General features: G+C 72.2%; 57 protein-coding genes and 4 pseudogenes (1 of these 61 cut by a window edge). 29 read left to right on the top strand and 32 right to left on the bottom strand.

What is annotated here, in order from left to right; genetic code table 11:
• Both CG740_RS06240 and CG740_RS06235 read left to right on the top strand, forming a co-directional pair.
• On the top strand, nucleotides 1-517 hold the 3' portion of the coding sequence (locus CG740_RS06240; protein WP_100573931.1) for a lipopolysaccharide biosynthesis protein. Its footprint begins 164 nt before the window's first position; the window shows 517 of its 681 coding nt (coding positions 165-681); its start codon lies beyond the left edge, outside the window; the stop codon is at nucleotides 515-517.
• A complete protein-coding gene (locus CG740_RS06235) occupies nucleotides 517-1,656 on the top strand; it encodes a GNAT family N-acetyltransferase (protein WP_100573930.1) in 1,140 nt (379 codons plus the stop codon). Before CG740_RS06240 ends, CG740_RS06235 begins: the two co-directional genes overlap by 1 nt.
• Here the strand turns inward: CG740_RS06235 and CG740_RS06230 are convergent.
• From CG740_RS06230 to CG740_RS06215, 5 genes and pseudogenes are all read right to left on the bottom strand, one after another.
• Nucleotides 1,642-2,760, bottom strand: coding sequence for a glycoside hydrolase family 26 protein (locus CG740_RS06230; RefSeq protein WP_442802807.1), 1,119 nt, complete (start codon nucleotides 2,758-2,760; stop codon nucleotides 1,642-1,644). The two genes, CG740_RS06235 and CG740_RS06230, sit on opposite strands and share 15 nt — an antisense overlap.
• 677 nt (nucleotides 2,761-3,437) lie before the next feature.
• Nucleotides 3,438-3,830 (bottom strand): hypothetical protein, encoded by a 393-nt coding sequence (locus tag CG740_RS40785; RefSeq protein ID WP_234376146.1) that lies wholly within the window; start codon nucleotides 3,828-3,830, stop codon nucleotides 3,438-3,440.
• A 711-nt stretch (nucleotides 3,831-4,541) separates the two neighbouring features.
• Nucleotides 4,542-5,066: pseudogene (locus tag CG740_RS41840) on the bottom strand (chaplin); the annotation flags it as partial.
• 170 nt (nucleotides 5,067-5,236) lie between these two features.
• Entirely contained in the window at nucleotides 5,237-5,464 is a 228-nt protein-coding gene (locus CG740_RS06220) for a chaplin (RefSeq protein WP_100574269.1), read from the bottom strand.
• Between the two features lie 321 nt (nucleotides 5,465-5,785).
• Entirely contained in the window at nucleotides 5,786-6,199 is a 414-nt protein-coding gene (locus tag CG740_RS06215; protein WP_100573928.1) for a rodlin, read from the bottom strand.
• A gap of 344 nt (nucleotides 6,200-6,543) precedes the next feature.
• Between CG740_RS06215 and CG740_RS06210 the strand changes: the two genes are divergently transcribed.
• On the top strand, nucleotides 6,544-6,957 hold the full coding sequence (locus tag CG740_RS06210; protein WP_100573927.1) for a rodlin: 414 nt from the start codon (nucleotides 6,544-6,546) through the stop codon (nucleotides 6,955-6,957).
• 172 nt (nucleotides 6,958-7,129) lie between these two features.
• Here CG740_RS06210 and CG740_RS06205 read toward each other — a convergent pair whose 3' ends face one another.
• Complete coding sequence (locus CG740_RS06205; protein ID WP_100573926.1) at nucleotides 7,130-7,324, bottom strand: hypothetical protein; 195 nt, start codon at nucleotides 7,322-7,324, stop codon at nucleotides 7,130-7,132.
• A 158-nt stretch (nucleotides 7,325-7,482) separates the two neighbouring features.
• Between CG740_RS06205 and CG740_RS06200 the strand changes: the two genes are divergently transcribed.
• Complete coding sequence (locus CG740_RS06200) at nucleotides 7,483-7,893, top strand: rodlin (RefSeq protein WP_100573925.1); 411 nt, start codon at nucleotides 7,483-7,485, stop codon at nucleotides 7,891-7,893.
• A gap of 93 nt (nucleotides 7,894-7,986) precedes the next feature.
• Here the strand turns inward: CG740_RS06200 and CG740_RS06195 are convergent, their stop codons facing one another.
• From CG740_RS06195 to CG740_RS06160, 8 genes are all read right to left on the bottom strand, one after another.
• Nucleotides 7,987-8,574 (bottom strand): TetR/AcrR family transcriptional regulator, encoded by a 588-nt coding sequence (locus tag CG740_RS06195; protein WP_100573924.1) that lies wholly within the window; start codon nucleotides 8,572-8,574, stop codon nucleotides 7,987-7,989.
• Nucleotides 8,562-9,305, bottom strand: coding sequence for an enoyl-CoA hydratase family protein (locus CG740_RS06190; RefSeq protein ID WP_100573923.1), 744 nt, complete (start codon nucleotides 9,303-9,305; stop codon nucleotides 8,562-8,564). The genes CG740_RS06195 and CG740_RS06190 overlap by 13 nt, the downstream gene beginning before the upstream one ends.
• The gene (locus CG740_RS06185) at nucleotides 9,302-11,017 is read right to left on the bottom strand and encodes a 4-coumarate--CoA ligase family protein (RefSeq protein WP_100573922.1); all 1,716 of its coding nucleotides are present in this window, start codon (nucleotides 11,015-11,017) and stop codon (nucleotides 9,302-9,304) included. Before CG740_RS06185 ends, CG740_RS06190 begins: the two co-directional genes overlap by 4 nt.
• 68 nt (nucleotides 11,018-11,085) lie before the next feature.
• Nucleotides 11,086-12,219 (bottom strand): acyl-CoA dehydrogenase family protein, encoded by a 1,134-nt coding sequence (locus CG740_RS06180; RefSeq protein WP_100573921.1) that lies wholly within the window; start codon nucleotides 12,217-12,219, stop codon nucleotides 11,086-11,088.
• Nucleotides 12,216-14,153 carry an acetyl/propionyl/methylcrotonyl-CoA carboxylase subunit alpha gene (locus CG740_RS06175; protein ID WP_100574268.1) on the bottom strand — a complete coding sequence of 646 codons (1,938 nt, stop codon included), beginning with the start codon at nucleotides 14,151-14,153 and terminating at the stop codon, nucleotides 12,216-12,218. The genes CG740_RS06180 and CG740_RS06175 overlap by 4 nt, the downstream gene beginning before the upstream one ends.
• A 47-nt stretch (nucleotides 14,154-14,200) precedes the next feature.
• A complete protein-coding gene (locus CG740_RS06170; protein WP_100573920.1) occupies nucleotides 14,201-15,802 on the bottom strand; it encodes an acyl-CoA carboxylase subunit beta in 1,602 nt (533 codons plus the stop codon).
• A gap of 320 nt (nucleotides 15,803-16,122) precedes the next feature.
• Complete coding sequence (locus CG740_RS06165) at nucleotides 16,123-17,835, bottom strand: acyclic terpene utilization AtuA family protein (RefSeq protein ID WP_100573919.1); 1,713 nt, start codon at nucleotides 17,833-17,835, stop codon at nucleotides 16,123-16,125.
• Nucleotides 17,832-18,656, bottom strand: a complete 825-nt coding sequence (locus CG740_RS06160) for a TIGR03084 family metal-binding protein (RefSeq protein WP_442802806.1) — start codon at nucleotides 18,654-18,656, stop codon at nucleotides 17,832-17,834. Before CG740_RS06160 ends, CG740_RS06165 begins: the two co-directional genes overlap by 4 nt.
• A gap of 420 nt (nucleotides 18,657-19,076) precedes the next feature.
• On the opposite strand from CG740_RS06160, the gene CG740_RS06155 reads away from it, so the two are divergent.
• On the top strand, nucleotides 19,077-19,778 hold the full coding sequence (locus CG740_RS06155) for a DUF4232 domain-containing protein (protein WP_100573917.1): 702 nt from the start codon (nucleotides 19,077-19,079) through the stop codon (nucleotides 19,776-19,778).
• Between the two features lie 523 nt (nucleotides 19,779-20,301).
• On the opposite strand, the gene CG740_RS06150 is transcribed toward CG740_RS06155, so the two are convergent.
• The gene (locus CG740_RS06150) at nucleotides 20,302-21,252 is read right to left on the bottom strand and encodes an EamA family transporter (protein ID WP_100573916.1); all 951 of its coding nucleotides are present in this window, start codon (nucleotides 21,250-21,252) and stop codon (nucleotides 20,302-20,304) included.
• A 171-nt stretch (nucleotides 21,253-21,423) separates the two neighbouring features.
• A complete protein-coding gene (locus tag CG740_RS06145) occupies nucleotides 21,424-24,300 on the bottom strand; it encodes an FAD-binding and (Fe-S)-binding domain-containing protein (protein ID WP_442802805.1) in 2,877 nt (958 codons plus the stop codon).
• 389 nt (nucleotides 24,301-24,689) lie between these two features.
• Here CG740_RS06145 and CG740_RS06140 point away from each other — a divergent pair, with 389 nt between their 5' ends.
• The 10 genes from CG740_RS06140 (at nucleotide 24,690) to CG740_RS06095 (ending at nucleotide 34,800) form a co-directional block, all read left to right on the top strand.
• Nucleotides 24,690-26,204 carry an ATP-binding protein gene (locus CG740_RS06140; protein ID WP_100573914.1) on the top strand — a complete coding sequence of 505 codons (1,515 nt, stop codon included), beginning with the start codon at nucleotides 24,690-24,692 and terminating at the stop codon, nucleotides 26,202-26,204.
• Complete coding sequence (locus CG740_RS06135) at nucleotides 26,201-26,602, top strand: roadblock/LC7 domain-containing protein (protein WP_100573913.1); 402 nt, start codon at nucleotides 26,201-26,203, stop codon at nucleotides 26,600-26,602. The genes CG740_RS06140 and CG740_RS06135 overlap by 4 nt, the downstream gene beginning before the upstream one ends.
• Entirely contained in the window at nucleotides 26,599-26,946 is a 348-nt protein-coding gene (locus CG740_RS06130) for a DUF742 domain-containing protein (protein WP_100573912.1), read from the top strand. The genes CG740_RS06135 and CG740_RS06130 overlap by 4 nt, the downstream gene beginning before the upstream one ends.
• Nucleotides 26,927-27,526 (top strand): GTP-binding protein, encoded by a 600-nt coding sequence (locus CG740_RS06125; RefSeq protein ID WP_100573911.1) that lies wholly within the window; start codon nucleotides 26,927-26,929, stop codon nucleotides 27,524-27,526. Before CG740_RS06130 ends, CG740_RS06125 begins: the two co-directional genes overlap by 20 nt.
• Complete coding sequence (locus CG740_RS06120; RefSeq protein WP_100573910.1) at nucleotides 27,523-28,752, top strand: cytochrome P450; 1,230 nt, start codon at nucleotides 27,523-27,525, stop codon at nucleotides 28,750-28,752. The genes CG740_RS06125 and CG740_RS06120 overlap by 4 nt, the downstream gene beginning before the upstream one ends.
• Nucleotides 28,749-30,026, top strand: a complete 1,278-nt coding sequence (locus CG740_RS06115; RefSeq protein WP_100573909.1) for a cytochrome P450 family protein — start codon at nucleotides 28,749-28,751, stop codon at nucleotides 30,024-30,026. The genes CG740_RS06120 and CG740_RS06115 overlap by 4 nt, the downstream gene beginning before the upstream one ends.
• Nucleotides 30,027-30,788: 762 nt before the next feature.
• Nucleotides 30,789-31,907, top strand: coding sequence for a phosphoserine transaminase (serC, locus tag CG740_RS06110; RefSeq protein ID WP_100573908.1), 1,119 nt, complete (start codon nucleotides 30,789-30,791; stop codon nucleotides 31,905-31,907).
• Between the two features lie 368 nt (nucleotides 31,908-32,275).
• Nucleotides 32,276-33,034, top strand: a complete 759-nt coding sequence (locus CG740_RS06105; RefSeq protein WP_100573907.1) for a hypothetical protein — start codon at nucleotides 32,276-32,278, stop codon at nucleotides 33,032-33,034.
• Nucleotides 33,035-33,038: 4 nt separating this feature from the next.
• A complete protein-coding gene (locus CG740_RS06100; protein WP_100573906.1) occupies nucleotides 33,039-33,704 on the top strand; it encodes a class F sortase in 666 nt (221 codons plus the stop codon).
• Between the two features lie 436 nt (nucleotides 33,705-34,140).
• Nucleotides 34,141-34,800, top strand: a complete 660-nt coding sequence (locus CG740_RS06095; RefSeq protein WP_100573905.1) for a DUF4360 domain-containing protein — start codon at nucleotides 34,141-34,143, stop codon at nucleotides 34,798-34,800.
• A 112-nt stretch (nucleotides 34,801-34,912) separates the two neighbouring features.
• Here the strand turns inward: CG740_RS06095 and CG740_RS06090 are convergent, their stop codons facing one another.
• The gene (locus CG740_RS06090; RefSeq protein WP_100573904.1) at nucleotides 34,913-35,887 is read right to left on the bottom strand and encodes a hypothetical protein; all 975 of its coding nucleotides are present in this window, start codon (nucleotides 35,885-35,887) and stop codon (nucleotides 34,913-34,915) included.
• Between the two features lie 90 nt (nucleotides 35,888-35,977).
• Here CG740_RS06090 and CG740_RS06085 point away from each other — a divergent pair, with 90 nt between their 5' ends.
• Nucleotides 35,978-36,658, top strand: coding sequence for a GDSL-type esterase/lipase family protein (locus CG740_RS06085; protein ID WP_100573903.1), 681 nt, complete (start codon nucleotides 35,978-35,980; stop codon nucleotides 36,656-36,658).
• On the opposite strand, the gene CG740_RS06080 is transcribed toward CG740_RS06085, so the two are convergent.
• Entirely contained in the window at nucleotides 36,646-37,722 is a 1,077-nt protein-coding gene (locus tag CG740_RS06080; RefSeq protein WP_234376094.1) for an MBL fold metallo-hydrolase, read from the bottom strand. The genes CG740_RS06085 and CG740_RS06080 overlap by 13 nt on opposite strands.
• Before the next feature lie 139 nt (nucleotides 37,723-37,861).
• On the opposite strand from CG740_RS06080, the gene CG740_RS06075 reads away from it, so the two are divergent.
• Nucleotides 37,862-38,776, top strand: a complete 915-nt coding sequence (locus tag CG740_RS06075) for an AraC family transcriptional regulator (protein WP_100573902.1) — start codon at nucleotides 37,862-37,864, stop codon at nucleotides 38,774-38,776.
• Here CG740_RS06075 and CG740_RS06070 read toward each other — a convergent pair.
• Entirely contained in the window at nucleotides 38,766-39,674 is a 909-nt protein-coding gene (locus tag CG740_RS06070; RefSeq protein WP_100573901.1) for an NADP-dependent oxidoreductase, read from the bottom strand. The two genes, CG740_RS06075 and CG740_RS06070, sit on opposite strands and share 11 nt — an antisense overlap.
• Before the next feature lie 151 nt (nucleotides 39,675-39,825).
• On the opposite strand from CG740_RS06070, the gene CG740_RS06065 reads away from it, so the two are divergent.
• Nucleotides 39,826-41,436, top strand: a complete 1,611-nt coding sequence (locus CG740_RS06065) for a LuxR C-terminal-related transcriptional regulator (RefSeq protein WP_234376093.1) — start codon at nucleotides 39,826-39,828, stop codon at nucleotides 41,434-41,436.
• 278 nt (nucleotides 41,437-41,714) lie between these two features.
• Entirely contained in the window at nucleotides 41,715-43,433 is a 1,719-nt protein-coding gene (locus CG740_RS06060) for a bifunctional 3'-5' exonuclease/DNA polymerase (RefSeq protein ID WP_100573900.1), read from the top strand.
• A 29-nt stretch (nucleotides 43,434-43,462) separates the two neighbouring features.
• Here the strand turns inward: CG740_RS06060 and CG740_RS06055 are convergent, their stop codons facing one another.
• Nucleotides 43,463-44,149 (bottom strand): histidine phosphatase family protein, encoded by a 687-nt coding sequence (locus CG740_RS06055; protein WP_234376092.1) that lies wholly within the window; start codon nucleotides 44,147-44,149, stop codon nucleotides 43,463-43,465.
• Between the two features lie 216 nt (nucleotides 44,150-44,365).
• Between CG740_RS06055 and CG740_RS06050 the strand changes: the two genes are divergently transcribed.
• Together CG740_RS06050 and CG740_RS06045 are read left to right on the top strand one after the other, a co-directional pair.
• Nucleotides 44,366-45,796 (top strand): GH1 family beta-glucosidase, encoded by a 1,431-nt coding sequence (locus CG740_RS06050; protein ID WP_100573899.1) that lies wholly within the window; start codon nucleotides 44,366-44,368, stop codon nucleotides 45,794-45,796.
• Nucleotides 45,793-47,067 (top strand): MFS transporter, encoded by a 1,275-nt coding sequence (locus CG740_RS06045; RefSeq protein ID WP_442802804.1) that lies wholly within the window; start codon nucleotides 45,793-45,795, stop codon nucleotides 47,065-47,067. The genes CG740_RS06050 and CG740_RS06045 overlap by 4 nt, the downstream gene beginning before the upstream one ends.
• Before the next feature lie 83 nt (nucleotides 47,068-47,150).
• On the opposite strand, the gene CG740_RS06040 is transcribed toward CG740_RS06045, so the two are convergent.
• Nucleotides 47,151-47,693 (bottom strand): DUF1707 SHOCT-like domain-containing protein, encoded by a 543-nt coding sequence (locus CG740_RS06040; protein WP_100573898.1) that lies wholly within the window; start codon nucleotides 47,691-47,693, stop codon nucleotides 47,151-47,153.
• A gap of 356 nt (nucleotides 47,694-48,049) precedes the next feature.
• Here CG740_RS06040 and CG740_RS06035 point away from each other — a divergent pair, with 356 nt between their 5' ends.
• Nucleotides 48,050-48,448 (top strand): GerW family sporulation protein, encoded by a 399-nt coding sequence (locus CG740_RS06035; protein WP_100573897.1) that lies wholly within the window; start codon nucleotides 48,050-48,052, stop codon nucleotides 48,446-48,448.
• Between the two features lie 8 nt (nucleotides 48,449-48,456).
• Here CG740_RS06035 and CG740_RS06030 read toward each other — a convergent pair whose 3' ends face one another.
• From CG740_RS06030 to CG740_RS06020, 3 genes are all read right to left on the bottom strand, one after another.
• Nucleotides 48,457-49,074, bottom strand: coding sequence for a dTDP-4-dehydrorhamnose 3,5-epimerase family protein (locus CG740_RS06030; protein WP_100573896.1), 618 nt, complete (start codon nucleotides 49,072-49,074; stop codon nucleotides 48,457-48,459).
• A gap of 213 nt (nucleotides 49,075-49,287) precedes the next feature.
• Nucleotides 49,288-57,564 (bottom strand): non-ribosomal peptide synthetase, encoded by an 8,277-nt coding sequence (locus tag CG740_RS06025; protein ID WP_159030240.1) that lies wholly within the window; start codon nucleotides 57,562-57,564, stop codon nucleotides 49,288-49,290.
• Nucleotides 57,565-57,656: 92 nt separating this feature from the next.
• Nucleotides 57,657-58,883, bottom strand: coding sequence for a cytochrome P450 (locus CG740_RS06020; RefSeq protein ID WP_100573894.1), 1,227 nt, complete (start codon nucleotides 58,881-58,883; stop codon nucleotides 57,657-57,659).
• 731 nt (nucleotides 58,884-59,614) lie between these two features.
• Between CG740_RS06020 and CG740_RS06015 the strand changes: the two genes are divergently transcribed.
• From CG740_RS06015 to CG740_RS05995, 6 genes and pseudogenes are all read left to right on the top strand, one after another.
• A complete protein-coding gene (locus tag CG740_RS06015; RefSeq protein ID WP_100573893.1) occupies nucleotides 59,615-60,793 on the top strand; it encodes a pyridoxal phosphate-dependent aminotransferase in 1,179 nt (392 codons plus the stop codon).
• 13 nt (nucleotides 60,794-60,806) lie between these two features.
• Entirely contained in the window at nucleotides 60,807-61,973 is a 1,167-nt protein-coding gene (locus tag CG740_RS06010; RefSeq protein WP_100573892.1) for a cytochrome P450, read from the top strand.
• 106 nt (nucleotides 61,974-62,079) lie between these two features.
• Complete coding sequence (locus CG740_RS40775) at nucleotides 62,080-75,186, top strand: type I polyketide synthase (RefSeq protein ID WP_100573891.1); 13,107 nt, start codon at nucleotides 62,080-62,082, stop codon at nucleotides 75,184-75,186.
• Nucleotides 75,183-75,227 (top strand): annotated as a pseudogene (locus CG740_RS41835) (hypothetical protein); the annotation flags it as partial. The gene CG740_RS40775 and the pseudogene CG740_RS41835, both read left to right, overlap by 4 nt.
• Nucleotides 75,219-80,699 (top strand): annotated as a pseudogene (locus CG740_RS06000) (type I polyketide synthase); the annotation flags it as partial. The pseudogenes CG740_RS41835 and CG740_RS06000, both read left to right, overlap by 9 nt.
• Nucleotides 80,696-82,693, top strand: coding sequence for an alpha/beta fold hydrolase (locus tag CG740_RS05995; protein WP_100573889.1), 1,998 nt, complete (start codon nucleotides 80,696-80,698; stop codon nucleotides 82,691-82,693). The pseudogene CG740_RS06000 and the gene CG740_RS05995, both read left to right, overlap by 4 nt.
• Nucleotides 82,694-82,793: 100 nt before the next feature.
• Here CG740_RS05995 and CG740_RS05990 read toward each other — a convergent pair whose 3' ends face one another.
• From CG740_RS05990 to CG740_RS05960, 7 genes and pseudogenes are all read right to left on the bottom strand, one after another.
• Complete coding sequence (locus tag CG740_RS05990) at nucleotides 82,794-84,098, bottom strand: activator-dependent family glycosyltransferase (protein ID WP_159030239.1); 1,305 nt, start codon at nucleotides 84,096-84,098, stop codon at nucleotides 82,794-82,796.
• Nucleotides 84,099-84,204: 106 nt separating this feature from the next.
• A complete protein-coding gene (locus tag CG740_RS05985; protein ID WP_100573887.1) occupies nucleotides 84,205-85,350 on the bottom strand; it encodes an acyl-CoA dehydrogenase family protein in 1,146 nt (381 codons plus the stop codon).
• The gene (locus CG740_RS05980) at nucleotides 85,350-93,716 is read right to left on the bottom strand and encodes a non-ribosomal peptide synthetase (RefSeq protein WP_159030238.1); all 8,367 of its coding nucleotides are present in this window, start codon (nucleotides 93,714-93,716) and stop codon (nucleotides 85,350-85,352) included. The genes CG740_RS05985 and CG740_RS05980 overlap by 1 nt, the downstream gene beginning before the upstream one ends.
• A gap of 219 nt (nucleotides 93,717-93,935) precedes the next feature.
• Nucleotides 93,936-95,525, bottom strand: a complete 1,590-nt coding sequence (locus CG740_RS05975; RefSeq protein ID WP_100573885.1) for an FAD-binding oxidoreductase — start codon at nucleotides 95,523-95,525, stop codon at nucleotides 93,936-93,938.
• 273 nt (nucleotides 95,526-95,798) lie between these two features.
• Nucleotides 95,799-96,998 carry a cytochrome P450 gene (locus CG740_RS05970; protein ID WP_199846357.1) on the bottom strand — a complete coding sequence of 400 codons (1,200 nt, stop codon included), beginning with the start codon at nucleotides 96,996-96,998 and terminating at the stop codon, nucleotides 95,799-95,801.
• Nucleotides 96,999-97,062: 64 nt separating this feature from the next.
• On the bottom strand, nucleotides 97,063-97,275 hold the full coding sequence (locus tag CG740_RS05965; protein ID WP_100573884.1) for an MbtH family protein: 213 nt from the start codon (nucleotides 97,273-97,275) through the stop codon (nucleotides 97,063-97,065).
• A 10-nt stretch (nucleotides 97,276-97,285) separates the two neighbouring features.
• Nucleotides 97,286-113,638, bottom strand: a pseudogene (locus CG740_RS05960) (non-ribosomal peptide synthetase); the annotation flags it as partial.
• 785 nt (nucleotides 113,639-114,423) lie between these two features.
• Between CG740_RS05960 and CG740_RS05955 the strand changes: the two are divergent.
• Entirely contained in the window at nucleotides 114,424-115,176 is a 753-nt protein-coding gene (locus CG740_RS05955; RefSeq protein WP_100574262.1) for an AfsR/SARP family transcriptional regulator, read from the top strand.
• Here the strand turns inward: CG740_RS05955 and CG740_RS41830 are convergent.
• Nucleotides 115,173-115,334, bottom strand: a complete 162-nt coding sequence (locus CG740_RS41830) for a nucleotide disphospho-sugar-binding domain-containing protein (RefSeq protein WP_442802813.1) — start codon at nucleotides 115,332-115,334, stop codon at nucleotides 115,173-115,175. The genes CG740_RS05955 and CG740_RS41830 overlap by 4 nt on opposite strands.
• Nucleotides 115,335-115,343: the final 9 nt, after the last annotated feature.

Here is a 115,343-nt window from a genome sequence, read left to right as displayed (position 1 = left end):
GGTGGTCACCCCCGGCGAGAAGTCGGACCCGTCGGTCGCCCTCGGCTTCGCCCAGGCCTACGGCCGGGTCGCGACCGAGGTCGCCGTCATCGGGGACGCGCAGATCTGGGCGGGGGTGAGCGCGACCACGCTCCGCAGCAGTGTGCAGACGGCGACCTCGCCGGACGCCCCGATGATCGCCATCACCGCCACCTCGGGCCGGGCCGCCGACGCGGCCGGCATGGCCAACGCGGTGGCCCGCGCGCTGACTTTGAACGGCACCCACACCCAGGCCGACACCGGGGTGCGCGTCGTGCAGTTCTCGCGCGCGGTCAAGCCGCTCGCCCCCTCCTCCCCATCGGCGGGCCTGACCGCCCTGGTCGGCGGCTGCGCGGGCGGTCTGCTCGGCGGCCTCGGCCTGCTCGCCCGGCCGCGCCGCCGCCCCGAGGACGCCCCCGAGGGCGCGCCGGAGACCGAGCGCGCGGCCTCGGTGCCGAGCCCGGCCGGCGCGGCGTCCGTGCCGCAGGAGGTCGGCTAGTGTCCGGCCTCCGCGTGGAGCTGTGCACCGACGACCTGCGCTTCGCGGACCTCGCCGCCAACTGGCTCCAGCTGCACCGCAGTTGCAGCGCGGCAACCCCCTTCCAGAGCCACGCCTGGCTGCACTCGTGGTGGCTCTCGTACGGGGTCCGGGGACGGCTGCGGGTCCATCTCGCTTACCGGGACGGCCGGTTGGTGGGCGCGGCCCCGCTGATGCGGGTACTGCGCCCGCTCCCGGCGCTCGTGCCGCTCGGCGGCCCGATCTCCGACTTCGCGGACGTCCTGCTGGCCGACGACTGCGCCGAGGAGGCCGCCACCGCCCTCACCGGCGCGCTGATGCGCTCGGCCCGGGGCGCCTTGATCGACCTCGGCGAGGTGCGCCCGGGCGCCGGAGCCGAACGCATCCACGCCAACTGGGCAGCGCCCAAACACCAGTTGACGGACTCGCGGTGCCTGGAGCTGCCCGTCGCGGACATGGACACCCTGCTGTCCCGGCTGCCCAACAACCGTGCGCAGCGCGCCCGCGCCAAGCTCCGCAAGATCGACGCACTGGGCATCGAGCAGCGCGACGTACCGCCCGACGAGGTGCCGGGTGCCCTGCGCACGCTGCTCGAACTGCACGGGCTCCAGTGGCAGGGGCGCGGGGTGACGCGCGAGCACCTGCGCCCCCGGTTCGAACAGCATCTGGCGCGCGCGGTGGGCGAGATGACCCGGCAGGGCGACGCGGTGGTCACGGAGTTCCGCCTCGACGGCGAGGTCGTCGCGGCCGACCTGACCCTGCTCTCACCGGCCCTGGCCGGCGGCTATCTGTACGGGGCCCACCCGGGCCTGCGCGGCCGCAAGGTGGACGTGGCCACGATGCTGCTGCGCGCCTGCGCCCAGCGGATCGACGGCAGCGGCCGGGGCACGCTGAGCATGCTGCGCGGCAATGAACCGTACAAGCAGCACTGGCGGCCCGAGGTGCGGGTCAACCAGCGCTTCCTGCTGGCCCGGCGCCGGACCCTGCCGCTGCTGCGGGCCGCCGTCCTGCACGCGCGGCTGCGGCGCCGGGCGGGCGCCGCGCTGCGGGCACTGCGGCAGTGGCGGGACGACCGGAACCGGCCCGCCACGGAGGCCGCGGGGGCGTCAGCTCCGGCGTGAGAACCAGTCGAGGCGCATGCAGAGCTTGCCGCCCATCCAGTACTCGACCCAGGGGCCGAAGTCGAGCGGCGAGCACTTGCCGTTCAACGCCGGGACGACCGGGGTGGCCGGGACGACCGGTGTGGTCGGGGCGGTCGGCGTGGCCGGCTTCGGGCTCGGTGCCGTCGGCGTCGTCGTCGGGGTCGAGGGCTGGGGGCTGGTCGTCGGGGCCGGGGACGTCGACGGGGTGGGGGACGTGGACGGCTGCGGGGTGGGGGACGTGGACGGCTGCGGGGTGGGCTCGGTGCGGCCGTACAGGAGCGTGCGGTAGAGCTCCGAGGCGCGCGGATTGTCCGAGCACCCCCACACCCCGTGCGGGCAGTAGTCGGTGATGGTGTTGTAGACCGGCTTGTGCGCGTCCATCCAGGACAGCATGCGGCGCATGTACTCGGGGTTGTCCCCGTTGCGGAAGAGCCCCCACTCCGGGTACGAGATCGGCTTCTTGTGGGCGGCCGCGAAGTCGATGTGCTGCTGGAGCCCGTACGGCTCCTTGATCTGCTGGTCGAAGTCCACTCCGCGCGGCTGGTCGTAGGAGTCCATGCCGATGATGTCGACGAGGTCGTCACCCGGGTAGCACTCGGTCCACGGCACCGCGTCGCGCCCGCGGCTCGGCGTGAAGTCGAAGCGGAACTTCTGCCCCGGCACCGAACGCATCGCGGTGACCGCGTTCTTCCAGTACTTCTTCCACGACTGCGGGTCCGGCCCGCAGCGGTGGGTGTACGTGGTGCCGTTCATCTCCCAGCCGAGCACGATCACGGTGTCCGGGATCTTGAGGTCGACCAGACGCTCGGCCAGCCGCTTGAAGTGCGCGTCGAAATCGCCCTCGGCGCCCCTCGCCAGCAGCTGGCGCACCCGGGCGTCGGGGATGCCGGCCTCGTTGAGCGCCTGCATCGGCACGTTGAGGACGAGGGTGCGGTCGGCACGCTCCCTGCGCCAGGTGGCCCAGTCCGCCAGGAACCCGGCCCGGCCCTCGATGTCCGACCAGGTGTTCCCGGGCAGATAGGTGTGCCCGACCTTGATGTCGGTCCCGCCGAGCCACTTCTGCAACGCCGCGATGCGCCGCACGCCGAGGGTGCCGGAGTCCAGAAAGGCGCCGAAGTCCGCGGCGGCGGGGTGGGCGGGGGCGGGGGCGGGCCTCGCGAGAGCAGTGTCGGCAGGGCTGGCAGGGACCGGGCCGGTGGGGGTTGGGCTGGCAGAGGTTGCGCTGGCGGCGGGGCTGGCGGGGGGAGGGTCGGCGCCGCTCCCCGGTCGCTGTACGCCGGCACCGGGGGCCAGTGCCAGACTGCACAGGGCACCCGCCGCCAGAACACTCGTGGTGAAGGTGGCCGCTCGATGACGTCGCCGACGCATGTGCGCTCCCTTGGTTCTGAGGACCTCCCCGGATTCCCGGTTGGAAAATATTCTTATTGCGCCGATAGGGAAGATAAGCAGCGAACGCGATAAGCCGCCCGAAAGGGTGTATGCCGGATTCCCGCCCGCCCCAGGGCCCTCTGAGGCCCCCTCAGATCCGGCTCGGGCGGGCGGAACACACCACCGTTCGGGGTGCGGCAGGTACGCCGAAGGGCCCGGCTCCTCCGCAGGAGCCGGGCCCTTCACAACAAGCGGGATACGCCCGCGCCATCTACGATCAATCCCTCAACAGCACTGCCCTACATGGCAGTTGAACTGTCCCCGCCCGGCCCCCACCCCGAGCCCTCGGCCGTCACTTGCCGCGGGTGGGGGTCCTGGCGGACGCCTCGAAGTCAGGCCCGGGCCATCGCCCTACCGCGCCGGTAGAGCACCCCTCCCCCCAACACGAGCCCAGCGGCCCCCGCCCCGGCCGCCATCAGCCCGGCGCCGTCCCCGGCCCCGGTAGCGGCCAGCTCCGGCCCACCCGCCCTGTGCGCGGCAGCAGGCGGCGCGACAACACGAGCCGCGAAGTGCTCGCCGACCGGAGCGGGCTGCACTTGCTGCACGGGGTGCTGGTGGTGGGCGGGGGGTGCGTGGTGGATGGGGGGTGCCTCGTCGACCGGGGGTGCGTGGTGCACGGGCGGGGCCGCGTGGACCGGGGGTGCGTGGTGGACCGGCGGGGCCTCGTGGACCGGCGGCGCGTGGTCCACGGGCGGGGCCTCGTGGACCGGGGGTGCGTGATGCACCGGCGGCGCTTCGTGAACCGGAGGCGCATGGTGCACCGGCGGGGCCGCGTGAACCGGAGGCGCGTGATGCACCGGCGGCGCCTCGTGAACCGGCGGCGCGTGATGCACCGGCGGCGCCTCGTGAACCGGCGGCGCGTGATGCACCGGTGGAGCCGCATGCACCGGGGGTGCGTGGTGGACCGGCGGCGCCTCGTGAACCGGCGGCGCGTGGTGCACCGGCGGGGCCGCGTGAACCGGCGGCGCGTGGTGCACCGGCGGGGCGTGACGGACCGGCGGGGCCGCATGCGCCGGAGGCGCGTGCTTCACCGGCGGCGCGTGATGGACCGGCGGGGCCGCCTGCGCAGGTGGAGCCTGTTCCACCGGCGGGGCGTGATGCACGGGCGGAGCCTGCTTCACCGGCGGCGCGTGATGCACCGGCGGAGCCGCATGAACCGGAGGTACGTGACGGACTGGCGGAGCCGCATGCACCGGGGGCGCGTGATGCACCGGCGGCGCCTCGCGGACCGGGGCCGCATGACGGACCGGCGGCGCCTCGTGGACCGGGGCCGCATGGCGGGGCGGCGGCGCCTGATGCACGGCCGGAGTGTGGTGGGCCGACGGATTGTGGTGGGCCGGCGGAGCCTGGGGGCCCCGCGGAACCTGGTGGGGCCGCGGTGCGTGGTGGGCGCGGGCCGGGGGCTGGGGCGCGGCGGGGCCGGAGTGGCAGCGGCCGCCCATCGCCGGGTTCAGCAGACCCGCGCCGGTCGCCGTGTCCCCGCAGGCCTGGACCGGCGCATCGACCGGCGCCCCCGCGGAGTTCCCCGTCAGCACGCCCGGCGAGCCGCTCGTCACGGAACTCGCCTGACTGGCGGCCCCCTGCCCGTAGCCGCGCCCGTACCCGTACTCGCCTCCTTCTCCGTACCCGGACCCGGACCCGTACTCCGCTCCGTGCGAGCCGCCGTCCGGAGCCGGGCCGCCGTACGAGCCCCCGTACGGACCGCCGTAGCCGCCCCCGTCCTCGCCCGCGCGGTCGGCCACCGCGTCCGCGGCGCGTTCCGCCGGGCTCTCCACGGCCGGCGACACCGTCTCGCAGTGGTTGCCGAAGGACGGGTTGAGCGCTCCCACGGGATCGACGGAGTTCCCGCACGCCTGGACCGGGACTTCCACCGGCGCCGAGATCGAGTTTCCCGACAGCAGGCCCGGCGAGCCCGTGGTCTCGCCCTCCGTGGTGGCGGCCTGGGCGTAACCGCCGCTCATGGAAAGGACACTCGTGGCTGCCACGGCAGTGAACAGGGTCTTGCTGATGACCTGGCGCAATGGGCTGTCTTCCGTGTCGCAGGGAAAAGCTGAGGGAAAACGGAGAAAACCGATTTTGGGGCGTGCGGAGGGCACGCCCCAAAATCGGAGTGGAGAGTCCTGGTGCTACATCACTTGTTGATGCAGGTGTTGCCGAACGCCGGGTTCAGCAGCGCAATCACGTTGACGGTGTTGCCGCACAGGTTGATCGGCACGTGGACGGGGACCTGGAGCAGGTTGCCCGACAGGACACCGGGGCTGCCGACGGCCGCACCCTCGGCGCCGGCGTCCGCGAACGCCGGGGCGGCCGCGCCACCCGCGGCGATGACCAGACCGGTCAGAACCGTCGCAGCCTTCATGTACTTCACGTGGGTTTCCTTCCCTCAGTCAAAAAGTCGCGCAACCAGTCGTTGCTCACGGCGCGTTGCCAGAGCTTTCGCCCAAGGAGCCGCTGACAACGTGGTAACGACTGATCCAGTCAAAGGAAACCGAAGGGGAAGTGCCCTGCCGGGTTACTCACCCAAATGGCAGGAGGTAACGCCTTGCACTGAGGCAACGCCTTGCACGCTTACGCGCTTTCCCCGATTCGGGGATTCGCCGAAACGTGCGGGGCACAAAAAACTCGGGCCACCCCGGCCCCCCGAAAGGGACCGCGGCAGCCCGAGCGGCTACGTACGAGCTCAGCCGTTCGCGGCACCGTTGCCGGACAGGACCGGGATCTGGTCCAGGATGTGCGACAGCGGCTCGTCGCCCTTGGCCTGCGTCGAGTTCTCGGTGCACTGCTGGTTCTGCGGGGCCGAGAGGACCGGCACGTCCTGGAGCACGGTGACCGGCACCAGGCCGACGAGGGACGCGAGGTTGGCCTTGACCGGAACACCGAGGCAGGGCTTGTTCAGCGTGCCCTGGACCAGGGACAGCTGGGGGCTCATGTCGCCGTCGGTCTTCGAGTTGCCGAAGGCCTGCTTCGCGCCGTTGCCGCTGAGCGAGGTCGTGCCGCCGTGGTCGCCGATGGCCATGGCCGGGGCGGCCAGCATGGCGGAGGCGCCGACGAGCGAAACGGTGGCAGCGGACGCGGCCATAACCTTCTTGAGCATGGTCTTCCCTTTTCTTGGTGGAGAGCACGTGCAGTACCGCGCTCTTATTCCACTGCGCCGTACTACTGCCTGGTCAACTTCGCCGCACTGGTTTGGTTCCGGCGCTTCACCCGAACGGTTCCCCAAGAGGCGTCAGGATGCCGAACAATGCCCCGAACGCCATCCCGAACACAACGCCGTAAAGTTGCGGTCGGTTCTCCATATAATCCCAGCCCGGAATCGCCACAGGAACCCGGAAGGTCGCATTTTCGTACGGCCGAAAGAGTGAACGGCAGAAACCAAAACACCATGGGACCGGTTGGGCAGGTGGCTCCGTACGGGGCATCCACCAGAAAGGGACCACCGTGATCAAGAAGGCTATGGCGGCAGCAGCCGTCGGCGTGTCCGTCGTCGGCGCAACCGCGGCGATGGCGCCGCAGGCGATGGCGATCGGAAATGACGGCGGCACCAGTTCTGTCAGCGGCAACGGCGCGATGCAGGCGTACGGGAACTCCTCCACGTACGGCAACATGAGCCCGCAGATCGGTCTGATCCAGGGCTCGTTCAACAAGCCCTGCATCGCCCTGCCGGCCAAGGCGAACCTGGCCTCCCTCGTGGGTCTCGTGCCGGTCACCGTGCTCCAGGACGTGCCGATCCTCTCCGCGCCGCAGACCCAGCAGTGCACCGAGAACTCGACCCAGGCCAAGGGCGACGAGCCGCTCTCGCACATCCTGGACAACATCCCGGTGCTCTCCGGCAACGGCGCCGCGAACCACTGAGACCAGGGTTCCCAGGACAGCCGGACCGCTGTCAATCCCTTCGGTGGTCCGGCACCCTGATTTCCAACGGCCGGATCGCCGGTGAATTCCGGCGATCCGGCCTTTTGCCTTGCTTGGACTTGCTTGGCATTACCTGACTCCGGGCGGCAGGCCGAACAATTCGGCCCTGATTTCACGCCGGCCAGCAGGAACCGTTGACCAGTTCGTTCCATTCCCAGTCGGGACGGCCGGGCACCGTACGCCCTTGTGCGGCCCAGGAACGCACCAGTTCCGCGTAGAGGGGTTCGGCCGCCGCCTCGCTCTCGAATCGTCGACGGGTGATCGGGATGAAAGTCTGCCGGCGCCAGGCACCCTGCGTCTCAGTCATGTTTCCTCACCATCGGTCGTGGTGACTGCCTAATACCACGGCCGAGCGGATTTGAATTCCGCAATGCTCTGTCCGGGGGACAGGGCGCAACTTAAAGAGATTCTTTCCGTTTCTCTTCACAGATCCCCGTCAGTGGAATCAGACCAACAGGAGTAGACATGCAGAAGTTGTGGTCGGCCGCAGCCGTCGCCGCAGCCGTTTCCGGTGTCGCGATGATGGCCGCGCCGCAGGCGATGGCGATCGGGGACGACGCCGGTACGACGTCGCTCAGCGGCAACGGCAGCGAGCAGGCCTTCGGCAACGCGAAGACCGAGGGCGACATGAGCCCCCAGATGACCCTGGTCTCGGGTTCCCTGAACAAGCTCTGCGCCGGCGTCCCGGTCAAGGCCAACCTGGCCTCCCTCGTCGGCCTGGTGCCGGTCACCGTTCTCCAGGACGTGCCGATCCTCTCGGCCCCGCAGAACCAGCAGTGCACCGAGAACTCGACCCAGGCCAAGGGCGACGAGCCGCTGTCGCACATCCTGGACAGCATCCCGGTCCTCTCCGGCAACGGTGTGGGCAACGGCTGAGCACCACCAGCCTGAACGACGGCCGGTCCCGGGTCACCCGGGGCCGGCCGTTCGCCGTGTCGGACCGGCGCCTCGTCGAGCAGCACCGCGGTATCAGGCCAGCGCCTCGTCCAGCAGCACCGCCCACTGGGCCACCACCCGCTCCCGGCGGGCCGCGTCGTCGGTGAGCAGATTCGCGAGGCCGAGGCCCCGGGCCATGTCGAGGAAGCCCTGCACCGTCTCGCGTACGCCCGGCACCGACTCGTCGGCGCCCAGGAGTTCCACGGCGATGCGGTGCGATTCGCGGCCCACCTTCGCCTCCAGGTCGGTCACCCGCGCGTGCAGCTGCGGCTCGTTGGCGGCCGCCACCCACAGGTGCAGCGCGGCCCGGAACAGCGGGCCCGTGTACAGGCCGACGAGCCCGGCCACGACCTCCCGCCGGTCGCTCCGGTCCAACGCCCGCAGCGCGAAGGAGCGTTGCTCGGCGACGTATTCGACCGCCGCCGTGAACAGGTCCTCCCGGGTCGGGAAGTGGTGCTGGGCCGCGCCCCGCGAGACCCCGGCCCGCTCGGCGACCACGGACACCGTCGAGCCCGCCCAGCCGTGCTCGGCCAGACACGACACCGCGGCTTCCAGCAGGCGCTGCCGGGTGGCCCGGCTGCGGTCCTGCTTCGGGGTCTTCGGTGGGGTCACAACACCCATGCGGGGTCCCGTCGTTCGAGGAAGGCCGTCACTCCCTCCCGCGCCTCTGCGGAGGCGAAGAGGGACGCCGAGCGCGCGGTCAGCTCCTTCGACCAGCGGTCGAAGGTCTCCGACACGGTAGCCGCGACCAGAGCCTTCGACGCGGCCAGGCCCTCGGGCGAGGACCGGCGCAGCCCGTCGAGGACCGGTTCGAGGGCCGCGTCCACGTCGTCGGCGGCCAGGGTCACCAGCCCGGTGCGGGCCGCCTCCGCCGCGTCGAACCGCTCACCCGTGAGGTAGTAGCGGCTCGCCGCGCGCGGGTCCATGCGGGGCAGCACCGGCATCGAGATCACCGCCGGGGCGAGGCCGAGCCGCGCCTCGGTGAACGCGTACGAGGAGCCGGGCCCGGCGACCGCGATGTCGCAGGCCGCGAGCAGGCCGAGGCCGCCCGCGCGGACATGTCCCGTCACCCGCGCCACGACCGGTTTGCGCAGCTCCACCACCGTACGCATCAGGGCGACGAAGGCTTCCGGGTCCGGCGGGGCCTTCAGGTCGGCGCCCGCGCAGAAGGTGTTGCCGGTGTGGGTGAGCAGCACGGCCCGTACGCCCGGATCGCCCGCGCAGCGCGCGAGGGCCGTGCCGAGCTCGGCCACCAGGGCCGCCGACAGGGCGTTGCGGTTGGCGGGAGAGTCCAGGGTGAGGGTGGCGATCCCCCGCTCGTGGGCCTCCCTGATGAGTGTCGGCCCCGTCATGCCCGCCCCTCCCGCCGGCCCACGTCCGGTGCGCTCCGTGGCTCCACGTCCGCCTCCACCTGTCCGTTCATGCTCTCCAATCCTGCCCGGTCCTTCTCGCGCTGCCGCAGTTCCCGCCGCAGGATCTTGCCGGACGCGGCCCGGGGCACGGTCGCGACGAACTCCACCCGGCGGATCTTCTTGTACGGGGCGACGCGTTCGGCGACGTACGCCGTCACCTCGTCCGCGTCCAGGTCGGGCGCCCCCGCCTGGCGGACGACGAAGGCCTTGGGCACCTCGTTGCCGTCCGCGTCGTACACGCCGATGACGGCCGCGTCCGCTATGGCGGGGTGGGTGAGCAGGAGCGCCTCCAGGTCGGCGGGGGCCACTTGGAAGCCCTTGTACTTGATGAGTTCCTTGACCCGGTCGACGACGTACAGCCAGCCGTCCTCGTCCACGCGGCCGACATCGCCGGTGTGCACCCAGCCGTCCGCGTCGATCATGCCGGCGGTCTCCCCGGGCCGGCCGAGGTAGCCCTTCATGACCTGGGGGCCGCGGATCGCGACCTCGCCCTCCTCGCCGGGCCCGGCGTCGCGGGCCGGGTCGTCCAGGCGCAGGATGCGCATCTCGGTGGACGGCAGGAGCTTGCCGACCGCGCCGGGCGGGGGGTTGCGGGCGGCCAGCGGGACGGTGTGGGTGCCGGGCGACAGCTCGGTCATGCCGTAGGCCTGGCGCACCGGCGGCAGCCCCAGCCGGGCCGAACAGGCCGCCGCAAGGCGGGAGTCGAGCGGGGCCGCGGCGCTGACGATGTACTCCAGGGACGACAGGTCGTACTGCGCGACCGCCGGATGCTTGGCCAGGGCGAGCACCACGGGCGGGGCGACGTACAGGCCGGTGATGCGGTGCTTCTCGATGGCGCCGAGGAACTGGTCGAGGTCGAAGCGGGGCAGCACCACGACGGTGGCGCCGCAGCGCAGCGGCGCGTTCATGAGCGCGGTCATGCCGTAGATGTGGAAGAACGGCAGGACCGCCAGGATGCGGTCGCCCGGCACCATCGGGACCAGCGGGTGGAGCTGGGCGAGGTTGGTGGCGATGTTGCGGTGGGTCAGCATGACGCCCTTGGGGACGCCGGTGGTGCCCGACGAGTACGGCAGCACGGCGATGTCCTCGGCCGGGTCGAAGGCGACGGCCGGCTCGGCGGCGTCGGTGTTCAGCAGGTCGTGGACGACGGAGCGGTGGCCCTCGGCGCGGTCGCAGACGAATATCTCCCGTATGCCGCCGACGAGTTCGGCTGCGCGGCGGGCGGTCTCCAGGAGCGGGGAGACGGTCACGATCCAGCGCGCCGAACAGTCGCCGAGCTGCTTGGCGAACTCCTCGGGCGTGCTGAGCGGATGGACGGTGGTGACGGCGGCCCCGGCCCGGGTCGCCCCGTAGAACACCACCGGATAGAGGACCGAGTTGGGGCTGTGCAGGGCGAGGACATCGCCCTTGCGTAGCCCGGACGCCACAAGGGCGCCCGCCAACCCGCGGTGCCAGACGTCGAGTTGGCCATAGGTGACGGTGGTCGCGCCGCTCGGGTCCGCCGCGTCGACGAGGGCGGCGGTGTCGGCGTGGGCGGCGGTCGAGCGGGTGAGGACCGCTTCGTGGATGGGCTCGTCGACGACGGCGACATCGGCGTACTCGCTGCGGAAGACGCGGGGCGCGCTGGGCGCGGGAACGGCAGGGGAGTCCATGGAGGGGTCTCCTAGTACGGCTGGGCGGACTTGTCGAGACTCGGGGACGGCACGCACCCCGCAGGTGGCTAGTACGACTTGGGCAGACCCAGGGACTGGTGGGAGACGTAGTTGAGGATCATTTCGCGGCTGACCGGCGCGATCCTGGCCACCCGGGCGGCCGTGATGAGCGAGGCGAGCCCGTACTCGCGGGTCAGGCCGTTGCCGCCGAGGGTGTGGACGGCCTGGTCGACGGCCTTCACACAGGCCTCGGCGGCCGCGTACTTGGCCATGTTGGCGGCCTCTCCGGCCCCGATGTCGTCGCCCGCGTCGTACAGCGCGGCCGCCTTCTGCATCATCAGACGGGCCAGCTCCAGCTCGATGTGCGCCTGGGCGAGCGGGTGGGCGATGGCCTGGTGGCCGCCGATGGGCAGCTTCCACACCTGCCGGGTCGTGGCGTAGTCGACGGCCTTGGCCAGCGCGTAGCGGCCCATGCCGATCGCGAACGCGGCCGTCATGATCCGCTCGGGGTTGAGTCCCGCGAACAGCTGGAGCAGGCCCGCGTCCTCGTCGCCGACGAGGGACTCGGCGGGCAGCCGCACATCGTCGAGGACCAGCTCGAACTGCTTCTCCGCCGCGTGGAGTTCCATGTCGATCCGTGAGCGCTGGAAGCCCGGGGTGTCGCGCGGGACGATGAAGAGACAGGGCTTGAGGCTGCCGGTGCGTGCGTCTTCGGTGCGGCCGACGATGAGGGTCGCGTCCGCTATGTCGACGCCGGAGATGAAGACCTTGCGGCCGTTCAGGATCCAGCCGTCGCCGTCGCGCCGGGCGGTGGTGGTGATGCGGTGCGAGTTGGAGCCGGCGTCGGGCTCGGTGATGCCGAACGCCATGGTGAGCGTGCCGTCGGCGAGGCCCGGCAGCCAGGCCCGCTTCTGCTCCTCGGTGCCGAAGCGGGCGATGACCGTGCCGCAGATGGCGGGCGAGACCACCATCATCAGGAGCGGACAGCCGGCCGAGCCCAACTCTTCGAGCACGATGGACAGTTCGGCCATGCCGCCGCCCCCGCCGCCGTACGCCTCGGGCAGGTTGACGCCGAGGTAGCCGAGCTTGGCGGCCTCCGACCACAGGGCCGCGCGGTCGAAGCCGCGCCCGTGCCGGGCGCCGAGCGCGGCGACGGCCGCCCGCAGGTCCTTGTTCTCCTGGCTTTCGATGACACCGCTCATGCTTCTTCGTCCTCCGATGCGACAACGGCGAGCAGGGCACCGACCTCGACCTGGCGGCCGGGTGCGGCGTGGAGCGCGGTGAGCGTGCCGGAGGCCGGAGCGACGACGCGGTGCTCCATCTTCATGGCCTCCAGCCAGAGCAGCGGCTGTCCCGCGTGGACGCGGCAGCCCTCCTCGACCCCGTCGGCGACCCGCACGACGACCCCCGGCATGGGGGCGAGCAGCGAGCCGGGGGCGACCAGGTCGCTGGGGTCGGTGAAACGCGGGTGGGCTGTGAGGGTGTGGCATCCCGACGCGGTGTCGACGTAGACCGTGTCGCCGTACCTCGATACGGCGAACTCCCGTGTCACGCCGTTGATTTCGAGGCGTACGCGGTCGGGTGCGGCCGCGTCGAGGCGGACCCGCGGATGGGCGTCGGCTTCGAGGCCGCGGCGGGTGAGGCGGTAGCGGACCTCATGGTCGCCGTACCGTTTGACCTGCGGCTGCGACGGCACATTGCGCCAGCCGCCACCGAACCGGCCGCCCCGCGCCGCCGCGTCCGCCAGCGCCGCGGCGAGGGCCGCGTACGGCGCACCGGGCAGCGGGGCGGTGAGCCCGGGAAGGTTGCGGTCGTAGAAGCCGGTGTCCAGGCGGGCCGCGTCGAGACCGGCACCGCCGGGCCGGCCTGCGGGGTCCGCGGAGCCGGGGTGGCCCGCGAGGTCCGCGAAGTCGGAGTGGCGCAGGGAGCGTACGAGCAGGTCGCGGTTGGTGACCGGACCGTGGATGCGGGCACGTTCCAGGGCGCGGGCCAGCTTCCGGGCGGCTTCGGCGCGGGTGGGGGCGTGGACGACCGCCTTGGCGAGCATGGGGTCGTAGTGCACGCCGACGGTGTCCCCGGCCGCATATCCCTGGTCCAACCGGGCTCCGTCGACAGCCAGTTGATGGATGGTGCCGGTCTGGGGCGCCCAGTCGGCGGCCGGATCCTCGGCGTACAGGCGGGCCTCGATGGCGTGGCCGTGCGGGGCGGGCGGGGTGGCCGCGAGGGCGGCGCCCTCGGCGACGCGGAGCTGGAGGGCGACCAGATCGACGCCGAACACGGCCTCCGTGACGGGGTGTTCGACCTGGAGGCGGGTGTTCATCTCCAGGAAGTGGGCCCTGCCGTCCGCGACCAGGAACTCCACGGTCCCGGCCCCCCGGTACTCGGTGGCCTTCGCGGCCCGTACGGCCAGGGCGTACAGCTCGTCGGTCAGTTCCGGGCCGAGCCCGGGCGCCGGAGCCTCCTCGATGACCTTCTGGTGGCGGCGCTGGAGGGAGCAGTCGCGGGTGCCGAGGACCCAGATCGTGCCGTGGGCGTCGGCGAGGATCTGCACCTCGACATGGCGCCCGCCCTCGATGTACGGCTCGACGAACACGTCCCCGTCGCCGAACGCACCGAGCGCCTCGGCCCGGGCGGCCGTCAACTCGCCTTCCAGTTCCGTCAGTTGGCGCACCACGCGCATGCCGCGGCCGCCGCCGCCCGCCGTGGCCTTGATGAGCAGCGGGAGGTCGGCCTCGGTGACGTCGGCGAGGTCCAGGGGCGGCAGACCCATGAGTTCCTTGGCGCGGGTCTTGGACGCCATCGCCTCGATGGCCTCGGGCGGCGGCCCGATCCAGACGAGCCCGGCGCCGATGACCGCCCGCGCGAAGTCGGCGTTCTCGGAGAGGAAGCCGTACCCCGGGTGCACCGCGTCGGCGCCGGCGGCGAGTGCGGCCTTCACGATGAGGTCGCCGCGCAGATAGGTCTCGGCGGGCGCGGCCCCCGGCAGCCGTACGGCCGTGTCCGCCTCCCGTACGTGCAGGGCGCCCGCGTCGGCGTCCGAGAAGACGGCGACGGTCGCCATGCCCAGGTCACGGCAGGTGCGGAAGACGCGGCAGGCTATCTCGCCCCGGTTGGCGACGAGTACTGACTCGATCATGGTCCGCGACGGATCGGTCACGGCCCCGGACTTCTCGCTCATGGCCCTCACATCCGGAAGATGCCGAAGCCGCCGCGGGCGCCTTCGACGGGAGCGGTGTGGATCGCGGACAGGCACAGGCCCAGCACGGTCCTGGTGTCACGGGGATCGATGACCCCGTCGTCGTACAGCCGCCCGGACAGGAACATCGGCAGCGACTCGGCCTCGATCTGCTGCTCCACCATCGCGCGCAGAGCGGCGTCCGCCTCGTCGTCGTACGGCTGCCCCTTGGCCTGCGCGGAGGCCCGCGCCACGATCGACAGGACGCCCGCGAGCTGCTGGGGCCCCATCACGGCGGACTTGGCGCTGGGCCAGGCGAACAGGAAGCGCGGCTCGTAGGCCCGCCCGCACATCCCGTAGTGGCCGGCCCCGTACGAGGCGCCGATCAGCACGGACAGATGCGGCACCTTGGAGTTGGACACCGCGTTGATCATCATCGCGCCGTGCTTGATGATGCCGCCCTGCTCGTACTCCCTGCCGACCATGTAGCCGGTGGTGTTGTGCAGGAACAGGAGCGGGATGTCACGCTGGTTGGCGAGCTGGATGAACTGGGCGGCCTTCTGCGACTCGGCGGAGAACAGCACGCCCTGCGCGTTGGCGAGGATGCCGACGGGATAGCCGTGCAGCTCGGCCCAGCCGGTCACCAGGCTCGTCCCGTACAAGGGCTTGAACTCGTCGAAGTCCGAACCGTCCACGATGCGGGCGATGACCTCGCGCGGGTCGAAGGGGGTCTTCAGGTCCTCGGGAACGATCCCGAGCAGCTCCTCCTCGTCGTACTCGGGCGGCTCGGCGAGCCCGGCCGGATCCGGGTGCGCCTTGCGGTGGTTGAGGCGGGCGACGATACGACGGGCCTGGCGGATCGCGTCGTGCTCGTCGACGGCGAAGTGGTCGGCGAGCCCGGAGGTACGGGCGTGCATCTCGGCGCCGCCGAGCGACTCGTCGTCGCTCTCCTCACCGGTCGCCATCTTGACCAGCGGCGGCCCGCCGAGGAACACCTTGCTCCGCTCGCGGATCATCACGGTGTGGTCGGACATGCCGGGGATGTACGCCCCGCCGGCCGTGGAATTGCCGAAGACGACGGCGATGGTCGGGATGCCGGCGGCGGACAGCCGGGTGATGTCCCGGAAGATCGCACCACCCGGGATGAAGATCTCCTTCTGCGAGGGGAGGTCGGCGCCGCCGGACTCGACGAGGCTGATGCACGGCAGGCGGTTGGTGTACGCGATCTCGTTGGCGCGCAGGGCCTTCTTGAGCGTCCAGGGGTTGGAGGCGCCGCCGCGGACGGTCGGGTCGTTCGCGGTGATCAGGCACTCGACGCCGGCCACGGTGCCGATGCCGGTGACCATCGAGGCGCCCACGGGATAGTCGCTGCCCCAGGCCGCGAGCGGGGACAGCTCCAGGAAGGGGGTGTCCTCGTCGAGCAGCAGCTCGATGCGCTCGCGGGGCAGCAGCTTGCCGCGCCGCCGGTGCCGCTCGGTGTACTTCTCACCGCCCCCCGCGAGGGCCTTGGCATGCTCCCCCTCCAATTCGGCGAGCTTGCCGCGCATGGCGACGGCGGCCTGCCGGAATTCGGGGGCGGCGGGGTCGAGGGTGGTGGGGAGGGTGGGCATGGGGCTCCTTGGGGGTGGGTTTGCGAGGTGCGGGGTGCGGGGTGCGGGTGGGATGAGAGGTGTGGGTGGGGCGCCTGCGGCGGGCGGATTCCCCACCGGCTGCGGACCGTGCGTGGCTGGTCGCGCAGTTCCCCGCGCCCCTTGGCAGGACCGGTGCGGGGGCATCTTCAGCCCGTCATGCGGGCCCCCCTGGCCCTCAAGGCCTTGGGGGACATTGAGGACGAGCGCCCTTGAGGCGCGAACGGGGTCTGGGACGGAGCCCCAGGGTCCTTTCCACCCCCGGAGGGTCTCGGGAAGGGGCGGGGTGGGGTGGAGGGCTCTCACCCCAGCAAATCCACCGGCACCTCAACCACCCGCGCCCGCAACCACTCCCCCACCCCCTTCCCCTGAGGATCGAACCGCGCCTGCGAAGCGACCCCCTCCCCCAACAACCCCTCCACCACGAAGTTCAACGCCCGCAGGTTCGGCAGCACATGCCGGGTGACCGCCAAGTCCCGCACCTCGGGCAGTAGTTCACGCACGGCATCGACGGTGAGCGCATGGGCCAGCCACGCCCACGCGGCATCCGACCGCGCCCACACCCCCACGTTCACGTCCCCGCCCTTGTCCCCGCTCCGAGCCCCCGCCACCGCCCCCAACGGCACCCGCCGCGTGGGCCCCGAGGCGTCGAACGGGGGAAGGGCCGGCTCCGGGACGGGGCCGAGCGGGGCGGTACGAGACGCCGGTGGCACCAACTCCCGCACTCCGTCCGGGAGTACGGCCACATGCCCGACCGCCCCCGCGTCCACGTACTCGGCCTCGAAGACCCCGTACGGCGCCCCCTTCGACGGCGGGGCCGTCACATGGAACCCGGGGTAGCTGCCCAGCGCCAGCTCGATCGCGGCGCCGCTCACCACCCGGCCCACCGCCTCGGGATCCGCGTCCCGCACGACGAGCCGCAGCAGCGCACTCGCGCCCTCCTCGCTCGGAGCGTCGGGGCGATCGGTACGGGACAGTTCCCAACGCACCGTCCCGGGACGGGACTTGGCGCGCTCGAAGGCATCCTCGACCTGCGCCCGCACCAGTTCGGCCTTCGCCTCGATGTCGAGCCCGGTGAGTACGAACACGACCTCGTTGCGCCAGCCGCCGATGCGGCTGATGCCCGCCTTGAGGGTGGGCGGCGGCGCCTCGCCCCGCACCCCGCTGATGCGCACCCGGTCGGGCCCGTCCTGGTCGAGCCGTACCGTGTCGAGCCGCGTGGTGACGTCCGGCCCGGCGTACCGCGCCCCGGACGTCTCGTAGAGGAGTTGGGCCGTGACCGTCCCGGTGTCGATGAAGCCACCCGTGCCGGGATGCTTGGTGATGACGGACGTGCCGTCGGCGTGGATCTCGGCGAGGGGGAAGCCGGGACGGGTCAGATCGCGGCGGGGCGCCTCGGCGAAGAAGGCGTAGTTGCCGCCGGTGGCCTGCGTACCGCACTCCAGGACGTGCCCGGCGACGACCGCGCCCGCGAGCGCGTCGTACTCCTCGGGCCCCCAGTCGAACCACCACGCGGCGGGCCCGGTGACCAGCGCCGCGTCCGTGACCCGCCCGGTGACGACGACCTCGGCCCCGCCGCGCAGACAGGCCGCGATCCCGCCCCCGCCGAGGTAGGCGTTGGCGGTCAGCGCCCCCTCGGGCAGCGGCAGCGCGTCCCCCTCCACGTGCGCGACCCGTACCGGCACGCCCACGCGCTCGCCCAACTCCCGCACCGCGTCGGCCAGTCCGGACGGATTGAGCCCGCCGGCGTTGGTGACGATCCGCACCCCGCGCTCACGGGCGAGCCCGAGGCACTCCTCCAGCTGCCGCAGGAACGTCTTGGCGTAGCCGAGCCGCGGGTCGCGCAGGCGGTCGCGGCCGAGGATGAGCAGGGTGAGTTCGGCGAGATAGTCACCGGTCAGGACGTCGAGGGGGCCGCCGGTCAGCATGTCGCGCAGGGCGTCGAACCGGTCCCCGTAGAACCCGGAGCCGTTGCCGATCCGCAGTATTCGCCCGCCGGGCGCGCCCCCGGTCATCGGGCGCCCCGGGCCGACCGGGGCGGCCGGCCGGGTCCGGCGGGTCCCGCGAAGGCCTGGGCGATGTCGAGCCACCGGTCGGCGTCCGGACCCTCGGCGCGTACGGAGGTGTCGTCGCGGTGCAGCCGCTGGGTGACGAGGAGGCAGAACTCCAACGCATCTCCACGGACGCCCTGTTGGGCGTTCGGCGGTCCGTACGTCCACAGTCCTTCGCCGTCCGGCGCGGTGAGTTCGATCCGGAACTCCTCGGCCGGCGGCGTCAACCCCCGTACGGAGAAGGCGTAGTCGCGGGCGCGGATGCCGATGCGGGCGACGTGGCGGAGCCGCTCGGTGGGGCGGCGGGCGCGACCGAGGGCGTCGAAGACGTCCTCGCCGTGCGCCCAGGTCTCCATCAGGCGTCCGGTCGCCATCGACGCGGTCGACATCGGCGGCCCGTACCAGGGAAACCGCGCCCCCGCGGGAGCCGCCCGCAGCGCGTCCTGGAGCTGTACGCGACTGTCCCGCCACCAGGAGAGCAGTTCGGCGGGCGGCAGCAGGGCGCCCGCCTCGGCCCCGTCGTCGACGAAGGTGTCCGGCGAGGCGACGGCCTTCTCGACCTCGTCGGCGAAGGCGTCGGGATCGGTGACGGAGAGCAGGGCGGCGGTGTCGGTCCACGCGAGGTGGGCGATCTGATGGGCGAGGGTCCAGCCCGGCGCGGCGGTGGGCGTGGTCCACTGCGCAGGGCTCAACTCGCCGACGAGGGCGTCGAGTTCGCCCCCCTCGGCCCGCAGGTCGTCAAGTACGGCTAGCACGGCGTCGGTTGGACCGGCCGGTTCGGACACGGTGCGCTCCCCTCCGGGACAGCGGACAGCGGACAGCGGACAGCGGCTGTGTCCCGGAGCATGGCAGCCGGTCAGGAAACAAGCAAGCGTGCTTGCATGTATTTTCAGCCGCGGACGGGACGGTCCGCCCATCGTCAAGATCGGCCGGGTTACGGCTCTGTCCCAGCCGCCCCGGACGCGGAGTTGGCGGCTCGGGCGGGCGGAAACCAGCGCCCCACCCGGGCCGCGGCGGGGCCGCGCAGCGGCGACCAGCAGGGGGAACGGTGCCTGTGCGACGCCTGTGCGTGTAACAGGAATGTCTTAGGCGGCGGTCGGGAGGAACGGTTCGCCGGACCGTGTGGTCCTGTTGAGCACAAGCGCTCGCTGGTACTGACCCGGCCCGAGCGGCCCGTACAGCCAACCGATACTGAGGAAGAACCGATGCGCGTTCGCAAGCTCACCTTCGCCGCCCTGGCCGTTGCCGCGGGCCTCTCGCTCACGGCCTGCCAGAGCGACGACGGCTCCCCCGCGCCGAGCGACTCCGCAGCCTCCAACGCGGCCTCCTCGGGCGGCGGTTCGAGCTCGGCGGGCGCGAACGCGAGCACCGGTTCGGGTACGGGCTCGGACCAGGGCAGCGGCAAGGGCACGGGCGGTACGGGCGGCAAGGGCACGTCGGCCGGAACCGGCTCCAGCGGGTCCGGCGGGAGCGCCAAGGGGGCGGCCAAGTGCCGTACCAACGACCTGAACATCACGGCCTCGGACTCCACGATCGATGGCGACGAGAATCGCAGCGTGGCCGTGGGGTTCAAGAACACCAGCGGCCACGACTGCATGGTGTCCGGATTCGCGGGCGTCGACCTGAAGACCAACTACGGCAACATCTCCGCCAAGCGGACGGGCGAACCGGCCACTCCCTACACGCTCAAGACCGGCAAGTCGGTCTACTTCACCCTCAGCTACCCCGCCAACAACACGGGCGGCTCCGGCATCCGCGTCACGGGCCTGCTCGTGACCCCGCCCGGCGAGACGAAGTCGGCCAGCCTGCCCTGGCCGGGCGCGGCCTCGCTCCCCATCACCGAGAACGGCGCCACCCCGGTCAAGGTCGGCCCCATCGGCAGCGCGGGCCAGGGCGGCGCGAGCTGACCCCCGAAAACCGCCCGAACGGCCCCGGCCCGCGCCGAGCCGCGCACCCGGGGCCAGGCGGGGGCTGAGCCACAGGGGGGCGCAGCCCCCGCCCTTTTGTTGGGGGGCGGGGCTCGGGGCGGAGCCCCGAACCGGGGTGCAGGAGGCGGAGCCCCTACCCGGGGGGGGCCGAGGGGCGCAGGCCCGAACCGGGGTGCAGGAGGCGGAGCCCCTACCCGGGGGGGCCGAGGGGCGCAGGCCCGAACCGGGGTGCAGGAGGCGGAGCCCCCTGCGGGGGTCCGAGGGGCGCAGCCCCTCAAGGGGGTCTGGGGCACAGCCCCAGGGGCCAGCTGATCCAACCCGCCGCACGGGATGGGGGCCCCTGCTCATTAAGAGCTTGGGGGAGGGTGGGCAAGATGCCCGGGGTCTGGGGCGGAGCCCCAGGGGGACCCGGAACCCATGGGCAAAACACCCGGGGCCGAGCCCACGCACCCCACCACGGAGAACCCCCTCCGGCAAGGGAGCCACCCCGCCGCACCCCGAGCTAACCCGAAACCACCCGAATCTGAGTCCGCACCGCCCCCATGCTCGCCCCGATCACCAGCCCGATCGCCAGCGCCTGCGGCCAGGACAGCGCCTGGCTCAGGATGAGGAAGCCCGCCGTCGCCGCGATCGCCGGCTCCAGGCTCATCAGGATCGCGAAGGTCGACGCGGGCAGGCGCCGCAGGGCCAGGAGTTCCAGGGTGTAGGGCAGCACCGAGGACAGGATCGCCACGGCCGCGCCCAGCGCCATCGTGGAGGGCACCAGCAGCTTGCCCCCGGCCTGCGCGATGCCGATCGGCAGGAACAGGACCGCCGCCACCGCCATGGCGAGGGCGAGCCCGTCGGCCTGCGGGAACCTCCGGCCCGTACGCGCGCTGAACAGGATGTACACCGCCCAGCACGCCCCCGCCCCGAGCGCGTACGCCGCCCCCACCGCGTCCAGGCTCTGGAAGCCGCCTCCGCCGAGCAGCACCACGCCCGCCAGCGCGAGCGCGGCCCACAGGACGTTCACCAGGCGCCTGGACGCGAACACCGACAACGCCAGCGGGCCGAGCACCTCAAGGGTGACCGCGACGCCGAGCGGGATCCGGTCGACGGCCTGGTAGAAGAGCCCGTTCATGCCCGCCATCGCCACCCCGAACGCGACGACCGTGCCCCAGTCCGCCCGCGAATGCCCGCGCAGCTTCGGACGGCACACCAGCATCAGCACGACCGCCGCCGCGACGAGCCGCAATGTGACGACCCCGGCCGCCCCCGCCCGCGGCATCAGCGTCACGGCCACGGCGGCGCCGAACTGTACGGAGATGCCGCCCGCGACCACCAGCGCCACCGGCCCGAACGCCGCCCGGCGCCCGCCCCGGCCCGGACCCTTCAGCGCACCGGCAGCCTCCGGTAGGGCAACGGCGGCCGCCGCGACCGGCTCCGCCGCACCCGCACCCTGGACCGGATTCACCGGCACTCACCTCAATCAGCCCACAGAGGGCTAGTTCATTGGACTGGACTCTGCGATTCAGTATTCTGCACCCACGCCTCCCGCCGCAACCACCTTTTCGACGGCGAGCGGAACGACTCCCTCCATCCAATGTAAGCGCGCCGCGTAAGCGGCACCCCCGCCCCGTACCCCTCACCCCTCGGCGTCCGGGCCGGTCCCGAGCCCCTCCGCGAGCACCTCCGCCAGATGCCTCGCCCGACGGCCCGCCAGCTGGGCCAGCTGCGTACGGCAGGAGTAGCCGTCGGCCAGGATCTCCGTGCCGGGGGCGGCGGCCCGTACCGCGGGGAGCAGCTGGTCCTCCGCACAGGCCAGTGACACCTCCCAGTGCCCCCGCTCGAACCCGAAGTTCCCGGCGAGCCCGCAGCACCCGCCGCTCAGCTCGCCGTCCAGGCCGGCCTTCTCGCGCAGCCGGCGATCGGCGGCATCCCCCAGAACCGCGTGCTGGTGGCAGTGCGCCTGCCCGCCCACGGGCCGGTCCAGGCGCGGCGGACTCCAATGGGGCGCGCACTCCTCCAGCGCCTCGGCGAAGGTGCGTACGGACGCGGCGAGGCGGGCCGCCCGGGGGTCGTCGGGGAGCAGCTCCGGCAGGTCCGTGCGCAGGGCGGCCGCACAGCTCGGCTCCAGTACGAGCACGGGACGGCCCGCCCCGCCCCCCGCGCCCACATACGGCTCCATCGCGTCCAGGGTGTGGCGCAGCACCACCTTCGCGCGGTCCAGCTGTCCGGTGGACACATAGGTGAGACCGCAGCAGACCCGTCCCGCCGGAAGCTCCGCCCCGATCCCCGCGTCCGCCAGTACGCGTAGCGCCGCCCGCCCCACCTCCGGGGAAAGGTGGTTGGTGAACGTGTCCGGCCACAGGATCACCGCCGCCCGGCCCGGAGCCGAACGCCACCCACCCAGCCCGCGCAGCCCGCGCAGCCCGCGCAGCCCGCGCAGCCCGCGCAGCCCGCGCAGAAACGTACGCGGCGCCAAAGGCGGAATCGTCCGCTCCGGAGCGATGCCCGCAACCCGCTTCGCCAGCGCCGCGAGCGGACGGACCCGGGCCGCCGCGTTGAGCGGACCGGCCAGGGGCGCGGCGAGCCGCAGCCACTCGGGGAGCCGGCCCAAGGCGTAGTGCGCGGCCGGACGCCGGCGGCCCGCGTAGTGGTGGTGCAGGAACTCCGCCTTGTACGTGGCCATGTCCACGCCCACCGGACAGTCGCTCCGGCAGCCCTTGCAGGACAGGCACAGATCGAGCGCGTCCCGCACCTCGCGCGAGCGCCAGCCGTCCGTGACCACCTCGCCCGCCAGCATCTCGTGCAGCAACCGCGCCCGCCCCCGCGTCGAATGCTCCTCCTCCCCGGTCGCCCGGAAGGACGGGCACATCACGTCCTGTGAACTGCCGCCCGCTGTACGGCATTTGGCGACCCCGACACATCGGCGCACCGCCGCCGAGAAGTCGCCGCCGTCGTCCGGGTAGCCGAACTCCACGTCCACCGGGCGCCTCGGCAGCACCTCGAAGCGCAGGTTCTCGTCGAGCCGCGCGGGGCGGGCCAGGATGCCGGGGTTCAGGATTCCGTCCGGGTCCCAGAGATCCTTGAACTCACCGAAGAGGCGCACCAGTTCGGCTCCGTACATCTTGGGCAGCAGCTCCGCCCGCGCCATCCCGTCGCCGTGCTCGCCGCTCAGCGACCCGCCGTGGGCGACCACCAGGTCGGCCAGGTCCTCGGAGAACGCGCGGAAGCGTCCGATCCCGGCGGGGGTGAGCAGGTCGAAGTCGATGCGGACGTGGATGCAGCCGTCGCCGAAGTGCCCGTACGGGGTGCCGTGCAGACCGTAGGAGGTCAGGAGCGCCCGGAACTCCCGCAGGTACGGCCCCAGTTGGGCGGGCGGCACCGCGCAGTCCTCCCAGCCGGGCCACGCCTCGGTGCCGTCGGGCAGCCGGGTCGCGGTGCCCGCCGCGTCCTCGCGGATCCGCCACAGTGCACGCATCCCGGCCGGGTCGCCCACTACGAGGGAGTCGAGCGGGCCGCCCGCACGGGCCAACTCCCGCGCCCGCGCGCGGGCTTCGGCCCCGGTCGACCCACCGGCCTCGACGAACAGCCACGCCCCGCCACGCGGCAGCTCCGCCCCGCCTCGCCCTCGCTCCCGCGCCCGTACGAGATCGGCGGCCATGCCCTCCACGGTCAGCGGGCCGTACGGCAGCAGGGCGGGGGCCGCTTCGGCGGCCGCGCTCTCATCGGCGTAGCCGAGCACGGCCAGGGCGCGGGCGGGCGGAGCTTCCACCAGGCGTACGGTCGCCTCGGTGACCACGCCGAGCGTGCCCTCACTGCCGCAGAACGCCCTGGCCAGGTCCGAACCGCGCTCGGGCAGCAGGGTGTCCATCGCGTAGCCGGAGATGCGGCGCGGCAGGTCCTGGGGGTAGCCGGTGCGCAGGGCTGACAGCTGACGGATGACAAAATCGCGCAGTCCAACAGGCGCTGTCGATCGCTGCCAGCCCTGCGTCAGCCAGTGACGCTCGCCCCCGGCGCCGACGACCGCCAGATCGCGGACGTTGTCCGCCGTCGTCCCCCACGCCACCGAATGCGCCCCGCACGCGTTGTTGCCGATCATCCCGCCGAGCGTGCAGCGGCTGTGCGTCGAGGGGTCGGGTCCGAAGGTGAGGCCGTGCGGTGCGACCGCGTCCCGCAGGACGTCCAGCACAACTCCCGGTTGCACCACGGCTGTTCGGGCCTCGGCGTCGACCGAGACGAGCGAGCGCATGTGGCGTGTGAAGTCGAGCACGATCCCGGCTCCGGTGGCCTGGCCCGCGATCGAGGTGCCACCGCCGCGCGGCACCACCGGCACCCCGTACGTCCGGCAGACGCCGAGGACCGCCGCCACGTCGTCGGCGTCGCGCGGGGCGACCACGCCGAGCGGCACCCTGCGGTAATTGGAGGCGTCCATCGTCGTGAGGGCGCGGGCGGTGACGCCGAGGTCCACCCGGCCCCGCACCACCCGCGACAGCTCCCGCTCCAGCTCCCGCGACAACTCCCCTTCCGGCTCCCGTTCCGGCCCTCGTGCAGGCCCCCGCTCCAGCTCCCGCGCAAGCCCCCGCCCGGGTTCGCGCGCAAGCCCCCGCCCGCGTTCGTCCCGCGGCTTCGGACCCTGGCCCCTCGCGGTGTTCGCAGCATCTGCCATGGGGCCCAGGATGCCCTTGTCCGCACCTGTTGCGAGGGTGCCGCCACACCACCGAGCACATGTCCTGAAACAGCCATGTTGACCTGAATGCGACTGGCCAACGGTCCCAATGTGCGGGAATGTTCACCAAGAACTATCCAAATCGATCACCAACTCTCCTATAGTTGCCCCTCGTTCCCTGTGAGACAGGAACAGCCCCTTCCCTTTCGCCCGCCATAAGCGCTGTAAGGCATTGATCGATGACGGCGTCGCCCTCCCCCGTTCGCCCCTCCGCGCTGGCCCTGTTGATCACCGCGGTGGTCACCGGCGCGTTCTGCACAGTGGCGGTGGTCACGGCCGAGCCGGGCTCCCGTGCCGTACTCGGCTGGAGCCTCGGCATCGCCGCGGCCCTGCTGAGCGCCGGCGCGTACGCCGTGACGCACAGCGTGCTGCGCAACCGCGTCCTGCGTGAACGTCTGGCCGCGCTGAACACCCAGATCAGCGCACAGGAGGCCAACGCCGCCCGGCGCAGCGCCGACGCGGTGCGCCTGGACGCCGCCCACGCCGCCGACCGCAAGGCACTGATCGCCGCCCACACCGCCGAGCTGCGCCGCGCCGAGTCCGCACGTGCCGCCGCCCTCGCGGCCACCGCGAACGCGGCCGGCCGCATGCAGGCGCTGGCCACCGGCATGCTCGCCGACCTGCGCGACATGGAGCACCGGCACGCCGACGAGGAGGTGCTCGGCGACCTGCTGCACCTGGACCACCGCACCGCACAGGCGGGGCGCCTCGCGGACTCCATCGCCGTGCTGACCGGGGCGCGTTCGGGCCGCCGCTGGGCCCGGCCGATCGTCATGGAGTCCATTCTGCGCGGCGCCATGGGCCGCATCGGCGGCTACCAGCGGGTGCGCCTGCACTCCACCAGCGACGCGGCCGTCGCCGGGCACGCCGCCGAGGGCGTCATGCACGCGCTCGCCGAACTCCTCGACAACGCGGCCAACTTCTCGCCGCCGACCGCCGAGGTCCACGTGTACGTGGAGGAAGTGCCGGCCGGGGTCATCATCACCGTCGAGGACAGCGGTCTGGTGATGAGCGACGTGCAGCTGCGCCGGGCCGAACAGGCCGTCTCCGGACGGCTTTCGGACCTGGCCGGGCTCTCCGGCACCCGGCTCGGTCTCGCGGTCGTCGGCCGGCTGGCCCGTAAGCACGGCCTGACCGTGTCGTTCCGGCCCTCCGCGCGCGGCGGCACCGGCGCCCTGATGCTGCTCCCGCACGAGCTGGTCACCCATGTCGCCGCCACGCCCGCGGCGGCCCCGCTCGCGCCCGCCCTCGACGGACCGCAGGACCTGTTGCCTCCGGAGCCCGCCACGGCGGAGTCCGGGACCCCGGCCGCGTCGGCGACCCGGGCACCCGCCCGGGGCGGCGAGCCGGAGACCGCCCACGAACCGGCCGCCGAGCCCGCGTCCGGCACCGCCCGCCCCGCCACCGCCACCGCCGGATCCGCCTCCGGGTCCACCGCCGGGTCGGCCTCCGGATCCGCCACCGGATCCGCCACCGGCAGTGAAACCAGCGGGGAATTCCCGCAGTTCGGCGAGAGCGGGCTGCCCAAGCGCAAGCGCGGCCGAGCGCTCGCCGCAGCCCACCCCGAGGGCCCCGACGCCCCGGCGGCCCCGGCCCGCGCCACGACCGCGGCCTCGGACGCGGCCGCCCGCTTCAGCAGCTTCCGCCAGGCCGTACGCGCGAACTCCCCCACCCCGGAAGGCAACTCCGAATGACCGGCACCACCACCGACGAGAAGCTCAACTGGCTCCTGGAGAACCTGCTCCAGCGCACTCCCGGGGCCCGCCACGCGCTCGTCCTGTCCCGTGACGGCCTCAAGCTGTGCCGCACGCCGGAGCTCTCCGTCGACCAGGCCGACCAGCTCGCCGCGATCGCCGCGGGCATCCAGAGCCTGTCGCACGGGGCGTCCATGGAGTTCGGCGACGGCAGCGGCGGGGTGCGCTCCGCGATGGCCGAGTTCTACGGCGGCATCCTGTTCATCGTCGAGGCCGGCGAGGGCGCGCACCTCGCGGTGGTCGCCGCCGAGGACGCGGACGCCGGGCTCGTCGGGCACAACATGTCCGAGCTGGTGGAACAGCTCGGCGAGTACCTCAGCGCCGAGCCGCGGGCATGAGCCGGCCGGGCCGGGACGACTCGCCGGACCGGCTCTACACCCTCACCGGCGGACGCAGCCGCTCCGGCTCGGACGCCTTCGACCTGGTCACCCTGGTGGTCACCGAGTCGGAACCGGCTCCGGGCATGCAGTCCGAGCACGCGGCGATCCTGCGCATGTGCCGCTTCCCGACCGCCGTCGTGGAGATCGCCGCCGAGCTGGGCCTGCCCGTCACGGTGGTCCGCATCCTGCTCGCCGACCTGCACGACACGGGCCGCATCAGCGCCCGCCACCCGCGCTCGGCCCATCGCCTTCCCGACCCCGACATCCTGGAGCAGGTGCTCGTTGGCCTCCGAAATCTCTGAACGGCCCGCCCTCGCGGGGACCGCCGACAACGGCCTGAAAATCGTGGTCGTCGGTGGTTTCGGCGTCGGAAAGACGACCATGGTGCGCTCGGTCAGCGAGATACGTCCGCTGAACACCGAGGAGACCATGACCAAGGCGGGCGAGGCCGTGGACGATCTCGCCGGCGTCGGCACGAAGACGGCCACCACCGTCGCCTTCGACTTCGGCCGCATCACCCTGGACGCGCACAACGTCCTGTACCTGTTCGGCGCGCCCGGCCAGGAGCGGTTCTGGTTCCTGTGGGACCGGCTGTTCGCGGGCACGCTCGGCGCGGTCGTCCTGGTCGACACGCGGCGCCTCGCGGACTCCTGGTACGCCATCGACCGCCTGGAGCACCACGGCACGCCGTTCGTCGTGGCGTGCAACGACTTCGGCGGCCCCGCGCACACCGAGGAGCAGGTGCGCGAGGCGCTCGACCTGCCGGCCGAGGTGCCGCTGCTGCGCTGCGACGCGCGCGCCCGTGAGTCCAGCAAGACCGTCCTGATCGCCCTCGTGGAACACCTCGCACGCCTGCGACAAGCACCGGAGCTCATACCGTGACGTGCCCCATACCCGCCCCCGTCCCGCTGAGCGGCCCCCGGTTCCAGACCGAGCCGAACGAGCTGTACCGCGACATGCGGCGCGACCACGGTGCCGTGGCGCCCGTCGTCCTGGACGGCGACGCGCCGGCCTGGCTGGTGCTCGGCTATCGCGAACTGCACCAGGTCACCAGCGACCCCGCGCTGTTCTCGCGCGACTCCGACCTGTGGAACCAGTGGGACCGCATCCCGGCCGACTGGCCGCTGCTGCCGATGATCGGCCGCAAGCAGCCGTCGATCCTCTACACGGTCGGCGAGCGCCACCGCGAGCGGGCCGCGATGGTCTCCGACGCCCTGGAGGCCGTCGACCCCTTCGAACTGCGCGCGCACGCCGAGCGGTTCGCGGACGAGCTGATCGACGCGCTGTGCGGTACGGGCGGCGGCGACATCGTCGGCCAGTACGCGATGCTCCTGCCGGTACGGGTCCTGGCCCGGCTCTACGGGTTCGCCGACGAGCAGGGACCGGGCCTGGTCACCGCGATGAACGACATGATCAACGGCCGGGAGGGCGCGCTGGAGGGCCAGCGCCACCTCGCCGAGTCGATGTACGCGCTGCTGACCGCCAAGCAGGTCGATCCGGGCGAGGACGTGGCGTCCCGGATGCTCGCCAACCCCTACGGCTTCACCGTCGAGGAGGTCGGCCAGGACCTGATGGTGATGATGGCGGCCGGCCACCAGCCCACCGCGGACTGGATCGGCAACTCGCTGCGCCTCATGCTCACCGACGACCGGTTCGCGGCCTCGCTCGCGGGCGGCCGGCACAGCGTCGGCGAGGCGATGAACGAGGTGTTGTGGGAGGACACGCCGACGCAGAACGTGGCGGGCCGCTGGGCCGCCCGCGACACCCGTCTGGGCGGTCGGCACATCCGGGCCGGCGATCTGCTCCTGCTCGGCCTCGCCGCGGCCAACGGCGATCCCCAAGTACGCACCGAAGCAGGTGCGTTGACGGGTGGCAACAGCGCGTTCTTCTCCTTCGGGCACGGCGAGCACCGCTGCCCCTTCCCCGCGCAGGAGGTCGCCGAGGTCATCGCGCGGACCGGGATCGAGGTGCTGCTCGACCGGCTGCCGGACGTCGATCTCGCCTCGCCCGCCGCGGAGTTGACCCGCCGCCCGTCCCCGTGGCTGCGGGGCCTCACCGAGCTTCCCGTGTCGTTCACACCCACTCCTGCCCTTGGAGCAGTCAGATGAGCAGCCAGCCGAGCAGCCGGACGAGCAGACCCACCAGCGGTCCGTCGCAGTGCCCCGTGGACCACAGCGGTGCCATCGCCCTCGACCCGTTCGTCGCCGACCTCGACGCCGAGAGCGCGGCGCTGCGCGCGGCCGGTCCGCTGGTACGGGTCGTGCTGCCGGGCGGGGTGGCCTGCTACTCGGTGACGCACCACGCGGAGGCCCGCAAGCTCCTGACCGACCCGCGCCTGGTCAAGGACATCGATGTGTGGGGCGCCTGGCAGCGCGGCGAGATCCCGCTGGACTGGCCGCTGATCGGGCTCGCCAACCCGGGGCGCTCGATGCTCACCGTGGACGGCGAGGAGCACCGCCGCCTGCGTGCGCTGGTCGCGCAGGCGCTGACGGTGCGGCGGGTGGAGCGGCTGCGGGCCGGGATCGAGGCGCTGACGACGTCGATGCTGGACCGCCTCGCGGCCCTTCCCGAGGGTGAAGTGGTCGACCTGAAGGCGGAGTTCGCCTACCCGCTGCCCATGAACGTGGTCAGCGAACTGATGGGTGTGGACGCGGCCGACCATCCCCGCCTGAAGTCCCTCTTCGAGAAGTTCTTCTCCACGCAGACGCCGCCGGAGGAGGTGCCGCAGATGATGGCGGACCTCGGGGAGCTGTTCGCGGGGATCGTCGAGTCCAAGCGGCGGGCGCCGGGCGACGACCTGACGAGCGCGCTGCTCGCCGCGTCCGAGGACGGCGACCACCTCAGCACGGAGGAGATCACCAACACCCTCCAGCTGATGATCGCGGCGGGCCACGAGACCACGATCAGTCTCATCGTGAACGCGGTGGTGGCCCTGGAGGCGCATCCCGAGCAGCGCAAGCTGGTGCTCGACGGGGCGGTGCCGTGGGAGAACGTCATCGAGGAGACCCTGCGGTGGTCGACGCCGACCTCGCACGTCCTGTTCCGCTTCGCGACGGAGGACGTCGTGGTCGGGGACGGGGTGCTGCCGGCGGGTGAGGCGCTGATCGTCTCCTTCGGGGCGATCGGCCGGGACGAGGGGCAGCACGGCGCGACGGCGGGGGACTTCGACGTGACCCGCACGCCGAACCGGCACATCGCCTTCGGCCACGGCCCGCACGTCTGCCCCGGCGCGGCGCTGTCCCGCCTGGAGGCGGGGGTGGCGCTGCCGGCCCTGTACGCACGGTTCCCCTCCCTGACCCTGGCGGTCCCGCGATCCGCCCTCCGCAACAAGCCGATAGTCACCCAGAACGACCTCTTCGACCTCCCGGTCCGCCTGCGCTGACCCCCCTCCGGGCTCCCGGCCCACGCGACCTGCCCCGGGGGCTCCGCCCCCTTACCCGGCTGCGGACCCCGGGGCCGTTCGCGCAGTTCCCCGCGCCCCTGCCCCCGCTCCGGTCCGCGCACCGTGCCCGCTTCTCGCGCGGTTCCCCGCGGCCCCAACACCCCGTTTCCGTCTGCGGGCCGCGGGGGCCGTTCGCGCAGTTCCCCGCGCCCCTAACCCCCCGGTCGGCCTCGCACCGTGCGTGGCTGATCGCGCAGTTCCCCGCGCCCCCAAACCCGATTTCGTCCTCGCACCGTGCGTTGTTGATCGCGCAGTTCCTCGCGCCCCTAACCCCGTCTCGGTCCGCGCACCGTGCGCGCTTCTCGCGCAGTTCCCCGCGACCCCGACCACGATCTCGTCCTCGCACCGTGTGTGACTGGTCGCGCAGTTCCCCGCGCCCTAACCCCCTGTCGGCCTCGCGCCGTTCCCCGCGCACCTAAGGGCCTCGGTGCTGGACCGCACCGGCATCCCCAGCCCGTCCGGCGATTGAGGACGAGCGCCGTTCAGGCGCGATACGGGGTCCGGGGCGGAGCCCCGAAGCGGGGTGCAGGGGGCGGAGCCCCCTGCGGGGGGTCTGGGGCGCAGCCCCAGGGGCCGAGCCCTTCAATCCCGCCGCACGGGTGGGCGGGTGGGCAACCCCCCCCCAGGGGGCCAGGGGCCGGGGCCGTCTCACCGGGCGGACCCGGGGGACCGGGCGGGCCAGAACCGGATACGCTCCGCCACGTGGCTGAGATCCAGATTCCCGCTGACATGAAGCCCGCCGACGGCCGTTTCGGCGCGGGCCCCTCCAAGGTGCGTACGGAGGCGCTGGACGCCCTGGCCGCCACCGGCACCTCCCTCCTCGGCACCTCCCACCGCCAGGCCCCGGTCAAGAACCTGGTCGGCGAGGTGCGCCAGGGCATCCGCGACCTCTTCTCCCTCCCCGAGGGATACGAGGTGATCCTGGGCAACGGTGGCTCCACCGCGTTCTGGGACGTCGCGACGCACGGCCTGATCGAGAACAAGTCCCAGCACCTGAACTTCGGCGAGTTCTCCTCGAAGTTCGCCAAGGCGGCCAAGCTCGCCCCGTGGCTGGCCGAGCCGACCGTGATCAGCAGTGACCCGGGCACCCACCCGGACCCGAAGGCCGAGGCCGGCGTGGACGTGTACGCGTTCACGCACAACGAGACCTCGACCGGCGTCGCCGCCCCGATCAAGCGCGTGGCCGGCGCCGACGAGGGCGCCCTGGTCCTCGTGGACGCCACCTCCGGCGCCGGCGGCCTGCCCGTCGACATCACCGAGACGGACGTCTACTACTTCGCCCCGCAGAAGTCGTTCGCCTCCGACGGCGGCCTGTGGCTCGCCGCGTTCTCGCCCGCCGCCCTGGAGCGCGCCCAGCGCATCCACGCGAGCGGCCGCCACGTGCCCGAGTTCTTCTCGCTGCCGACCGCGATCGACAACTCGCTGAAGAACCAGACGTACAACACCCCGGCCCTCTCCACCCTGTTCCTGCTCAACGAGCAGCTGAAGTGGATCAACGGCCAGGGCGGTCTCGACTGGGCGACGGCCCGTACCGCCGCGTCCTCGGGCGCCCTGTACGGCTGGGCCGAGGAGTCCAAGCACGCCTCTCCCTTCGTCACGGACCCGGCGAAGCGCTCGCAGGTCATCGGCACGATCGACTTCGCGGACGACATCGACGCCGCCGCGATCGCCAAGGTGCTGCGCGCCAACGGCATCGTCGACACCGAGCCGTACCGCAAGCTCGGCCGCAACCAGCTGCGCATCGCCATGTTCCCGGCGATCGACCCGGCGGACGTCGAGGCCCTGACGGCCTGCGTCGACTACGTCATCGAGCAGCTCTGAGCATCCCGCGACCGGCACGGCACGTCGGGTAGCACGAAGCCAGGTAGCCCGGAAGTCCGGAAGCCCGGAAGTCCGGAAGCGTACGCAGGAGGGCCCGGCACCATCTCGGTGCCGGGCCCTCCTGCGTGTCCGGCGCCCCAGCACCCAGGTGCCCGCATACCGGGATCCGCGCCAGGACCTACGTCCCAAAAATGTGAGTAAAGCGGGTGTATGGGGCAGGTCATGGGCGCAGGGGCCCGGCCGTTTCCCGGGCCGGGACCTTCGGCGGGGCCGTCCCGCCACCCACGTACCGGCGAAACCAAAACGCGCACAGTCACCTCCTTATCGGTGCATCCGGTGAACAGCCGGACAAACAGGGAGATTTGATTATGCGCAAGGCATTCACCGCTTCCGCCGTCGCCATAGCCTCGGCGCTCGCGCTCGCCGCTCCGGCCACCGCGTTCGCCGCCGGGTCCGCGTCGGCGCCCCCGAACAACTCCGCCTCCCCGAACAACTCCGCCTCCCCGACCGACTCCGCCTCCCCCTCCGGCTCAGCCTCCCCGAACTCCGCGGCCTCGGCCTCGGCCTCGCCCTCGGGTTCCCCGACGCCCACCCCCGCCACGCCGAGCGTGGCGCTGTCCTCGGACACCGGCCGCCCCGGCGACAAGATCACCGTCACCATCCGCCAGAGCGGCCACAAGGGCACCGCGTACGTCGTGTCCAAGGCCTTCGGCGGCCGGGTGAACCTCGCCCCGGACGCGAAGACGACCGGGGTGTGGCACGGCACGGCGACCGTCGCCAACTACCCGCGCGACTACTTCGGCGTCCAGGCGTTCGTCGACGGCAAGCTCTTCGACACGGTCAAGTTCACCGTGGGCGAGCCGAAGGACGACCACAAGGACGGGCACAAGGACGACCAGCACGGCAAGGGAGACCACGACAGGACGCCCCCGCCCGGCCCGCACCACGACACGACGACCCCGCGCCACCACACCACCCCCAAGGGCGGCGTGAACACCGGCGTGGCACCCGCACCCGAGGACCACACCGCGACGAACTCGGCGCTCGCCCTCGGCATCACCGGCCTCGGCGCGACCGCCCTCGGCGGCGCGGGGCTGCTCAGCCGGCGCGGCAGGAAGCAGGACTGAGCGCATGACCGCCCGCATCCCCTGCTCCCGCCGGGCGGCCCGCTCCCGCCGGGCGGCCCGCTCCCCCCGGCCCCGCCGGGGCACCCGCGCCGCCGCCCTGGCGGGGGCCGCCGCCCTCGCGGCGACCCTGGCCGCGACCGGCTGCTCGAAGGGCCACGGCGGTGCGGCGGGCTCGCGCGCAGCCGCGGACGCCACCCCCGTGTCGGTGCTCGGCGCCTCCGCCCCGGACCGCGTCGCCATCCCGGACATCCACGTGGACGCCCCGCTGGGCGAGGTCGGCCTGGCGGCGGACGGAACCATGCAGACCCCGCCGTTCGACCGGCCCGAGGAGGCCGACTGGTACAAGGAGGGCCCCACGCCGGGCGAGCGCGGACCGGCCGCGATCGTGGGCCACATGGATACGCCCGAGACGCCCGAGGCGGTCTTCCACGACCTGGGCCGGCTCAGGAAGGGCGAGCGGATCGAGGTGCACCGCAAGGACGGCGGCACCGCCGTGTTCGCGGTCGACTCGGTGGACACCTTCAAGAAGGACGCGTTCCCCACCCAGAAGGTCTACGGCGCCACCGAACGGCCCGAGCTGCGCCTGATCACCTGCGGCGGATCGCTCACCAAGGACCGGCACTGGGACTCCAACGTGGTCGTCTTCGCCCACCTGACCGGCAAGGCCTGACGGCCACGGCATGGCGGTCCCGCGGGCGCCGGGGCATGGCGGTCCCGCAGGCGCCACGGCACGGCGGTCCCGCAGGCGCCACGGCACGGCGGTCCCGCAGGCGCCACGGCACGGCGGTCCCGCGAGCGCCACGGCACGGCGGTCCCGCAGGCGCCGGGGCGCGGGCGGCGCGCCCGGCGCCCCGCGGACGTGCCCACACGCCCGCACACCCACGGCCGATAACTGCCCTGTTCCGCAAGGGAGTTGGTCCCTACCATCCAAAGCGGTCCGGCACGCACCGCACCACGGCCGGACCGGCCCGAAGGTTTGACATGTCCATGCCTCAACTATGTCTCTTCGAAGGCGCCCCCGAAGCGCTTCGACGGCATCGCGGGCATGGGCGCTCGGCTGGACTCCCCACATCCACGCAAGGCCACCGACAACCGATCGGAGCATCATGCCCGGTGCACTTCTCGCAGGCGGCGCGACGGCGGCGTTCCTCGCCTCCACGCTCTTCACCCAGGCGGCCCCGGCCGCACCCTCCTCCATCGTCGCGCCGCCCGACAAGATCGTGATCGAGGTCGCGACGGTCAACGGCTCCGGCTGTCCCATCAACACCGCCGCGGTCGCCGTCGCCCCGGACAACACCGCCTTCACCGTCACGTACAGCCAGTACCTGGCACAGGTGGGGGCCGGCGCCAAGCCGACCGACTTCCGCAAGAACTGCCAGCTCAACCTGATCGTGCACGTCCCCTCCGGCTTCACCTACGCCGTCGCGAGCGCCGACTACCGCGGCTTCGCCCACCTGGAGAAGGGCGCGAGCGCCACCCAGAAGGCCTCGTACTACTTCCAGGGTTCGCCCGACACGGCGAGCAGAACGCACCCGTTCAGCGGCCCCTACGACGACGACTGGCAGGCCACCGACTCCACCGACTGGGGCCAGCTGGTGTGGGCCCCGTGCGGCGTACAGCGCAACTTCAACATCAACACCGAACTGCGTGCGAGCCTCGGCAGCGCCGACCCGAAGACCAACAGCTTCATCGCCATGGACTCCACCGACGGTGACATCCAGACCATCTACCACCTGGCCTGGAAGGAGTGCCCGCAGCAGCGCTGAGCCGCCGCTCCCGGGCCCGTACCGCCACCCCTCGCGGTGCGGGCCCCCGGCGGCCCTGCGCGGGTTCCCTGCCCCGCACGCCCTCCGCGACGCACTCCGGCCCTCGGCCCCCTCACCCGGCCCGTCGCCGCAGCATCCGCCGGGCACCCAGGCAGAGCGCGGTGGCGCCCGCCAGAACCATCGCGCCGAGCAGAAAGTTCCCCTCTCCCGCGCCACCACTCGAACGGGTGGAACTGCCGCCCGCCGAGGGCGACTTGGCGCCTGCCTCCTTGAGGGGGACACGCACCACCCCGCTGCCGGCCCCCTCGGAGCCGACCATCAGGGCCCTGCCGTCGAGGGTGTACGTCACCGATTCCGACTGCTGCTGCACGGGCGTGCCCGGCACCGCGTGCCAGTCGCCGAGCGGGTCTCCCGCGCCGCCCTTCCAGGCGTATTCGGCCAGCGCGAAGTAGCCGCGCAGCGCCAGCTTCGTACCGTCGGGGGAGAACGCGCCGTCGGTCACCCAGGGCACCTCGCCGACCCGGCGGAAGACGTTCGTGCCGGTGGCGGACAGTTTCGCCGGTCCCTCGTAGAGGCCGCCGCCGCTCTCGCGCTTGGAGGCGATGTAGACCCGGCCGGTCTTCGGGTGGACCATCAGCGCCTCGGCGTTGCGCGGCCCGTCGGCGTACTGGACGGTGTACTGCGTCGCCCTGACCGTCTGGTCCCTCAACTGGGCGGGCTCATGGAAGCGGTAGATCCAGACGTGGCTCCAGGAGCCGTCGAGGTTGTCGCCGATGTCGCCGACGTACAGGTCACCGTCGGGACCGATCGAGATCGCCTCCACATCGCGCGGGCGGCCGACGCCCTCCAGCGTGATCCGCGCGACGGTCTGCCCGGTCCGCGCATCGACGGCGTAGGCGTACGGGCCGTCGCCACTGTCGTTGTGCGTCCAGTAGACGCCGGGGTGGGCGCGGCTCGCGGCGAGGCCGCTGGACTCCGCGATCCGGGGGTCCTTGATGGTGAACCCGCCGTCGTCGGCCACGGCCGGCCCCGCCGCCCACACCAGAACGAGCCCGGCCACCCCGCACACCCTCCACAGCGAACGCATGCCCCCAGTGTCCACGGCCGCCTCCGGCCACCGCCGGGGTGTCCACCGTCACGTCGCCGCACGACGTACCGATCGGTAATGATGACCCCCATGCGTTTTCTCTTCGTCGGCGACTCCATGACCATCGGATGCCCCGGCGACTTCACCTGGCGCTACCGCATGTGGCGCCACCTTCGGGCGTCCTTCGACGGCCCCTTCGAGATCGTCGGCCCGCGCACCGCGCTGTACGACCCGGCGGCCGGGGCGGCCGTCTCGCACGACTACGCCGCCCCCGAGTTCCCGCCGGCCGCCCGCCGCCACCTGGCGGGCTGGGGCGAGGGCTGGCTGCACATGGCGCCGGTGATCGGCCCGGCCGTCGCCGAGAGCCGGGCCGACGTGCTACTCGTCTCGCTCGGCCTGATAGACCTCGGCTTCTACACGGACGCCGTCCAGACCGCCGCCAACGTGCGCGCGTTCACCGAGGGCGCCCGCGAGGCCAACCCGCGGATCCGGATCGTGGCACTGCCCGTCATCCCGAACATCCGGGCCGAACAGGACGCGCCGTTCGCCGCCGAGGTGGACCGGTTCAACGTGCTGCTCGCCAAGGCCGTCGCCGACCTCGACACGGCCACCTCGCCGCTGCTCCTCGCCACGGTCCCGGACACCTACGACATCCACCGGGACACCTACGACGGTACGCATCCGGGCCCCGGCGGCGAGCACAAACTGGCGGGCGCGTTCGCGGAGGCCCTGCACGGCGCGTGGGAGCTGGCCGGGCGCTACACGCCGTAGGCGGCCCAGTTCCGGACCGCGAACGTCCCTGCCTCGCGCCGGACTTCGAAGGCGCCGGGCCCGCCGAAGTGGGCCGGGACGACCAGTTCGCGCTCGTCGGCGGCCCGGCCCAGGATGCGGTGGCGGGTGGCGGCGGCCCCGGCGCCGTCCTCGCAGAAGCAGCTGTTGTGGGACGGGTGGGCGATCTGCACCGGGCTGTGCAGCAGATCGCCGACGAACACGGCCCGCTCGCCGCGGGACGCGAGCCGCAGTACGGACGAACCGGGGGTGTGTCCGGGCGCCGCCTCCAGGACGAGGTTCTCGTCGATGCGGTGCTCGCCCTCCCACAGCACGGCCTGCCCGGCCGCCACCACCGGCGCCACACTGTCCTCGAACAGGGCCACGTCGTCCGGCCGCAGGGCCCGCCCGTTCGCCGGGTCGAAGTGGGCGTGGTCGGCGGCCGGCATCAGGTAGGTGGCGTTCGGGAACGCGGGGACCCAGGTGCCGGGCCCCTGCCCCACCGTGTTCCAGCCGACGTGATCGGCGTGCAGATGGGTGTTGACGACGACGTCGACATCCTCCGGCCGCACCCCGGCGGCCGCCAACTGCCCCAGGAAATCGGTGTTCCGGTGGTGGAACATCGGCATGCTGGGGCGCTCGCGGCCGTTGCCGACGTTGGTGTCCACCAGGACGGTCCGCCCGCCGCTGCGCAGTACCCAGGTCTGGAGCGCCCCGATCCACTGGTCGCCCTCGGGCTCCCAGAAGTGCGGCGCGAGCAGTTCCTCGTCCGCCTGCCACGTCTCGATCCCGGCCTCGGGCACGATCCGGCGGGCGGGCCCGAAGGCACCCTCCCACTCCACGACCCTGATGATCTCGACCTCGCCCAGGGTGATGCTGCTCCCCGCACCTGCGCTCCGGCCCCCGCTCGTGCCAGTGCCAGTGCTCGTGCTCGCGCTCGTGCCAGTGCTCGCGCTCGTGCTCGTGCTCGCGCTCGTGCCCTGGTCCGCGGCCGTGCCCATCCGCGTGCCCGTGTCCATCCGCGTGCCCATTCCCATGCCCATGTCCGTGCCCGTTTCCGTGCTCATGCCCCCGCCGTCCTCACTCGTACGCGTGCGTCCGGCTCGACTCTAGGCAGCCCGGAGTGAGCCTCTCAATGCTTCCCCGGCTCACTTGAATACGCGAACGCCTCATCGGCCCGGTGGATGGGGCGGCTAGGCTCGCGGCATGGACCTGGTGAGCGACGCGATCTCGGCGGTACGGGTGGGGCGCCCCTCCTCCACGAGGCTGCGCGTGGGCGGGAGTTGGTGCGCGCGGCTCGACGCCTACGAGGGCGCGGGCTTCCACGTCGTCCTGGAGGGAAGCTGCTGGATGCTGACCGACGGGGGCACGGCCCTCGCCCTCGACACCGGCGACGCCGTACTGCTCCCGCACGGCAGCGGGCACGTCATCGCCGACCGTCCGGCCTCCCCCGCCACCCTCGCCCGAGCCGTCGACTTCACCGCCTGGGCCGGCACGGCCACGGACTCCAACTCCCCCACGGGCAAGGGCACTACGGAACTCCTGTGCGGCAAGTACCGGCTCGACCGGAACCACACCCACCCGCTCATGGCCGACCTCCCGGACGTCGTGCACCTCTCGGGCCGGGACGCCCGCCACGACGAACTGCGCGCCGCCATCGCCCTGTTGGGGCACGAGGTGGACTCCACGCACCCCGGCTCGGCCATCGCCCTGCCGAGCCTGCTCGACCTGCTCCTCGTCTATCTCGTACGGGCCTGGATGGCGGACAGCACCACCTCGCGCTGGCCGGCCGCCCTGCACGACCCGGTGGTCGCCACGGCCCTGCACGCCCTGCACGAGGACCCGGCGGCGGCCTGGAGCAACCAGCGACTCGCGGCCCGAGTCGGCGTGTCCCGCGCCACGTTGGCGCGCCGCTTCACCGCCCTGGTCGGCCGCGCCCCGATGGCGTACCTCACCTGGTGGCGCCTCACCCGTGCCGCGGTGCTCCTTCGCACCACGCCGGACGCGCTCGGCGCCATCGCCGCACGGGTCGGCTACAGCACCCCGTACGCCCTGTCGCACGCCTTCAGCAGGCAGTACGGCACGACGCCGGGGCGCTACCGGGCCGGGCTCACGGCGTGAGGACCAGCTTGCCCCGGACGTGACCGCCCTCGCTCAGCTCCAGGGCCTTGGGGGCCTGCGCCAGCGGGAACGTCTCGGCGTGCCGGACGCGCAGCCCGCCCTCGACGGCGAGCCGGGCATGGGCCTCGTACACCGGCACGGGGTCCGCCATCGCCTCACCGCTGAACGGGACGCCGTGCTCGGCGGCGTTCGCGTCGGCGATGGTGACGATGCGGGTGGTGGTGCCGCCGCGCAGTTCGATGGAGTCGGGCAGCGCGTCCTTGCCGGCCGCGTCGTAGACCGCGTCGATGCCCTGCGGCGCCAGTTCGCGCACCCGCTCCACCAGACCGGGACCGTACGCGAGCGGAATCGCGCCCAGCTCGCGCAGGAAGGCGTGGTTGTCCGCGGACGCCGTTCCGATCACGGTCGCACCCCGCGCCACCGCGAGCTGCACCCCGACCGAGCCGACGACACCGGCCGCGCCGTGCACCAACAGGGTCTCCCCCGCCGCCAGTTCGAGCTGGTCCAGGACCCGCTCGGAGGTCTCGCCGGCGATGGGAAGCGCGACGGCCTGCTCCCAGCTCAGCCCGGCCGGCTTGGCCACCACGTGGCTGGCCAGGGCGTACTCGGCGTAGGCGCCGGTGTCGGAGTGCCCGAACACCTCGTCCCCGACCGCGAACTCCGTTACTCCTGAGCCCAGTTCGTCCACGAACCCCGCCAGCTCAAAGCCGGGAATCACCGGGAAGGTCACCGGGAAGGCATGCTGCATCCAGCCGTTGCGGATGCGGTAGTCGATCGGGTTGACGCCCGCCGCGACCACCTTCACCCGGATCTGACCGGGGCCGGGCCGGGGCTTGTCGGCCCGGCCCAGGGCCAGCACTTCGACGCCGCCGAACCGCTCGTACACGATCGCTTCCATCACAGCACTCCTCGTATCGCTCCCCACGTCGTGGCCGCCGTGGTGACTCCAGCCTCCGGCGCCTCCGGCCCCGACCCGGCCCGCCTTACGGCCGGTTCGACCTGGCCACAAGGCGAGGCACCGGAGAGGGCGGCGGCCGTACGCTGGGGCGATGGAGCCCCGCACGATCCGCACCCCGTCCCCCGGGACACCCCCGGCCGCCCCCGGCACACCCGCCCCTGGCACACCCATGCCGCCGGCCACCCCTCGCACGCCCACGCTCGCGGACATCCCGGCCGCGACGGATGTGCGGCGCTCGGGGCCCGGCATCCCGGGCGCGGCGTCGAGTGGCACGGGCGCGGCATCGGGCAGTGCGGGCGCGGCATCGGGCAGTGCGGGCGCGGCATCGGGCAGTGCGGGCGCGGCATCGGGCAGTGCGGCCGTGCCGCCCAGCATCACGGGCACGGCGTCCGCCGCGGGGATGGCGGCCGGCGCCGGCACGGCGGCGTCCGGCGCCTCCGTTCTCGCGCGGGCCGCGGAGCTGGTGCGCGGGCCGCTCAACGAGATCCTGCCGACCCTCTCCGCAGCCCTCGCCCCGCTCGCCGCGCACACGGTGGCCGTCGAACTGTCGGGCCAGTGCGCGCACTCCCCGTTCAAGGTCCACACGGCGCACGGCGACACGGCAACGGCCCCGCGGATCACCGTCGCCGACCTCCAGACGCTCGGTCCCCACGTCACCCCCGGACACCCCTGGCAGGGCACGGCCGTGTTCGGCGGTGAGGAGCGGGCCGTGCTGGCGCTCGCGAGCGAGGCCGCGCCGATGGCCGGGCGGCCGCCGCTGCTCGTCCTCGTCCGCAAGTCGCCCGGCGGCCTGGTCACGGACGCGGACGCGGCGCTCGCACAGCAGCTGTGGGACCTGGCGACCGGGCACCGCGCCCGCCTCACGTCCGAGGCGGTGCCGGGCGCCCTCGTGCAGTCCCGGTCCACCGCCGCCGAGCGGGCCCGGGTGATCGCCGAGCTGGGCGAGGCCCACGAGACCGCGCTCACCTCGCTGCTCGGCGTGCTGCGCAGCAGGAGCCTGGACGACCGGGAGGCCCGCGCACGCGCCGTCGACCTCGCGGTGTCCGCCCTGGTCGCGGTGCGCGCCGAGGCCGACCGCAACCAGGAACTCACCGAGGAACCGGCCGCCGAGGCCTTCGCCCAGCTCGCCGACTCCCTGAAACCGCTGCTCCGGCACAGCGAGGTGGGACTCGAATTCACGCCCCCGGAGGCGGAGACCGCCGAGACGTCCCTCGCGGCGGACGTCGCCCACCTCGCCCGGGCCGCCGTGCGCGCCGTCGTCCTGGCCATGGCCGGGCAGGACGGGGTGCGGCGGATCCACGTCCGCTGGCGGCTCGCCGACTGCCAACTGACCGCGTCCGTGCGGGACGACGGGCCCGGGGAGCTGCCGCGCGCGGCCCTCGAAACGCATCGCGTGGCCCAGCGCCTCGGCGCACTGGGCGGCACCCTCGCCGTGGACGCGCTGCCCGGCTGGGGCACCACGGTCACCGCGACCCTGCCCCTCGGCACGGCACCCGGGCCGCGCCTGGACCCGCTGTCCGAGCTGCACCCGCGCGAGGCGGAGGTGCTCGGCCATCTCGCCCAGGGCCACCGCAACCGGACCATCGCCCAGGAGCTGCACATCAGCGAGTCGACGGTGAAGTTCCACGTCGCGAACATCCTGGCCAAGCTGGGTGTGAGCTCGCGCGGGGAGGCGGCGGCGATGCTGCACGCGGTGGCCTGAGCCGCGGCCCTTGAGCGACCGCGGACCACCACCGGCCGCCCGGCCCGACCCGGACTCGCCGGCCGGGCCGATGTCAGTGGCGGGTACGACCGGCCGACCGTGGTGACGCGACATGGCGAGCGCCGGCTGCGAACGGCCGCGCCGGGCGGCTGCGGGCCGATGTCAGTGGCGGGTACGACCGGCCGACCGTGGTGACGCGACATGGCGAGCGCCGGTTGCGGACGGCCGCGCGGGGCGGCTGCGGGCCGATGTCAGTGGCGGGTGCCAGACTCGATCGCGTGAACGAACGGTGGGCCGTCGAGGCGACCGAGGGCGGCGGGGCACGGCTCGTCCCCCTCGGGGACGACGGGCTGCCCGTGGGCGCGGTGCGCGAGGAGGCGGACCTGGTCGCGGCCGTCCGGGACCGCCCCGAGGTCGGCCGCTGGGTGTGGCGCTCCACCGCCGGGATCTACCCCCGGCTGCTCGCCGCCGGCGTCCGCGTCGAGCGGTGCTACGACATCGAGGACGCCGAGCTGCTGCTGCTCGGCCACGAGGGCCGGTCCGGCGAGCCCCGCTCGGCGGCGGCCGCCTGGGCCCGCCTGCACGACAGACCCGTCCCGGCCGACCCGCCCCCGAGAGCGGCCGAACCGGGCTCGCAGTCCTCGCTCTTCGAGCCCCAGCACAGCACCGGCCTGCCCTTCGGAGCACTGCTGGAGGTCTACGCGGACCAGCAGCGCCGCCACGACCGCACCGAGCACCCCGGCAGGATGCGGCTGCTCACCGCGTCCGAGTCGGCGGGGATGCTGGTCGCCGCCGAGATGAACCGGGCGGGCCTGCCGTGGCGCGCCGATGTCCACCGCGCCCTGCTCCAGGGCCTGCTCGGCGAGCGCTATGCGAGCGGCTCCCCGCGCACCGGGGGCGGCGGCGAGCCGCGCCGCCTCGCCGAGCTCGCCGACCAGGTGTCGGCGGCGTTCGGCCGCCGGGTCAGACCGGACCTGCCCGCCGACGTGGTGAAGGCGTTCGGCGAGGCCGGCATCCGCCTCAGATCGACGCGGCGCTGGGAGCTGGCCGAGCTCGACCACCCCGCCGTGGAGCCCTTGATCGAGTACAAGAAGCTGTACCGGATCTGGACCGCGCACGGCTGGAGCTGGCTCCAGGACTGGGTGCGCGAGGGACGCTTCCGCCCCGAATACACCCCGGGCGGCACGGTCAGCGGCCGCTGGACGACCAACGGCGGCGGGGCCCTCCAGATCCCCAAGGTGATACGGCAGGCCGTCGTCGCCGACGAGGGCTGGCGCCTGGTGGTCGCCGACGCCGACCAGATGGAACCGAGGGTGCTCGCCGCGATCTCCCGCGACCCCGGCCTGATGGAAGTGGCCGGACACGACGGCGACTTGTACACCTCACTGTCCGACCGGGCGTTCTCCGGCGACCGCGAGCACGCCAAGCTCGCCCTGCTCGGCGCGATCTACGGCCAGACCTCGGGCGACGGCCTGAAGAACCTGGCCGCCCTGCGCCGGCGTTTCCCGCTCGCCGTGGCGTACGTGGACGACGCGGCGAAGGCCGGCGAGGAGGGCCGCCTCGTCCGCACCTGGCTCGGCCGGACCAGCCCGCCCGCAGCGGGCGCCGCCGAGGCCGACGAGGCGGGTATCCCCCAGGAACAGGAGCCCCAACCAGGCTCGCCCGTAGGGGAGTTCACCCCGGGCTACGCCTCCAGCGACGCCCGGGCACGCGGCCGCTTCACCCGCAACTTCGTGGTGCAGGGCAGCGCCGCCGACTGGGCCCTGCTGCTGCTCGCCGCCCTGCGCCAGGCGATCACCACGGCCGGGCTCCGGGCCGAGCTGGTCTTCTTCCAGCACGACGAGGTGATCGTGCACTGCCCCGCCGAGGAGGCCGACACCGTGACGAAGGCGATCCGCGAGGCCGGCGAACTGGCCGGCCGCATCGCCTTCGGCACCACACCGGTGCGCTTCCCCTTCACCACGGCGGTGGTGGAGCGCTACTCCGACGCGAAGTGACCGCGCAGGGCCGGTCGCCGCCCCCGGGCTCACACGGCGTACGCGCCGAACTCGTCCGCGTACTGCTTCGGGAACCCGGTCCACTTCAACTCGGCCGGAAGATGCGCCATGTCGTTGAGGAGCAGTACGGACGCGGGCCGCTCCGGGGCGTATCGGATGACGGTCAGGGCGGCGTTGCCGGGGTTGAGCCCGATCCAGCGCCAGTCGGGCGCGTCGAGCGCGGCGCGCACCAGCCAGCCGATCAGGAAGCTGTGGGTGATGACCAGTTCATGGCGCGGGTCGGGCCCGTCGACGGGACCGGTGCAATGAACCGCAGCCTCACGCGCGAGCCGGGGCCCGGCTTCCCGTTCCTCCGGCTCCGGGTCGCCGAGGAAGCCGAGCATGCCGTCGGCCTGGGCGGCGGGGAGTTCGGCACGCTCCGGCCAGTAGGGCACGTAGTCCCCGGCCCACTCCGCCTCCCGCGGCACCACACCGTCCAGCTCGGCGGCGACAAGACGCGCGGTCTCGGCGGCCCGCCCCAGCGGCCCGTGATACACGACGTCCCACGGCACCCCGGCGAGCCGCCTCCCCAACAACCCGGCCTGCCGCCGCCCGGCGTCGCTGAGCACAGACCCCTCGTGCCCGGCGTCACCGTGCCGGGCGAGGTAGAGGTAGCGGGTGGCGGTGGTGGGTGGCGGCGTGGGTATGGGGGCGGCCGAGGTGGCGGGGTGGGACACGGCGCTGCTCCTAGGGGGTTGGAACGTGGATATCTGACGTCTGACGTCTGACGTCTGAAAGGTGACGCCGCCCAGCCGTCACCGGTTCCGCCCGGCCCCACCTCCCCGCTCCCCCCTCCCCCCTGGCCTCCCCACCCCGGCACTTCGACCCAACCAAACATGAAAGTTGTTCACTTTCCATTGACAGCGCCCACCCCGGGGCCCAAAAGTTCCCCCATGACGCCGCCGCCCCTGCCGCCGCTGCCCCTCTTCCCCCGCGACTTCCTGTGGGGGGTCTCCGCATCCGCTTTCCAGATCGAGGGCGCGGTGGAAGCCGAAGGGCGGGGACCGTCCGTCTGGGACGCGTTCACCCGCGAGCCCGGCCGGATCAAGGACGGCTCGCACGCGAATGTCACCACCGATCACTATCACCGCTATCGCGAAGACGTCGCGCTGATGGCCCAACTCGGCGTCGGGGCCTACCGGTTCTCCATCGCCTGGTCCCGGGTGCAGCCGTCCGGCAAGGGCCCGGTCAATCAGCGGGGGCTCGACTTCTACGACCGGCTGGTCGACGAACTGTGCGCCGCCGGGATCGCCCCCGTCCCCACGCTGTTCCACTGGGACACCCCGCTCGCCCTGGAGGAGGGCGGCGGCTGGCTCGACCGGGACACGGCGTACCGGTTCGCCTCGTACGCCTCGATCGTCGCCGAGCGGCTCGGGGACCGGGTGCCGCGCTGGATCACCCTCAACGAGCCCGCCGAGATCACGCTGCTCGGTTACGGGATCGGCGAGCACGCCCCGGGCAAGCGGCTGATCTTCGACGCGCTGCCCGTGGCGCACCACCAACTGCTGGCACACGGACTGGGAGTCGAGGCGCTGCGTGCCGCCGGTGCGCGCGAGATCGGTATCGCCGCCTCGCACAGCCCGGTGTGGAGGGCGGGGGACACCGACGAGGACCGTGCGGCGGCCGAGCTGTACGACACGCTGATGAACCGGCTCTTCGCCGACCCCATCCTCACCGGCAACTACCCCGAGGGATGGGGTGAGTTGATGCCGGGACCGGTCGCCGACGACCTGAGGATCATCTCGGCACCGCTGGACTGGTACGGGATCAACTACTACAACCCGGCCCTGGTCGGCGCGCCGAAGCCGGACGCCGTCACCAGCCTCGCCGGGATCGACCTCCCGCCGGACCTGCCGTTCGGCCTGCACGAGATCGAGGGCCACGAACGCACCGACTTCGGCTGGCCGGTGGTCCCCGACGGCCTCCATGAACTGCTGAGCAACTTCCGCACTCGTTACGGCAGTTCACTTCCCCCGCTCATCATCACCGAGAACGGGTGCTCTTACGGGGACGCCCCCGACCCAACGGACGGCGGCCGGGTGGCCGACGCCCGGCGGGTCGCGTACCACGACGGTCATCTGCGGGCCCTGCACCGGGCGATGGCCGAGGGTGTCGACGTGCGCGGTTACTTCATCTGGTCGATCCTGGACAACTTCGAGTGGGCGGAGGGGTATCGGCAGCGCTTCGGCCTGGTCCACGTCGACTACGAGACGCTGGCGCGCACGCCGAAGGACTCCTACGCCTGGTACCAGGACGTCATCCGGCACAACCGCAGCCGTACAGACCCGGCGGACCCGGCGGACCCGGCAGCGGGCGTCCGGTGACGGCGGAGCCCGGCGCCGAGGCCCTGGGCGGACCGGCCGTGGACACGGCGGCGCCGGGCGCGGCGGGGGATCCCGGCAGGCGCTGGGTGGGGGCGCTCTCGCTGGCCAATCTCGGAGTGTGGGTGGGCTGGTTCGGTCCGCTGCAACTGCTCCTGGCCCGCCAGGCCGAACACTTCACCCCAGAACACAAGGCCTCAACCCTCGCCCTGGTGACGGGACTTGGGGCCGCCGTCTCGATGGTGGCGAACCCGGTGTTCGGCGCGCTGTCCGACCGTACGACAGCACGGGTCGGGCGGCGCATTCCGTGGGTCGTGGCGGGCGGCGTGGGCGGGGTCGCTGGGCTGCTGGTCCTGGCGTGGGCCCCGGACGTGGCGGTGATGGCGGCGGGCTGGTGCCTGGTGCAGCTGGCCCTGAACGCCTCGTTCGCCGCGTTGACGGCCGCCGTGCCGGACCAGGTCCCGCACCGCCGCCGCGGCCTGGTCGGCGGCTGGCTCGGTGTGTCCCAGGTGGCCGGCATCCTGGTGGGTACGGCGCTGGCGACGGCGGCCGGCGGTATCGCCGCCGGCTATGGGGCGTGCGCGGCCTTCTCGCTCCTGGCGGTCGTCCCGTATGTGCTGATGCGCAGGGACGCCCCGCTGCGAGCCGGCAGCCAACCACCCTTCCGCTGCCGGGAGTTCGTGCGGGGCTTCTGGATTGACCCCCGTCGCTTCCCGGACTTCGGGTGGGCGTGGCTGACGCGCTTCCTGATGAACCTGTCGTACTCCATCAGCACGATGTACCTGCTGTACTACCTGACCGACGCGGTGCACTACGCGGGCGACGCGGACACGGGCGTGCTGATCCTGACCGCCCTGGACGCGGTGACGCTGCTCGGCACGGTGGTGATCAGCGGCATCTGGTCGGACCGTACGGGCCGGCGCAAGGTGTTCGTCGTGTGGTCCGGGCTCGTCATCTCGGCGGCGACGCTGCTGCTCGCCGTGTGGCAGACGTGGACCGGCGCGGTGGTGGCGTCGCTGGTGCTCGGGGTCGGGTACGGGGTGTACACCTCGGTGGACTTCGCGCTGCTCACCGATGTGCTGCCGAGCGCCGCCGACCGGGGCCGGGACCTGGGCGTCATCAACGTGGCCAATGCCCTGCCCCAGGTCCTGGCCCCGGCCGTCGCGGCCCCGGTCGTCAGCCACCTCGGCGGGTACGGGGTCCTGTACGCGCTGGCGGGGGCTATCGGGGTGGCCGGGTCGGTGCTGGTGGGGCGGATCCGCTCGGTGCGGTGAGGGGGACGGCCGGGTGGCCCCCGCCAACAGCGCGGGCCCGGGCCGCATTCGTACGGTGCCTGGTCGTGCTTGCTCGGCCGGCCTCAGCGCCAGGCGTGGCGGATCTTCAGCCGGCCCATCCCCATGGTCCCGGTGATGCGGATCTTCGGGCCGACGGGGCGGGCGCGCCGCGGGGTCTTGTAGAGCGTGTCCTTCCACCCGGTGTTCAGATCCTCGACGTCGACGATCGCGTCACGAGGGACCGTGATCTTCGCCCTGCCCGTTCCGAGCTGCAACTCGATGTCGACCACCGGGTGTTCGATGATCGCCCGGGACAGGTCAAGGCGCACCCTTGCGAGTGCGGACTCGACCTTGAGGAGCCGAGGCACCCGCCATGCGCCGCGCCGTTGGATCCGTCCACTGGCGGCGGCAATCGTCGACGTGGTGCCCGGCGGCTCCGCCGGGAGTGAGGACAGGGCCGACGCCAGCTCGCTGTGTGCCTTGGCGGTGAGCACCAGGTGCAGGCGTTCGTCCAGTTCCTCGTGCGAGATGCTCCCTCTGCTGTACGCATCCTGCAGGCGCTGCACCGCGGCACTTCGGTCTTCTTCGCCGATCAGCGACGGCAGATCTTCTGGTAAGGGGGTCACCGCTTCACCCTACTGCCGGGCCTGCGGTGCGAAAGAGAAAACGGGGAAGGGCCCGCGGGATCGGCGGAGACCCCACACCGGGTCCGCACATCACTCACCCACCAGCCGAGAACTCCCGGACCCGGTCACGCTTCGGTCGAGCCCTGCGCCTCGACCATCGCATCCAAGACCGTTGGATCCAGCCGCTGTTGGCCGAGCCGACACTTTCTGGCGTCGGTCGACCACGTAGCATGGCGCTTGCTCCGCCCGCACCTGCCCGCCCATGCCCGGACGCGGAGGCCGGTGTCCCGTCAGCAGGACCAGCGCCAGCCACCTCCGGCCTTCCCGGACCGCCCGACACGTTACGGAGACACCCGATGACCGCACCGGACGAGCCGGCCCGGCCCGCCACGCCGACGCATCCGACCACCGCCCTCCTGGAGCGTCTGACCGCCGAGCTCGGCAACCGGGCCTCGACGGTCGTGTACGGCGAGCCCTTCACCACCGCGGGCGTCACCGTCATCCCGGTCGTCGAGGTCGGCCTCGGCTTCGGCGGTAGCGCGGATCCCGAAGCCGCGGCCGACGAGAGCCCGGCCTGCGGAGGCGTCCGGGCCCGACCCCGCGGTTTCATCGAGATCAAGGACGGCACGGCCACGTACAAGCCGCTCCGCAATCCCTGGCTGGACGTCGCCGTACCGCTCGCCGCGGTCCTTGTCGGCGCCGCCCTGCCGCCCCTCGCACGCCGTCTCGCCGCACGCCGTGCTCGGACCGGCTGACCGGCTCCCTACCCGGGCGTCGCCGGAGCGAAGTGGTCGGCGCCGTCCGGGAACGTCTCCGGCCAGCGCGGCAGCATGCCCTTCGCGCGGGCGTGCTCCAGGCTGGGCGCCCGTGCATCCTTCTCCGAGAGCAGGGGAGGCTCGGTGAATCCCCACGGCAGGTCCAGGTCCGGATCGAGCGGGTCTATCTCGAACTGGGTGCCCGGCACATGGACGGTCGACAGGGCGTAGCTGATGCAGGTGTCGTCCGTCAGCGCGAGGAAGCCGTGGCCGAGGCCTTCGGTGATGTGAACGGCCACGCCGTTCTCCGCCGTCAAGAGATTGGACGTGTACCTTCCGAACGTCGGTGAGCCGACGCGCAAGTCGACGGCGATGTCGCGGAACGCCCCCCGCACACAGGTGACGTACTTGGCCTGGCCCGGAGGGATGAGCACGCCGTGCAGGCCGCGCAGCGTGTTCCGTTTCGACACCGAGTAGTTGACCTGGCGGACCGTGAAGGGACGCCCGACCGCCTCGCTGATCAGGTCGGTGCGGAGCGATTCGAAGAAGTCTCCGCGGGGATCGGGATGTTTGTGCGGGGTGATGACGTAGGCGCCGGGAACGGCGGCTGTCTCCTGGATCTCCATCGGCGTCCTCACGCCTCCCTGCATCTCGGTGGCCGGCGGACCACGCCGACTGTCGACAACAAACCCTGCCTGAGCGTGAGTTGACGAGCTCCGGCGTGACCGGGCGCCGTCCGGGCCCGCATCAGCGGGCGGGTAAAGGTACGTCGTACTCCACGACCGGACCCTCGGCCCGCTCGGCTGGCCGCGGACGGCGTCGCGGTGAGGACGGCCGGATCATTGCTGGGCGCTCCTGTTCATCCGGCGCAGTCGCGGCTGGTTCGCCGCGGGCGCGTTCCTCACCGTGTGCGCCAGTTCGGCGATGTCACGGGCCTCGTACACCGCTCGGATCAGCACGCGCGCCCCGAGCGTCTTGCCGATTCTGCTGGTGAGCCGGGTCGCGAGAAGGGAGTCGCCCCCCAGGTCGAAGAAGTTGTCGCCCATGCCCACCCGGTCGATGCGGAGCACCTGCGCGATCAGGTCGCACAGCTGTCGCTCCTGCGGGGTGCGCGGCGCGGCATAGGCGCGGCCCTGGGACACGGGCTCGGGCAGCGCCTTCTGGTCGAGCTTGCCGTTCTGGGTCAGCGGCAGCTCTTCGAGCAGGACGTGGGCGGTCGGCAGCATGTACTCGGGCAGCGTCTTGCGCAGCGACTCCCGTACGTCGGTGAGCAGCGCGGATCGGCCCGCCCAGCGCTGCGGGGCCGTGGTGTCGGCGCTCCCGGGAACCCGGCCGCTCGGGCCGTCGGCGCGGCGGGCGTAGATGTTGTAGAGCGTCGTGTTCCGCAGCAGGCGGTTGTCCTGTTCGCACACGAGGTCGTACCCGAGGGTCTTGAGGAGCGTCGAGACCTTCTCCAACTGGCCGTCGACGTCGTGCAGTTCGACGACGAGCTGTCGGATCATCGACCAGTGATGCGGCTGGATTCCCTTGAGCACCTCGTACTCGGCATTCTCCACGTCGATCTTCAGCAGGTCGATCCGGTCGATCGACTCCGCCGTGATGATCTCCGAGAGGGTCCGCAAACGGCAGGTGAACTGTTCGCTGTCCAGGCGGGCGTCGACGAGTTCGTCGACGAGGCCGTCCTCGGCCGCCGCGCCACCGCCGGCGAGTTCCTCCTGGTTGCGCAGATAGGAGCGCACGAGGTCATGGGCCTGCTCGGTGGTCGTGACGCTGGAGGAGATGACGGTGTTGTGACGGTAGAAGGTGAAGGTCTCCTCGCCCGCCTCCGCCGCGAGACCGCAGTCGAATACCTTGGCGTTCAGCCCGTGCAGGTCGACGTTGCGGCGCAGCGAGTCGAAGACGGGCGGGATCGGCTCGAAGGCGTAGATCCGTGCGCCTGGGGCGCGGGTGCCCGCGAACAGCGTGAACAGGCCGATGTTGGCGCCGACGTCGACGACGGTGTCGCCGTCGTCGATGGTGATGCCGTTCCGCAGGTACTCCAGGTGCGTGAAGATCTCGTCGTAGAGGAATTCGGTTTCGCTCTTGTTCTGCTGAAACACCGTCAGGCCGTTGGGCAGTTCGTAGGTGCGTTCAAGGAGTTGGGGCTCGGTGCGCTCCAGGCGCAGCAGTTCCCGCACGGCCGGGGCGCGGTCCGCGGCCGGTACGAGGTAGGCGACCAGGCGCCGGTCCTGTTCGCCGTCGTACGTGCGCACCAGGACGCGGGCGTCCTGGACGGCGGGGTGTTCGGCGAGGCGGGCCTCGATCTCGCCGAGCTCGATACGGAATCCCCGGATCTTCACCTGATCGTCGTTGCGGCCGAGGTATTCCAGGGAGCCTTCCGGCAGCAGCCGGGCCAGATCTCCCGAGCGGTACATCCGCGCACCGCTCTCCTCGCGGAACGGGTCGTCCAGGAAGCGTTCCGCGGTCAGCTCCGGCCGGTTGAGATAGCCGCGGGCCACTCCGGCGCCGCCGATGTACAGCTCTCCCACGGCTCCGACGGGTGCGGGGCGGCCGTGCCGGTCGAGCACGTACACGCACAGGTCCGGGATGCGCCGTCCGATCGGGCTGACGGGCCGGTCGGCGTCGGCCTCGGTCAGCGGGTGCCAGGTGACGTGGACCGTGGTTTCGGTGATCCCGTACATGTTCACCAGCTGGGTGTTCTTGTTGACCGAGCGCCGCAGCCACGGCTTGAGCGAGGCGACGTCGAGGGCCTCGCCGCCGAACACCACCGTCCGCACGGCGTGCGGCTCGGCGTCCTCGGCCTGGGCCGCGACCAGTTGGCGGAACGCCGTGGGCGTCTGGTTGAGCACCGTCACGCCCGACGCGCACAGCAGCCGGTAGAAGTCGTGCGGGTTGCGGGTGACTGCCTGGGGGACCACCACGAGCCGGCCGCCGTGCAGCAGCGCGCCCCAGATCTCCCACACGGAGAAGTCGAACGCGAAGGAGTGGAAGAGGGTCCAGACATCCCGCTCGTCGAAGCGGAACCAGTCGTCGGTCGAGGTGAACAGCCGGACGACGTTGCGGTGCTCGACCATGACCCCCTTGGGCACACCGGTCGAGCCCGACGTGTAGATGACGTAGGCCAGGTCCGATGGGCCGCACCCGGTGCCGGTCACGTCGTCCGCGGCGAGCGCGGCCCACCGGTCGGCGTCCGCGGTCACGTCCACCACGGGGACCGACGGCACGGCGAGTCCGTCGGGCAGCGCCCCGTCCGTGACGAGGAGGCGCGGTGCGCTGTCGGTCAGGATGTGCGCGACGCGGTCCGCTGGGGACGCCGGGTCCACGGGCACGTACGCTCCGCCCGCCTTCAGCACCGCGAGCACGGCCACGACCAGGTGCTCACTGCGCGAAAGGCACAGCGGCACCAGGACGCCCGGGCCCACTCCCAGCCCGCGCAGGTGCCGCGCCAAACGGTTCGCCCGGGCGTTCAGCTCCCCGTACGACAGGCGACGGTCCTCGAACTCCACCGCCACCGCGTCGGGTGTCGCGGCCGCCGTCTCCTCGAACCACGCGTGGACGGTCCGCTCCACCGGTGCGGCGGACGGCGTGTGGTTCCACTCCGTCAGGACCTCCCGGCGCATGGTGTCGCTCAGGACGGACAGTTCCCGTGCCGGGAGCTGTTCCGCGCTCCGGTCGGTGAGGGCGTCGAGCAGGCGCGTCAGGGCTGTTTCCAGATAGCCGATGACGAGTCCGGGGTCCTGTGACCGATCGGTCCGCGCGTCGAGGGTGAAGGAGTGCCGCAGGTCATCGACCACCATCGTGACGGGGTGGGCGACGGTGTCGTCGACGCAGTCGCCGGACTCCGGATCCGGATACCGGTAGTCGAGGACCGCGTTGTACAGCGGGGTCTGCGGCGGCACGGCACTGTGGCCGTGGTCGACGGCCGACGGGGTCCGCCTGCGGTGGGCCAGGTCGCGCAGGTTCCGGTCCGTGGTGCGCAGCAGATCGCGTACGCCGACGCCGGCCAGGTCGACCCGTAGGGGGAGGATGTCGGCGACCGCGCGCTCGGTGTCGTACGGCGCACATGCGCCGGGCACAACGGTGCCGAAGACCACGTCGTCGCGTCCGCTGCACGCCGACACGACCAGGGACCAGCCCGCGTGGAAGAGAGCGGCCGGGCTGCTCCCCAGGTCCGTCGCGACGGACCGGACGCGGTCGCCGAGCTCCGCGTCGAGCGTGCGGCGCACGCTTCGGTGACCGTCGCCGGGGGCGGGCCGGAGCCCGAACATCAGGGTCGGCTCGGACACATCGCCGAGGTGGGCGCGGAGAAAACCCGCCGGGTGGAGTTCCTGGGTGTCCCCGGCGGCGGGCGCCGCGGTCCTGTCGGGGTCCGCCGGGTGGGGCCGCTGCTCCACGGCGCGCTCGCGGGCCATCTCGCCCAGCCGGACCCGCGGGTCACCAGCGATCTCCTTGAGCACGCGCCCGTACAGCTCGGCCATCTCGTGCGCCTGCTCACGGCTGAACAGGTGCTGCCGGTACTGGAGGTTCAGGCGCAGGTGGTCCCCGTCGGGGTAGACGAACACGGTCACCGGGAAGTGGCTCAAGGTGAACAGGTCGATGCCGGTGACGGCGATGCCGGCCGCCTCGCTCGCCTCCGCGATGGCCTCGCGGTCCAGCGGGAACGACTCGAAGCCGATGAGGCTGTCGGACAGGGCGGGGAGTCCGGCGGCCCGCTGGATCTCGGCGAGCCCGAAGTGGTGGTGGCCGAGCAGGGCGCCCTGCCGCTCCTGCAAGTCCGTCATCATCTGGGCGAAGGTGCCGTCGGGAGCGTAGGGGACGCGCACCGGGACGGTGTTGATGAACGTGCCGACGATGGACTCCGCACCGGGCAGCGCGGCGGGCCGGCCGGCCACCGCGGCGGCCAGCACCACGTCCTGACGGCCGCTCAGGCGGTTGAGGACGACGGCCCAGGCGCCCTGCACCAGCGTGTTCAGGGTGACACCCACCTCGGCGGCGCGGTGCGGCAGTTCACGGGCCGCGCCGGCGGGGAGCGGGACGCCGACCCAGCCGACGTCCGCGCTGTCCGCGCCGGGGTCGGCCTCGGGTGCGATCAGGGTCGGCTCCTCGACGCCCGCCAGCTCCGCCGCCCACACGCGCGCCGACTCCTGCGGATCCTGCTGGGCCAGCCAGACCAGGTACTCGCGGTAGCTGCGCGCCGGGGGCAGCGCCGAGGCGTCGCCTTCGGCGGCGTACAGCTGGAGCAGGTCCCTGACCAGCAGTGGCAGGCACCAGCCGTCGACATTGGCGTGATGGGCGGTCAGGAGCAGGTCGTGGCGGCCCTCGGACAGGGTGATCAGCGCCATGCGCAGCATCGGCGGGGTGTCCAGGTCGAAGTGCACCTTGAGGTCGCCCGCGAGGAACTGCCGGTACGTCGAGTCGCGCATGGCCTCGGCGAGTCCGCTCAGGTCCAGGCATTGCCAGGGCAGGTCGACGCCGTCGACGACCAGTTGCACGAGGTCGCCGTCCGGGCCCGGGGCATAGGCGGTGCGCAGCACCGGGTGCCGGTCGAGGAGGGCCTGTGCCGCGGTGCGCAGGCGGGCGGGGTCCACCGGCCCGGACAGCCGCAGCGTGTACTGGACTTGGTAGGTGTCGAGCTCGGCCCCGGCCTCGCGCGCCATCATCGAGTGCACCAGCAGGCCAGCCGGCAGGGGCGGCACGGGCCAGATGTCGGACAGACCCGGGTAGCGCTGCCGCCAGTCGTCGATGTCGTCCTGCGTGACGGCCACCAGTGGTACGTCCGACGGGCTCGGGCCGCCCGCGCCGGGCTCGGCGGTGTGCCGGGCGAGCGCCGCGAGAGCCTGGCGCCAGAGGTCCGCGAGTTCGCGTACGTCACAGGCCGGCAGAACGCCCTGCGGGGCGGTGAACAGGGCTCCCAGACGCGGGCCTTCGGCGGTGTGCGTGACGCTCGCGTCAATGGCGAGCGCGGGCCGGGCCGCGCCCCGCTCCCCCGGCCCGGGCACTGCGGCAAGGGGGACGAAGCCGAGGCCGGGCGCCTGGGCCGGCGCAGCGGTGGCCTCGGTGCGGTCCACGAAGCGGAAGGAAATCTGCCCGGTGCCGAGGCGCGCCAGGACGGCGGCGGTCTCGGGGTTGAGGTGGCGCAGGAGGCCGTAGCCGATGCCTTGGTCGGGCAGGGCTCGCAGCTGTTCCTTGACGGCCTTGACGATGCTGCCCGCGGCCGTTCCGCCCGCGAACGCCTCTTCCAGGTCGGCTCCGGCCAGGTCGAGGCGGACGGGGGTGGGGCAGGTGAGCGGGCCCACGGTGCGGGACAGGTCGGCCCCGGGCACGGCGCCTTCCGTACGGCCGGATTCCCGGCTGACCAGCGTGGACGACGCCTGCACGCCGCGGTCGGCCCGCCAGCGCGTCACGGCCATCGCGAGGGCGGCGAGCAGGACGTCGTCGGCTTCGCAGCGGAAGGCGGACCGAAGAGTGGTCAGGAGGGTTTCGGTGGCCTCGACCGAGAGGTCTACGCGGGTCTCGGTGAACGTGGCGTCCACCTCCGCGGCCGGGTCGAGGACGCGGGCGCCGAGGTCCGGGTCGGGGCTCGCGACGATGGAGCGCCACAGGTCGAGCTCGGCGACGCGCTCGGGGCGTTGCGCCTCGTCGGCCAAGGCGTGGGCCCAGCGGCGCACCGACGTACCCACCGGTGCGAGTTCGGGGGTTCTGCCGTCGTGGATCCGCCGCCAGGCCGAGGCCAGGTCGGCCACGAGGATGCGCCAGGATTCGGCGTCCACGACGAGCTCGTGCAGCAGCACCAGGAGCCGCCCGGGCCGTGCGGTGCCCGCGTCGAACCAGACGAACTGTGCCATCACGCCGGCCGCCGGGTCGAGCCGGCTCGTGGCGGTGCCGATCTCCGAACGGAGGAGCGTGTGCCAGGGTTCGGCTCCCTCGCCCGTCGCGTCGAGGTCCCACGGGCCGTCCTGGGTGACCCGTCGGATCAGCGCGTCCGCGCTCACCGAGCCGGGCGCGCCCACGAGGAGACCGCCCCCGTCCGTCTCCACCACGCGGGCGCGCAGCACGTCGTGGTGGTCGATCACGGCGCCCAGGGTGGCGACGAGCCCGGCCCGGTCCATGCCCTCGGGGAGTTCCAGGATCATCACCTGCGCGGACCGTGCGGAACCCGGTCCGCGGGTGTGGAGGAACCGGGTCGCAGGCAGGTGGGGCAGCCATCCCGCTCCGCCGCCGTCCAGTTCCGCGAGCACCGCCCGGGGAGCCGCCCGGTGTGCGGTGACGGCCTCGGCGAGCGCGGACACCGTGCGGAACTCGAAGATCTGCCGGGAGCTGACCTCCAGTCCCCGGCTCCGTGCGCGGGAGGCGATCTGCAGGGACTGGATGCTGTCGCCGCCGAGCGTGAAGAAGTCGTCGTCCACGCCGACCTGGCTCACCGAGAGCACCTCGGCGAAGATGCCGGCGAGCACCTTCTCGGTGTCCGAGCCCGGGGCCCGGTAGTCGGCCCCGCGGAACTCGGGCCGGGGCAGGGCCGCCTTGTCCGCCTTGCCGTTCGGCGTCAGCGGCACCTCGTCGATGACCATCACCACCCCGGGCACCATGCCGTCCGGCAACCGCTTCGCGAGGAACGCACGCAGCTCCGCCGGGCCGAGCCCCAGTTCGAGCGCGAGGTGTCCGGTCCCGCTGCCGCGCCCGGAGCCGGGCGACTCCTCCTCGGGCACCGGCACCACGTATCCGACCAGTTGCCTGCCCCGGCCGGCCCCGCCGTCCTGGGCGACGACGACCGCCTGACGGACCCGGGGGTGCGTGGCGAGTACGGCCTCCACCTCGCCCGTCTCGATCCGCTGGCCCCTTACCTTGACCTGGCCGTCGCTGCGGCCGAGGTACACCAGCTGTCCGTCGGCGTCCCGTCGCGCCACGTCCCCCGTGCGGTACATCCGCGAGCCCTTCGGGCCGAGCGGATTCGCCACGAACCGCGACGCGGTCAGTGCCCGGTGTCCCAGGTATCCGCGCGCGAGGCTCGGACCCGCCAGATACAGCTCGCCGGCCTGCCCGTCGGCGACCGGCGCAAGGTGCTCGTCGAGCAGGTGCACCCCCGTGTCCGTCATCGCCGCGCCGATGGGCACCGCGCCCTCGCTCAGCGGCCCGCTGAACGTGGCCCACACGGTGGCCTCCGTCGGCCCGTACGCGTTGATGAAGCGGCGTCCCGGGCCCCACTCGGTCACCAGTCCCGGTGTGCACGCCTCGCCGCCGATCACCAGGACACGCAGCCGGTCGAGCGAACGCGAGGTGCCCGGGGGCAGCGTGGCCAGCACGCTGGGCGGCAGGGTCGCATGCGTCACGCCCCGCGCCGCCATGAACGCGGCCAGGTCCTCCCCCACCAGGCGCTCCTGCGCGGGCACCACGAGCGCGGCTCCGGTGGTCAGCCCCGACACCAGGTCCCACACCGACATGTCGAAGCTCAGCGACGCGAACTGCAGCACGCGCGCGTCCGTCCCCACGGCGAGGTCGCCGAGGCGCACGGCCTCGGCACGCAGTGCGGCGAGCCCGGAGTGCGTCACCGTCACGCCCTTGGGACGGCCGGTGGAACCCGAGGTGTAGATGACGTACGCGGCGTGCGCCGCGCTCAGCGGCGCGACGCGCTCGGCGTCCACCGGGTCCGACTGCCGCACTTCGTCCCAGGCCACGGCCGCCGGATCGTCCAACGCCACCACATCGGTGCCCGGAACATCGGGCAGCCGCGCGGACGCGAGCCGCGTGGTCAGCACTACCGCGGGCGTGGAGTCGGCGGCCATGTGGGCGAGCCGTTCCAACGGGTAGCTCAGGTCCCAGGGCAGGTACGCCGCTCCCGCCTTCATGATGCCGAGCAGTACGGCGATCTGCTCGGCCGAGCGCGGCATGGCCACCGCCACCACCCGCTCCGGGCCGATCCCCCGGCCGATGAGCCAGTGCGCGATCCGGTTCGCCCGCGCGTTCAGTTCCGCGTAGGTCCAGGAGTGGTCGACCGCTTCGACGGCGGGCTCGCCCGGCGTCTCCCGGACGCGCGCCTCGAACATTTCAGGAAAGGTGGCCAGGGCAAGGGTCGCGCCGGCGGACGACTCGGCAGCAGACGATCCTTGTAGGTCCTTCACGGATTCTCCTGAGGTTCAAGACGGTGAGCGGATCGAGGGAACGTCGGTGCGCCGGGCCGGGCCGGCGCAGGGCAGCCGGGCGGAGAGAACCGCTACCGGGCCGGACGCAGGGTGACCGGCAGACTGCTGTAGCCGTGCAGGAAGTTGGAGTGGATGGGCTTGGCCGGGCCGTTCGGCGAGGCCTCGGCGACGTGGGTGCGCAGCGCGGTGAGCATGGCAGCGATCTCGGCCCGGCCCAGGTGGGCCCCGAGGCAGAAGTGCGGCCCGTACCCGAACGACACGTGCTTGTTGGGCGTGCGGCCCAGGTCGAAGGTGGCCGGGTCGGCGAAGACGGTTTCGTCGTAGTTGGCCGAGCTGTTCCAGAGTGTGACGACATCTCCGGCGTGCACGGTACGGCCGCCGATCTCGACGTCCTGGAGAGCGCGGCGCCCGAAGTGCATGGCGGGACTGACCCAGCGCAGCACCTCTTCGACGGCGCTGTCCACGGAGACCTCACCGGACTTGAGCCGCCGCCATTGCTCCGGGTGCTCGATCAGCTCGCGCATGCCGCAGATCATGGAGAGCCTGCTCGTCTCGTCGCCGCCGATGATGACGCTGTAGCAGTTGAAGATGATCTCCTGCTCGGTGAGCGGCTCGCCGTCGATCGTGCTGGTGGCGAGGACGCTGACCACGTCGTCGTGCGGCTCCTCGCGTCGCTCGGCGGCCAACTCGGAGAAGTAGAAGAGCAGTTCGTTGCGCGCGACCAGCGCCTCGTCCGCGGACTGCCCCTCCTCCTCCGTGCTGAGCGCCTCCTTGGTCAGGGTCAACAGATAGTCCCGGTCGCTCGGGGGCACCCCGAGGAGGTCCGCGATGGTGGCCATCGGTATGTGTTCGGCGACGTCCTGGGCGAAGTCGCAGTCGCCGCTCTCGACGGCGTGCCGCACCAGTTGGTCGGCGCGCTCCCGCACCCCGGCCACCACGGGCTCCAGCACCCGGGGCGAGAACGCCTTCAGCAGCAGATTGCGCAGTTCGCGATGGCGGCGGCCGTCCGTGACGGCCAGCATCTTGCCCGCGGCCGAGTCGCCGCCCTCCAGGAGGGTGGTCAGGACGTTGCCCCGTTCGGAGGTGAACCGCTTGTTGTCCCGGTAGACCTGCATGACGTCGTCGTAGCGCGACAGCACCCAGAATCCAGGGACGGCACGGTCGGACACCTCGTGCCAGTGGACGGGGGATTCCTCCCTGAACCGTCGCCACATGTCGACCAGTTCGGCGCCGGAGGCCAGAAAGACCCCCGGGTCGGTGAGGTCGATGCCGTTCACGGTCGAAGTGGTCATGGTCAGTGCCTCGCCTTTCGCCAGGTCGGAGTGCCCAGCACTGGCAGATCCCCGGCGAAGGGTCGCTGGCCGCGCGGGGTCGGAATGCTGTCGAAACGGAATCCGGCGTTCACCAGTGACGCCGAGAGCGGGAGAGTAAGACGGACCAACGTTTGCCGAGTGCGTTCACAGTTCTGATGCGGTCGGCCGCCCTGCACTCCTCCCATTCGCTTTCCGGTCTCGATTGACTGCGCGGAACCGTAACGCAAGCAAGCCGACCCCGTTCACGTCAAGGTTCGGCAAGGGCAGCGCGCGAAAGCTCTGCCAAGGCAGGAGCCCGCTCTTCCCATCAGATGACCAAAGACCGTCTCACCGGTCTGAAATCACCGGTCAGAACAGTATCGACCCCGTCGCACCGCGCCCCGCCGACTCCCTGGATCGCGGGCCGCGGTGTCCCGTCGCCGGGACGCGGGCACTGGCCGCCATCCGGTTCACCAATTACCGATCGCCGGGTATGTTCGGGCGAAGCCGGGTGTGGCACGGCAACGCGACCCGATAGGAATCGCGAACAATTCCGACCCGTCGATACCGGCAGGGTGATCGAGTTCACACGGCGCCGTCGGCGGCTTGATTGGATTCCACCTTTCTAGTTCCGCACGTTTTGTCGGAACACTATTTCTGCGAATTCTCCGGAGCCGACCGCCCACCCGGACGCGAGCTCGCCATTCCGGCAGACCAACCATCAGGAGGAGGGGAGCATGGCGGATTCCAGGACCCATCAGCCATACATCTCGTCGAGAGCCGCGGCACTCGAAGGCAATAGTCTGGGCGAGCTCTTCCTGCTGGCGCGTGAGCGCGGCGCCATCGACCTGGCGCTCGGCACGCCCGGATATCCCGAGCCCGCTCCCGACATCATCGACGCGGCCTACGAGGCCATGCGCGGCGGGCGCAACCAGTACGACCACCCCTCGGGCGACGTGCTGCTCCGGGAGCGGATCGCCGACACCCTCAGCACGCCGACCGACCCGCTGACCGAACTGACCGTCACCGTCGGCGCCACCGAGGCACTCTGCGTGGCTCTGCTCACTGTCGTGGAACCCGGCGACGAGGTCGTCCTGCTCGACCCGGGCTACGAGCAGTTCAAGGCGGCCATCGCGCTGGCCGGCGCCGTGCCGCGGTTCGTTCCGCTGCACGCGCCCGACTGGCGCTTCGACCCGGACGAACTGGCCGCCGCCTTCACCCCTCGCACCCGCGCCGTTCTCCTGAATTCGCCGGGCAACCCCACCGGCCGGGTACTGGACCGCCAAGAGCTGCACCAGATAGCCGAGTTGTGCGAGCAGTGGGACGTCACCGTCATCTGCGACGAGGTGTACAGCAACTTCGTCTTCGACGGCCGGGTCCAGACGTCGATCACCGAAGTGCCCGGGCTCGCCGAGCGCGGCATCGTCGTCGGCTCGCTCTCCAAGAGCTACGCGATCAGCGGCTGGCGGCTCGGATTCCTGCGCGCGGACCCCGTCCGCACCCAGGCGCTGCGTCGCGTGCACGAGCTCACGACGAACGGCGCCGCGACCCCCTTGCAGGTGGCCGTCGGACTGGCCGCCGTCTCGGCGGACCTGAAGACCGCCGCCCAGGAGATGGGCCGCCGCCGCGACCTGGCCCTGGAGATCTTCACAGGAATGGGCATGAAGATCGCCCCCGCCGAAGGCGGCTGCTTCCTCTTCGCGGACGTGAGCCCCCTCACCGGGGGCGAGAAGGACAGCAGGGCCTTCGTCCTCGAACTCCTCGACACCGCAGGGGTCCTGGTCGTGCCCGGTGGCCCCTCGTTCGCCGATCCGGCCCGGGGCGAGCAGTACGTACGCATCGCGTTCAACCGACAGGCCGAGCTGCTGCGCGAGGTCGAGCGCCGGATCCGTGCCGCCCGGCCCGCCGACAAGTAGAGAGGTTTCCCGGATGAGGCAGTCCACGGCCGACCAGTTGGGTCCGCTGCCCGACTTCATGCAGCCCGGTGCCGAAGACGTCGTCCGCATCGTCACGCCGACCGGCGACGACATGTGGCTGGTGCGCAACTACGCGCTGGGCCGCTCGGTCCTGACCGACAAGAGGTTCAGCCGGGTCGCGGCGCTCGCACCCAAGGCGCCGAGGTTCAACGACGCCCAACCGGCGGCGGACTCCATGATGAGCATGGACGGTAGCCCGCACGCCCGGCTGAGGCGGCTGGTCAGCGGCGGGTTCTCCACGGGCCGCATGGCGCGGATGAGCACCTTCGTGGAGGATCTCACCGACCGGCACCTCGACGCGGTCGTCGAACTGGGCCACGGCGCCGATCTGATCGAGAACCTCGCGAGGCCGCTGCCGCTCTCGGTGCTGTGCTCCATGCTCGGCGTTCCCGAGGAGGACAGCCCCCGCTTCAGCGGCTGGGTCGAGGTGCTCTTCGACATCAACGCGAGCAGCCCCCGCGAGAAGGTTCGCTACCGCATCGAACTCATCGAGTACATAAGCGAGTTGCTGGAGCGCAAGCGCCGCGATCCGCAGGAGGACATGCTCAGCGACCTGATCGCCGCGCACGACCAGGGCGAGCTGTCCATGAACGAGCTCCTCACCCTGGGGCTCACCCTGCTGATGGCCGGCTACGAGACCACCGGCGGCCAGATCGGCCTTGCGACGCTCTCGCTGCTGACCGACCGCAAGGTGTACGAGGAGCTGAGCGAGCACCCCGACCGGCTCGGTAACGCGGTGGAGGAACTGATCCGGCTGAGCCCCGCCACGCCGCTCGCCTTCCCCCGCGTCGCGACCGAACCGGTGCAGGTCGGCGATGTCCTGGTGCAGCCGGGCGAGGGCGTGATGGTCGCCCTGGTGCACGGCAACCGTGACGCCGCCGTGTTCGCGGACGCAGAGTCGATGAACATCGTCACCGGACACGACGCCTCGCACCTCACGTTCGGTCACGGTGTGCACCGCTGCCTGGGCGCACCGCTGGCGAGGCTCCAGGTGCGCATCGTCCTCGAACGCCTCCTGCACCGCTTCCCGACGCTGCGGCTCGCCGACGGCGACTCCCCGTTCGTCTGGAAGGACGGGCTGGCCACCCGCGGGCTCGCCCGGCTCTGCGTCGCCTGGTAGCCCAACCCTCCGCCGGAAGCGCCCGTCGCTGTCCCACGCCCGCCGCCCGCCGCCCGCCGCGTGGCAACTCCTAGATCTGGAGCGAGAACACGTGTCTGCCGACCGCATGAGCACCGATACCGGGTCCCACGGAGTGGCCCTCGCTGTCATCGGCATGTCCTGCCGCCTTCCGGGCGCACCGAACCCGCAGGGGCCCGGGGACCTGCCGGTGGGGCGCGGGCGGGTGCTGCTCGCACTCGGCCGGGAGGCGCTGAAGGCCGCGGGCGTCGCACCGGGTGAGCTGCGGGGCGGCGAGCAGGCTCTGTTCCTCGGTGTCCCGGACGGGGACCGCGCCGTAGGCCTGCGCGGGCTCGCCCCGACCGTCACCACCGGCCCCGCCTCCACGCTGCGAGCCGTGCTCCTGGCCTCGCGGAGCCTGGCCGGTGGCCACACCGACGTGGCGCTCGCGGCCGGGGCCGAGCACCCCGACGACGCCGTCGGCATCGTCCTGGTGCTCAAGACGCTCACCCGGGCCAGAGCCGACGGCGACCGCGTACGAGCGGTGCTGCACGTCGATGGCGCCGACTCTGCGGACGGACCGGACGGACCGGACGGTGCGCAGGACGGCACGGGTCCGGCGTCCGGCGTAGCCGACCTGCACCGGGCCGTGGTGTCCGCCGGGCGCGGCCGGCCCGCGCCGAGCCTGACCGGTGCGGGGTGCCGCATCAGCGTGGAGGGGGCGGTCGCGGGCTCCGCGGAAGCGGACCGCGCCACCCGCCTGCCCGGCTTCCGCACCGCTACGGTCCCCGTGCTCGTCTCCGGGACCGCCCAGGACGACGTACGGGCACGGGCGCGGCACCTGATCGCCCACCACCGGGAGAACCGGCCCGCCCTGCGCGACTTCGCCCTCTCCCTCGCCGCCTCGCACGCCTCCTGCGACCCCGCCTTCGCGCGGCACCGGACCGTCGTATGGGCCGACAGCGACCGGCAACTCGTCGATGAACTGGGCGCGTTCGCCCGCGGCGACCGTGGCGCCGACCGGGTCACCGGCAGCGCCGGGGTGCGGGACCGGGCCGTCTTCGTCTTCCCCGGCCAGGGCTCCCAGTGGATCGGTATGGCGGCCGGGCTCCTCGACGACTCCGACGTGTTCCGGGAGTCCATCGACGAGAGCGCCCGAGCGCTCGCCCCCTACATCGACTGGTCCCTGGAGGACGTGCTGCGCGGCGCACCCGGCGCCGCGTCCCTCGACCGTGACGACGTCGTCCAACCCGCCCTGTTCGCGGTGATGGTCGCCCTGGCCGCGTTGTGGAAGTCCTTCGGGGTGCGGCCCGCCGCCGTGCTCGGGCACAGCAACGGCGAGATCTCCGCGGCCGTCGTGGCCGGTGGCCTGTCCCTGGCGGACGGGGCCAGGGTGGTGTCCCTGTGGAGCAAGGCGCAGGCCCGGCTCGCGGGCCGGGGCGGGATGATCTCCGTATCGGCGCCGTTGGAGTCCCTGGAGGCGAGGCTAGCCCCGTGGGGGGAGCGGATCGCCGTCGCCGCGGTCAACGGGCCGCGGTCGGTGGTCCTCTCCGGTGACCGCGACGTCATCGACCGCCTGCTCGAAGAGCTCCCCGCCGAGGGCGTGACGGCCAAGCGGATTCCCGTGGACCTCGCTGCCCACTCCCCGCACATCGAGGAACTGCGCGAGGAAATGCTCACCGGGCTCGCGCCGATCCGGCCCCGCACGTCGAGCGTGCCGTTCCACTCGACCGTCACCGGCGACTTCCTCGACACCACCGCCCTGGATGCCTCCTACTGGTTCTCCAACCTGCGCGGCACGGTGCGGTTCGAGGCCTCCGTGCGCGCGCTCGAATCCGATCACCAGGCCTTCATCGAGGTCAGCCCGCACCCCGTCATGACCATGGCGCTCCAGCAGACCCTGGACGACCTGGAGTCGGACGCGGTCGTCGTGGAGTCGCTGCGCCGCAACAAGCCCGGAACCGTCCGGTTCCTCACCTCCCTGGCGCGCCTGCACACCAGCGGCGCCACGGTGGACTGGCGGCCCGCGTTCGGTCCGGACGCCTCGCTCACCGAACTGCCGGCACACCGGCCTCCGGCGCACGAACCCCGGACGGGCGGCGAGGCAACGGCCGGGGTCCCACCAGAGATGGCCGGCGATGGCGGGGCGGCGGACGCGGACCTCCTCCTGGACCTGGTCCGTGCCGAGACCGCCGCGGTCATGGGACTCGACGCGGACGCCGAACTCGACGGCACGGGAGCGTTCCGGGACCTCGGCCTCGACTCCGTGCGCGCCGTCGAGCTGCGCAACCGTCTGGTCGACACCACCGGTCTGCGGCTCCCATTGACGCTGCTCTTCGACCACCCCTCCCCGGAGCGGCTCGCCCGGCACCTCGCCGCGCAGCTCAACGGCACCGCCACCACGACGACGACCGCGACACGGCGGCGCGGCGATGCGGACGAGCCCATCGCCATCGTCTCCATGGCCTGCCGCTTCCCGGGCGATGTGACCTCACCGGAGGAGCTGTTCCAGCTCGTCCTCGACGAGAAGGACGCGATCTCCGGCTTCCCCGCCAACCGGGGCTGGTCCCTCGACTCGCTCTTCGACGGCGACCCGGACCGCGCCGGTCACTCCTACACCCGTCAGGGCGGATTCCTGCACGACGCGGACGAGTTCGACGCCGAGTTCTTCGGCATCAGCCCGCGCGAGGCCCTCGGCATGGACCCGCAGCAGCGTCTGGTCCTGGAGTCCGTGTGGGAGGCCCTGGAGCGGGCCGGGGTCGATCCGGCCGCACTGCGCGACAGCACCACCGGGGTCTACCTCGGCGCGCTCGCGCAGGACTACGGGCCGCGGCTGCACGAGGCGGACGACAAGGCCGGCGGATACGTGCTCACCGGCAACTTCAGCAGCGTCCTCTCGGGCCGCGTCGCGTACACCTTCGGCCTGCGCGGCCCCGCCGTCACCGTGGACACCGCCTGCTCGTCCTCCCTGGTGTCCCTGCATCTGGCCGCGCAGGCCCTGCGCGCGGGTGACTGCGAACTCGCCGTGGCGGGCGGCGTGACGGTGATGTCGAGTCCCGGCATGTTCATCGAGTTCAGCCGTCAGCGCGGCCTCGCCGCGGACGGCCGCTGCAAGGCGTTCTCCGACTCCGCGGACGGCACGGGCTGGGCCGAGGGCGTGGGCGTGCTGCTCCTGGAACGGCTCTCCGACGCACGCCGCAACGGCCACGAGGTCCTGGCGGTCATCCGCGGCTCGGCGATCAACCAGGACGGCGCCAGCAACGGGCTCGCCGCGCCCAGCGGTCCGGCTCAGGAACGGGTCATCCTCGACGCCCTGGCACACGCCGGGCTCTCCCCCGCGGACGTCGACGCCGTCGAAGCACACGGCACCGGCACCCGCCTCGGCGACCCCATCGAGGCCCAGGCCATCCTCGCCACCTACGGGCAGGACCGCGATGCCGAACAACCGCTGTACCTCGGCTCGTTGAAGTCCAACATCGGACACTCCCAGGCCGCGGCCGGGGTCGGCGGCATCATCAAGATGGTGCTCGCCATGCGGCACGGCACCCTGCCGCGCACCCTGCACCTGGACAAGCCCACCTCACATGTCGACTGGAGCGACGGCGCGGTCCACCTGCTGACCGAGGCGCGGCCCTGGCCCGATACCGGCCGCCCGCGCCGGGCCGGGGTGTCCTCGTTCGGGATCAGCGGCACCAACGCCCATGTCGTCCTGGAGCAGGCGCCGCAGGAGCCCGCCACCGATCCGGCACCCGCCGGGGACGGCACGCCGAGGCCGTGGCTGCTCTCCGGCCGCACTGAGGAGGCGCTGCGCGGGCAGGCCGAGCGTCTGCGCGCCTTCGTCAACGCGGATCCGCGGCTTCCGGCGGCCGATATCGGCCTGACGCTCGCGAGCGCGCCCGCGCGCTTCGCCCACACCGCTGCCCTGGTCGCCCGGGACCGCGAGGGCTTCCTCGACGGCCTGGCCGCGCTCGCCGACGGCACGCCCTCCGCCGCCGTGACGCGGGGCCCGCAGGCCGCGCCGGGGAAGCGCCGTACCGCGTTCCTGTTCACCGGTCAGGGCAGCCAGCGGCCCGGCATGGGCCGTGAACTGTACGAGAGCGAGCCCGCGTTCGCCGCCGCGTTCGACGAGATCTGCACCCACTTCGACCAACACCTGCCCACCCCCCTCAAAGACATCGTCTTCGCGCCGGACCCGGACAGCCCACAAGCCGCACTGCTCAACGAGACCCAATACACCCAACCCGCCCTGTTCGCCGTGGAAATCGCCCTCTTCCGACTCCTCGAACACCACGGCATCACCCCCGACCAACTCCTCGGCCACTCCATCGGCGAAATCGCCGCCGCCCACGCAGCAGGCATCCTCAACCTCACCGACGCCTGCACCCTCGTCGCCCACCGCGGCCGCCTCATGCAAACCGCCCCCACCACCGGCACCATGACCGCCATCGAAGCAACCGAAGAAGAAATCCGCCACACCCTCACCCCCTACACCGGACGCCTCGACCTCGCCGCCATCAACGGACCCACCAACACCGTCATCACCGGCGACACCGACGCCACCACCGAACTCGCCACCACCTGGAAAAACAAAGGCCGCAAAACCACCAACCTCAACGTCAGCCACGCCTTCCACTCCCACCACATGGACGGCATCCTCAACGACTTCCGCACCATCGCCAACACCCTCACCTACACACCCCCACGCATACCCCTCATCTCCAACATCACCGGACACACCGCCACCACCGAACAACTCACCGACCCCGAATACTGGGTCCAACAACTCCGCACCACCGTCCGCTTCGCCGACGGACTCCACACCCTCCAACAAGACGGCATCACCACGTACGTGGAGCTGGGCCCGGCTCCCGTCCTCACGGCCATGGCCCGGGACTGCCTGGGCGAGGACGGACCGCAGCCGATCGCCGTCCTACGACCCGACCGGTCCGAGGCGCACACCTTCACCACGGCCCTCGCGCAGCTCGCACTGCACGGCTTCACCCTGGACCCGGAGTTGCTGTTCCCCGGGGCCCGGCGGACCGTACTTCCCACCTACGCCTTCCAGCGGCGACGCTACTGGCTGGACACCCCCGTCCCGGCGGGGGACGCCGCGGGCCTCGGTCTCACGCCCGCGGGCCACCCGCTGCTCGGCAGCCTGACAAGCCTTGCCGCGGGCTACGGGCTGTTGCTCGCCGGGCGGCTCTCGCCGCACACGCATCCCTGGCTCGCCCAGCACGTGATCGGAGGGTCCGCTCTGCTGCCCGGAGCGGCCGTCGTGGAGCTGGCCGTCGCCGCGGGCGACCGCGCCGGGCTCGGTGGGCTGCGTGAACTGGTCCTGGAAGAACCCTTGTTGCTGCCGGACGAGGGCATCCGGATCCAGATCACCGTGGGCGCCGCCGACGCGGCGGGGGAATGCTCCGTCGCCGTGCACTCGCGCCGCCAGGCCCCGACGTCCCACGAGGCCCGCGACGAGGGCGAGTGGACTCGGCACGCCTCCGGCGTCCTCGTCCCGACCGGCGCCCGGGCGGCCGCCGACCAGGGGGCCTGGCCCCCGCCAGGCGCCTCCCCGCTCAAGCACGAGGACCTGTACGAGGGTCTGGCCGATCTCGGCTATGCCTACGGCCTGGCCTTCCAAGGGCTGCGAGCCGTCTGGCAGTCGGGCACGGACCTGTACGCGGAGGTGGCACTGCCCGAGGAACTGCACGGGGAGGCCGCCGAGTACGGCATCCATCCCGCGCTCCTGGACGCGGCACAGCACGCGCTCCTGATCGGACTGCTGCCCCCGGGCGACGAGGACGCCACCGACCTGCGCCTCCCGTTCTCGTACGACGGCGTCACCCTGCACGCCTCGGGGGCCACCCGGCTGCGGGTGCGCCTGGCCCGCGGCGAGGGAGACGGTGTCGCCCTGACCGCCACCGACCCGGCCGGGCAGCCCGTGCTGTCCGTCGGCTCCCTGACACTGCGCAGGGTGCCGGCCGACCGGATCGTCACGGGCAGCGGGGCCCCCGACGGGCTGCACCGCCTGGCCTGGCAGCCGGTGCGAGCCGCGGAGCCCGCCGCCGACGCCCGCCGCACCGGCCCCTGGGCCGTACTCGGCGCGCCCGTCGCGGGGCTCACCGCCGTTCCGTATCAGGACCTCGATGTCCTGGACAAGGCACTCTCCGCCGGTGAACCGGTCCCCGATGTCCTGGTGCTGCCCTGCCACACCCCGGACGAACGCCGCCATGACGTGTCGGCGACCCGCGCCGCCGTCCGCGAGATGCTCGCCGTCGTGCGACGCTGCCTCGCCGACGTGCGTCTGCAGTCGACGACCTTCCTGCTCCTCACCCGGTCGGCGGTCGCCGCCGTGGACGGCGAGGACGTCCACGATCTGCCCGCCGCCGCCGTCCACGGGCTGCTGCGCACGGCAGCGAGCGAGCACCCGGGCCGCTTCGCGCTCCTGGACACGGACGGCGACGGTCTCGCCCATGTGGCCACGGCGGCCGCCTACGCCGCCACGGGCGCCCGCCAACTGGTCCTGCGCAACGGCGTCTTGTCGGAGCCTCGACTCACCCGCATCCCGGGCCGGCAGCACCCCGTGGCCGCGCTCGACCCGGAGGGCACCGTCCTGATCACCGGCGGCACCGGCGGTCTGGGTGGCCTCATGGCCCGGCACCTGGCCGGCCGGCACGGCGTACGGCACCTGCTGCTGTGCAGCCGTAGCGGCCGGGCGCCCGAACTGGTCGCACAACTGTCAGAGTTGGGCGCCACGACCACGGTCGTGGCCTGTGATGTCACCGACCGCGAACGCCTTGCCGAGGTGCTGGCCGCCGTACCGCCGGCGCACCCGCTGACCGCGGTGGTGCACACCGCGGGCGTTCTGGCCGACGCCACCCTGGACAATCTCGGCCCCGACGCCGTCGACCGGGCGCTCGGCGCCAAGGCGGACGGCGCCCGACACCTGCACGAGCTCACCGCGGGCCTGCCGTTGGCCGCGTTCGTGGTGTTCTCCTCGATCGCGGGACTCCTCGGCAACCCCGGCCAGGGCGCCTACGCCGCAGCCAACGCCCATGTCGACGCACTGGCCCAGCACCGCAGGGCCCACGGGCTTCCCGCGACGTCGCTCGCCTGGGGACTGTGGGACCCCGCGGCGGGCGGCATGGCCGCGGAACTCTCCGACGCGGACGTCGCCCGGTGGGGCCGCAACGGCATCCTGCCGCTGACCGCGGAGCGCGGCACAGCGCTGTTCGACGCGGCTCTGGCCACGGGCGAACCGCTGCTCGTCCCGGTCGAACTGGACCCGGCCGCGCTGCGTGCCCCTGCCGCGACCATGCCCACGCTGCTGCGCTCGCTCGCCTCCCCCGCCCGGCGCCGAGCCCTCGCCACGACCGCCGCGGGCGGCACCGACTCCTGGGCGGCGCGAACTTCCGGGCTTCCGGAGGCCGAACGCCGGCGGGCTGTGGCGGAGTTGATCCGCATGACGGTGTCCACCGTCCTCGCGCTGCCGGACGCCTCGGGCCTCGCCGCCGACACGGCCTTCCGCGACCTCGGCCTCGACTCCCTGACCGGCCTGGAACTGCGCGGCCGTCTCGGCGCGGCCACGGGACTGAAGCTGTCCGCCACGGTGGTCTTCGACCACCCCACCCCGGCGGCCCTCACCGATCACCTCATGGCGCAGCTCGGCCCGGTGGCCGCCGCCGAGCAGCACGCGCCTCGGGGAGCGGCGGCACTCACCCCCGCGCTGGTGGACGACCCCGTCGTGATCGTGGGAATGGCCTGCCGCTACCCGGGCGACGTGCGTACCCCGGACGACCTGTGGCGGCTCGTCGCCGACGGCACCGACGCCATCGGCCCCTTCCCGGAGAACCGCGGCTGGGACGTCGAGAACCTCTACGACCCGGACCCCGACAAGCCGGGGAAGTCGTACACACGGCACGGCGGATTCCTCTACGACGCGGACCGCTTCGACGCCGGGTTCTTCGGCATCAGCCCCCGCGAGGCCGCGGGAATGGACCCGCAGCAACGGCTCCTGCTGGAGACCAGCTGGGAGGCCGTGGAAAGCGCGGGCATCGCGCCCACGGCCCTGCACGGCAGCCGCACCGGCGTGTTCTGCGGCGTCATGTACAGCGACTACGCCTCGCGGCTTCCCGCCACCCCGCAGAGCGTGGAGGCGTACGGATTCACGGGCAACTCACCGAGCGTGGTCTCCGGCCGCGTCTCGTACACGCTGGGCCTCAAGGGCCCCGCGATCACGGTGGACACGGCGTGCTCCTCGTCCCTCGTGGCCACTCATCTGGCCGCACAGGCGCTGCGCAACGGTGAGTGCGAGCTGGCTCTGGCCGGCGGCGTCACGGTCATGTCGGCGCCCAACACGTTCATCGAGTTCAGCCGCCAGCGCGGCCTCGCCGCGGACGGCCGCTGCAAGGCGTTCTCCGACTCCGCGGACGGCACGGGCTGGGCCGAGGGCGTGGGCGTGCTGCTCCTGGAACGGCTCTCCGACGCACGCCGCAACGGCCACGAGGTCCTGGCGGTCATCCGCGGCTCGGCGATCAACCAGGACGGCGCCAGCAACGGGCTCACGGCGCCCAGCGGTCCGGCTCAGGAACGGGTCATCCTCGACGCCCTGGCACACGCCGGGCTCTCCCCCGCGGACGTCGACGCCGTCGAAGCACACGGCACCGGCACCCGCCTCGGCGACCCCATCGAGGCCCAGGCCATCCTCGCCACCTACGGGCAGGACCGCGATGCCGAACAACCGCTGTACCTGGGCTCGTTGAAGTCCAACATCGGACACTCCCAGGCCGCGGCCGGGGTCGGCGGCATCATCAAGATGGTGCTCGCCATGCGGCACGGCACCCTGCCGCGCACCCTGCACCTGGACAAGCCCACCTCACATGTCGACTGGGACGAGGGTGCGGTGGAGCTCCTGACGGAGGCCAGGCCCTGGCCTTCGGGCGACAGGCCGCGGCGTGGGGGTGTGTCGTCGTTCGGTGTCAGCGGCACCAACGCCCATGTCGTCCTGGAGCAGGCGCCGGAGCTTCCGGCCGCTCCCGAAGAGAGCGGTCTCCCCGGCCTGCTGCCTTGGGTGATCTCCGCGCGCGGCCCGCAGGCGCTGCGTGCCCAGGCCGCGCAGTTGCGTCCCCTTGCTGCCGGCCCGGACGGGTCCGGTGACGCCACCGCCCTCGGCCGGCCGGACCTCGACATCGGCCGCTCCCTGGCCGCATCCCGCTCCGCCCTCCCGGACCGGGCCGTGGTCCTCGCAGCGGACCGCTCCGAACTGCTCGCCGGACTGGACGCACTGCGGCGCGACGAGCACGCGCCGCACGTGGTGACCGGCAGCGCGGCGGCACCGGGCCGTACCGCGTTCCTGTTCACCGGTCAGGGCAGCCAGCGGCACGGCATGGGCCGTGAACTGTACGAGAGCGAGCCCGCGTTCGCCGCCGCGTTCGACGAGATCTGCACCCACTTCGACCAACACCTGCCCACCCCCCTCAAAGACATCGTCTTCGCGCCGGACCCGGACAGCCCACAAGCCGCACTGCTCAACGAGACCCAATACACCCAACCCGCCCTGTTCGCCGTGGAAATCGCCCTCTTCCGACTCCTCGAACACCACGGCATCACCCCCGACCAACTCCTCGGCCACTCCATCGGCGAAATCGCCGCCGCCCACGCAGCAGGCATCCTCAACCTCACCGACGCCTGCACCCTCGTCGCCCACCGCGGCCGCCTCATGCAAACCGCCCCCACCACCGGCACCATGACCGCCATCGAAGCAACCGAAGAAGAAATCCGCCACACCCTCACCCCCTACACCGGACGCCTCGACCTCGCCGCCATCAACGGACCCACCAACACCGTCATCACCGGCGACACCGACGCCACCACCGAACTCGCCACCACCTGGAAAAACAAAGGCCGCAAAACCACCAACCTCAACGTCAGCCACGCCTTCCACTCCCACCACATGGACGGCATCCTCAACGACTTCCGCACCATCGCCAACACCCTCACCTACACACCCCCACGCATACCCCTCATCTCCAACATCACCGGACACACCGCCACCACCGAACAACTCACCAACCCCGAATACTGGGTCCAACAACTCCGCACCACCGTCCGCTTCGCCGACGGACTCCACACCCTCCAACAAGACGGCATCACCCGCTTCGTCGAACTCGGCCCGGACGCCGCCCTCAGCGCCCTCGTGCCGGCCGCCGAGGGCGACGGCATCACCGTGACGCCACTGCTGCGCCGGGGCCGCGACGAAGTGCGCACCTTCATGACCGCGCTGGCGCGGAGCTACGCGGACGGCGTCGAGGTCGACTGGAGCGGCTTCTTCCGCGGCGGCCGCACCGTGCCCCTGCCCACCTACCCCTACCAGCGCGAGCGGTACTGGCTGAGCACGTCGGCCACACCCGCGGCCCACGTAGCCGAACGCACCCACCCGGTGCTCGACGAAGGTGTCGAACTGGCAGGCGGACGCGGCTTGTTGTTCACCGGGTCCCTCGACGTACAGGCCCAGCCCTGGCTCCTGGACCACGCCGTCGCCGGTGCCGTGACGCTGCCCGGCGCAGGCGTCGCGGAGCTCGCGCTGCACGCCGCGCGGCGCACCAGTGCGGGCCACGTGGCCGACCTCGTCCTGGAACAGCCCCTGACGCTGGAACAGACCTGCGCGGTCCAGCTCATGGTCGACGCCCCGGCCGGCGACGGCAGCCGCTCCCTCACGCTCTACTCCCGTCCCGGCACCGGGCCGACCGGCGAGTGGACCCGGCACGCGACCGGCACTCTGGGGGCCGCGATCGCCGCCGAACCGGCGCACCTCTCCTCGTGGCCGCCCAAGGAGGCGTCCCCGGTCCCGCTCGACGGCCTGTACTCCCGCCTGGCGGAGCGGGGTTACCGCTACGGGACCGCCTTCCAGGGACTGCGCGCCCTGTGGCGCCACGGAGCGGATCTGTACGCGGAGGTCCTGCCGCCCGAGGAGGCGAGCGGCGAAGGTTTTCTGCCGCACCCGGCCGCCCTGGACGCCGCCCTGCACGCCCTGCTCGGTGGCGCCGGGGACGACCCGCGACTCCTCGTGCCCTTCGCGTGGAGCGGCCTGACGCTGCACGGCGGCGCCGCCGTCAGCGGACCGCTGCGCGTGCGCCTACGGCGAGGCGAAGGCGACACCTACGCCCTGCTCGTCACCGACGGGAGCGGGGTGCCGCTGCTGGGTTGCGACGAGCTCGCACTGCGCGAGCTGACCCCGTCCACGGGAGGCCCGGCCGACGCCGCCTCGCTGTTCGCCCTGCACTGGTCCGGCCGAACGCTCGACACCGCCGCCCCGACGGCTCCGTGGGCCGTGGTCGGCCCCGACGGCGACGAGCTTCGCGACGCCGTCCGGGTGGGCGGGGTGACCGTGCGCGCCCACGCGCGTCTCGACGAGTTGAGCCGCTCCCTCGACGACGGCGGGGAAGTCCCCGCGGTCGTCGTCCTCACACTCGGTGGGTCCGCCGCACACAGCGGACCCGCTGCGACCGGCGCGCCCGCCGCCTTTGGCGGTACGGGCGGAGCCACTGGGCCTGCGGCACCCCGCACGGCCCTCTCCCCCGGTGGGCCCACCGAACCCGGTGGGCCCACCGGGACGAACACCCAGGACGTCCTCGGTGTCGTGCAGCGCTGGCTGGCCGACGAGCGGTTCTCCGCGAGCCGGCTCGCCGTGCTCACCCGGGACGCGGTCGTCACGGCCGAGGGCGAGCACCCGGACCCGGCACGCGCCGCGGTGTGGGGCCTGGTCCGTGCCGCCCAGTCGGAGCACCCGGGGCGATTCGCCCTGATCGACACCGACGGCCGGCCGGAGTCCGTCCGCGGCCTCGTAGCCGCCGCGGCGTCGGACGAACCTCAACTCGCCATCCGCAAGGGCACGTTCCTGGTGCCACGCCTTGGCGCACACACGCCGCATCCCACCGGCGCCATCCCCTTCGACCGGCACAGCCGCGTCCTGATCACCGGCGGTCTCGGCTCTCTGGGCCGCTTGACGGCCCGGCATCTGACCGAGCGGTACGGCGTCCGGCAGCTGGTGCTCACCGGGCGGCGCGGAACGGGCACCCCCGGCGCTGCGGAGTTCGTCGGCCGCCTTGAGTCGAAGGGCGTCCGGGTCACCGTCGCCGCCTGCGACGCCGCCGACCGTGACGCGTTGGCCACCGTTCTGGACGGGCTCGCGCAGCCGCCCACCGCGGTGGTGCACGCGGCGGGCGTACTCGACGACACCGTCGTCGAGCAACTCACCCCCGAGCGCCTGGACGCGGTCCTGCGGCCCAAGGCCGACGGCGCCGTCCACCTCCACGAACTGACCCGGCATCTGAACCTGTCCGCCTTCGTTCTGTTCTCCTCCCTCGCGGGGCTGCTCGGCACCGCGGGCCAGGGCAACTACGCGGCGGGCAACGCCTTCCTCGACGCCTTGGCCCACCGGCGCCGCGCCGAAGGGCTGCCCGCCGTGTCGCTGGCATGGGGACTGTGGGCCGACGAGGCCGAGGGGGCCGAGGCGGCCTCCGGGGGCGGTCTGGGCAGCGACCTCGGCGCCGCGGACCTGCGGCGCCTGGCGCGCTCCGGTGTGGCCGCGTTGCCCGTCGACGAGGGTTTCGCCCTGTTCGACGCCGCCATCGCGGACGCCGCACCCGTCCTGGTGCCCGCCCGGCTCGACCTGAGCGGACTCGACGCGGAGTCGGCTCCGCCCGTCCTGCGGGCCCTCGCCCCGGCCGCCCCGCGGACGGCAGCGAGTGCGCAGTTCGCCGCGGACCCGGCGGCCGCGCTGCGCGGCCGCCTGGCCGAAGCCGCTCCCCACGAACGGCGCCACATCGTCCTCGAAGCCGTACGGGCCGAGGTGGCGGCCGTTCTCGGCCATGCCACCCAGGACCGGGTCGCGGCGAGCAGCCGCTTCCAGGACCTGGGCTTCGACTCCCTGACCTCCCTCGAACTGCGCAACCGCCTCGGCTCGGTGACGGGTGTACGGCTGCCGCCGACAATCGTCTTCGACCACCCCAGCCCCGGCGCCCTCGCCGACCGCCTCATCCATGCTCTGACCGACGAGGCGGACGCCGCCGAGGACACCGGTGCCGATGACTCGGGCGGCGCCGAAGGGCCGGGCGAGGACAACGTCCTGGACACGATGACCACCGATGAACTGGTCCGCCTGGCACTGGGCACAGGCCTCATTGATCAGGCCCGGCACGGAAGCGATGGAGAGACACGATGACGGCCACGTCCCACGAGCAAGTCGTCGACGCGCTGCGGACCGCGTTGAAGGACAACGAGCAACTGCGGGCGTCGGCCGCGCGGCAGGCCGAGCGCGAGCACGGGCCGATCGCCATCGTCGGCATGGCCTGCCGCTACCCCGGCGGTGTCTCGTCCCCGCAGGACCTGTGGCACCTGGTCAACGACGAGGTCGACGCCATCGGCCCGTTCCCCACCGACCGTGGCTGGGACCTCTCCGCCCTGTACGACCCGGACCCGGAGCAGCCCGGGACGTCGTACGTCAAGGAGGGGGGATTCCTTCACGACGCGGGCGAGTTCGACGCCGAGCTCTTCGGGATCTCGCCGCGTGAGGCACACGCGATGGACCCGCAGCAGCGGCTGCTCCTCGAAACGGCGTGGGAGGCCTTCGAGACCGCCGGACTCGACCCGGCGGCGCTGCGCGGCAGCCGCACCGGCGTCTTCGTGGGCACCATGTACGACGACTACGCCTCCCGCCTCTCGCCCGCACCGGCCGAGTACGAGGGCTATCTGGGCCTCGGCAGCGCGGGCAGTGTGGCCTCCGGGCGGCTCTCCTACAGCTTCGGGTTCGCGGGGCCCGCGCTGACCGTGGACACGGCCTGCTCGTCGTCCCTGGTGGCGCTGCACCTGGCGAGCGCCGCGCTGCGCCGGGGCGAGTGCACCCTGGCCCTGGCCGGGGGCGCCACGGTCATGGCGACGCCCATGCCGTACGTGGAGTTCAGCCGCCAGCGCGCGCTGTCCTCCGACGGGCGCTGCAGGTCGTTCGCCGCCGCCGCGGACGGCACCGGCTGGTCGGAGGGCGCCGGACTGCTCCTGCTGGAGCGGCTGGAGGACGCCCGTCGCCTGGGCCACCCCGTGCTGGCCGTGATCAGGGGCTCCGCGATGAACCAGAGCGGCGACAGCAACGGCCTGACCGCGCCCAGCGGGCACGCTCAGGAACTCGTCATCCAGCAGGCCCTCGCCGCCGCCGGCATCTCCCCCGCCGAGGTCGACGCCGTCGAGGCGCACGGCACCGGCACCGCGCTCGGCGATCCCATCGAGGCGAGCGCGCTCCTCGCCGCCTACGGCACGGACCGCCCGGCGGACCGCCCTCTGTACCTCGGCTCCCTCAAGTCCAACATCGGCCACACCCAGAGCGCCGCCGGGGTCGGCGGCGTCATCAAGATGACGATGGCACTGCAGAACGGCCTGCTGCCCAAGACCTTGCACGCGGATGAGGCCACGCCCCATGTGGACTGGTCCCGGGGGACGTTGGAGCTGCTGACCGAGGCCAAGCAGTGGCCCACGTACGGGCGTCCGCGGCGAGCGGCGGTGTCCTCGTTCGGCATCAGCGGCAGCAACGCCCACGTCATTCTGGAGCAGGCCCCCGAGCCCGCCGCCGAAGCGGCGACGGCGCCGTCCGCCGAAGCGGCGACGGCGCCGCTGCCCGTCGTACCGGTCGCCCTGTCGGCACGCGGCTCAGCCGCACTTCGCGCCCAGGCGGCCCGCGTGCTCGACCTGCTGACCGCGGAGCCCGCCACTTCGGTGGGCGTCCTCGACCTGGGCTTCTCCCTCGCCACCACCCGCGGTCACCTCACCCACCGCGCGGTCCTCCTCCCGGAGGGGCGCGAGAGCCTGCTCGACGGTCTGCGCAGCATCGCGGAGGACTCCGGCACCACCGCAGCCGTACGGGGGATCGCCGCCGAGGGACGCCATGCCTTCCTCTTCGCCGGCCAGGGCGCCCAGCGTTCCGGCATGGGCCAGGAGCTGTATCGCACCTTCCCGGCGTTCGCGGCCGCCTTCGATGCGGCCTGCCTCGAACTCGACCGGCGTCTCGATCGCCCGTTGCGCGAGGTCGTCTTCGCCGCCGAAGGTTCCGTCGAGGCCGCACTGCTGCACCGCACCGAATACACCCAGCCCGCGCTCTTCGCCTACGAAGTCGCCCTGTTCCGTCTCTTCGAGTCCTGGGGGATTACGCCCGACGCCGTGATCGGGCACTCCGTCGGGGCGCTCGCCGCGGTGCACGCCGCGGGCGTGCTCTCCCTCGCGGACGCGGCCGAGCTGGCTGTGGTCCGTGGGCGGATCATGCAGCGCCTTCCGGAGGGCGGCGCCATGGTGGCGCTGCGTACGGACGAGGACACGGCCACCGCCCTGATAGCCGGCCGCACGGACCGGATCTCGCTCGCCGCCGTGAACGGTCCTGCAGCCACGGTCCTCTCGGGCGACCGGGACGAACTCAGTGTCCTGATAGCCGAGTTCGAGAGCTCCGGCGGCAAGGCCACGTGGCTGAAGGTCAGCCACGCCTTCCACTCCCCCCTCATGAAGCCGGCTCTCGATGAGCTGCGCTCGGCCGTCAAGGGCCTGACCTTCCGGCGGCCGAAGCTCACGGTGGTCTCGGACCTGACGGGGCAGCCGGCGCAGCCGGACGCGTTCGCGGATCCGGAGTACTGGGTGCGGCACGCCGCCGAAACGGTCCGCTTCCAGGACGGCGTCCAGGCGCTCGCCGGACTCGGGTGCGACCGGTTCCTGGAGGTGGGCCCGGCGGGCGACCTCACCGCGATGGCCGCGGACTGCCTCACCGACGGGCCCGCGCCGGAGCTGATCCCGGCCCAGCGCCGCCAACAGCCGGAAGCCAGCGCCGCGCTGACCGCGGTGGCCCGGCTGCACGCCGTGGGCGCCGACGTCGACTGGGCCGCCGTGTTCGAGGGCCGGGGCGCCCGCCGCGTGGCGCTGCCGACGTACCCCTTCCAGCGCCGCCGCTACTGGCTCGATCTGCCCGAACGGACCGGTGACGTGCGCGCTGCCGGACTGACCCCGTTCGACCACCCGGTGCTCACCGCCGTGGCCGACGTCCCGGAGCCCGAAGGCGTCCTGTTCACCGGACGGATCTCGCACACCGCACTCCCCTGGCTATCCGACCACCAGGTCGCGGGCCGGGTGCTGCTGCCCGGCGCCGCCCTGCTCGACCTGGTGGTGAGCGCCGCCCGTGCCGTGGGCTGCGACCTGGTCGAGGAACTCGCCCTGGAAGCGCCCCTGGCCGTACCGGAGGGCGCGGAGGTCGAACTGCGGGTGTTCCTCACCGGGCCCGACACCGAAGGCAGCCGGGCCGTCACCGTGCACGCCCGCCGCTCGGACGTCGCCGGCCCCTCCGCATGGACCCGCCACGCCCACGGCTCCGTCTCCCGGCAAGAGCCGGGCGCGCACACCGGCTCGCGGGGCGGCCTGCCCGAGGACGCCGTCCCGGTGGACGCACGGACCGAGGACCTCTACGCCGCCCTGGCGGCCGGGGGACTGCGCTACGGGCCGGCCTTCCGCGGCGTCCGGGCGGTGTGGCGGCACGGCACGGAGCGGTACGCCGATGTGGCGCTGCCCGACGGGATCGAGCCCGGCACGCACTCGCTGCATCCCGCGCTCCTGGACGCCGTGCTGCATCCGCTGGCGGCCGACGGCTCCGAGGGATCCGAGGGATCCGAGGGATCCGAGGGATCCGAGGGCATGCTCCCCTCCGTCTGGGCCGACGTGCGCGTCCATGCCGTCGGCGTCGGCCGGGCCCGGGTCCGTCTGACCCCCATCGGGGCAGACACGGTGTCCGTCACCCTCACCGGCCCCGACGGCAGGCAGGTGGCCTCGATCGGCTCGCTCGCGCTGCGGCCGGTTCCGGCGGCGGATGCCGGACCCGGCGACGAGGACGCCTCCGACGGCCTGTTCCTCCCGCACTGGACGCCACTCCCCGAGCTGCCCGCCACCGCACCTGCCGAGCGCTGGGTGGAGTTCGGGCCGGACGACAGCCAGTACGGCCGTGGCTCCCTCGCCGCGACTCTCGCTGCGGGAGCACCCGCTCCCCGGACGATCCTGATGTCCTGCCCGGCTCCCACGGGCGACCCGGCGGAAGCCGTGAGGGCGGTGCTCAACGAAGTCCTGAGCACGGTCCACTTCGTGCTGGAGAGCGAACAGTTGACGGGCACCCGCCTCGTGGTCACCACGCGCGGAGCCGTCGCCGTCGACGGTGAGCACCAGCCCGCCCCGCAGCCCGCGCACCGCGCCGTATGGGGCCTGCTGCGCTCCGCCCAGGCCGAGCACCCGGACCGCTTCGTGCTGCTCGACGAGGACGGCACCACCGCATCGCGCGAGTCCCTCGCCGCGGCCCTGGCCACCGGCGAGCCGGAGCTCGCGCTGCGCGGCGGCGTCACGTACCGGCCCGCCCTCGATGCCCGGCTCACCGGCAAGGCAGACTTCGCTCTGCCAGCCTCCGCCACGGCCTGGGACACCACGCGGGCGGTGCTGATCACCGGTGGTCTCGGCTGGCTCGGCCGGATCACCGCCCGGCACCTGGTGGAGCGGCACGGCGTGCGGCAGTTGGTGCTCATGGGCCGCGGCGCCCCCGGACCCGACGCGGAACGGGCCATCACGGAGATGCGCGACCTGGGCGCCGATATCCGCACGGTGGCCTGCGACGCCGCCGATCGCGACGCGCTGGCCGCCGCACTCAACGCACTCGCCCGTGAGGGCGTGCGGATCGGCGGCCTCGTCCACGCAGCGGGGGTGCTCGAAGGCGGAATCCTGACCGATCTGACCGCCGACGGCTTCGAACTGACGTTGCGCCCGAAGGTCGACGCGGCGCTCAACCTGCACGAACTGACCGCGGACCTGGACCTGTCCGCCTTCGTCGTCTTCTCCTCCGTGGCAAGCACGTTGAACTCCGCCGGGCAGGGCGCCTACGCCGCCGCGAACGCGTTCTTGGAAGGGCTGATGGAGCAACGGCACGCCATGGGCAGGCTCGGCGTGTCCATCGTGTGGAGCCAGTGGGACGTGGCGGGCGGCATGGGCAGCACCCTCACCGACGCCCAAGTCGCCCGGATGGCCCGGCTCGGCATCCTGCTGATGTCCGTCGACCAGGGCCTGGCCTTCTTCGACGCGGCGGTCCGCCGCAACCGGCCGGTGGCCGTGGCCGGGCGCTGGGACGTCGACGCCCTGGCCGCCCGGCATCGCGACGGCACCCTGCCGCCACTCCTGGAATCCCTGTTGCCCAGTGGACCGGAGCGGTCCGCCAAGAACCCGGACGATTACGCGACGCCCTACGCACAGGACACCGAGTCCTCGGGTAGCGACGAGGACGTGCTCCTCGGGCGGCTGGTCGAAGAACTCGCAGCGGTGCTCGGCCACGCGTCCGCCGCCGCCCTCGACCCGGACGTCGCCTTCGACCACATGGGCGTGGACTCGCTGGCCACGGTGGAGTTTCGCAACCGGCTCACGGCCGCCACCGGCCTCCGGTTGCCGGCGACGTTCATCTTCGACTGGCCGACCCCGCGCGAACTCGCCGAGTACATGGCCGAGGAACTGACGCCACCCCAGGACTCCGGCGCTCCGTCGCCACTGCTGCAAGGTCTCGCCGGCTTCGAGGCCGCGTTCACCGAACGGACCCTCGTGGGTGCCGAGCGCGACGACGTACGGGAGCGTCTGGGCCGTCTGCTCGACCGGCTGACCACCATGACCGAGAACGGAACCTCCACCTCATGACCGAGCGCAACGCCACCTCGTCGTCCGCCCCGGCAGGGGGCGACGAGGAGCGCTGGATACGGGTCTTCCACCGCAAGCGGCACAGCTCCGCCCGTCTGGTGTGCTTCCCGCACGGGGCCGGCACGGCGCACGCCTTCACCGGCCTGTCGGGTGCGCTGCCCGAGGACGTGGAGCTGCTCGCCGTGCAGTATCCCGGCCGGGAGGACCGCGGGTCCGAACCCTTCGCCGCCGACATCGCCGCGCTGGCTGCGGGAGTGGCAGATGCCCTTGCCCCGTACGGTGACCGCCCGTTGTTCCTCCTCGGGCACAGCATGGGCGCTCTCGCGGCCTTCGAGACGGCTCGCCTCCTGGAACAACGCGGCACCGTGGCGAGGCTGTTCGTCTCCGCAGCCCGACCGCCGTCGCAGGACTGGGAAGAGATCGACCTCGACGCGAGCGGTGACGAGGTGCTCGTGCACGGCCTTCGCACGCTGGGCGGTGTGCCCGAAATCCTGCTCCAGGAAAGAGACTTCCTCGACGAGATCCTGCGCATGCTGCGCGCGGACCATCGTCTGCTGCGCCACTACCGGTGCTCCGAGGACACCACCCTCACGACCCCTCTGACCGTGCTGCTCGCCTCCGAGGACCCGAAGAACAACCTCGAACAGGTACGGGGCTGGACCCGCCACACCACGGCCGGGCCCTCCGTGGAGATCCACTCCGGAGGCCACTTCGCACTGACGGAACGCGTCGACGAGGTGGCGAAGCTGCTCACCCGGTACATCCACGACGACCTGGCGGCACACACCGCGGGCGTCCCGGCCGACCTGGTGCGCGAGATCTACCTGGCGGGCCCCGACGCGCGCGCGGATCAACTCACCACCAGTCTGCTGGGGTTGGAAGAGGAAGCCCGCAAGGCACTGTCGCCGGCCGCGTACGGGTACGTGGCCGGCAACGCCGGAACCGGGGCGACCGGGCGCGCCAACCGCGAGGCCTTCGACCGGTGGCGACTGGTGCCGAGAGTGCTGCGCGGCGTCACACGCCGCGACCTCTCGGTTCCCCTCCTGGGCCGGCGACTGCCCGCCCCCGTCCTGCTGGCGCCGGTCTCAGCCCAGACCGTCGTCCACCCCGAGGGCGAACTCGCCGCCGTGCGCGGCGCGGCCGACGCGGGCCTGCCCTTCGTCCTGTCGTCCTTCTCCTCGCACAGTCTGGAGGAGGTCGCGGCCGCCGCGGGCCCGGGGCCTCGCTGGTTCCAGCTCTACTGGCCCTCGGACGACGTCCTGGCCACGTCCCTGGTCCGCCGGGCCGAGGCGAGCGGCTACTCGGCGCTGGTCCTCACCGTCGACAATCCCGCCTTCGGCTTCCGGCCGGCGGACCTCGACCACGGGTTTCTGCCGTTCGTGAACGGCACGGGCCTGGCCAACTTCACCAGCGACCCCGTGTTCCGGGCGGCACTGCCCCCCGGTGCCGGCACCGCGGAGGTCGTCGGACACTGGGCCAGCATCTCGGGCAACCCGTCCCTCACCTGGGAGCGGCTCCCCTGGCTGCGCGAACTGACCGATCTGCCCATCCTCGTCAAGGGCATCCTGCACCCGGACGACGCCCGCTTCGCACTGGCCCACGGCGCGGACGGGATCATCGTCTCCAACCACGGCGGACGTCAGCTCGACGGCACGACGGCCGCCCTCGACTGCCTGCCCGCGGTGCGAGCCGCCGTCGGGGACGCCGTCCCCGTGCTGATGGACTCCGGCGTGCGCACCGGCAGCGACGTCGTCAAGGCACTGGCCCTCGGCGCCGACGCCGTCCTGTACGGCAGGCCCTACCAGTACGGCCTGGCGCTCGGCGGGCGCCGCGGCGTGCACCACGTACTGCGTTGCCTGCTGGCCGAGTTCGACCTGGCGCTGACGCTGACCGGGCGGGGCAGCGCCAAGGCCGTCTCGCCGGATCTGATCGCTCCGGCGGGCCCCCTCGCCGTGCCGGTGACGTCCGAAGGGACTTCGGCACATCGCGGGTGACCGGAGCAGGCCGACCGGAGGGCGTTGACCGGAGCAGGCACGAGCACACGGCGACCGGCCGCCTCCGAAGGCGGCCGGTCGTCCGGCTCTTGGTTACGGGCTATCGGCTGCGGCACCGGTCCGCGAGCAGCTCCAGCTCCCGGACCACTTCGGCGGGTGTCGGCTGGGCGAGCAGCTCGTCGCGCAGCCGCCCGGCACCCTCGCGGAACGCCGGATCGTCCAGGAGCCGCACGAGGTGCTCCCGGATGCGCGCGCCGCTCGTCTCCTCCTGCTCGTCCGCCGGGATCCACACCCCGGCCCCGGCCTTGTGCAGACGCGGGCCGCGCTCGCCGACGTCGGGGACGACGCGGCTGATCATCAGCTGTGGCACCCCGTGGGCGATCGAGACGAGGAAGGCGGGCACCCCGCCGTGATGGATGACCGCCGAGCACGACGGAATGACGGAGTGCAGTGCGACGAACTCCACCATTCTCGTGTGGTCGGGGACGCGCTCCAGTTCCTTCTGCAGGTGCGCGGGGAGCGTGAGCACCAGCTCGATGTCGAGGTCGGCTACGGAGTCCAGCATTCCCTGCAACTGCTCGATGGACAGGGCCTGTCCCGCCGCGTCCTTCTCCTGGGTCACTCCGAAGGTGGCCAGGACGCGTGGCTTCGACGGATCACGTCGGGCCCAGCCCGGCACGGCGGACGGCCCGTTGTACGGGAGGTAGCGGACGGGGACATGGGGGACGTCCGATTCCACCCGCATCGAACCCAGCATCTGCTCGATGGTGAACTGCCCGGTCGCCATCTCCTCGGAGAACGTCTTGCCGTACTTCTGCGCCCAGTTGCCGAGCCACTCCCCCAGGGCGTCCTCGCGGTCCTGCGGGGCCTGCTCCTCGCGGACCCGCAGGAAGTGCCGCCGCATCCGGACCTCCACGTCGAGCTCGATGGGCATGCGCGCGTGGGCGGCCCCCACCGCGGTGGCGGCGATCGAGCCGGCGTGGCTGAGGGAGTCCCAGACGATCAGGTCGGGCTTCCACCAGCGGCAGTACTCCACCAGTTCCCCGACCATCGAGTCGTTCATGGCCTTGAAGGTCCCGGTGAGGTAGCGGTACAGCCAGCGCAGGCGTTCCCAGGTGAGCTCCTCCTCCCGGTTCTCGGACACATCGCTCAGCAGGTCGTCCGCCGCCCCGTGCTCCTCGGCGATCCGCTGGAACATCTCGGCCTGCGACCGCTCCAGCTTCGCGAGGACGGGCTCGTCCGAGCCGACAGGGACCGCTGTCAGGCCCGATCCGGTGATGACCTCGGTGAGTTCCGGACCACTGGCGACCCGCACCTCGTGGCCGGCCGTTTGCAGGGCCCAGGCCAATGGCACAGAGGCCTGGAAGTGGGTCCGCCAGGGGAACGTGACAAACAGGACACGCATCGTGGTTGTCTCCTCCATGGGCCGCGCCCTCGAAAGCTCTCGCCGCCCCGTCTTGAACCGACCTTGAATCGCCCTTGGCCGCCCCTCGTCCGCGGGGCGGCCGCCGTCACACCCGGGAGGCCATGCCCCGGCCCACGATCAACCGCATGATCTCGTTCGTGCCTTCAAGGATCTGATGGACGCGCAGGTCACGGACGATCTTCTCCAGCCCGTAGTCGGACAGGTAGCCGTATCCGCCGTGGAGTTGGAGCGCCTGATTGGCGATCGCGAAACCCGCGTCCGTGCAGAAGCCCTTGGCCATGGCACACAGGTCGACGGCGTTCGCGGCCCCCTGATCCAGCGCGGTCGCGCTGCGCTGGAGCAACGCCCTCGATGCTTCGAGGGACGTGGCCATCTCGGCCAGTTGGGACTGGATCGTCGGCATGTCCAGCAGCCGGCTGCCGAACGCCTCCCTCGCCGCGAGGTGGGAGAGCGTGCGCTCCAGGGCGCTGCGCGCACCCCCCAGGGAGCAGGCGGCGATGTTGATCCGTCCTGCGTTGAGGGCTTTCATGGCGATCTTGAACCCCTCGCCCTCGGCGCCGATCCGGTTCCCCTCGGGAACCACGACCCTGTCCATGATCACCTGCCGGGTCGGCTGGGCCTTCCAGCCCATCTTGCGTTCCTCGGCGCCGAAGGAGAGCCCGTCCGCGTCCCTGTCCACGATGAAGGCGGTGATGCCGCGAGCTCCGCTGTCGCTGGTGCGGGCCATCACGAGGTACGTCTGTGACGTTCCCGCTCCGGAGATGAACTGCTTCGTGCCGTCGAGTACGTACGCGTCGCCCGCGCGCTCCGCCCGGGTCCGGATGGCTGCCGCGTCCGAACCGGCGCCGGGCTCGGTCAGGCAGTAGCTCGCCAGATCGTCCATGCGACACAGCCGACCCACCCAGCGATCGCGCTGTCGGCGGTCACCGTGCGTGTCGATCACCGTGGCGACCATGTTGTGGATGGACAGGTACGCGGAGATCGACGGGCACCCGCCCGCGAGCGCCTCGAAGACGAGGACCGCGTCGCTTCGGGAAAGTCCCGAACCGCCCGACTCCTCCCGGACGTTGATGCCGCCCATGCCGAGCTCGGCGGCCTTGCGCAGCACGTCGACGGGGAAGTGGCTCTCCCGGTCCCATTCCACGGCGCCCGGTTCGAGGTACTCCGCGGCGAAGGCCGTCGCGGTCTCCCGTATGGCCTCCTGTTCGGCCGTCATGACAAAGATGGTGATCAGCTCCGTTCGGCTTCTGGGGCGTGCTCGTTCTGGGCGGCCCGGTCGAGTGCGGCGCGCAGGACCGGTCCGAGCTGTGCCAGGGCGTGCGGACGCATCAGGTTCTGGTGCTCGCCGACGATCGGGTGCGTGGTGATCGTGCCGGTCACGTAGGGCTTCCAGAGCTCCGGCGTGACGTCCATGCCGGTGTCGGACGGCGACGCGGTGAACAGCAGCACGTCGGCGTCGAGCCGCCCGGGCGTGAACCTGTGCTGGAGACCGATGTTGTGGCTGTAGGTCTCGACCATCGCGGTCAGCGCGTTGTCCTCAAGGATCTCCGGCGGCAGGAGGTTGCTGCGGCGCAGCAGGTCCACCACCAGGTCGCGGTTGAGTTCCTGCCCCGCCACGTCCTCCGGGCGGTATCCGGCGGCGTCCAGCAGGAGCCCGAAGATCTGCTGCTCACCGGCCTCGGGGGCTTCCTCAGGGGATCCCTCGCCACGGACGTACGTGTCGAGCAGCACCAGGAGGCCGACCTCCTCGCCCTCCTCGCGCAGCCGGGTGGCCATGGCGTGGGCCACCATGCCGCCGAAGGACCAGCCGAGCAGGTGGTAGGGACCGTGCGGCTGGACCGTGCGCATCTCCCGTACGTAGTCGGCGGCCAGCTCCTCCATCGTCCCCGGCATGAAGTCCGGCTCGGTCAGACTGCGCGCCTGCACCCCGTACAGCGGACGGTCCGGGCCGAGGTGGCTCAGGAGTCCGGCATAGGGCCAGCTGAGTCCACCGGCCGGGTGCGTGCAGAACAGCGGTGGACGGCTGCCGCGAGACCGCAACGGCAGCAGGACGTCCAGGGCTGGGCGCGCCACCTCGCTCTGGTTCAGGGCCAGGGCGAGCTCCGCCGGCGTGGGCGACTTGAAGAGGGTGCGGATCTGGATCTCGGCTCCCAGAGTGGTCCGGATCCGCGAGATCAGCCGGGTGGCGAGGAGGGAGTGGCCGCCCAGGTCGAAGAAGTCGTCCTCGGCGCCGACGACTTGCACACCCAGCACCTGGGCGTACAGGTCGCACAACACCTGCTCGACCGGCGTGAGCGGGGGCCGGGAGGTGCCCGCGGTGGGATCGGGCGCGGGCAGGGCCCGCCGGTCGAGCTTCCCGTTGGCGGTCACCGGCAGCTCCGGAAGGACCACGACCGCCGACGGGACCATGTGCTGAGGCAGCCGCTCACCGGCGAAGTCGCGGGTCACGGCGCCCAGGGCGGTGATCTGGTGCGACGCGGCGGGGTGGTTGGTGAGGGGCCCGACGACGCCGGGCGCCGCCGCACGGTACGCCTCGGCCGAGACGTCGTCGGCCGGGGCTTCGGAGATGACGAACAGGGCGTCGAACCGGCCCTCGCCCGTCGGTGACCAGGTGGCGATGGTCCGGTAGCCGTGCTGTTCGCCGAGCTCGTGCAGTGCCTCGGGGTCGATCGCCGAGGCGTCGGGGTGGGTGAGGAGGCGCTGGGCGTCCGCCACCGGACGTCCGGTGCCGACCGCGCGCAGTGCGGCCGTCTCACCCGTGACCCGCAGGTTGGGGATGCCCGACACGTATAGGCGGGCCGGGCGGCGGCGCAGCAGGTCGTCCAGGTCCGCGGTCCCGTTCACCTGCCGGTCCCAGGTCAGGTGGGACGCCTCCGCCGGGTCCGGGGCAGCACCCCGGACCGGGCCGGCGGGCCGCTTGTGGAGGACCGCGTCGTAGCGGTGCCGGGTGAGTTCGTTGTGGTGGCGGCCCCGCTTGAGGCGGACGTCCACTCCGGCGATGGCGGGCATCCGGGTCGGCAGGGCCGTGAAGTACTCCGGCGCGACCAGCAGCTCCTTCTCCAGCAGCAGGTCGTGCTCGACAGCCCGGCGCACGTCCGCCGGCTGGGCTCCGGCGGAGGCGCGGTGCAGCTGGACCGCGGTGCGAAGGCTGCGGACGAGACGCAGATCGCGCACGTCGCCGAGGAAGATCCGGCCACCGGGGACGAGGAGTTCCATGGCCGAGCGGAGAACCTGGGCGAGGTAGTCGGCGTGCGGGAAGTACTGGACTACCGAGTTCACGACGATCGTGTCGAAGTGTCCGGAGGGCAGACCGGTGAAGTCGTCGGCCGCACGGCAGCGCAGTTCGATCCGGTCGGCCAGGCCGGGCTCGGAGGCGATCTGCCGGCGGAGTCGGTCGATCACCGGCGCGGATATGTCGGTGCCCCAGTACGACTCCACGTGCGGCGCCAGGTGCGCGAGGAGCAGCCCGCTGCCCGCGCCGATCTCCAGGACGCGCCGCGGTCCTAGCTCGCGGATGCGCTCGACGGTGGCCCGTCGCCATTCCCGCATCTGCTCCAGCGGGATGGGCTCGCCGTCGTAGCTGCTGTTCCATCCGGCGAAGTCCTCGCCCATGGCTTCGACGGCAGGGTCCTGCTCGTAGATCGCGTCGTAGATGTCCCGCCACTCGTCGATGTGCTCGCCCGTCTCCGGGCCGTCGGTCCCAGCCTCCGGCGGCGCGGGGACCACGTACCCGACCAGGCGCTTGTTGCCGGGCTGGTCCTCGCGCACCACCACCGCGGCGTGTGCGACGCCGGGGTGGGCCGCCAGTGCGGACTCGACCTCGCCGAGTTCGATGCGGAAGCCGCGGATCTTGACCTGGTCGTCAGCACGGCCGAGGAAGTCCAACTGCCCGTCGGCACGCCGTCGCACCACATCGCCGGTGCGGTACATCCGCACGCCGGGCGCGCCGAACGGGTCGGGCACGAAGCGCTGGGCGGTCAGTCCGGGGCGGCCCAGGTAGCCGCGGGCCAGCCCCGGTCCGGTCACGTACAGCTCGCCCGGCACACCGGGCGGCACCGGCTGCAGGCTCTCGTCCAGGACGTACACGCGCGCGTTGGCGTTCGGGTAGCCGATCGCCGGGGCGCTGCCGTCGGGGGTGAGGGGGTCGGTCATCGTCGCGCTCACCGTGGCCTCGGTGGGGCCGTATCCGTTGATCATCCTGCGGCCGGGCGCCCAGGCCTCGACGAGACCGGCCGTGCACGCCTCACCGGCCACGATCAGAGTGATGTCGCGCGGCAGGCTGTCCGGCGCCATCGCCGCCAACGAGGTCGGCGGCAGGGTGAGATGGGTGATTCCGTACGTGGCGCAGGTGGCGGCGAGCGGATCACCGGGCAGCAGTCGGTCGCTCGGGGCGACGACCAGGGTCGCGCCGGACAGCAGCGCGAAGCACAGCTCCCAGACGGCGGAGTCGAAACTGGTGGAGGCGAATTGCAGCACCCGGCTGCCCGGCCCGGCCCCGAAGCGTTCCGTCTGCAGCGCCGTCACGTGGGGCAGCCCGGAGTGGGTGACCACGACGCCCTTGGGCATCCCGGTCGAGCCGGAGGTGTAGATGATGTACGCGGGGTGCGTCGGCAGCAGGGGCACCGGCCTCTCCGCGTCGGTCAGCGCCGTGTCCGGGAGACCGTCGAGGGTCTTGACCGTGACGGGGTCGTTGAGGATCAGGTGCCGTACCGAGGTCTCCGGCGGCCCGTCCACCAGTTCGCTGGTGGTGATCAGCAGCGCGGGTGCGGCGTCCTCCAGCATGAATCCGAGCCGGTCGGCGGGGTAGTCGGGGTCGAGCGGCAGATAGGCCGCGCCGGCCTTCAGTACGGCCAGGATCGCCACGACGAGCTGGGCCGAGCGCGGGAAGGCCAGCGCCACCACCTGCTCGGGTCCCACCCCCCCGTCCACGAGCAGCCGGGCGAGCCGGTTCGCCGCGGCATCCAACTCCCGGTAGGTCAGGCCCTGTTCGCCGGAGATCAGGGCGACGGCCTGCGGATCGCGTGCGACCTGGGCCTCGAAGAGTTCCGGGAACGCCGCGGGCCGCACTTCCCGGACCGCGCCGGTGCCGGCCGTCAGCGCCTCCCGCCGCTCCCGCGCGGTCAGCAGGTCGATGCCGTCGACGGTCCGGTCGGCGTCGGCCACGGCCGCTTCGAGCAGCAGCCGCAGGCGGATCCCCAGCGCCTCGGCAGTGCCGGAGTCGAAGATGTCGGTGCTGTATTCGAGGAGGCCCGCGATACCCGCAGGTGCCTGGTCGGCCGTGTGCCGTTCGGTCAGGTGGAAGGACAGGTCGACCTTCGACGTGCCGGTGTCCACGGTCTCCACCGTGGCCTCCAGGCCGGGGATGTCCAGATGTCCCTGCGGTGTGTTCTGCCAGGCGAGGGCGACCTGGAACAGCGGTTGGTGGGAGAGCGTGCGCGTGGGGTTGAGGATGTCGACCAGGCTCTCGAAGGGGAGGTCCTGGTGCGCGTAGGCCTGAAGGCTCTTGTCCCGTACACGGTGCACCAGCTGCCGGAAGGTGAGCCGTCCGGAGGTGTCCGCGCGCAGGACCAGGGTGTTCACGAAAAAGCCGACGAGGTTCTCGGTCGCCTGGTCGGTGCGGCCCGCGATGCCTATGCCCACGGGCACGTCGGCGCCGGCGCCCATGCGGGAGAGCAGAGCGGTCAGTGCGGCGTGTACGACCATGAAGGGGCTGGCCTGGCACGAGCGCGCCAACTCGACTATGCCCGCGTGGAGTTCGGCGTCCCACCTGAACGGCTGGATCCGGCCCCGGTGCGAGGCCTGCTCCGGGTGCGGCCGGTCGGTCGGCAGCTCGATCCGTTCGGGCAGGTCGGCCAGCGTCCGCTTCCAGTAGTCGACCTGCTCCGCCCAGAGGCTGTCCGGGTCCTGGGCGTCTCCCAGGACCCGGTGCTGCCACAGGGTGTAGTCGGCGTACTGCACCGGCAGCGGGGCCCAGTCCGGGGCGCGACCGTCGCGTCGGGCGGCGTAGGCGGTGGAGAAGTCACGCCACAGCGGCTGCATCGACCAGCCGTCTGCCGCGATGTGATGGACCACCAGCACCAGGACGTGCTCCGCGGGTCCCGCCGCGAAGAGCCACGCACGCACCGGTATGTCGCGGGTGAGGTCGAAGACATGGCCCGCCGCCGCGGTCACCGCGCCGTCGAGCTCCCCGGCCGGCGGCTCCGCCACGGCAAGGAGCCGGGCGGCATCGTGGCCGTCGAGGACCTGCTGGTGGGGCACACCGTCGACCTCGGTGAAGACGGTTCGCAGCGCCTCGTGACGGGTCACCACATCCGCCAGCGCCGCACGCACCGCGTCGGTGTCCAGCTCGCCGGTCAGGCGCACGGCCAGCGGGATGTTGTAGGTCGCCGAAGGACCCTGCAGCCGGTTCAGGAACCACAGCCGCTGCTGCGCGAACGACAGGGGCAGCCGCCGCGGCCGCTCCTGTGGCGCCAGCGGCGGACGCACCGCCCCGGCCCGGCCCAGTGCCCGCGCGACCTCGGCCGGCGTACGTGCCCGGAAGAGCGTGCGCAGCTGGAGTTCGGCCCCCAGGGCGGTGCGGATCCGGGAGATCAGGCTGGTGGCCAGCAGAGAGTGTCCGCCCAGCTCGAAGAAGTCGTCCTCGGCCCCCACCTCCTCGGCGCCGAGGACCTGGGCGTACAGGTCGCACAGGATCCGCTCGACCGGAGTGCGCGGCGGGCGTGAGGTGCTGATGGTGGTCCCAGGGGCGGGCAGCGCACGCCGGTCGAGCTTGCCGTGCGCGGTCACCGGCAGTTCGGGCAGCTCCACGACGGCGTCCGGAACCATGTGCCGGGGCATCCGCTCACCGGCGAAGGCGCGCACCGAGGAGGCGAGACCCTCGTCCGCGGTGGGTGCGGGAACGACGTATCCGACCAGGCGGCGGTTCCCGGGCCGGTCCTCGCGCACCAGCACCGCGGCCTGCGCCACGTCGGGGTGGCCGGCGAGGACGGACTCCACCTCGGCGGGTTCGATGCGGAAGCCGCGGATCTTGACCTGGTCGTCAGCACGGCCGAGGAAGTCCAACTGCCCGTCGGCACGCCGTCGCACCACATCGCCGGTGCGGTACATCCGCTCGCCGGGGCGGCCGAACGGATCGGCCACGAAGCGCTGCGCGCTCAGTCCGGGCCGGTTCAGATAGCCGCGTGCCAGCCCCTGGCCGGCGACATACAGCTCGCCGGTAACCCCGGCCGCCACCGGCTGGAGGCTGGAGTCCAGCACGTACGACCACGCGTTGTCGATCGGATGTCCGATCGGAGGCGATCCCGCGTCCTCGGCGAGCGCGCCGGTCATCGTGGCACACACCGTGGATTCCGTGGGCCCGTAGGCATTGATCATTCTGCAACCGGGGGCCCAGGCGGCCACCAGCTCGGCCGAGCACCGTTCGCCGGCGACGGTCAGGGTGACGACGGACCGCAGGCTGCCGGGCGGCATCACCGCCAGGGCGGTCGGCGGCAGGGTGAGGTGGGTGATGCCGTACTCGGCGACGGTAGCGGCCAGGGCCTCGCCCGGCAGCAGGCGCTCCCCGGGGGCCAGTACGAGCGTCGCGCCGGACAGCAGCGCCATGCACAGCTCCGACACGGCGGCGTCGAAGCTGGTGGACGCGAACTGCAGCACCCGGCTGCCCGGTTCGACCCCGAAGCGCTCGATCTGTGCCGCGGCCAGCCGGGGCAGCCCGGCATGGGTGACCACCACGCCCTTGGGCGTGCCGGTCGAACCGGAGGTGTAGATGACATAGGCCGGGTGGAGCGCCAGCAGCGGCGTCGTCCGGTCCTCGTCGGTCAGTGCCGCACAGGACAGGTCCTCAAGCGTCCCGGCCGTGCCCGGATCATCCAGCAGCACCCGCTGAACGGCCGTTTCAGGCAACGAGCCCGCCCAGTCCCGGCCGGTCAGCAGCAGGGCGGGCGCGGCGTCGTCGACCATGAACGCGATCCGGTCGGCGGGGTAGTCCGCGTCCAGCGGCAGATAGGCGGCGCCGGCCTTCAGCACCGCCAGGATCGCGACCACCAGCTGGGGCGAGCGAGGCAGCGCGATGGCCACCTTCTGCTCCGGCCCCACTCCACGCCCGGTCAGCAGGCGCGCCAGACGATTCGATGCCGCGTCCACCTCGGCATACGACCAGGAGTCCTCGCCGCACATCACGGCCGTGGCGCGGCCGTCCCGTACGGCCTGCGCCGCGAACAGATCCGGCAGCAGACCCCGCGGCACCTCACGGGCCGCTCCGGCTCCTGCCGTCAGCGCACCCTGCCGCTCTTCGGCGGTCAGCAGCTCGATGTCGCCGACGGACTGCTCGGCGTCGGCGGTGAAGGACTCGATCAGCCGGATCAAGCGGCCCGAATGTGCGGCCAGTTCGTCCTCTCCGTAGAGATCGGCGTTGCCTTCGAGGTTGATCCGCACCCCCGCTCCGTCGGAGCGGTCGTACGCCATGATGAAGAGGTCCTCGACCGGACCGGAGTACAGCGGGTGGGCGGTGGCGCGGGCCTCGCCGAAGCTGAGGTCGTAGTCGAAGAACATGATGTTGACCTGCGGGCCGGTCAGGTCGTTCATCCCGCCGGGCAGGCCGAGGTCGCGGACCAGGTCCTCCACCCGGTAGCGCTGGTGCCGCAGTACTTGGCCCACCTCCTGGGACACCTGCCGCACGAGTTCCAGGACTGTGGTGTGCGCGTGCACCTCCACGCGCAGCGGCAGCGCGTTGACGACCATGCCGGGGATGCTGCGCAGGGTGGCATCGGTTCGGGTGGAGAGCGGCAGGCCCAGCACGACCTGGTCCGCTCCGGTCATGCGGTGCATGTACGCGGCGGTGGCGGCGATCAGCACGGCGGACGGGCGCACCCCGGCCGCGGCGGCCGTGTCCTGCAGCCGGGCCTCGACCTCCTGGGGCAGGCCCGCCTTGTGCCAGAGCCGCGTGGTCGGGGGCTTGTGGGGGCGGCCGGCGAGGCGGGGCGGCTCCGGGAGGTCGGCCAGCCGGTCCATCCAGTAGCGCCGGTCCTCGGCATGCGCCTCGGAAGTGCGGTAGTCGGCGTCCCGGTCGAGGAGCAGGTGCAGCGGACCGAAGGGGGACTCCTCGGTGGGCGTGCCGGTGGCGAGGGCCGTGTAGAGCGCGGCCACTCTCCGGGCGAAGAGCGCCCAGGTGAACGCGTCCACCACGATGTGGTGGTAGCCCTGGTACCAGATGAAGCGGTCCGGCCCGAGCTTCAGCAGGGCGAACGAGAACAGGGTGTCGCGGGCCGGGTCCATCGGGCGGGCGGTCTCGGCGTGCATCCACGCCTCGGCTGCTTCCCGTGGATCTGCTGCGCCGCTGAGGTCGACCAGGGGGAAGTCCCAGTCCGTACGCGGCTCGACGACCTGCCAGGGCACTCCGTCGTCCTCGAAGAACCGCAGATGCAGGGCGGATGCCTCCGCGACAGCGCGACGCAGCGCCGTCGCGAAGACGGCCACGTCCACCGCACCGGCGATGTCCAGGAACTCGGAGATCCGGTACTGCCGGCTGTTCGGTGCCAACTGTTGGGCCAGCCACACCTCACGTTGGGCCGCCGTCAGGGGCAGGCGCGCAGCGTTCATGTCGGGCAGTGACATAGGTGGAGGCCCTTTCGGATGATCTCGCGAAGGTTCCGCGCCGGAGAAGGCTCCGCGTCGGGGAAGGTTCCGCGTGGTGAAGGAGAACGATGGGCAGGTCGGCGAGGTCCGCCGCCGGGGCATGGCGAAGTCGCCCCGACCGAGAGGCCGTTCGGGCGTTGCTCGCGGCCGGTCCGCCCGCACCGAGGGGAAATCAGAAGGTCGTCAGGACGGGTCGAGCGACAGTGCGTGCCGGAAGACGTTCCTGGGGTCGTACGTGTCCTTCACCCGCTGCAGCCTGGGGTGATTGCCCTTCCAGAGGATCTCGTACCACGGCACGCCGGTCCGGTTCTGGCGCGGATCGCGCAGGTCCACGTCGGCGTAGTTGATGTACCCACCGTCCTGCTGCCCGTTGGGCACCGGGAATCCACCGGACGCCGCGTGGACGTTCCCGCGCAGGGTGCGCAGCCACTCGACCTCGGCGTCGTCGTGTGCCGGGTCGACCCACACGGACGTGTACCAGAACTTCATGATGGAGTCGCGCTGGGGGATCGCCCTGGCGGCGGGCTCGACGGTGTTGATCGCGCAGCCGTAGGCGGCCAGGTACACCAGGCCGACGTTGAGGTGGTTCGGATCGGTCAGGGACCGGTACATCGCGGCTATCTGGCCCTGGGTGAAAGCCTCGCGCATGTGTCCGCCCGTGGACTTCTGCCGTGTGTAGCCCGGTTGGACGACGGTCGGTTCGAGGGTGATATCCAGCCAGGTGCCCTCGGTGACGTCGACCCTCGGCTCGACGCCGACGCCCTCGGAGACCGCGGCTATGTAGTCGTCGTGCAGCCGGCCCGTCGCGGCGAGGGTGGCATCCATGCGGATCTCCAGCTGCACCCAGGCGGCGTTCTTGGAGTACAGGTTGAGCGAGCTGTGCAGCACGGAGTATGGCGAGCCGGGGGCGCTGTGCGCCGCGTGCCAGGCGTTGTGGTTGGTCACCAGGCGGGTGAAGCCCGCCTGGGTCAGCCCGGACCAGGGCCAGGACACGACGGTGTTCCGCATCCGTGCGGGCGGCGTGGGCAGCAGCGAGGACGGGCCGCCGGTGGCCCGGGGGGTGCGGAACCAGAACTTCGTGACGATGCCGAAGGCGCCGCCGCCTCCGCCGGTGTGGGCCCACCACAGGTCGCGGTGCGGATCGTCCGGCTCCCGCGTGGCGATGACGGTGCGTGCGGTGCGGCCCCGGCCCGCCACAACGACCTCGACGGCGTACAGGTGGTCCACGATGAGGCCGTGGCGGCGCGACAGCGGGCCGTACCCGCCTCCGCTCACATGACCGCCCACGCCCACCTCGGGGCAGACGCCACCCGGCACGGTGACTCCCCAGCCCTCGTGGAGCGCGCGGTAGACGTCGCCGAGCCGGGCGCCGGCCTCGACGGCGAAGGCGTTCATCCGGGGGTCGAAGGTGACGCCGGTCATCTCCGAGACGTCGACCAGGAGACGGAACTGCGGGTCGTCCACCAGGCGTTCGAAGCTGTGGCCTCCGCTGCGGACCGTGATGCGCCGGTCGAGGGCGATGGCCTTGTTCACCGCCTGCTCCACCTGGTCGGCGGAGTTCACTAGCCAGATCTCGTCCGGTGTGGCGACGAAGCGGGTGTTGCAGCCCCGTCCGGCGAGCTCGGTGTAGCGGGGGTCGCCGGGCCGCACGATCACACTGCTCCGGCCCTGGCCGGCGGCCTGCGCGGTCGTCGGAGGAGACGCGGGCAGGAAGCCCGCGACGGCGCCGGCGGCGGCCACCGTGGAGCCCAGGAGTCTGCGTCGCGAAACCATGCTGATCCAATCTGTGCTGAGTTCGGGGCCTTCACGACAAGAAGGCATGCGGGGTCCGGCCCGGCTGCCCGGCTGCCCGGCTGCCCGGCTGCCCGGCTGCCCGGCTGCCCGGCTGCCCGGCCAGTCTCGCCACTCGACCTTGAACGGTTCTTGCGTTGCCCTTGGCGGTCCGCGGGCCGGGCCGGCCCGCCGTGGCAGCGGCGGCGATGTCCGGCGCGGCCTGCGCTCAGGTCCGCGCCGGGACACCTCTCGCCGCCTTCCCCCCCCCGGCTGTCAGGTGGTGAGCATCGGCAGCTTCGAAACGCCCAGCACGTCTTCGAGATCCATGAACTCCGGCGAACCGTCCGGGTCCACGCGCAGCTTCGGGAACCGCTCCAGGAGGACGTTCACGCCGACGCGCCCCTCCAGCCGGGCCAGCGGTGCGCCGATGCAGAAGTGGATCCCGCGGCCGAATCCCAGCTGCGGGTTGGGGTCGCGATCCGGGTCGAACACGTGGGGCCGGGCGAACTGGCGCTCGTCCCGGTTGGCCGCGCCGAGCCAGAGCCTGACGAGGCTGCGCGCGGGCACCTTGACCCCGGCCAGCTCCGTGTCGGCGACCGTCGCGCGGACCGAGCCCGCGAGCGGGCTCAGGAACCGCAGGGTCTCCTCGACCACCCCCGGAGCGAGGCCGGGATCGGCCCGCAGCCGCTCCATCTGCCGCGGGTGCGCGTCCAGGCACAGCAGCATGTTGCCGATCGTCGCGCTGGTGGTGAGGTGTCCGGCGACGAGGAGTTCCCTGGCGAAGTTGACGATGGCACTCTCGCTCAGGTGCTCGCCCTCGATCTCCGCCTCGACGAGCTTGGTGAGCAGGTCGTCCTGTGGCTTCCTGCGGCGCTCGACGACGTGCTGGCGCAGGTAGTCCATCAGCTCGGGCACCTGCCCCATGGCTGCCGCGACGTCGGCATCGTCCCGCTGCACGCCCGCGGTCTCGACGGTCACCTCGCCGGCCGCGGTGACGATCTGGTCCACCCAGCGCTTGAACAGGTACCGGTCGCTCGGCGGCACCCCGAGCATGTCGGCGATCACGATCACCGGCATCGGGTAGGCCAGGTCCTCGACCAGCTCCAGGCCGCCCTTGCCCTCCGCCGCGTCGAGGAGCTCATGGGTGATCTTGATGATCTGCGGTTCGAGATCGGCCACCATCTTGGGCGTGAACGCGCGGCTGACGATCTTGCGCATCTTTGTGTGCTTGGGCGGGTCCGCCGCGCTCAGAGCACCGTCGCTCAACGCCTCGCCCTCGTCCGCCTCGCCGAGCAACAGCGCTTCCACATTGGACGAGTACGTCTGCGGGTCGCCGTAGACCTGAACGCACTCGGCGTGCCCGTACACGTGGACCACGCCGCTGTCGTCGATCTTGACGGGCTGGTCCGGCCACCTGTCCCACATCCAGAAATACGCCGGGTTCACTCCCCAGCGGTCAGCGAGTTGCGTCACGCTCTCGTTCCTCTCCTTCTCTTCGGATCCGCAAAGGGTCTCGGGTGGGACACGGGGGGCGGGACTAGGCGGTCATGGCTTCGCGCAGGCTCCTGGGCCGCAGGTCGGTCCACTTCTCCTCGATGTGGGTGAGGCAAGCGGCGCGCTCATCGGCCCCGAAGACGATCCGCCAGCCGTCGGGGACCGTGGCGAACGACGGCCACAGGGAATGCTGTTCCTCGTCGTTGACCAGGACGTAGAACGTGCCGGTCTCGTCGTCGAACGGGTTCGTGCTCATGGTGGCTCCCTTAGTGGTGGAGGTGGTGGTTGATGAGGGTGCAGATCTCGGCCGCCGGCTTCGGTGCGGTCAGCCCGAAATGGGTGGAGTCGATGTCGTACGTGTGCAGTTCGCCCTCGACGTACGGGGCCCAGAGTTCCGGCTGCGCCTCGGGGCTCTGCGTCGCGCTGAAGAACAGCACGGTGCCGCGGTGGACGGGCTGGGTGAACTCCTTCACCATGCGGGTGTGTTCGACCATGACGGTCGCACCGTTTTCGACGACGGTCCGGCGGCTCTCGTCGTCCGCGTCACCCGGCAGGTAGCCCTCCAGGAAGTCGCGCGATTCGGACCGGTCGAGGTGCGCCTCGGACTGCTGGGCGAACCAGCTGCCCGGTACGGCGTCCAGGAGCACTACCAAGGGCACCTCGTGCCCGCGGCTCTGGAGTTCGGCGCCGACGGCCTGGGCGAGGGCTCCGCCCAGGGAGTGCCCGGCCAGCTGGAAGGGCCCCTCCTGCTGCACGGAGAGGATCTGCTCCGTGTAGTCGACCACCATGGCCGCGAAGCTCTCGGGCAGCGGTGATCCGTCGAAGCCGCGAGCCTGAATGCCGTACACCGGCCGGTCGCCGAGCTGAACGGCCATGCCCAGGTAGGACCAGCAGAGGCCGAAGCCGGGGTGGATGAACCACAGCGGCGCCCCGCTCCCGCCGGTCCGCAGCGGCAGCACCGCACCGAACGGGTCGCTCTCGCCCGTGAATCCGGAGCTGCCGGTCAACTGCGCGGCCAGTTCCGCGACGGTGGGCGCCTGGAACACCAGACGGATCGGCACCTCCACGCCCAGCACCGTGCGGATGCGGCTGATGAGCTTGGTGGCGAGCAGCGAGTGGCCGCCGAGGTCGAAGAAGCTGTCGTCGATGCCGACGCGTCCGACGCCCAGAATCTGGGCAAACACGGCGGTCAGGAGCTCCTCCTGAGGAGTGCGCGGGGCGCGGTAGGCGGCGTCACTGGTGATCTCGGGGAGGGGCAGCGCCTTGCGGTCCACCTTGCCGGTGGCGGCCAGCGGGAGCCTGTCCATGATCACGAACGCGGACGGCACCATGTGCTCCGGCAGCCGCCGCGCGGTGTGGGCCCGCAGCTCGTCGGCGTCCGGCCCGTCCCCCGCGGCCAAGGTCACGTAGGCGAGCAGGCGCATACCGGTGCTCCGGTAGTCCCGGGCGATGACGACGGCCTGGGCGACACCCGGGTGTGTGGCCAGCTCGGCCTCGACCTCGCCGGGTTCGATGCGGAAGCCCCGGATCTTGACCTGGTTGTCGGCGCGGCCGTGGAAGACCAGGCGGCCCTCCTCGGTCCAGCTCACCACGTCACCCGTGCGGTACATGCGCTCGCCGGGCCCTCCGAAGGGGCAGGCCACGAAACGTTCCGCAGTCAGGTCGTAGCGGCCCAGATAGCCGCGGGCCAGGCGTTCGCCCGCGACGTAGAGCTCGCCGGGAACGCCCAGCGGCACCGGCCGCAGGGCCGGGTCGAGTACGTACAGGCGCGTGTTGTCCATCGGATGCCCGATCGGCACCACATCGCCCAGCTCCGCCGCGTCGTCCATGGCGTGCATGGAGGTGGCCGCGGTGGTCTCGGTCGGCCCGTAGCCGTTGACGACGGACAGGCCGTCGCACGCGTCCAGCACCCTTCTCAGGGCGGCCGGTGTGACCACGTCACCGACGGTCCACACCTGGCGCGCCCCCGCGAACGCCTCGGGCATCTCCTCCGCGATGGCCATGAACAGTCCCGCCGTCATGGCCAGACCGGTCACTCCGTACTCGGCGATCATGTGCATCAGACCGGCCGGGTCCAGGCGCCCGGGGGCCGGGATGACGATGGCGCCGCCGCGCAGCAGGGGGACCCACAGCTCATAGGTCGAGGTGTCGAAGGCCTGCGTGTTGTGCATCAGGACCCGCTGGTGACGCCCCTGGCCGAAGCACCGGTCCGCCACGAGTACGGTCACCGACCGGTGCGTGATGCCGACCCCCTTGGGCCGGCCCGTGGACCCCGAGGTGTACATCACGTAGGCGAGCTGATCCGCCCGCCCGGCCGCGGCGGCCTCCGGCGGCTGTGCCGAGGCCGCGGCGATCTCCTCGGCGACGTCGGGTTCGTCGATCACCAGGTGTGCGCAACCGCTCCGCGGCAACCCCGCCGAGATCTTCTCGTCGGTCACCAGGACGGTGGGTGCCGCGTCGCTCAGCATGAAGCTCAGCCGCTCGGCGGGGTACTCCGGGTCGAGGGGCAGATACGTGCCTCCCGCCTTCGCCACCGCGAGTACGGCCACGATGTGCTCCTGCGAGCGCGGCAGCGCCAGCCCGACGACGGACTCCTGGCCCACGCCGCGCGCCGCCAGGACCCGCGCGAGCCGGTTGGCCCGGGCGTCCAGCTCCTCGTACGTGAGCGTGATGTCGCCGAAGACCACCGCGACCGCGTCGGGGGTGGCCGCGGCCTGCCGCGCGAAGAGCTCGGCGATCGTCGCCTCCGGGACGTCCGTCGCCGAGTCGTTGAAGTCGGTCAACAGCCGTGCGCGCTCCGCCGGTTCGACCACGTCGATCAGGCCCACCAAAGTTCCGGGGTCTGCCGCGATGTGCTGGAGGATCCGCGCCAGGCGGTCCGCGAGGCGCCGCGCGGTACGGGAGTCGAGGGCGTGGTCCTGGTAGCCGAGCGTCAGCCGCAGGTCCGGGTCCGCCTCGGCGAGCAGGCCCAGCGGGTAGTGCACGGTCGCTTCGCCGTCGATGCCCGCGATGCTGATCCCGGCCGCGCTCTGCATTTGGCCCAGTCCGTCCACGTCGGCCGGGTAGGACTCGTAGACGACCACCGAGTCGAAGAGGGTCCCGAGCCCGGTGGCCCGATGGATCTCGGCCAGCCCGAAGTGGTGATGGTCCATCAGGGCGGCCTGCCGGTCCTGGAGATCGCGCAGCAGCTCGCCCAGGGTCTGCCCGGGGGTCGGGCTCAGGCGCACCGGCAGGGTGTTGATGAACAGCCCCACCATCTCGTCCACGCCCGCCACCTGGGGCGGACGCCCGGAGACCGTGGCGCCGAACACCACGTCCTGAGAACCGGTCCGGCCTGCCAGGAGCAGGCCCCAGGCGCCCTGCACGAGGGTGTTGAGGGTGATCCCGAGATCCGTCGCGCGGCGCGCCAACAGGCGCGCCGTGTCCTCGTCCAGGTCGACACGCACGTGCCGGTGGTTGCCGCTCGTCTCCTGCCGGGTCCCCGGCGCCGCGAGCGTGGGCTCGTCCACCCCGGCCAGCTCTGACGTCCAGGCACGGGCCGCGACCTCGTGATCCTGGCCCGACAGCCAGTCGAGGTAGTCGCGATAGGGACGCACCCGGCCCAGTTGCTCGGCGTCGCCGTGGGTGCTGTACAGGTGCAGCAGGTCCCGCAGCACCAAGGGGCCCGACCAGCCGTCGTACACGATGTGGTGGACGGTGAGGATCAGCTCGTGCCGCTCGGCCGTCCGCTTCACCAGGGTCAGGCGCAGCATCGGCGGGGCGCTCAGGTCGAAGTGCGTGGCCTGGTCCCGGGCGAGGAGTTCCCGATAGGCCGCGTCCTGTTCCGCCTCGGACAGGTCACTCCAGTCGAGGGCCTGCCAGGGCAGTTCGACCCGCCCCAGCAACACCTGCACCTGCTCGCCGGCGTCGGTGGCCACGAACGCGGTGCGCAGGCTGTCGTAGCGGTCGAGCACCGCCTGACCTGCGGCACGCATGCGCTCGGGCTCCACCCGGCCGGTCAGGTGGAAGGCCAGCTGCACCTGGTAGGCGTCGAACCCGGCGCCGGCCAGCCTGCTCTGGAACAGCAGGCCGGACTGCATCGAGGTGAGCGGCCATACGTCGGCCACGTCCGGGTAGCTCTGCTCCCACACTTCCAGGTCCCGCTGCCGCAGCCGGACCAGCGGTACGTCCGACGGCGTCAGTCCGCCCGCACCGGGCTCGGTGGCGTGCCGGGCCAGACCTTCCAGGGCCGTGCACCACAGGTCCGCGAACTCCTGCGCCTCGTCCCGTCCGAGCAGCCCGGTGGGGAAGGAGATACCGGCGCTCAACTGCGGGCCCTGCTCCGTCTCGACGGCGTAGGCGGTGATGTCGACGACGGTCAGGGCGGGCGTGGTCAGTTCGGGGGCGAGCTCGTCCAGGTCGGCGGACATCGTCCAGCCCGCGCCGCCGGCCTGCGGCGCCTGACTGCCCGAGGCGAACCGGCCCAGGTAGTTGAAGGAGACCTGCCCCTCGTCGAGGTCCTTGAGCGCCTCGGCGGTCTTCGGGTTGAGATGGCGCAGCAGACCGTAGCCGATGCCCTTGTCCGGAATCGCGTGGAGCTGCTCCTTGACCGCCTTGATGGCGTTGCCCGCGGGCCGGCCGCCCGCGATGGCCTCGTCTAGGTCGAGGCCGCCGACGTCGAGGCGGACGGGGTAGACGCTGGTGAACCAGCCCACCGTGCGCGTGATGTCGGTGCCGGGCACGGCGGCCTCCTCGCGGCCGTGTCCTTCGAGACGGATCAGAGCCGATGACTCCCCGTCGCCCCGCGTCCTGCGCCACTTGGTCATGGCCAGAGCGAGGGCGGTGAGCAGACCGTCGTTGACCCCGCTGTGGAAGGCGGCGGGCAGCGTCGTCAGCAGTGCTTCGGTGACCTGCGGGGTCAGCTTGACCTGGACGGTCTCCATGGTGGCGCGCACGTCGACGGCCGGGTCGAGGGCGCGGGAGCCCAGGAGCGGGTCGGGTCCGTCGAGGACCTTCTTCCACAGGGCGAGTTCGGCCACCCGCTTGGTGGAGGCGGCCGCCTCCACCAAGCCGTACGACCAACGGCGCATCGTGGTGGACACCGCGGCCGGCCGGGGGGTGCGCCCCTGGCGCACGTGGTCCCAGGCCTGGGCGAGGTCGGGCAGGAGGATGCGCCAGGAGACACCGTCGACCACCAGGTGGTTCAGGACGATGATCAGCCGCCCGGAGGTGTCCGGGCCCGCGTCGCACCAGATGAAGCGGGCCATCTGGCCGGACTTCGAGTCCAGTTCGCCGACGGCGGCGTCCACCGCGGCCTTGGTCTCCCGCCGCCAGGCCGGGTCGTGCCAGTCACCCGCGCAGGGCCTGCGGCTGATGAGCGCGGCCACGTCGACGGTGCCGGGCTTGCCCGCGTCCAGCCCGGCCTCTCCGGCGCGGACGCGGAAGCGGGAGCGGAGGATGTCGTGGTGATCGACGACCGCGGAAAGGGTGGCGACCAGTCCGCTCTCGTCGATGCCCGTCGGCAGGTCCACCACCATCGACATGGCGAATCCGTCATAGCTTCCGACGTGTTCACTCATCTGGCGGGCCACGGGCAGCAGCGGCATCCAGCCGATGCCGCCGTCCACGGGCTCACGGCGGGCGGGCCGCCCGCTCTGGTCGCCGGCCGCGGCGGCCTCGGCGAGCGCGGCCACCGTACGGTGCTTGAACATCAGCCGCGGCGTGACCTTGATGCCCTGGGCGCGGGCCCGGGAGACGACCTGGATGGAACGGATGCTGTCGCCGCCGAGGGCGAAGAAGTCGTCATCGATGCCGACCCGGTCCCGTTCGAGGATCTCGGCGTAGATGGCGGCGAGCGCCTTCTCCGCGTCGGTGCGGGGCGCCTGATAGGCGCCGCCGGTGACCTCCGGCTCGGGCAGCGCGGCCTTGTCGAGCTTGCCGTTGGGTGTCAACGGCAGGCCGTCGAGCAGCATGAACAGCGAGGGCACCATGAACTCCGGCAGCCGCTCGGAGAGGAACGCGCGCAGGGCGTCGGCGTCGAGGCCCTTGCCCCGGTCCCCCGGCGCCGGAACCGCGTAGCCGACCAGGCGCCGTTCGCCCTCCTTGTTCTCGCGCACGATCACGACGGCCTGGGCGACGCCCGGGTGGTGCCCGAGGGTCGCGGCAATCTCGCCCGGCTCGATGCGCAGGCCGTTGATCTTGACCTGGTCGTCGCTGCGACCCAGGTAGTCGAGCTGTCCGTCGGCACCCTGGCGGACGATGTCGCCGGTGCGGTACATGCGGGTGCCGGCCGGTCCGTAGGGGTCGGCGACGAACCGCTCGGCAGTGAGCGCGGAGCGGTTCAGATAGCCGCGGGCGAGGCTGGGGCCTGCGATGTAGAGCTCGCCGGGGGTGCCCGGTGCGACCGGTGCGAGCCGCTCGTCCAGCACCCGCACCCGGTTGTCGGCCACGGCGGTGCCGATGGGCGTGTGATCCGTGGTGAGGGGGGCGCTGATGGCGCCGCAGACCGTGGTTTCGGTGGGCCCGTAGGCGTTGACGAAGCGGCGGCCCGGTGCCCAGGCGGCAACCAGGGCGGGCGGGCAGGCCTCGCCGCCGACAGTGACGGTGCGCAGCTCCGTCAGAGCGTGGGAGGTGACGGCCGGGAGCGCGGCGAGCACGCTGGGCGGCAGCATCACGTGGGTGATGCTGCGGTCGGCCAGCGTACGGGCCAGGTCGTCGCCGACAACCCGCTGCTCCGCCGGGACGACGAGGGTGGCGCCACTGGTGAGCGCCTGCACCAGCTCCCAGAAGGCGGCGTCGAAGCTGGGGGCCGCGACCTGGAGGACACGCGCGTCCGGGGTCAGCGCGAGGCGGTCCTGCGTGGTGCGGCTGAGGGCCGCGATGCCCGCGTGGGTGACGGTGACGCCCTTGGGCAGGCCGGTCGAGCCGGAGGTGAAGATGATGTACGCCGGGTGGGCGGGGGTCAGGGCGGTCTCGGGGTCGGTGACCGGACTGTCCTGCCAGGCCGCCCGGACCTCGGGGGTGTCGATGGGGAGCGCCTCTGTGGTCAGCCCGTCGGGCAGCTCGTCGAGGGCGGCCCGGGTGGTGAGCAGAACGCCGGGGGCGGCGTCGTCGAGCATGAAGAGGATGCGGTCGGCCGGGTAGTCGAGGTTGACGGGCAGATAGGCGGCGCCCGCCTTGAGGACGGCGAGGGCGACGGCGACCTGGTCCGCGCTGCGCGGCATGGCCACGCCGACCGACTGCTCGGGCCCGATGCCCCGGGCGATCAGCCAGTGCGCGATCCGGTTCGCCTGTGCGTTCAGCTCCTCGTACGACCACGCCTGGTCGGCCGACTCCACCGCCAGTGCCTGCGGCGACTGCCGCGACCGCTCCCGGAAGAGCTCCGGGAAGGTGGCCTCCGGCACGGTCCGCTCGGCGTGCCGTTCGGCCAGCAGCAGCGCGCGGCGCTCCTCGGAGGCGAGCAGTACCGCGTCGCCGATGCGCTGCGAGGGGTCGGCGACCGCGGCGGCCAGGAGCCGTTCCCAGCGGGCGATCAGCGCTTCGATCGTCGAGGCGTCGAACAGTTCGGTGGAGTACTCGGCGGCGATGTGGATGCCCGCTGGCGCGGTGCGGTTCTCGAACGTCTCGCTGAGGCTCAGGGTGAGGTCGTAGCGGGACGTCCCGGTGCCCACCCCCTCGCTGACCACCCGCAGGCCGGGCAGCTCGAAGTCCTTGTCCTCGGTGTTCTGGAGGATCAAGGCGATCTGGAAGAGCGGGTTGACCGAGGCCGAGCGCTCCGGGTTGAGCTTTTCCACCAGAGCTTCGAAGGGAATGTCCTGGTGGGTGTAGGCGGCCAGGCTCGTCCGGCGGGCCTGGCCGAGCAGTTCGGTGAAGGTCGGGTCGCCGGACGTGTCGGTGCGCATCACCTGCACGTTGACGAAGAGGCCGATCAGGTCGTTGAGGTTCTCGTCGACGCGGCCCGCGATGCCGCTGCCGAGCGCGATGTCGGTGCCCACGCCGAGCCGGGTGAGCAGGGCGGCCATGGTCGCCTGCAGCACCATGAAGGGGGTGGTGCCGGTGGCCCGGGCGAGGCCGGCGACGCCCTCGTGCAGCGCGCCGTCCATCGTGAACTCCAGCACATCGCCGCTGCGGTCGAGTTCCGCGGGGCGGGGCCGGTCGCTGGGGATGGTGACCGTCTCGGGCAACCGGGCCAGCTGCTGGGACCAGTAGCGGTACTGCTTGCTGAACAGGCTGTCCGGGTCGTCGTCGTCGCCCAGGAGCTCCTGCTGCCACAGCGCGTAGTCCGCGTACTGCAGCGGCAGCGGAGTCCACTGGGGGGCCGCGCCCCGGGCGCGGGCCTCGTAGGCCGTGGCCAGGTCCTTCGCGAGGGGCGTCGCGGACCAGCCGTCGGCCGCGATGTGGTGGATCACGAGGACCAGGACGTGCTCGTCCGGGCCGACGCCGAGCAGAACAGCCTTCAGCGGAATCTCGGCGGCGATGTCGAAGGGGTGCCGGGCCGCTGCGGTGATGGCCTCGGCCAGCCCGTCGTCGCCCGCAACCTGCCGCAGGGGCAGACCGATGCGGGCCTTCTCCGCCCCCAGGACGTGCTGGTACGGCTTGCCTTCGACCTCGCGGTAGACGGTGCGCAGGATCTCGTGCCGGGTGACGATGTCGTTGACCGTCTCCTCCAGGGCCCGCACGTTCAGGTCACCGCTGAGTCGCAGGATGAGCGGCATGTTGTACGTCGCCGCGTGGCCCTCGAACTTGTGCAGGAACCAGAGGCGCTGCTGGGAGAAGGACAGCGGGAGCCGCTCGGGCCGCTTCGCGGCGGGAGCCAGCGGCGCCCGGGTGCCCGTGGCGCCGTCCAGGTGCGGGACGAGTCCGGCCACGGTGGGGTGGGCGAAGAGGGTCCGCAGCTCCACCTCCGTGCGGAGCGAGACGCGGATGCGGTTGACGAGCTTGGTGGCCATGATCGAGTGGCCGCCGAGGTCGAAGAAGTTGTCGTCGATGCCGACCCGCTCCACGTGCAGCACCTCGGCGAACAGCTCACACAGCAGCTCTTCCTGCGCGGTGCGCGGACCTCGGCCCGCGGCCGCTCCGGCGAAGTCCGGCGCGGGCAGCGCCTTGCGGTCCAGCTTCCCGTTGGCGACCAGCGGCACGGAGTCGATGGCGACGACGGCGGCGGGCACCAGGTGCGCGGGCAGGTGGTCCTGAAGATAGCCGCGCAACGAGCCGACGAGAGCCTCGGTCCCCTCGTCCTGCTGCGGACGGCCGCCGCCGACCGGGGCGGGCACCACGTAGGCGACGAGTTGCTTGTCCCCCGTGCCCTCGGCGCTCCGGGCGACGACCACGGACTGGGCGACGCCCGGGTGTGTGGCCAGGGCTCGCTCGACCTCGGCGGGCTCGACGCGGACACCGCGGATCTTGACCTGGTCGTCGTCACGGCCGACGTAGAGGAGCTGCCCGTGGGCGGTCCAGCGGGCCAGGTCGCCCGTGCGGTACATGCGTGCGCCGGGCGGACCGTAGGGGTCGGCGACGAAGCGCTCGGCGGTCAGAGCGGCGAGGCCGAGGTAGCCGCGGCTGATGTTCCCCGCGACGTACAGCTCCCCCACCACCCCGGGAGGTACGGGCGCGAAGCCCGGGCCGAGGACGTAGGTGCGCATATTCCCGAGCGGCGTGCCGATCGGGGTCTGGCCGGCGTCCTGGCGGGTCTGCCCCGCCTCGACGTCGTACGTGGTGGCGTAGAACGACTCGGTCTGTCCGTAGGCGTTGACGATGCGCACCTCGGGCAGGGACTCGCGGATGTGGCGCACCAGCGTGTCGGACAGCGCCTCACCGGCGAAGACCACGGTCTTCAGGCCGGAGATGGCGGCCATGCGGTCGCCCAATTCGGCGAAGACCGACGGCACCGTGCTGATCACGCTCGCCGACACCGTCTCGCGTTCGGCGAGCACGAGGGCGTCCCTGACCACCTCGACGGTGCCGCCCTGGGCCAGCGTCGTGACGATCTCGAAGACGGACACGTCGAAGTTGACGGACGAGCCCGCGAACATCCGGGTGTCGGCGTCCACCCCCACCCGCTCGGCGAGCCGCGTCACACCGTTGACCACGTTGGCGTGGCTGACCACCACGCCCTTGGGTGTGCCGGTGGAGCCGGAGGTGTACATCACGTACGCCGCGTGCTGCGGCCGCGCCTTCGACTCCACGGACGGGTCGCCGCTCTCAAGGTCGACGTCACCGAGGAGGAGCGTCGGGACGTCCGTCCCGGGGAGCACCCCGACCGTGTCCGCGTCGGTGAGGACCAGCTGCGGCCGGGCACTGCCCAGGATGTGGTCGAGCCGAGCGCTCGGGTACGCGGGGTCGATCGGCAGGTATGCGCCGCCCGCCTTCAGGATGCCGAGGAATCCGGTGATCAGGTCGGCCGAGCGCGGCAGCGCCAGACCGACGACGGTCTCCGGGCCGACCCCGCGCTCGGTCAGCGCGCGCGCCAGCCGGTTGGCGCGGGCGTCGATCTCCGCGTAGCTGTAGGTGGTCCCCCCGCAGATCACGGCAGTCCTGTCAGGCGTCCCGGCCGCCTGCCGCTCGAACAGACCGGGAATGGTCAGCTCGGGAGTGACGGCGACGGTGTCGTTGACGTCGGTCAGGATCCGTGCGCGCTCCGCGGGCTCCAGCAGATCCACCTCGCTGAGCGAAGACCACGGGTCGAGCGCCAGCCGGGCGAGGACGCGCCCGAAGCGGCGGGCGATGGTGGCCGTCTGCTCGGCGTCGAGGAGGTGGTGCTGGTACTGCAGGGCGACCCTCAGATGCGGCTCGGCGAAGGCCGTCACGATCAGCGGGTAGTGGGTGCTGCTGAGCGGGCTGAGCCCGGTCACGGAGATCCCGGCGGCCGAGTACGCCTCGCTCAGGGCCGCACTGTCGATGGGGTACGACTCGAAGACCACCATCGTGTCGAACAGGGTCCGCAGGCCGGTGGCCCGATGGATCTCCAGCAGGCTGTGGTGATGGTGATCGAGGAGTGCGCTCTGCCGCTCCTGGAGGTGGCCGAGGAGGGTGCCGAGCGACTCGCCGGGGGCGCAGTCCATCCGGACCGGCAGGGTGTTGATGAACATGCCGACCATCTCGTCCACGCCCGCCACCTGCGGCGGCCGCCCGGAGACGGTGGCTCCGAACACCACGTCGCGACGCCCGGTGAGCCCCGCGAGCAGGATGCCCCACGCGCCCTGGACCAGCGTGTTGAGCGTCAGCCCCAGTTCGCTCGCCCGGCGGGAGAGCTCCCGGGACTGCTCCGGGGTGAGCGGTACGTCCACCTGTCCGACCCCGGAGGGCTCGCCGCCCTCGGCGGGACCCTCCAGCAGCAGCGTCGGCTCCGCCACGCCGTCCAGTTCCCGCGCCCACGCCCGCGCGGTGGCCTCGTGGTCCTGGCCGTCGAGCCACACGAGGAAGTCCCGGTAGTCGCGCGGCCTGCCCAGCGCGGAGGCGTCACCGGCCGAGCCGTACAGGCGCAGCAGGTCCTGCATCACCAGCGGCACCGACCAGCCGTCGAACAGGACGTGGTGGGCGGTGAGCACCAGTTCCCAGCGGTCCGCGGTCAGCTTGACCAGCGAGATCCGCAGCAGCGGCGCCAGGGCCGGATCGAAGCAGGCGCTGTGCTCCTGCTTCAGGAACCGCTTGAGCCGCGCTTCCCGCTCCGCCGCCGGCAGGTCACTGAAGTCTCGCTCGTTCCACGGCAGTTCGACGCCGTCTTGGATGATCTGGACCCTGTCCCCCGCGCCGTCGGCGACGAACGCGGCCCGCAGGTTGGGGTAGCGGTCGAGCAGCGCCTGCCCGGCCGCCCGCATCCGCTGCGGCTCCACCTCGCCGGCGAGGTGGAAGACGAGCTGCATCTGGTAGGCGTCGAAATCGGCGCCCGCCAGCTCGGTGTGGAAGAGCAGACCGTTCTGCATCGCGGTCAGCGGCCACACGCTGCTCAGGCCGGCATACGTCTCCTGCCAGCCGTCCAGCTCGCTCTGGCTCACGGCGACCAGCGGTACGTCCGAGGGCGTGAGGCCCCCCGCGTCCGGCCCGGCGGCGTACCGCGCGAGGCCTTCCAGGGCCGCGCGCCACAGGTCCGCGAGCTCCTGGACCTCGTCGGCGCTCAGCAGCCCGGCGGGGAAGTCCATACGGGCGTCCAGGCGCGGGCCCTGCTCGGTGTCGGTGACGTACGCGCCGATCCCCAGGGTGGCGAGGGCGGGCATGGCGCCGTCCAACCGGGGCACCAGCATGGTCGTGTCCTCGACCTGGGTGAAGCCGAGGCCGCGCAGATCCTCGGGCATGTTGGACGCACCGGTGTAGCGGCCGAGGTAGTTGAACGTGATCTGCCCGGACGGGCATGCCCGCAGGACCGCCGCGGTCCCGGCGTTGAGGTGGCGCAGCAGGCCGTAGCCGATGCCCTTGTCGGGCACGGCGAGCAGTTGCTCCTTGACGGCCTTGACCGCGGCTCCCGCGGCCGGGCCGCCCGCGATGGCCTCGTCCAGGTCGGCTCCGGCGATGTCGAGACGGACCGGGTACATGCTGGTGAACCAGCCCATGGTGCGCGAGAGGTCGGCGCCGGGGGCGACGGCCTCCTCGCGGCCGTGGCCTTCCAGCCGGATCAGCGCGGACGTCTCGTCGATGCCGCGGCCCTTGCGCCACTTGGCGAGGGCGAGCGCCAGCGCCGTGAGCAGACCGTCGTTGACGCCGCCGCGGAAGGCGGCGGGCAGCGTGGTCAGGAGGGCCTGGGTGACGCCGGTCGGCAGTTCCAGGGAGACATGGCCGACGGTGGACATGGTGTCGACGGCCGGGTCGAAGGGGCGTGCGCCCAGCTGCGGGTCGGGACCGGACACGATCTCCCGCCACAGGGGAAGCTCATCGGCCCGCTCGGCGGAGGCGACCTCGTTCAGGGCATGCGCCCAGCGGCGTACGGAGGTTCCGACCTCGGGCAGCCGCGGGGGACGCCCGTCACGGACCTGCCGCCAGGCAGCGGCGAGATCGGGCAGCAGGATGCGCCACGACACACCGTCCACGGCGAAGTGGTGCAACAGGATGCTCAGACGTCCGGTGGCACCGGGGCCAGCGTCGAACCACACGAACTGCGCCATCACGCCGTTCGCCGAGTCCAAGCGGGCTGCGGCGCGGTCGAGTTCGTCGGCCGCCTGCTCCCGCCAGGCCCCGCCCCAGCTGTCGTCGCCCGCGACGCGGTGGATGAGCGGCGCCACGTCGACGGTGCCGGGCGCGGTGACCTCCAGACCCGTCCGCTCGCCGGTGACCGTCCTGGAGCGCAGGATGTCATGACGGTCGAAGACCGCGGAGAGCGTCGCCTCAAGACCGTCCCGGTCGATCCCGGCCGGCAGCTCGACGGTCATCACCATGGTGAACCGGTCGATGTCGTCGTGCAGTTCGGCCAGGTAGTGACCGATGGGCAGCAGGGGCATGAAGCCGACGCCACCGCCCTCCAGCTCCGCCAGGGCCGGACCGGCCTGACCGGCGTGCCGGGCCGCCCGGGCCAGCTCGCCCACGGTGCGGCACTCGAAGATCTGCCGCGGGGTGACCTCGACTCCCCGGGCCCTGGCCCGGGTGACGACCTGGATGGAGCGGATGCTGTCGCCGCCGACGGCGAAGAAGTCGTCGTCGAGCCCGACCCGGTCCAGGCCGACCACCTCGGCGTAGACGGAGGCGAGCACCTCTTCGGCCAGGGTGCTCGGGGCACGGTAGGCAGAACCGGTGAACTCCGGCTCGGGCAGGGCCTTGTGGTCCAGCTTGCCGTTGGGGGCCAGCGGCATCCGGTCCAGCATCACGAACAGGGACGGCACCATGAACTCCGGCAGCCTGCCGGAGACGAACCGGCGCAGTTCGCGGGCGGAGACGGCAGCCGTCAGGTCGAAGTCCAGGTCTCCCAGACTGTCCACGGCTCCGAGTCCTGAGTCCTCCATGCCCGCCGGCACCACGTAGCCGACGAGCTGGGTCCGGCCCTGAATCCGGCGCGTCGCCACGACGGCCTGTGCCACGCCCGGGTGTGCGGTGAGTGCCGCCTCCACTTCGCCCGGCTCGATGCGGAAGCCGCGCACCTTCACCTGGGCGTCGTCACGGCCGACGTATTCCAGCCAGCCGTCGGCTCTCCATCGGGCCAGGTCGCCGGTGCGGTACATCCGCGCTCCGGCCGGACCGTAGGGATCGGCGACGAAGCGCTCGGCGGTCAGCGACGCCTTGCCGAGATAGCCGCGCGCCACGTTGCCCGCCACGTACAGCTCGCCCACCACACCCGGCGCGACCGGCAGCAGACCGGGGCCCAGCACGTAGGCGCGCATGTTGCCCAGGGGGGCACCGATGGGCGCACCGGCCGTGCCGGTCCAGCCCTCCTCCGCGGCGAAGACGGTCGCGTAGAACGACTCCGTCTGGCCGTAGGCGTTGATCACCCGTGCGCCGGGGATCACGTCACGGACGCGCTCCACCAGTGCCGTCGGCAGCGCCTCACCGGCGAAGACGACCGCATCGGCGCGGATCTTCCCGCCCACCTGGTCAAGGAGTTCGGCGAAGACCGAAGGGACCGTACTGATGACGCCCCCGGACCAGCCGCCCCGCTCTCCGATGACGAGGACGTCGCGGACGACCTCCAGGGTGCCGCCCGCGGCCAGCGTCGTCACGGTCTCGAAGACGGAGACGTCGAAGTTGACCGACGTGCCCGCCAGGACACGCGTCCCTTCGCCGATACCGACCGTGTCGGCCAGCCGGAGCACGCCGTTGACCACGTCCCGGTGGGTGATCGTCACGCCCTTCGGCGTGCCGGTGGAGCCCGAGGTGTACATCACGTACGCGGCGTTCGCCGACCGCGCCACGGCCCGCCGTGTGTCCGGACCCTCGGCGTCGAAGTCCTCGGTGTCGAAGTCGATGTCCTCGACGAACAGGCTGGGCACGTCGGACACCGGGAGCACATCGGCCGTGTTCGCGCTGGTCAGCACGAGGTGTGGGCGCGCGTCGGACAGGATGTGGTCCAGACGGGTGCTGGGGTACTTGGGGTCGATCGGCAGATAGGCGGCGCCCGCCCGCCAGATGCCGAGCATTCCCACGATCAGGTCCGCCGAGCGCGGCAGGGCCAGGCCCACCAGCGATTCCGCGCCCACTCCCCGTAGGGTCAGCTCCGCCGCGAGGCGTCCCACGCGGGCGTCCAACTCGGCGTACGTCAGCGTCACGTCGTCGTGGACCAGGGCCGTCGCATCCGGGGTTGCGGCGGTCTGACGCTCCACCAGGCCGGTGATGCTCAGCTCGGGCGTCTCGGCGGCCGTGTCGTTGAGCGTGCGCAGAACCAGCTCACGCTCGCCGGACGTCAGCACGTCCGAGAGCGCGACGGCGCGGGACGGAGCGTCGACCAGCTGCTCGACCAGCCGCACGAGGCGGTCCACGAAGGCCTGCGCCGTGGAACGATCGAACAGGTCGGTCGCGTACTCCAGGTAGATCGCGAGCCCCGGTTCGTCGGGCTCGTTGAAGAAGCTGAACTCCAGGTCGAACTTGGCCATCGACGTCCAGAGCGGAGCGATGCGGGCCCGTAGACCGCCCGGCAGGCCGAAGTCCAGCCGGGCGCTGGTCGACCAGGTGAACATCACCTGGAACAAGGGGTGGTAGGCGGTGGAGCGCTCGGGGTTGAGCATCTCCACGAGGCGCTCGAAGGGGGCGTCCTGGTTGTCGTACGCGGCCAGCGCCTTGTGCTGCACCTGTTCCAGGACCTGCTCGAAGGAGGGGGTGCCCGACATATCGGTGCGCAGAACCCAGGTGTTGACGAAGAAGCCCACCAGATCTGCCAGGTCGGCGTCCCGCCGGCCCGCGATGGTGGAGCCGATCGCGATGTCCTGGCCCGCACCGAGCTGTTGCAGCAGGACCGAGAGGGCGGCCTGGAACACCATCGGCGCCGACACCCCCGTGCGCCTGGCGAGTTCCTCGACCTTGTGGAGCAGGCTCTCGTCGACACCGCCGTCGACGACGTCGCCCCGGTGGCTGACCACTGGCGGGCGCGGCCGGTCCGTGAGCAGACGCAGGGGCTGGGGCACACCGGACAGCTCGTCGCGCCAGTAGTCGAGCTGAGTGGCCAGAACACTTCCGGGGTCACGTTCGTCGCCGAGCAGTTCGCGCTGCCACAGCGTGTAGTCGGCGTACTGGACCGGGAGTTCGGGCCAGTCGGGGACCTCGCCGTGGACCCGTGCGGTGTAGGCAGCGTCCAGATCGCGTGCGAGCGGGACGATGGACTCGCCGTCGCTGGCGATGTGGTGGATCAGGAGCAGGAGCTGGTGCTCCTGCTCGCCCGTACGGAACAAGGTCGCACGGACGGGTATCTCCACCGACAGCGTGATCGTGCGGCTGGCGGCCCGCCGTACGGCCTCGTCCAGCTCTTCGGGGCCGACCTCGACGAGCGGGATGTCAAGGACGGCGTCCTCGACCGGCACCACCTGCTGGGCCGGGATCCCTTCGGCGTTCTCCACTATCAGGGTGCGCAGGCTCTCGTGACGGGCCACCACGTCGCGGACCGCCGCCGTGAGCGCCTCGGTGTTCAGCTCCCCGGTGAGTTGTACGAGGAAGGGCACGTTGTAAGTCGCGGAGGGACCCTCGAACTTGTCGATGAACCACAGGCGTCGCTGCGCGAAAGACAGTGGGATCATTACTGGGAACTCCTGTTCATTCTGCGCGGACGCGGCGATTCGCCGATGGTGCGTCCTTCACCGTGTGCGCCGATTCGGCGACGCCATGGGCCTCGTACACACCGCCCGGTCCAGCACGCCGCCCCGGCGTCCTGCCGTTCCTGCCGCCGGGGGTTCGCCGGCCGAGAATCGCAACCGGAATGCCGACGGCCGGCGAAAAGCAGGGGAACCGGGGAGACCGGGGAGACCTGGGAGAGCGGACAGCTTTTCGTCGAGAATCTTCCGCTTACTCCTGTGGCACAACAGTCTCCGGGACTCCGAGATGCATTCCGGCACTCGACCGGTGTCACCGGCGACCGCCCGGCGCGGAGCCATCAGGTAAGCACGTCGACCCGGCAGCCTGTCAATGCTCGACCGGGACCCCTGAATCGACTTCAATCCCGTCGGACAGACTGTCCCGTCAACGGGACGTCGAGCGCCCACTATGACCGGCCCGCCATGGCCGACCTGAGGTATGTTCGGCCCCAGCCGGAGTGATGTCCGACCATGGTTCACCGATCTTCAAGTCTTTCGGGCCAACGGGCACTGAACTCCTTGATCGAAGTTCGCGTGATGCCGTCATGGCTTTGATTCATCTGCCGAATTGCGCACGATCACACCGCAGACATTCCGGAAGCAGAAGAATTGCCATTCCGAATACACCGGCTTCGGCGTGAATTCTCTGCCGTGCAGACGACGCCGCTCTCTCGGGCAGCGGCGTCGCCCGGCCCGGACGAACGTCTTTCCAGAAATTGGGAGTGCACAGCGTGCGATACGAGATTCTGGGGCAGCTCCGTGTCATCGACGGGCCGAGCACGAAGACCGTCAAGGCGCAGAAGGTGGAGATCCTTCTCGCCGCGCTGGTCGCCCGCTCCGGCCAGGTCGTCAGCACCGACCAGCTCATTAGGGAGATCTGGGGGGACGACCCGCCGCGCAGCGCCACCGCGGGCCTGTACGTGTACATCTCGCAGATCCGCAAAATGCTCGGCCGACCCGGGGAAGAGACGAGTCCCGTCCTCACCAAACCCCCGGGGTACATGCTGCTGACGCCGGACTCCGACGAGATCGACCTCCTCGACTTCAAGCACCTGATGAGGGAGGGCAGGGCCCATCTCAGGAGCGGCGCGTACGAGGCCGCGATGAGCGGCTTCGAGGCCGCGCTGGCCCTGTGCCGGGGCCCCTTCCTCGCGGAAGGGGTACCGGGGCCGATCCTCAAGGGGCTGCACACCTGGCTCAACGAGGCCCAGCTGGAGTGCATGGAGAGCCTGATCGAAGCGCGCATGGCCCTCGGCTACCACCGCGAACTCGTCAGCGACCTCTATCTCCTCAGTACCGAGCACCCCTTGCGGGAGGCCTTTCACCGGCAGCTCATGATGGCGTTGCACCGCAGCGAGTGCCGGGGTGACGCCCTGCGCGTGTACCAGCGGGCGCGCCGCACCCTCCGGGACGAGCTGGGCGTCGAGCCCGGCCCGGCACTCCAGGACGTCCAACGGGCGATCCTGATGGACGAGGGACACTAGCGGGTGCGGAAGCGGTCGGTGAGCAGCTCCAGTTCCCGGACCGCCTCGCCGGGCGTCGGCTGGGCGGCCAGCTCCTGGCGCAGCCGCGCGGCGCCCTCCCGGAACGCCGGCTCCTCCAGGAGACGCACCAGGTGTTCCCTGATCCGCGCCCCGCTCAGCTCTTCCGG

Source organism: Streptomyces sp. CB01201, assembly GCF_002803085.1.
Classification (GTDB): domain Bacteria; phylum Actinomycetota; class Actinomycetes; order Streptomycetales; family Streptomycetaceae; genus Streptomyces; species Streptomyces hundungensis.
The sequence above is the reverse complement of the archived record's forward strand: the minus strand, read 5'-3'. Positions and strand labels throughout refer to the sequence as shown.

Bases quoted from the DNA above. Each gene is read 5' to 3' on its own strand.
- CG740_RS06220 (WP_100574269.1), bottom strand. From the start codon at position 5,464: ATGAAGGCTGCGACGGTTCTGACCGGTCTGGTCATCGCCGCGGGTGGC.
- CG740_RS06215 (WP_100573928.1), bottom strand. From the start codon at position 6,199: ATGCTCAAGAAGGTTATGGCCGCGTCCGCTGCCACCGTTTCGCTCGTC.
- CG740_RS06205 (WP_100573926.1), bottom strand. From the start codon at position 7,324: ATGACTGAGACGCAGGGTGCCTGGCGCCGGCAGACTTTCATCCCGATC.
- CG740_RS06200 (WP_100573925.1), top strand. From the start codon at position 7,483: ATGCAGAAGTTGTGGTCGGCCGCAGCCGTCGCCGCAGCCGTTTCCGGT.
- CG740_RS06195 (WP_100573924.1), bottom strand. From the start codon at position 8,574: ATGGGTGTTGTGACCCCACCGAAGACCCCGAAGCAGGACCGCAGCCGG.
- CG740_RS06190 (WP_100573923.1), bottom strand. From the start codon at position 9,305: ATGACGGGGCCGACACTCATCAGGGAGGCCCACGAGCGGGGGATCGCC.
- CG740_RS06185 (WP_100573922.1), bottom strand. From the start codon at position 11,017: ATGGACTCCCCTGCCGTTCCCGCGCCCAGCGCGCCCCGCGTCTTCCGC.
- CG740_RS06180 (WP_100573921.1), bottom strand. From the start codon at position 12,219: ATGAGCGGTGTCATCGAAAGCCAGGAGAACAAGGACCTGCGGGCGGCC.
- CG740_RS06175 (WP_100574268.1), bottom strand. From the start codon at position 14,153: ATGATCGAGTCAGTACTCGTCGCCAACCGGGGCGAGATAGCCTGCCGC.
- CG740_RS06170 (WP_100573920.1), bottom strand. From the start codon at position 15,802: ATGCCCACCCTCCCCACCACCCTCGACCCCGCCGCCCCCGAATTCCGG.
- CG740_RS06165 (WP_100573919.1), bottom strand. From the start codon at position 17,835: ATGACCGGGGGCGCGCCCGGCGGGCGAATACTGCGGATCGGCAACGGC.
- CG740_RS06155 (WP_100573917.1), top strand. From the start codon at position 19,077: ATGCGCGTTCGCAAGCTCACCTTCGCCGCCCTGGCCGTTGCCGCGGGC.
- CG740_RS06140 (WP_100573914.1), top strand. From the start codon at position 24,690: ATGACGGCGTCGCCCTCCCCCGTTCGCCCCTCCGCGCTGGCCCTGTTG.
- CG740_RS06135 (WP_100573913.1), top strand. From the start codon at position 26,201: ATGACCGGCACCACCACCGACGAGAAGCTCAACTGGCTCCTGGAGAAC.
- CG740_RS06130 (WP_100573912.1), top strand. From the start codon at position 26,599: ATGAGCCGGCCGGGCCGGGACGACTCGCCGGACCGGCTCTACACCCTC.
- CG740_RS06115 (WP_100573909.1), top strand. From the start codon at position 28,749: ATGAGCAGCCAGCCGAGCAGCCGGACGAGCAGACCCACCAGCGGTCCG.
- CG740_RS06105 (WP_100573907.1), top strand. From the start codon at position 32,276: ATGCGCAAGGCATTCACCGCTTCCGCCGTCGCCATAGCCTCGGCGCTC.
- CG740_RS06100 (WP_100573906.1), top strand. From the start codon at position 33,039: ATGACCGCCCGCATCCCCTGCTCCCGCCGGGCGGCCCGCTCCCGCCGG.
- CG740_RS06095 (WP_100573905.1), top strand. From the start codon at position 34,141: ATGCCCGGTGCACTTCTCGCAGGCGGCGCGACGGCGGCGTTCCTCGCC.
- CG740_RS06090 (WP_100573904.1), bottom strand. From the start codon at position 35,887: ATGCGTTCGCTGTGGAGGGTGTGCGGGGTGGCCGGGCTCGTTCTGGTG.
- CG740_RS06085 (WP_100573903.1), top strand. From the start codon at position 35,978: ATGCGTTTTCTCTTCGTCGGCGACTCCATGACCATCGGATGCCCCGGC.
- CG740_RS06080 (WP_234376094.1), bottom strand. From the start codon at position 37,722: ATGAGCACGGAAACGGGCACGGACATGGGCATGGGAATGGGCACGCGG.
- CG740_RS06075 (WP_100573902.1), top strand. From the start codon at position 37,862: ATGGACCTGGTGAGCGACGCGATCTCGGCGGTACGGGTGGGGCGCCCC.
- CG740_RS06070 (WP_100573901.1), bottom strand. From the start codon at position 39,674: ATGGAAGCGATCGTGTACGAGCGGTTCGGCGGCGTCGAAGTGCTGGCC.
- CG740_RS06065 (WP_234376093.1), top strand. From the start codon at position 39,826: ATGGAGCCCCGCACGATCCGCACCCCGTCCCCCGGGACACCCCCGGCC.
- CG740_RS06050 (WP_100573899.1), top strand. From the start codon at position 44,366: ATGACGCCGCCGCCCCTGCCGCCGCTGCCCCTCTTCCCCCGCGACTTC.
- CG740_RS06035 (WP_100573897.1), top strand. From the start codon at position 48,050: ATGACCGCACCGGACGAGCCGGCCCGGCCCGCCACGCCGACGCATCCG.
- CG740_RS06030 (WP_100573896.1), bottom strand. From the start codon at position 49,074: ATGGAGATCCAGGAGACAGCCGCCGTTCCCGGCGCCTACGTCATCACC.
- CG740_RS06015 (WP_100573893.1), top strand. From the start codon at position 59,615: ATGGCGGATTCCAGGACCCATCAGCCATACATCTCGTCGAGAGCCGCG.
- CG740_RS06010 (WP_100573892.1), top strand. From the start codon at position 60,807: ATGAGGCAGTCCACGGCCGACCAGTTGGGTCCGCTGCCCGACTTCATG.
- CG740_RS40775 (WP_100573891.1), top strand. From the start codon at position 62,080: ATGAGCACCGATACCGGGTCCCACGGAGTGGCCCTCGCTGTCATCGGC.
- CG740_RS05995 (WP_100573889.1), top strand. From the start codon at position 80,696: ATGACCGAGCGCAACGCCACCTCGTCGTCCGCCCCGGCAGGGGGCGAC.
- CG740_RS05990 (WP_159030239.1), bottom strand. From the start codon at position 84,098: ATGCGTGTCCTGTTTGTCACGTTCCCCTGGCGGACCCACTTCCAGGCC.
- CG740_RS05980 (WP_159030238.1), bottom strand. From the start codon at position 93,716: ATGAACGCTGCGCGCCTGCCCCTGACGGCGGCCCAACGTGAGGTGTGG.
- CG740_RS05975 (WP_100573885.1), bottom strand. From the start codon at position 95,525: ATGGTTTCGCGACGCAGACTCCTGGGCTCCACGGTGGCCGCCGCCGGC.
- CG740_RS05965 (WP_100573884.1), bottom strand. From the start codon at position 97,275: ATGAGCACGAACCCGTTCGACGACGAGACCGGCACGTTCTACGTCCTG.